This is a genomic window from Tepidamorphus gemmatus (assembly GCF_004346195.1).
In the GTDB taxonomy this organism is placed as follows: Bacteria; Pseudomonadota; Alphaproteobacteria; order Rhizobiales; family Tepidamorphaceae; genus Tepidamorphus; species Tepidamorphus gemmatus.
The window spans coordinates 113,778-226,331 of the sequence record NZ_SMAK01000003.1; the positions used below are offsets into that span (position 1 = coordinate 113,778).

A 112,554-nucleotide genomic window follows, 5' to 3' on the forward strand; every position below is an offset into this window, starting at 1 on the left:
TCGCTCGTGATAGCAGCCGCGGACCGCGTTCGGCACGTCCGGTTGCCGGCGTCCCGGATGCGATCAAGAATAATCATCTGGTGGAGACGACATGGCGGATGGACAGGTGGCCACGGATCGGCCGATCGCATTGAACCTGCCGGGCGAGGGTGAGCTGACCGAGCGGCAGCGCGCCTATTTCGACAAGTGCATCGAGAAGCTCGGCATGGTGCCGAACGTCTTGCGCGCCTATGCCTTCAATCCCGACAAGCTCGACGCCTTCATCCGGATGTACAACGACGTGATGCTCGCGGAGTCAGGGCTGTCCAAGCTCGAGCGCGAGATGATCGCGGTGGTCGTTTCGAGCGTCAATCGCTGCTACTATTGCCTGACTGCTCATGGCGCTGCGGTCCGGCAGTATTCGGGCAATCCGGAACTGGGCGAGCAACTGGTGATGAACTACCGCGCCGCCGATCTCGCGCCGCGCCAGCGCGCCATGCTCGACTTCGCCTGGAACCTCACCGAGCGGCCCTGGGAGATCGATGAGCCTGACCGCGCGGCGCTGCGGCAGGCCGGCTTCAGCGACCGCGACATCTGGGACATCGCCGCCGTGGTCGGCTTCTTCAACATGTCGAACCGGATCGCCACCGCGACCGACATGCGGCCGAACCGCGAATATCACGGCCAGCATCGCTGAGCGGCCGCGGCACGGGGTGGCACCCGCCGCCCCATCCGATCGCGTCTGCGCGCCCGATCATGAAACACGCCCAATCATGAAACTATTGCATCCCGTCATTACCAATCGTGAAACATGCGGGACATCAAATGCTCGTAGGAACCATTGCGTAGGCGACGATGTTAACCACATCCCTGGTAGGGGTTGACGACCGAAACGCAACGTTCGACATTTGTTCACATGAGCGCGCCGTTCCGCATCCTCGATTCGGACCCATTCGTACCCTCCGTCCTGGACGGGATGCCGTTCGCCGCGGAGTTCCGCTACTGGACCGGCGGCAGCGGCGAGCGCTACCTGACGCGCGCCTTTCCGCTGGAGCTGGCGGCGGAATTCCCCGGTGCGCCGGTAGTGCTGGCGGCCGTGGACGAGGAGGGCCGGCGCGAGGCGCTGTGGATCGGCATCGCCGCCGGTCGACAGTTCGACGCCGCGCTGGCGGCAGCGCGATCGGCGGGGGCCACCGAAGCCCATGTCCACCTGCTGGCACGCGGCGCGGTTGCCCGGGTTGAGGTGTTGCGCGATCTGCGCGCTGCCGCCCATCCGCGCGCATCAGCCCGGCGTCCCGATGGCGCGCGCGTTGTCGCGCGCGCCGCGTAGTGCCCGGGCGACGACCGCGAGCCTGCGGTCCACGACCCCGATCTCCTCGATATGCGCCAACGTGTTGAGCACGTACTCGACATTCGGACCGGATTGTCCGCATCCCTGCAGAACGAATTCGACCTGCCGCTCCACCGGCAGCAGGCCGGCGTACTGGGGGTGGTTGCGGTCGACGATGTAGCAGACCGCCTGCACCACGCGGCGCGTGCCGTCGCACAGCTCGACCGGCCGGACCACCTCGCGGTAGACCATGGTCACCTGTTCGCGGGCGCGCAGATAGGCGAGCGTCTCGGCACGCCTTTCCTCGGCGACGCGGAAGCACACTCCCCGGCACGAGCCGCCCCGGTCGAGACCGAGCACGAGTCCCGGCCGGTCCGGCGTGCCGCGATGGACATGGCTGTAGACGCACAGGGCCCGGTGCAGCCCGTGCAGGCGGCCCGGAACCCGCTCGACATGCTCGAAGCCGGGCCGCCACATCAGCGAGCCGTAGCCGAAGACCCAGAGATCGCTCATAATCCGGCGTGTCGTCCTGCCGCCGTGCGCGTCGGCGGCCCATCCTTCGTCCAGGCAGCCTGCCCTACCAGCGCCGTCATCGCTTGGCAATGATCGCCCCAGCCACGATCGGCCGTCCGCTTCCGGAGCCCCACCCCGTCCATGACCGAAGACCCGACCCCGACAGCGCCGGACGGCGCGCCCCGCAGCCGCGAACGCCTCGGCCGCCCGCCGCGCTTTCTCGTGATCATCGCCGGTCTCGTCCTGCTCGCCGTCGCCGGCTGGAGCGCGGTCTGGTATGTCGGAACGCGCAAGGCCGATGACCTCCTCGCGGCCTGGCTCGATTCGGAAGCCGCCAAGGGGCGCACCTACCGCTGTGGCGAACGCTCGGTCGGCGGCTATCCGTTCCGGGTCACGGCGACCTGCGCCTCGCCGCAGCTCGACATTGCCGATTCCGGTCCGCGCCTGCGTCTGGCTGCCGAGGGCTTCCGCGCGGTGGCGCAGGTCTGGAACCTCACCCATGTCATCTTCGAGATCGACGGCCCCGTGCGGATCGGCGTCGGCGGCGACGATACCGGCCCGGACGCGCTGCTCGATGCCGACTGGCAGGTGCTGCAGGGCTCGGTGCGGGCGCCGGGGGGCCAGATCCGCCGCATCGACGTGGTTGCCCGCGACATCGCCGCGACGCCCGAGGCGCCGGCCTATCCCGGCGGACCGGCGATGCGGCTGAGCGCGCGCGAGCTGCAGCTGCACGGGCGGCGTGCCGACGCGGCGGACGGCAGCAACGACATCGAGGCGGCGCTGACCCTCGACGGCCTGGTGGCTGCGAGAGCAGGCGCAGCCCCCTCCCAGCCCGTCGACATCGCCTTCGTCGGCCGGCTCGATGCGCTGCCCTATCCCGCGCCGCGCGAGCCCGCCGCCTTCCTCGCCGCCTGGCGCGACAATGGCGGCTCGATCGACGTCGCGCGGCTGAGCGCCCAGCAGGGTGGCGCCGAACTGCGGGCGGCCGGCCGGATCGCGCCGGATGCGGCGGGGCGGCCCGAGGGACGCGTGACGGTCAGTCTCGCCGGTGCCGGCTCCGTCGACAGCGGCACCTTCGGCGGTCTCGGCCCGATCGTCGGCATGGCGCTGCAGTTCGTCGGCAAGCCGACCGAGATCGACGGGCGGCCGGCGATCACCGGCGAGATCGACTTCCGCGACGGGCGCATGCTGATCGGCGGCGTGGCGATCGCCGAACTGCCGCCGCTGTTCTGAATGCCTGTTGCGGCAGCCGGTTCGAGACCCCTCCGGTACCGATCCGTCGGCCGGCCTCCTTAGACCTGCGGCGGGCGTCCTATCTGGCGGCGGGGTCCGGTTTGCCGGCACCCGGTGTCCGGCCGAAATCCGGCGCTTCCGTTTCCTGGCCCGCCTCGATGATGCCGCGACGGATGGCGCGGGTGCGGGTGAACAGGTCGAACAGCATGTCGCCGTCGCCCCAGCGGATCGCCCGCTGCAGCGCGGTGAGATCCTCCGAGAATCGCGCCAGCATTTCCAGCACCGCGTCGCGGTTGTGCAGGAACACGTCGCGCCACATGGTCGGATCGGAGGCTGCGATACGGGTGAAGTCGCGGAAGCCACCGGCCGAGAACTTCATCACCTCGGACTGCGTCACCTGTTCGAGATGCGCCGCCGTGCCGACGATGTTGTAGGCAATCAGGTGCGGCACGTGGCTGGTGATCGCCAGAACCATGTCGTGATGTTCCGGGCTCATCGTCTCGACATTGGCGCCGCAGCCGACCCAGAACCGCGTCACCGTTTCCACCGCCGCCTGATCGGTCTCCGGCAGCGGGGTGAGAAGCGTCCAGCGGTTGCGGAACAGCTCGGCAAAACCGGCATCGGGACCCGAATGCTCCGTCCCCGCCACCGGATGCGCCGGCACGAAATGCACGCCGTCAGGTATATGCGGCGCCATCTGGCGCACGACCGAGGTCTTCACCGAGCCGACATCGGAAACGATTGCGCCGGGCTTGAGGGCCGGCGCGATGGCCTCGGCCACCGTGCCGCTCGCCCCGACGGGAACCGAGACGATGACGAGGTCTGCTCCGCGCGCGGCGTCGGCCGGATCGCTCGCATAGCTGTCGCCGAGGCCGAGCTCGCGGGCGCGTGCCACGGTCTCCGGCCGCCGGCTCTGCACGGCGATATGCCGCGCCAGTCCCTGCTGGCGCACCACCCGCGCCAGCGACGACCCGATCAGCCCGATGCCGATCAGCGCCAGCCTGTCGACGATCGGATCAGCCATCGGTTCGACCGAGGAACTCGGCGAGAGTGTCGACCACGAGCCGGTTGGCCTCCTCGGTGCCGACCGTGATACGCAGGCAGGAGGCGAGACCATAGGCCTCCATGCGGCGGACATAGATGCCGCGCGAGATGAGGAAGGCGTCCGCGTCGGCCGCGCGTCTGCCGTCGGCGTCCGGGAACCCGACCAGGATGAAGTTGCCGACGCTCGGCGTCACCGTAAGGCCGAGGCCGGCGAGCCTGTCGCTCAGCCAGGGCAGCCACCGCTCGTTGTGCGCGACGGCCGCCTCGGTGAAGGCGGCATCCTGCAGCGCAGCGATGCCCGCGACCATCGCCGGATGGCTGACGTTGAAGGGCCCGCGCACCCGATTGAGCACGTCCGCCACCGCTTCCGGACAATACGCCCAGCCGAGCCGCAGCGCCGCCAGCCCGTGGATCTTCGAGAAGGTGCGCAGCATCACCACGTTGCGGGCATTTGCGACGAGGTCGATGCCGGCGCTGTAATCGTTGCGGCGGACATACTCCGCATAGGCGGCGTCGATGACGAGCAGGACCCGGCCGGGCAGCCCCGCATGCAGACGCTGCACCTCCTCATAGGGCAGGTAGGTGCCGGTCGGATTGTTGGGATTGGCGAGAAACACGATCCTGGTGCGCTCGCTCACCATCGCCAGGATCGCATCGACATCGGCCGTCAGTCCGCGCTCGGGGGCGACGACCGGCCGGCCGCCGGAGGCGAGCGTCGCGATCTTGTACATCAGGAAGCCGTGCTGGCTGTAGAGCGTTTCGTCGCCCGGCGACAGATAGGCATGGCAGAGCAGCCCGATCAGTTCGTCGGAACCCGCCCCACAGACGATCCGGGCCGGATTGAGCCCGTATTTCGCGCCGATCGCCTCGCGCAGCGCCGTGGCGGCTCCGTCCGGATAGTGCTGCAGATGATCGGCGGCGGCGCGGAACGCCTCGATCGCCTTCGGGCTGGCGCCGAGCGGCGTCTCGTTGGAGGAGAGCTTGAACAGCCGGCCGGCAACGGCCTTGCCGGATGATCCCGGCACATAGGCGCTGATGTCGAGGACGCCCGGCTTGGGCTCCGGCGTGGCGGCGGAATCCACCTGAAGGCTCATGCGAACTATCCGAAGGTCCAGTTGTAGGGGGCTGCGACGTTGCCGATCCAGGTGACGGTCCCGAACACGGCCGCGGCGGGGGCGAGCACAGAGTTGATCTCGGCCGGCGTCCTGTCGGAGGCGAGCAACGCCCCGGCCGGGCCGTAGCCGAGCAGAACGCCGAAGCTGTCCAGCACCGAGGCCGAGGTCTGCGCCGTCAGCGACACGGCGTAGACGCAGGCTTCGGTCGGGGCGTCGACGTCGGCCGGGCCGAGGATCAGGGCAGCGGGGAGGTCAAGACCGTCCATTGGCGGCAGGAAGGGCAGCGCGGCGATCACTTTCGCGCCGTGGCGGCCGGCCTCGGGCGCCGGCTCGCCGGTCAGGTCGATCTCCGCCCACCATCGCTCCTCGAGCGGCCCGTCGAGCACGACGACAGCCAGGTCAGTACCGGTGCGCGCCACCGTCGCCACGGCCTCGGCATCGGAGTCCGTGGCGACCAGCGGTGCGGAAAACCCGAAGGCATAGCGCAGCAGGTCGCGCACCCGCGGTTCCTCCGCTCGCGACGACAGCACGCGATACGGGGCCTGCAGCTGGGTGAAGGTGCCGATGATCTCGCGCCACAGATGCTCGACGATCGACAGCGGCAGCGGTCCGGCATGGCGATCCTGCAGCGCGCGCATCATCGCGGCCTCGCGTCCCGGCCGGAATGCCGCGCCGCGCTCGCCGAGCTTCTTGGCGGCGATGAGCTGTTCGATGACCTCGGCGCGGCGCATCAGCAGGCCGTGGATCTCGCTGTCGACGGCGTCGATCTGGCGACGCAGCGCGTCGAGGTCGGGAGTGGCGGGGGAAGAGGTGTTCATGCAGGTCCGCTGGCGAACAAGGACACGACGGAGCGGAATCCCACCCCGCGCCGCGGCCGGAGTCTTACGGGAGCGACTTGCCGAACGCAAAGAGAATCATCGACATGGCGCAGCGTTACGGCGTCCCCGCGCTCAGAATCGGACCGTCGCCGTGACGAACGACGTCGTGCCCTCGAATCGGTGGCGGGCATCCTGCTCCCAGTACATGCGCGCATTCGGCACGACCGCGCGGCCGGCCACCTCGGTCGCGAAGGCGAGTGCCGGACCGAGCGTCGCGCCGGGGCCGCTGTCGCCGGTGAGCTGGCGATAGGCATAGCCCGCAAGCCCGATCGACCAGCCATTGGCGAAGTGGTGGTCGGCAAGCCGTCAATTCGCTCGGCAACATCGCCGCCTTCGCCGGTCCGACGCTACCCGACGGCACCCGGATCGCCCGCGGCACGTCGTATCGCGTCGCGGGCGAGGAGTTCTCCTGCGGCGATCCGATGGTGCAGGCGATGATCGGCTGGATCCACGGTGCCTGGCACTGGAACCTGATCGCCCAGCTCTACCTGCCGTTCGGCGCCTATATCAACGGCAACCTGGTCGATATCGGCATCGATCACTGGTCGAGCGATCTCAGCGTTGCGGCGACCTACCTTGATCAGCACAACAGGCTTGAGATCTCGTTCTCGCCCGGCCTCACCTTCAACTGGGAGTCACCTTCAACTGGGAGAACGAGAGCACGCGGTACAGGACCGGGACCGAGTTCCACGGCGAGTTCGCCGTGCTCAAGCACTTCAATGAGACATGGGCGCTCGGGATCGCCGGCTACTACTATCACCAGATCACCGGTGACAGTGGCCCCGGCGCCAGGATCGGATTGTTCGAGGGCCGCGCCGTCGGGCTCGGACCGATCCTCACCCGCAACGTCACGGTTGACGGCAAGCAGGTGACGACCTCGACGCGCTGGCTGCACGGGTATTACGCGGTGAACCGAACCAGGGGCGACAGCGTGCTCCTCAGTATCGGGATCCCGATCCACGTCGGCGCCCCGCAGTTCCCGCGGACATGCGGGCACGCCGCGGGCGGCTCAGGAAGCCATTGACAGGACCAAAGCCGGACACCTACTAGGGGCGATCGGACCGGGAAGGATGAGCCCGGCGGGGCGAGACGTCCCCTGCCGGCCGGGGACGCCGGCGACCGGTGATCCAGCAGGGAGAGGCGCGTGACCAGCCGCACCGCGGCCTATCGGCAGGTCGATAAGCCGGACAGCGAGGTTGTGCGCTTCGGCGTGGACGATCCCTTGCGGCTCGACTGCGGGGTCGACCTGGCGCCCCTCACGGTCGCCTATCAGACCTATGGGACGCTCAATGCTGAGCGCAGCAACGCGATCCTCGCCTGCCACGCGTTGACCGGCGACCAGCATGTCGCCAACCGGCATCCGGTCACCGGCAAGCCCGGATGGTGGGATCTGATGGTCGGACCTGGCAAGCCGATCGACACCAACCGCTTTTTCGTCATCTGCGCCAACGTGCTCGGCTCCTGCATGGGCACCACCGGCCCGAGCAGCATCGACCCCGCCACCGGTCAGGCCTATGGCCTGAACTTTCCGGTGGTGACCATCCGTGACATGGTGCGCGCCCAGGCCAAGCTGATCGACCATCTCGGCATCGAAACGCTGTTCTGCGTCGCCGGCGGTTCGATGGGCGGCATGCAGGTGCTGCAGTGGGCGGCGAGCTATCCGGACCGGGTGTTCTCGGCGATCCCGATCGCCACCGCGGCGCGCCATTCCTCGCAGAACATCGCCTTTCACGAGGTAGGCCGCCAAGCGGTGATGGCCGATCCGGACTGGCGTGGCGGCCGCTATCTCATCGAGGGCACCAGACCGAGCAAGGGGCTTGCCGTCGCGCGCATGGCCGCCCACATCACCTATCTGTCCGAGGAGGCGCTGCACCGCAAGTTCGGGCGCAATCTGCAGGATCGCGAGACGGTCACCTTCGGCTTCGATGCCGATTTCCAGATCGAAAGCTACCTGCGCCACCAGGGCATGACCTTCGTCGATCGGTTCGACGCCAACTCCTACCTCTATCTGACGCGCGCCATGGACTACTTCGATCTGGCAGCCGATTACGGCGGTACGCTCGCCAATGCGTTCCGCGACAGCCGGACCCGGTTCTGCGTCGTCTCGTTCACCTCCGACTGGCTGTTTCCGACCGAGGGCAATCGTCAGGTCGTGCATGCGCTGAACGCGGCGGGCGCCCGCGTCTCCTTCGTCGAGATCGAGACCGACCGCGGCCATGACGCCTTCCTGCTCGACGAACCGGAGATGTTCGCCGCGATCCGCGGGTTCCTGGAGTCCGCGGCCCGCGCGCGCGGTCTGGCCGCGCCGGTCGCCGTGCCATGACCGAGCATACCGATCCGGGCCAGCAGCAGACCAAGCGTGTCGACCTGCTGCTCGTCGCCGAGATGATCGCGCCGGGATCGCGTGTCCTCGACGTCGGCTGCGGCGACGGCACGCTATTGCGCATCCTCGAGAACCGCTACGGAATCGACGGCCGCGGCATCGAGCTCAGCCAGCGCGGCGTCAACGAATGTGTCGCCAAGGGCCTTGCGGTCGTCCAGGGCGATGCCGATCACGACCTCGATGACTATCCCGACAACGGGTTCGACTACGTCATCCTGAGCCAGACCGTGCAGGCGACCCGCAACCCCCGTGTGGTGCTCGGGCATCTTCTGCGCATCGGGCGGCGGGCAATCGTCTCGTTCCCGAACTTCGGTCACTGGCGGATGCGCTGGCAGCTCCTGTTCGAGGGGCGGATGCCCGTCACCGAGCACCTGCCGATGTCGTGGTACGACACACCCAACATCCACTTCTGCACGATCCGTGATTTCGTCAGTCTCGTGCACGATCTCGAAGCACGGATCGAGCGCACGATCGCCCTCGACTCGCGCGGGCGACGGCTGCCCGACAACGCGTCGCTGTCGCGCCTGAATATCTTCGGCGAACAGGCGATCTTCCTGCTGCGGCGCGGCGGCGAAGCGGACTGAGCCATCGGCGGCGGCCGATGCGCTCTGCCGGCAGCAACCGCGAGAGAACGTCCCCGGGAAGTGGACACGGGTGCTGAGTCAGGAACTGCGACGCCAACAAGCCGTCAGGGCGGAGTAGCTATGCCGTGAAGCGATCAACCGCTCGAGCACTCGGTGACGCCGACCGACCTGGTCCCCAGACACGGAATCGCCCGGGCCGGGACCCGGACGATTCCGCTGCAAGCAGGTCAGAGCCGACTATTCCTGCGCGGGTTGGGACGACTGGCTGCCCGCCGGCGTGCTGATCTGCGCCGTCTGGACAGGCGTCGAGACGGACACCGTGTGCCCGCTCGAACAGTTCGCGAACGCAGCGGCAGACGACATGGCCAGCGCGAAGGCGCCGACTCCTGCGAGGAGTTTGCGAGTCATGGAGCTCCCCTTTCGGTGGACGACGTCAGGATGAAACGCCGTTGGAGGAAAGGCTAGCATCCCGGGACCTCCGGTCAATGCGGACGGGTCTCACGAAGTCGTGACGGCGGCTCGCGGATGGGCCGCGCGATAGGCCTCGAGCAGCCGCGACTCATCCACGGCGGTGTAGACCTGCGTGGTCGACAGGCTGGCGTGGCCGAGCAGCTCCTGGATGGTTCTCAGATCGCTGCCAGCGTTGAGCAGATGCGTCGCGAACGAATGGCGCAGCGCGTGCGGCGTGGCACCGTCCGGCAGGCCGAGCGCGCTCCTGAGCTGCGCCATCCTGCGCTGCACGATGCGCGGATTGAGGGGCCCCCCGCGCGCGCCGACGAACAGCGGTCCGTCCGGCGCCAGCACGAACGGGCAGGCGGCGAGGTAGACGGCGACGGCATCCGCCACTTCCGGCAGCACCGGGACGAGCCGTGTCTTGCCGCCCTTGCCGGTGATGCGCAGCGTGCGTGCTCCTCCGGCCGCCGGCGCCTCGCCGCGGGTCAGCCCGAGCGCCTCGGAGATGCGCAGGCCGCAACCGTAGAGCAGCGCGAAAACCGCCGCATCGCGCGCCGCGATCCACGGCTGGTCCGCCACCCGATCGAGTTCGTCGCGCTCCACGACCCGGCGGGCCGCTTCCGCGGACAGCGCCCGCGGCAGCCGGTGGCGTCGCTTCGGACCGCGCACCACGGTCAGGGCGGAGGTGGTGGATCCGGTGTGCTTCTCCACGTGCCGGGAGAACGAGCGGATGGCCGCAAGCGCCCGCGACAGCGACGGCCCGGACAGACCGTCGCGGCGCCGGGCGGCAAGATAGGCGCGGATGTCGGTGGGCGACAGCGCCCTGAAGTCACCCAGCGAGGGCGGCCCGCCGAGATGATCGCGCAGGAACATGGTGAACTGTCTGAGATCGCGGCCATAGGCCTCGAGGGTACGGCGGGCAAGCCGGCGCCGGTCGGCGAGGCCATCGAGCCAGACCCGCACCGCGCCCCGGTAGTCGGGCTGTGCCATCAGCGGGCCGATCGGCTCGGTCTCGGGAGTGTCGGATCGGCTCGGACGATGCGGCATCGTGCACTCGCGGCATGGCAACCGCAGCCAGTCTGCGGAATGGACGCCAGTCTGGCAAAGTCGCGTTAACCGGCCCTTGCGCGCCGCCTTGGACGGATCACAGACGGACTGCGGCCAGAATGGCGCCCGGCTCCTCGGGACTGCCTTCCTGCAGGATGACGGCGCATCGGCTGCCCTTGCCGCGCGGCATCGGGACGGAGACCGCAACGGTCTCGCCGCTCCAGCGCGCAACCGCTTCGATATGGCGGACGACGTTGTGGTAGGTGTTGGTGCGGCCGCGGTTCTCGCCGCGCTTGATCTCGACGGTGCGCTGCTCCTCGTAGGTCACGAACCAGATCGTCGCCGCGCCTGTCCGCGGCGGCTTGCCGGCGCCGGCGCGGATCACGATGTCGTCGCCCGACCGGTCGGCCTCCAGCACGACCCGCTGCGCATCGAGTTGGCGGCCGGTCGCGCGGATCATGTCCTCGATGGTCTTGCGGTCCGATCCGGCGGCATGCGCGAGGCCGTTGACGACGGCCTGCGGCGTGTAGACCGCACGATCGCCGCGGGCATGCGCATAGGCCTTCTGCCGGGCGGTGAAGTCGGGCTGCGCGAGGGTGTCCTTCCAGCCGAGATAATCCCAGTAGTCGATGCTGAAGCTCAGGGCGAGCACGGACGGCTGGCGTGCCAGTTCGCCGAGAATGCGGTCCGCCTCCGGACAGGACGAGCACCCCTGGCTGGTGAACAGCTCGACCACGTCGATGCGGGTGGGCTGCGCAGATGCCGAGCCGGGCAACGCGGCCAGCATCGCCGCCGCCAACGCCAGTCCCGTCAGCACCCCGAAACGCATGCCGATTGCCTTGCCGCCCTCGTTCCGACAGGGGTGGGCATAAGGCGGCGGACGATCAAAGGCCAGTCACATTGGGGTGACGGCAGATCCTGCCCCTCCCGACCCTGTCGGTCCCGTGCCGCTACGCTGCCAGATTGCGCAACACATAGTGCAGGATGCCGCCGTTCCGGAAATAGTCGAGCTCGTCGAGCGTATCGATGCGGCAGATCAGCGGGACCGACACGGTCCGGCCGTCGGCGAAGGTTACCTCGGCCGCGAGCCTCACCCGCGGCTTCAGTCCCTCGGCAAGCCCCCTGATCGTCACCGTCTCGTCTCCCTTGAGGCCGAGCGTCTGCCATGACTGGCCCTCCTCGAACTGCAGGGGCAGTACGCCCATGCCGATCAGGTTGGAGCGGTGGATGCGCTCGAACGACTGCGCAATAACGGCGCGCACACCGAGCAGGCGGGTTCCCTTCGCGGCCCAATCGCGCGACGAGCCGGTACCGTATTCGCGGCCGGCGAACACGACCAGCGGCACCCCCTCCTTCTGGTATTTCATCGCCGCGTCATAGATCGGCATCTGCGTGCCGTCGGGATAATGGATCGTGACGCCACCTTCGACTCCGGGAACCATCTGGTTCTTGATGCGGATGTTGGCGAAGGTGCCGCGCATCATCACCTCGTGATTGCCGCGCCTGGTGCCATACTGGTTGAAGTCGACCGGCTGCACATTGTGCGCGATCAGATACTGACCGGCCGGGCTCTGCGGCTTGATCGAACCGGCCGGCGAGATGTGGTCCGTGGTGATCGAATCGAGGAACAGGCCAAGGATGCGCGCGCCCTCGATATCCTTCACCGGCTCCGGCGCACGGCCCATGCCGATGAAGTAGGGCGGGTTCTGGACATAGGTCGAGTTGTTGTCCCACCGGTAGGTGAGGCCGCCCTCGACCTTGATCTTCTGCCAGTTCTCGTCGCCCTTGAAGACGTCCGCGTACTTTTCCTTGAACATCTGCGGGTTGATCGTCTTGCGCACGAACTCGGAGATTTCCGCCGAGGAGGGCCAGATGTCCTTCAGATAGACCGGATTGCCCGTCTTGTCGGTGCCGAGCGGTTCCGTGGCGAGATCGACCGTCAGCGATCCGGCGAGCGCGTAGGCGACCACCAGCGGCGGCGAGGCCAGGTAGTTGGCACGCACATCGGGATTGACCCGACCCTCGAAGTTGCGGTTGCCCGACAGAACCGAACAGGCGACGAGATCGGCCGAGTTGATCGTCTTCGAGATCGCCTCGGGCAGCGGCCCCGAATTGCCGATGCAGGTGGTGCAGCCGAAGCCGACCAGGTTGAACCCGAGCTTGTCGAGATCCTTCTGCAGGCCCGACTTGTCGAGATACTCGGCAACGACCTGGCTGCCGGGAGCGAGCGAGGTCTTGACCCACGGTTTCGGCTTCAGACCGCGCGCTGCGGCGTTGCGGGCGAGCAGGCCGGCACCGATCATCACGTAGGGGTTGGAGGTGTTGGTGCACGAGGTGATCGCGGCGATCACCACGTCGCCGTGGCCGAGATCGTACGCCTCGCCCTCGACCTTGACGCGCTTGCCGAGGTCTCCGCCCTTCTTGAACTCGCTGTCCATCGCCTCGATGAACTTCGCCTTCGCCTCGGCGAGCAGCACCCGGTCCTGCGGCCGTTTCGGACCGGCGATCGAGGGTTCGACCTCGGACAGGTCGAGTTCAAGCGTGTCGGTGAATTCCGGATCGGGCGTATCCGCCGTCCGGAACATCCCCTGCGCCTTGGCGTAGGCCGCGACGAGCTCGACGCGGGCGGTGGTGCGGCCGGTATCCTTCAGATAACGCAGCGTGTCCTCGTCGATGGGGAAGAAGCCGCAGGTCGCCCCGTATTCCGGCGCCATGTTGCCGATCGTCGCGCGATCCTCGAGCGGCAGATGGGCGAGGCCCGGCCCGTAGAATTCGACGAACTTGCCGACCACGCCCTTCTTGCGCAGCATCTGCGTGACGGTCAACACCAGGTCGGTGGCGGTGACGCCTTCCTTGAGCCGGCCGGTGAGCCTGAAGCCGATCACCTCGGGGATCAGCATCGAGATCGGTTGGCCGAGCATTGCCGCTTCCGCCTCGATGCCGCCGACGCCCCAGCCCAGCACCGACAGGCCGTTGACCATGGTGGTGTGGCTGTCGGTGCCGACCAGCGTGTCGGGATAGGCGAACTCGACGGTGGTCGACTTTCCCTCGGCGTCCTTCACCTTCTCTTTCCTGGTCCACACGGTCTGGGAGAGGTATTCCAGGTTAACCTGGTGGCAGATGCCGGTGCCGGGCGGGACGACGCGGAAATTGTCGAATGCCTCCTGGCCCCAGCGCAGGAAGCGGTAGCGCTCGCCGTTGCGTTCGTATTCGAGCTTGACGTTCTTGGCGAAGGCGCGGGCATTGCCGTACTCGTCGACGATCACCGAATGGTCGATGACCAGATCGACGGGGACGAGCGGGTTGATTCGCTTCGGATCGCCGCCGAGCATCGTCATCGCGTCGCGCATTGCCGCGAGATCGACGATCGCCGGGACGCCGGTGAAGTCCTGCATCAGCACGCGGGCCGGGCGAAAGGCGATCTCCCGGTCGGAAGACTTCGTCTTGAGCCAGGCCGCGACCGCAGCGATGTCGTCCTTGGTCACGGTGCGGCCGTCCTCGAAGCGCAACAGGTTCTCAAGGAGCACCTTCATCGAGAACGGCAGGCGGGATACCCCCTCGAGGCCGTTCTCCTCGGCGGCCTTAAGGCTGAAATACTCATAGGTCTTGGTACCGACCTTGAGGGTCTTGCGGGCCTTGAAGCTGTCGAGCGAAGTGGTGGTCACGGTATCGTCCCTGCGGTTCGGGGGTCGGTGGCGGGATCGTGGGGTCAAGGGCGAACGCCGGTCGCACGCAGGTGCATGCAGGCGGACCCAGGCCCCGCTTGCCGGGTATATACGGAATTTCTGGGAAGGGTGCCATATGACGAAAGCAATACCGACACCCGCTGCGGTCCTGCCGGGCGCAGCGCCGGAGGCCGTTCGTTGTTGAGGCTTGTCGGCGAGGACCTGGCCTGCGTAAGGGGCGGCCGCGAGGTTTTCGACGGCGTGTCCTTCGCCGTGCCGGCGGGCGGTCTGCTGCAGCTGCGTGGGCCGAACGGCGCCGGCAAGTCGTCGCTGCTCCGGCTCATCGCCGGTCTCGTCCGGATCGGTGGCGGCCGGCTCGATCTGCTCGGCGGCCAGCCTGATGTGCCGCTCGCCGAACAGACCCACTATGTCGGTCACCTCGACGCGCTGAAGCCGGCGCTGACGGTTGCCGAGAATCTCGAATTCTGGGCGAGGATGCTCGGCGGCGGCGACCGCCCGGTGGCGGCGGCGCTGGAGACCATGGGCATCGGTCCGCTGGCCGATTTTCCGGCCGCCGTGCTGTCGGCCGGGCAGCGCCGCCGGCTCGCGCTCGCAAGGCTCGTTGCCGCCAGCCGTCCGGTCTGGCTGCTCGACGAACCGACAACCGCGCTCGATGCCGACGGGCGCGATCGCCTGTTCGAGCTGATCGCAGGCCATCTTGCCGGCGGCGGGCTGGCGCTGGTGGCGACCCATGTCGACCTGCCGCTTGCTGCCGCGACGCTGACGCTGGGAGGCCGGCGATGATGGGCGCGCTTGCCGCCCTGTTCCGCCGCGAGGCGCGGCTGGCGCTGCGTGTCGGCGGCGGCGCGATGATGGGGGCGATGTTCTTCCTGATCGTCGTCTCGCTGATGCCGTTCGCGGTTGGCCCTGATCTCAATCTGCTGCAGCGGGTCGGTCCGGCCATCCTGTGGGTGGCGGCGTTGCTCGCCACGCTGCTCGGCCTCGACCGTCTGTTCCAGGCCGACTACGAGGACGGCTCGCTCGACCTGCTGGTCATGGCCGAGACACCGCTGGTGCTCGCGGTCGCGGTGAAGGCACTGGCGCACTGGATGACGACGGGCCTGCCGCTGGTGATCGTCGCACCGCTGCTCGGACTGATGCTCAACATCGCGCCGGGTGCGCTGCTGGCGGTGTCGCTGACGCTGCTGATCGGCACGCCGGCGCTCACCTTCGTCGGCACCATCGGCGCCGCGCTGACGGTGGCGCTTCGCCGCGGCGGTCTGCTCGTGCCGGTTCTGGTCTTGCCACTTGCCGTTCCGGTGCTCATCTTCGGTGTCGGCGCCACCTCTGCGGCGGTCACCGGGCCCATGGCGATGGCGACGCCGCTGATGGTGCTGGCCGGCATCAGTCTGGCGAGCCTGGTCCTGGCGCCGGTCGCGGCGGCGGCCGCGCTGCGCCTGGCGCTCGATTGATGTAACCTGCCGGTCCCGGCTTGTTCCGCATCAAGGCGGACGGCGCCGGCAACCGGTAGCGCGACTGAGACAAGAGGCGGATCGAGGACCCCCGATGATCGCGTTCGCCAACCCGACCCGGTTCATGGCGCTGACCGACCGGCTGATGCCGTGGCTGTGGAGTGCCGCCGGTCTGGTGCTCGCCATCGGGCTTGTCATGGCGTTCCGCGCGCCTGCCGACTACCAGCAGGGCCATACCGTGCTGATCATGTACATCCACGTGCCGGCCGCCTGGCTCGCGATGATGTGCTACACGGTGATCGCCGTCTCCGGCATCGGTACGCTCGTCTGGCGCCATCCGCTCGCCGACGTGTCGGCGAAGGTCGCCGCGCCGGTCGGCGCCGCCTTCACCTTCCTGGCGCTGATCACCGGCTCGCTGTGGGGCAAGCCGATGTGGGGCACCTGGTGGGTGTGGGATGCGCGGCTGACCTCGGTCCTCGTCCTGTTTCTCATGTATCTCGGGCTGATCGCGCTGTGGCGCGCCTTCGACGATCCGGTGCGCGCCGCCCGCCCCGCGGCGATCCTGGCGCTGGTCGGCTTCGTCAACATCCCGATCATCAAGTTCTCGGTCGACTGGTGGAACACCCTGCACCAGCCGGCGAGCGTGTTCCGGCTCGACGGGCCGACCATCGACGCCTCGATGCTGTGGCCGCTGCTCATCATGGCAGGCGGCTACACGCTGCTGTTCGTGGCGCTCCACACCGCGGCGATGCGCAACGAGATCCTGCGTCGACGGGTCCGGGCGATGCGGATCAAGGCTGCCGCCGTGCTGGCGCCAGCCCAGTAGGGGGACAGGACGATGGACATTGCCCATTTCGGCTTCATCCTGGCGTCCTATCTCGTCACCGCCGCGGTGCTCGGAGCGCTGGTCGCCTGGGTCGTTGTCGATGGCCGTCGGCAACGCGCCGCTCTCGACGACCTGGAGCGCCGCGGCGTCCGCCGCCGCCATGCGGAGGTCGCCGCCGCAATCGGCCGCGAGCCCGCCCGATGACCAGTGAACCGCTTCCCGCCCGCCCGGTCCGCCCGCTCTGGGTGCGGATCGCGGTTGCCGCGCCGCTGCTCGTCTTCGCGGTGCTGTGCGGCCTCCTGCTCTACCGCCTGTTCAGCGGCGATCCCTCGGCGGTGCCCTCGGCGCTGATCGGGCGGCCGGTGCCGGAGTTCACGCTGCCGGCGCTCGAGGGGCTTGAACGCGACGGGACGCAGGTGCCCGGCTTCGACGCCGCCGGACTTCGCGACGGCAACGTCTCCGTGGTCAATGTCTGGGCCTCCTGGTGCGCCCCCTGCCGTGACGAGCATCCGCTGCTCGCCGAGCTCGCCCGCGACGACCGGTTCCGCCTCTATGGCATCAACTACAAGGACGCCGGCGAGAACGCCCGCCGCTTCCTCGGACGCTACGGCAACCCGTTCGACGCGGTCGGCGTCGATGCCAACGGCCGCGTCGGCATCGACTGGGGCGTCTATGGCGTGCCGGAGACCTTTGTCGTCGGCGGCGACGGCACGATCCTCTACAAGCACATCGGACAGATCACGCCGCAATCGCTCCGCGAGCGCCTGATCCCCGAGATCGAGAAGGCACTCGCGGCATCCGCGCCGCCGGCCGGATCCTGATCGGCCGCTGTCCAGGGCGTCGTGCCGCCGCAGCTTCGACGATCCAGCGTCCGCGCATCATCATCCGCCCCTGCGCCAGGTGTCACCGCGGTCGCCTCCGGTTTCATCCCGGACGGCCGACAGGCCAATCCGGGATCGGGAGGGCAGCACGGCCGGTCGTGTCCGCAGTCCGGCTGGCGGGCCTCACGCGTGGCCACCAGCCGGGGTGATGCAGTGGGCGCAGGACGGCAGGCAAGGCGTGCAGACCCTCATGGGAAACTGAACTCCGCAACGATCGGCGCGTGCAGCGATGCGGGCGAGCGCTCGATCCGCCGATAGGCGATCAGCTCGTCGTCGAGCATCTCGTTGTGGATCGCGACATGTGTCAGATGGCCGAGCAGTCCCCGGCTCGCCAGGATGTGGTCGAGCATCAGCGGGCGCCCGTGATGCAGCACCGTGAAGCGTCGATCCACCGGCAGCGACCGCGCCACCGGGGTCAGAACCCGCGTCGCCAGGGCTCCCGTGCCGGTATCGTCCTCGCCGGCACAGGCGAGCCGCAGCGCCGTGTCGTGGTCGTCGGCATTGAAGTCGCCGCACACTGCGATCAGCGCATCGGGTCGGGCGTCGAACACGCGCTCGACCGCGAGGCGCAGCTCCAGCGCCTGACCGGCCCGCTTGATCGCCGCCTCGAAGAAACCCTCCGCCCAGCCCGAAACCGTCTTCCAGCGAAACGGTCCCGTCTTCTGGCCGGGGATCGGTGCGGCGAGCGGGGCGCGCAGATGCAGGTTGAACAGCGCGAGCGGCCGCCCGTCCGGAAGGTCGAGGGTGAGGTGCTGGATCGGCCTGTCCCATGACAGGTCCTGCGGGACCTCCAGCGGCGGATCGGCGGTGGCGGGGCACCAGCGCGGCGGCGCGACCAGATCATGGCGGATGTCCTCGACCGCGCGCACCGGCAACCGGGTCAGCACCGCCAGGTTGTGGATGTCGGCCGGGCGTCGGCGGGTCGGTCCCGTGCCAAGAACGAGCCGATGGCCGGCATACCAGGTTCCCTCGATCAGCCGTTCGAGGGCCAATGCCCGGCGTTCGCCGCCTGCCTTGACCGTATTGACCTCCTGCAGGCAGACGACGTCGGCGCGAAGCCGCTCGAGCTGCGGCCGCAGCACGGCGAGGCGGCTCTCGAGATCCGGCGCGCCGGTACGCGCGCCGCCGAAATCCTCCAGATTGAAGGTCGCGATGCGCATGATCCCGGATGCCGCCTCACCCGCACCGGGAGTAACCGCAATCGAGGCAGGCAAGACAGCCCTCGCGGTGAACGAGGCTCGGATGGCCGCAGCGCGGGCACCTCGCCCCGACTTCCTCTGGCAACGCCGCCAGCGCGACCCGGCGCGGATCCGCTTCGCCCGGCGCTGCCTGCGCCGGAACGAGGAATCCGATGTCGATCATGTGCCGCTCGATCACCTCGGCGATCGCTGCCAGCAGGCTCGGCACGTAGCGGCCGTTCATCCAGTGTCCACCGCGCGGATCGAACACCTCCTTCAGCTCCTCGACCACGAAGGAGACGTCGCCGCCGCGCCGGAAGACCGCACTGATCAGCAGCGTCAGCGCCGCTGTCCAGGCGTAATGCTCGACATTGCGCGAGTTGATGAAGATCTCGAACGGGCGACGCCGCCCGTCGCGCTCGATGTCGTTGATGGTGATGTAGAACGCGTGCTCGGTGTCTGGCCAGCGCAGCTTGTAGGTATAGCCGGGCAGGATCGCGTCGCGCTGCAGCGGCTCGGCGAGGCGCACGACGGACGGGCCGTCGCGCGCCGCCGCCTCGCGCGGCGCCGGCGGGGCCGGCAGCGGCAGGTTCGGCTGCGGCGCGGCGACGGCGCCCTGAACCGGCGGCGATGCGGATCCCGGTGCGCCCGCCGCCTCGGCGCTCAGCACCGATCCGGTCACCTCGTTGGGCCGATAGGTGGTGCAGCCCTTCAGACCCAGCGCATAGGCACGCGCATAAACGTCCTTGAAGGCCTCGAACGAGATGTCGCGCGGCAGATTGATGGTCTTCGAGATCGACGCGTCGACGAAGGGCTGGAGGGCCGCCTGCATCCGCAGATGCGCCTCGGGATCCAGCGTCTGGGCTGTGACGAAGACATCGGGTGGTGGCGCCGCCGCGCCGCAGCGCGCCTGCCACAGGCGGTAGGCGTAGTCGCTGACCTCCTCCTCGCGACGGCTTCCGTCCGGCATCAGCACCTTGCGGCGGTAGGCGAGCGAAAAGATCGGCTCGATGCCGGACGAGACGTTGTCGGCAAACAGCGAAATCGTCCCGGTCGGCGCGATCGAGGTGAGGTGGCTGTTGCGCATGCCGTTCGCCGCGATCAGCGCCCGGACCTCGGCATCGAGCCGGCCGACCACCGGGCTGTTCATGAACCGGTCGCGGTCGAACAGCGGGAAGGCGCCCTTCTCGGCGGCAAGTTCCGCGCTCGCGCGGTAGGCGGCGTTCTGGATCGTCCGCATCCAGTCCCGGGCCACTGCTGCGGCCGCGTCGGATCCGTAGACGAGGCCGAGCATCGCCAACGCGTCAGCTAGTCCGGTGACGCCGAGGCCGAGGCGCCGCTTGGCCCGCGCTTCCGCCGCCTGGGCTTCCAGCGGGAAGTTCGACACGTCGATGACATTGTCGAGAAAGCGGACGGCGAGCATGCTCGCCGCGGCCAGCCGCCCGGCATCGAGCCGCGCCGCCGGTCCGAACGGATCGGACACCAGTCGCGCCAGATTGATCGAGCCGAGCAGACAGGCGCCGTAAGGCGGCAGCGGCTGCTCGCCGCACGGGTTCGTCGCATGGATCGTCTCGCAGTAGGCGAGATTGTTCTCGGCGTTGATGCGGTCGATGAACACCACGCCCGGCTCGGCGTAGTCGTAGGTCGCGCGCATGATCCGGTCCCACAGCGCGCGGGCGCGGATGGTGCGGTAGACGCGGCCCTCGAACACGAGGTCCCAGTCGGAGTCGGTCTCCACCGCCTTGATGAAGGCGTCGGTGACGAGCACCGACAGGTTGAACATCCGCAGCCGCGCCGGATCGGCCTTGGCCGCGATGAAGGCCTCGATGTCGGGATGGTCGCATCTGAGCGTGCCCATCATCGCACCGCGCCGCGACCCCGCCGACATGATGGTGCGGCACATGGCGTCCCAGACATCCATGAAGCTCACCGGACCGGAGGCATCCGCCCCGATCGACCGGACCGGCGCGCCTTTCGGCCTCAGCGTTGAGAAATCGTGACCGATGCCGCCGCCCTGCTGCATGGTCAGCGCCGCCTCGCGCAACTGGGTGAAGATGCCGTCGAGATCGTCGGGAATCGTCCCCATGACGAAGCAGTTGAACAGCGTCACCCGCCGTCCGCTGCCGGCGCCGGCGAGGATGCGTCCGGCAGGCAGGAAGACGCCGGACTCGAGCAGTTCGAGGAACCGCCCGGCCCATGTCGCGCGGGCGGTCTCGTCGGGTTCGGCGGCGGCGACCGCCTTCGCGACGCGGCGGAACGTATCGCCGACGCCGGCCTCCATCGGCGTGCCGTCCGCATCGCGCAGCCGATACTTCATGTCCCAGATCTCGGCGGCGATCGCGGACGGCGGTAGTCCCGCGCCGCCGCCGGAGTCAGCCTCGTTCATGGCCGATGCTCGCTGCTCGGTGCCGCCTCAAGGGCAGCTTTCGGCACTATCGCGCGGCGCACGGCTCCGGTCAATCGAATGTTCCCGATTTGTACCTTGCCGGCCCCTGCCGACGGTCTGCGGCGCTCAGGTCCCTCCGCAACAGGCCTCGAGCCGGTAGCCATCGGGATCGATGACGAATGCCGCGTAGTAGTCCGGTGCGTAGGCGGTCCGCAGCCCCGGAGCGCCGTTGTCACTGCCCCCGGCTTCGAGTGCCGCCGCATGAAAGGCATCGACCGCCCGCCGGTCCGGCGCATCGAAGCAGATGTGCAGTCCCGATGCGGGATCGGCCGGCACCGGCCGCGCGGTCGCAGCAATCCACAGTCGGACACGGTCGCGACCGTAGCCGAGAGAGGTGGCGTCGCCGCTCAGGCAGGCATAGCCGAGCGGCGCCAGCGCGGCATCGTAGAATCGCTTCGTCGCGATCAGATCGCGGACGCCCAGCGAGACGTGGTCGATCATCGTCGGTCTCCTCCTGGTGTGACGATCGGTCAGAGAATGTGGGCGCGGTCGCGGATCGGGAAGCGATGGCCGCGCTCGGGATCGGTGCGGCGGATATGGCCCTCGATCTGGCCGCGGCTGAGCCCGATGTCCTTGAGAAGGACGTCGTCGAGCGCCTGCAGGCGGTGGATCGTGACCCGCCGGCGATGCCAGCGGCGCAGTCCGCCAGCCACGGCGGAGACCGTCTGCAGAATCAGCCGGCCGGACATGGTCGGCCGAGCGTCGACGGTGAACGGAACGGGGGTGAACAGGAAGTTGAGCATGACCTTGAGCCTTCTTCGTGCGGATGATCCGCAGCCGGACCGCGCCACTGGCCGAGCGCCGGCTGTCGGCGCACTATGCGGGCGGCCCCTGACAGCCTTCTGTCAGCAGCCTCGACAGGCTCCTGACAGCGTGCTGTCAGGAGGGATGGTCCATGGTCAGCGAGGTTTCCGGAGAGCCGATCGCATGCGCCGCGCTGACCGACTGTTCGAGATCATCCAGATCCTGCGCCGCCGCCACGGGGCGACGCGCGCCCGCGATCTCGCCGAGGCGCTGGAAGTGTCAGACCGCACCGTCTACCGCGACATCCGGGATCTGATGGCGAGCGGGGTGCCGATCGAGGGCGAGGCGGGGATCGGCTATGTGCTCCGGGCCGGTTTCGACCTGCCGCCGCTGATGTTCACCGAGCAGGAGATCGAGGCGCTGGTGCTCGGCGCCCGCATCGTCGAATCGCTGTCGGATGCCGAGCTCGCGCGCGCCGCCTCCGACGTCATCGCCAAGGTCGAGGCGGTGATTCCCGACCGTCTGCGCGGCTACATGTCGAACACCGCGCTGCTCGCGCCGCCCGGCCAGTTCATGGAGCCCCTGCGCTTCGACCTCGCCGAACTGCGACGGGCGGTGCGGCAGCAGCTCAAGGTGCATTTCCGCTATACCGACATCATCGGCCAGGCGTCGGAGCGGTCCGTGCGGCCATTGTCGCTCGCCTATTTCGGCCCGGTCTGGCTGCTCGCCGCCTGGTGCGAGCTCAGGGCCGATTTCCGAACCTTCCGCCTCGACCGGATCGAGGACTTCCACGTCGAGCCGGAGCGCTTCCGCCACGAGCCGGGCAAGACGCTGACCGATTTCCTGCGCCGCGAACGGCCCTGGACACGCAGCGCGCTCAACCGGCCTGACGACGAGGAGGCGGGGTAGTAGGCGTGGCCGCGGCCACCATGCCCTCGAGCCTGGCGCGCGCCTCGTCCGGTATCGGTGGCGGGTTGGGGGCAGCGGCGGCCTCGCCGAGGAGACGGTCGCTGGCGGTCTCGATCGCCGTCTCGAGCCGCTCGCGGAACGCCTCGCGATCGAGGCCCGGCGGAATCGGCTCGAGGAACTCGACAAGAATCGTTCCGGGATAGCGCTGCCATTTGCGCCGCGGCCAGAAGAGGCCGGAATTGAGCGCCACCGGCAGGCAGGGAACCTGCATCGTCGCATAGAGCAGGCTCACTCCCTGCTTGTATTGCGGCGGGGCGCCGGGCGGCCGGCGCGTGCCTTCCGGGAAGATGACGATCTGGCGGCCGCGCGCGGCCTCCGCATGCGCCCGCCGCGCCATGTCCTTGAGCGCCGTCGCACCCCTGCCGCGGTCCACCGGGATCATCCGCATCTTGCGGCACCACCATCCGAACAGCGGGATCCAGGTGAGCTCCCGCTTCAGGATGAAGGCTGGATCGGAGAAGTAGGGTAGCAGCGCGAAGGTCTCGAACACCGACTGATGCTTGGCGGCAACCAGCAGCGGCATGCCTCGCCGGGGCAGCCCGCCCCGCACCTCGACCCGCACGCCGCCGATCACCTCGAGGAGCCAGGTCGAACAGCGCGCCCAGCCATGCACGCACCCGATCGTCCAGCGCCGCGGCAGCAGCAGCATCGGCGTGCAACCGATCATCCAGACGATGATGTTCAGGTAGAAGGCGATGTTGAAGAGTATCGACCTGACTGCCAATGCCGTCGCCCCTGCTCGCTGCCGCGGGTCTGCCACGCCGTGCCGGCAGGCCGGCTGCGGTCAGTCGCCGGCGTGGGCAGCGCTGCGCGTCATCCCGGAGATCGCGGTCGGCTCGCTGAACCGCAACCGTGCGATCGACATCAGATACTTCGTGAACTCCGCGAGGAGAAGCCGGGCGGTGTCCGGATCGTGCCACCAGTCCTCGGCGCGCATCCTTTCCGTTACCACGGCGTGGGGGATCAGGCGCGCTTCCGGCAACTCCCGCGCAATCTCGTTGAGACTGCGCGGCAGGTGGTAGCTCGAGGTGACGACGATCACCGAGCGGAAGCCGTTGCTGCGCACCCAGTCGCGCGTCTCCTTGGCGTTGCCGACGGTATTGAGTGCCGAGCGGCCGAGATCGACACAGCAGGAGAACAGGAACTCCGGAGCCAGCGTCAGGCTCGCCAGCGCCTCGCGGCTGGTGCTCGGATTGACGCCCGAAATCAGCAGCCGTCGCGCCCGGCCTTCGTTGAGCAGCGCCATGGCGTCGTTGATCCGGTCGGCGCCGCCGGTCAGCGCCACGATGGCATCGGCGTATTCCGTCGTCTCGGGCTTCTGGAACCGGCTGACCGTATCGACGAAATGCAGGAATCCGATGGCGAAGGCGATGCCGCCCGCGATGGCTGTCCCCGCCAGGCCGACGACGAGCATGCGCCATCGCGCACGGCGCTTCGGTGCCGGTCGCCGCACTGGCGTCTCGGTGTCCACGATTGCCCCCGGTGGCGCCTGGTCGCGTTCGATGTTCATCATGTCGGATCAACAGGATACTAGGGAATGAGGCGCGCTCGCGGCAAGCGCCGCGCGCCGCCGCCACGATTCTTCCGTCAGTCGAACACCCTGAGGAACCGGAACACGGTGATGCGCGAGGTCAGCGCCGTCAGCACCGCCACCAGCAGGACGGTCAGCACGACGCCGGCGAAGGTTGTCCAGCCGACGGAGACGGCGCCAAACAGCGCATCGAACTGGTCGCCGGCCGGCGTTGCCGCGAACTGGGCAGTGATCCAGCGCACCGCGCCGAACGCCGCCACCGCCATTGCCCCGCCGGCCAGCCCTCCCTTCAGTCCGAGCCGCAGGAAATGCCGCTCGAACTCGCGGGCGATGAAGGATTCCTTCGCACCGACCAGATGCAGGACCTCGACGATGTCCCTGTTGCTCGCCATCGCCCCGCGCGTCGCGAAGATCACCGAGAGCACCGTGGCGCACAGCACCAGGGCGAGGATGCCGATGCCGGATACGATCAGCGTGTTCGCCATTACCGCCAGTCGCCCCTGCCAGAGCTCGTGATCGTCGAGGCTGGAGGTCGGTACTGCGCTCATCAGTCGCGCCCTGAGAGCGGCGATGTCGGGTGGAGCATGGCGGTCGATCTCGACGACGATCAGCCGCGGCACCGGCAGCTCGTCGAGATCGACGCCCGAGCCCAGCCACGGCTCCAGCAGGCCGCGCAACTCCGCCTCCGAAAGCGCCCGCACCGCGCGCACACCGGGCGTCGCACTGATCAGCGTGGTCGCCTCGTGAATCGCCGCCGCCATGTCGAGACCCTCAACCGGCCGGACCTGCACCGTGACCTCGCCGGCGATGTCGGTGCGCCAGTCGCTCGCCGCCGTGGCGACGACGGCGACTGCGCCGACGGTGATGCAGGCGAGGAACGACATGATCGCCAGCACGAAGAACAGGGCACGGCTCGCCACACCCGCTGCCGGCACGATGGCGGAGGACGGTTCGAACCCGAGCTCGTCCAGCTCGCGCCGCCGCTCGTCGTCGTCCATCGGTCCGGAGTTTGCAGGATGGGCCATCGCTCGGGTCAGTCGTAGATGTGCATCCGGCCCTCGTTGAGGACGAAGCGGCGCGCATCGTACTGGTCCATGAGGCCGATGTCGTGGGTGGCGATGACAACCGTGGTGCCTAGCCGGTGCAGCTCCATGAACAGCCGCAGCAGGCGCCGGGCGAGCGTCGGGTCGACATTGCCGGTCGGCTCGTCGGCAAGCAGCAGCTCCGGCTGGGTGATCACCGCCCGCGCGATCGAGGCGCGCTGCTTCTCGCCGCCGGACAGGACCGGAGGATGCACATGCATGCGGTCGCCGAGGCCAACCCAGTGCAGCAGTTCGACCACGTCGGTGCGGTAGTCCGATTCCGCCTTGCCGATCACTCGCAGCGGCAGGGCGACGTTCTCATAGGTGGTCAGGTGGTCGAGCAGCCGGAAATCCTGGAAGATCACCCCGATCCGCCGCCGCACCGTCGGCAGGTCCGACCGCGACAGCCTCGAGACGTCGTGGCCGAACATGGTGATCAGCCCGCGGGTCGGCTTCAGCGCCAGAAACAGCAGGCGCATCAGCGAGGTCTTGCCCGCGCCGGAGGGACCGGTGAGGAACTGGAACGACCCCGCATCGATTCGGAACGAGATGTCGCGCAGCACCTCCGGCCCCATGCCGTAGCGCAGACCGACATTTTCGAAACGGATCACGTCCTGCTCCCTGGACTGCCGGCGGCCACCATCGGCCGGTCCGCTTAAGGCTTCATTAATCATAATCCGGGCAGTTGAAACCACGCGCCGCCCCGCGCGCCGTCGGGCCAGTCGCGGCTGGCGAACGTTTTGGGACGACGATGACGATCACGTGTCCGAACTGCGGCACGAGCTACGAAATCGATGCGGCAACCTTCCCGGCCGCCGGCCGCAAGGTCCGCTGCGCGCGCTGTCGCGAGATATGGCACGCCGAACGCAACCTGTCGCCGACGTCAGCGCAGGAAATCCTCCCGCCCGAGGCTGCCCCTGCCGACGCCTTCGCCCACGCGCCCGACCCCGCTGCCGAGCCCGCCCCGCGCGGCGCACGGATCGTCGAGGACGGACCGGGTGAGGACGGACAGGTTGGAGACGGACGGGGCGAAGACGCTGCCGACAAGGTCGCACCGGCAACCGGTCGCGATGTCGAACAGGCCGCCCGCGCCCGCGAGGCCGCCCGGCGCGCGGCCCGACTCCGGCGTCGCGCCGGCCGCGCCGGCCGGTCGGGTCTGGGGCCTTTCGAGGCGGCGCTGGTCGGAGCGGTCCTGGCGGGTGCTGCCGCGGCGGTGTACTACCGCGAGGACGTGGTGCGCGCGTTGCCCTCGGCGGCCGCGCTCTACGAGCTTGTCGGCCTGCCGGTCAACCTGCGCGGCCTCGAATTCGCGAATCTGAGCTATCGTCGCGATTTCGAGGACGGCATCCCGGTTCTGATCCTGGAGGGAGAGATCGTTAACATCCGCAACGAGCCGCTGCCGGTTCCCGCGATCCGCTTCGGCCTGCGCGGACGCTCGGGCGAGGAAATCTACGCCTGGAGCGTCGAGCCGCGTCAGAAGGTCATCGAACCGGCCGCCGTGATGCCGTTCCGGACCCGTCTCGCCTCGCCGCCGCGTGCCGCCGACACCGTGCAGATGCGCTTCATGGAGCGCGGCCGCCGCATCGTCGAGGCGCAGCCGTGACGACGATCGAGCGCCGCGGCTTGAGGATCCGGGTGCTGTTCTCGCCCGAAGAGATCGCCGCCCGCAACCAGGCCCTCGCCGTCGAGATCGCTGCACGCAGCGGACCGGAATTCCTGGTGGTGGCGATCCTCAAGGGCAGCTTCGTCTTCGCCGCCGACCTGCTGCGCGCGCTCTACGCCGCCGGCCAGTCGCCGGAGGTCGAGTTCATGAGCCTGTCGAGCTATGGCGCCGGCACCGAATCCTCCGGCCGTGTCACCGTGCTGCGCGACATCGAGAGCGACGTGCGCGACCGCACCGTCATCCTCGTCGACGACATCCTCGAATCCGGTCGCACGCTGGCCTACGCCAAGGATCTGCTGGTTGCGCGCGGCGCCGCCCGGGTCTTCACCTGCGTGCTGCTCGACAAGCCGGGCCACCGCAACGCATCGATCGAGGCCGATTTCGTCGGTTTCGATTGCCCGGATCTGTTCGTGGTCGGCTACGGCATGGACGTCGCGCATGCGTTCCGCGAGCTTCCCTTCGTCGGCGTCGTCGAGGGGCGCGTTTCCGAACTGGGGTCCGATGACGATGGCGAGCATCCTGCTGGTTGAAGACGACGAGGGCGTGCGCGCCTTCGTAGCCCGCGCCCTCTCGAGCGAGGGTCACGAGGTGTACGAGGCCGGCGACGGCGCCGAAGCGCTGAATCTGCTGCGCGGACCGGCCAGCGGCTGCGACCTGGTACTGTCGGATATCGTGATGCCGGTGATGGACGGCATCGGCCTCGCCCTCAATGTCGCGCGCGAGCGTCCGGACGTGCCGATCCTGCTGATGACCGGCTACGCCAACCAGCGCGAGCGGGCGGGCGATCTCGACGAGATCGTCCGCGACGTCGTGCTGAAGCCGTTCACCCTGGCCGAGATCCGCGCCAAGGTACGCGAGGTGCTCACAGCGCCGGCGGTCGCCGGCGAGGCCCACTGCAGCGCCTGATGGCCAGCCGCGACGGTCGCATCCCGCTTCAGAACCGTTCGAGCAGCCGCTCGATGTAGTCTCGTTCGAGTCGCGGCCGCGCCGGATCCGACAGGCGCCGGCGCAGTTCCTGCAGGATCTCGCGCGCACGCTGCACGTCGATCTCCTCCGGAACACGCACGGTGACGCCATAGTCCGGCCCCTCCGTGCGCAGCGGCCTGCCGAACGGGTCGGTGCGCTGGCGTGCCTGGCCGGGCTGGCCCGGAGCATTGCCCATCCCCTGGCCCTGCGCCATCTGCTCGGCCATGGACTGGGCGCCGCGCCTCAGATTGTCGAGCGCGCGGCCCTGCTGGCCGAGTGCCTCGCCCGTCTCGCCGGCGCCGAGCGACTGCTCCGCCTCGCCCATGGCCTCGCCGGCCTGGCCGAGTTCGTTGCCGGGGTCGACGCCCATCCCGCGCAGCTGGTCGAGCAGCTCCTGCAGCTGCTGGCGAAGATCGCCCTGGCCCTGACCGAGCTGGCCGAGTTCCTGGCTGCGCTGGCCGTCCTCGGGCTGCCCCTGTCCCTGCTGCTGGTCGAAGCGGTGGGTCTCGTCCATAAGCTGCTGCTGACGCCGGATCATCTCGCCGAGCCGGTCGAGCGCCTCGCCCATCGGCCCGGCCTGCATCGGCCCGGCCTGCATCTGGCCGTTCTGCAGGTTCTCGAGCAGGTTCTGCAACTCGCTCAGCATCTGCCGGGCAGCATCGCGCGAACCGCTGCGGGCCATGTTCTCGATGGCGTCGAGCAGGCGCTGCAGGTCGTTGCGCGAGAACATCCGGGCGTTCGGGTCGATCGGCATCGGCTGCTGGGCCTGCTGGTTCTCCATTGCCCGTCGTGCCATCTCCGCAAGGAACTGGTCCAGCGCCTCCCTGAGTTCGGCCATCAGCCGCTCGATCTCGGCGTCGGAGGCGCCTTCCTCGAGCGCCCGCATCAGCCGCTCCTGCGCCGCGCGCAGATCGCGGGCCGCCAGCGACAGGTCGCCGTCCTCGAGCTGCAGCGCGATCTCCCAGAGCTGATCGACGACGCTGACCAGCGTCTCGTCATCGCCCCTGGCATTGCGCAAGCGCCAGTATGCAGAGCGCAGGCCGAGATAGATGCCGTAGTCGGCGATATGCCGCTCCGGCTCCATGGTCAGTGCGTCGAGCGCCATCGCCACGTCGCCGACCGCGCCGCGGTCGAGCGCCAGCTCACGCCGCTGCTCGACCACCGCCCGCGCCAGCGGGTCGAAGAACCGCCGCTGCGGCAGGGTGAGTTCCACCGGTTCGCTCATCCCTTCCTGGCCCAGGTCGTCGCGCGCGACGAGCGTCAGGCGCACCTGGGAACCCGCCCAGGGATGCGCGGCGAGATCACGGATGGTCTGCGCGGTGCCCGACTGGGCGCGCATCTGCGGCAGCGTCAGCGGGAAGTCGGGCGCCGGGATCAAAGGATCGGCGGCGGCGAGTCCAGCCTCCAGAGGCCGGAACCGTGCCTCCGCCGAAACGATCCCGTAATCGTCCTCGACCGAATAGATCAGCCGCAACGCCTGACTCGCGGTCACGTCGGGCGGGCGCTGCAACGAGATCGACGGTGGGATGTCAGCGATCACCTCGAAGGTCCAGGCGTGCATCTTGCGTCCGCCGACGCCGATCGCGACGCTGCCCGCCGTCTCCAGCTCGATCTCGTATTCCGCCGGACCCGTCGCGGTGCGGACGGCATCGCCCGCGGGCGCGGTCGGCAGGATGGTCACCGGATCGGCCGAGCCGAACACCGCCGAGACCTCGACATCGGCATCACGCGGGGCGCGGATGACGAGCCGAGAGCCTTGCGGCACCTCGATCCGCGACTCCGCGACGGGACGGGCCGACGGGCCGCTCAACAGCATCGGCGGCCGGCCCGTGTAGCGCGGCGGTGAAACCCAGGCGTCGATGCGCGCGGCGACCGCCTCGCGCACTTCGCCGCGGCCGGTCGCCGAGACGAGGCGTCCGTACCAGTCCGGGCCGGCCCAGGTCAGCGCGATCACGAACACGAGCAGCACGATCGCCCTGAGCGCATAGGGATCGCGGGCCGCCACGCGCGGTTGCGGTGCGCCGGCCGACAGCCGCCCGATGCTGGCGGCGGCGCGGGCGCGGTGCGCCGCCCACAGGGCGTCCGTTGCCGGGTCGCTCGCCTGGCCGGACATCCGGTCCTCGAGCGCCGTCAGCGGCCGGTGCGCAAGACCGGAGCGCGACTCGACGCGGTGCCGCGCCGCGTCCCGCTGTGGCAGGCGCGCCCGCGTCAGCGGCCACAGCGCCGCAAGGAAGGTGGCGGCGAACAGCGCGAGGCCCGCGATCCGCAGTGCGGGCCCGACGCTGAGCCACAACCCGAACCATGAGACGATGCAGTAGACCGCGACGACGATCAGCGCGGGGATCAGGGCGGGCCAGATGCTCTCGACCGCGAGCGCGGCGGCCGCGCGGCGGGTCGCTGCCTGAACGGATCGGGCGAACCGACCCGCCGGCTCGGTCGCGTCGGTCGGTCGTCCGCGTGGTCTGGTCATGCCGGGTCGGGCCACGTTTGCCTCCGTCGTCGGCCGGGACGATGCCGCGCCATCGCCGCACCGCCGCCGGAGATTCGCGCAAGAGCAGGGTCGTGCAGCGCCCTGACGCCGTGATCCCGCTCGGCATGCGGCTGTCACGACACGTCGCTCCAGTATGGTGCAACGCAAAGGCGGCGCCAATCAGGCTGACGGATATCGTGTCAAATTGACGTGAAGGGCGCGGCTCACAGCCAGCCGGGCAACCGGTCGAGCCCGATCAGATCGTCGAAATCCGGCCGCGGCCGCACCACCGCGAAGTCGCTGCCGCGCACCAGCACCTCAGGGACCAGCAGCCGCGAATTGTAGGTCGAGGACTGCACGGCACCATAGGCTCCCGCCGACATGATGGCGAGCAGGTCGCCGGCGACGACGGGCGGCATCGGCCGGCCGTGGGCGAAGAAGTCGCCGGTCTCGCAGACCGGGCCGACCACATCCACTGGCGCCTCGGGCGCGCCGGGCGCTGGCTCGGCGACCGGGATGATGTCGTGGTGGGCGTCATAGAGCGTCGGCCGCACCAGATCGTTCATCGCCGCATCGACGATCAGGAACGTCTTGTCGTGGCCGCGCTTCACGTAGATCGTCTCGGTGACGAGGATGCCGGCATTGCCGGCGATCAGCCGTCCCGGCTCCAGCACGACCGTGCAGCCGAGCCCCTGCATGTGCCGCTTGACGACCCCTGCATAGTCCCTCGGTCCCGGCGGCGTCTGTCCCGCTGCGTAGGGGATGCCGAGCCCGCCGCCGAGATCGACATGGGCGATCTCGTGACCGTCAGCGCGCAACAGCACGGCCAGGTCGACCAGCCGGGCAAAGGCCGCATCGAACGGCTCGAGGTCGGTGATCTGGCTGCCGATGTGCATGGCGATGCCGGTCACCTTCAGACCCGGCAGTGTGGCGGCCCTGCGGTAGATGTCGCGGGCGGCGGTCCAGGGAATGCCGAACTTGTTCTCGGCCTTGCCGGTGGCGATCTTCCGGTGTGTCCGCGCATCGACGTCGGGATTGATGCGCAATGCGATCCTGGCGGTGCGGCCGCGCGCCGCGGCAATCGCGGAGATGCGCTCGAGCTCGGGCTCGGATTCGACATTGAAGCCGAAGATGTCCTGATCGAGCGCGCAAGCGATCTCGCGGGCGGTCTTGCCGACCCCCGAGAAGACGATCCGCTCGCCCGGAACCCCGGCCGCACGGGCACGGCGCAGTTCGCCCTCGGAGACGACGTCCATGCCCGCCCCCAGCCGCGCCAGCGTCGCAAGCACCGCCTGGTTGGAGTTGGCCTTCATCGCATAGCAGACGAGCGCCGGCAGGCCCTCCAGCGCCTCGGTGAAGACCCGGTAGTGACGCTCCAGCGTCGCCGTCGAATAGCAGTAGAACGGCGTCCCGACTGCGGACGCGATCGCCGGCACCGGCACGTCCTCAGCGTAGAGGACGCCTTCCCGATAGGCGAAATGGTGCACGCCCGCCCCCGCTACATCAGGAGGCCGTCGAGGATGAACGGCTTGTCCGGCTTCTCGCCGTCCCTGGGCGGTGCCTTCGGCGCCATCGGATCACGCACCTCGGCCGGGTCGGCGCCGGCCGGCGGCGCGAGGGTGGAGGGCCGCACACCGCAGGCCGCGACCATCAGCGCGATCGCGACGGCCGCCCCGAGGCGGATGACGGTACCAGGACACAGCTTGCGCACTCGAAAGCTCCGCGACAGATCCGGACGGGTCCCCGATCGGCGACGGGTATCAGAATTCGGATGCGAATCAAACCGCCGCGGGCCGTCTTCGGCCGATCAGCAGGCTTCCGCCTCGATCGCCGCCATGTCCTCGTCCGACAGGCCGAAATGATGGCCGATCTCATGCACCAGCACATGCCGGACCAGGGCGCACAGGGTTTCCTCGTGCTCGGCCCAGTAGTCGAGCAGCGGGCGCCGGTAGAGCCAGATCATGTTCGGCGGCTGACCGGTCCGCACCTCGCCGCGATGGGCGAGACCGATGCCCTGGAACAGGCCGAGCAGGTCGAATGGCGATTCGATCCCCATCTCGTCGAGGACGTCGTCATCCGGGAACTCGGCGACCCGGATCAGGATGTCGCCGCACAGGGCCCGGATCTCCGGCGGCAGCTCGGCATAGGCCTTGGCGGCAATCGCCTCGAGGTCGTCGAGCCCGGGGGCAAGGCGGTCGTGCCAGAATCCATCCGACATCGGTGCTGTCCGCCGGTCTCACAGGTAGGTGGTGGCAAGATACCAGACGAGACCGACCAGCGCGATCATCGACAGGCTCCGCCCGACGCGCCGACCCCACACCTCGATGCGGTCGGCCGGATCGGCATCCGCGCCGGAAAAATGCGCACTCGCGCGCCGGGCCTGGCGCACGAAGGCGCTGGTGCCGAACACCTCCGATCCCGCCGCGGCGTGCTCGATCTCCTCAAGGGCTCTGGCGCGGCGGTCTTCCGCGTCGCTGCGGGGGGGCGTGCTGCGGGGGGTCGTGCTCATCCGCGACAGCCTAGCATGGCCCCATCGCGTTCGGCCACCGCGTTCGGCTCATCCCGTTTCCGGCGGCCGATGTTGCCGGGCCCGCAGCACGTCCGGATCCTCATCACTCGACAGGCGCGGCAGTCCGTCGTCGAGCTTCAGCCAGGACAGCATCGATTCCGCTCCCCAGTGGCGGTCGGGCGGAACGGCGTCGGGCTTGTCGAGACTGCCGGTGACGATGCCGATGGCGTCGGGCTCGAAGTCATAGGCCATCGTCAATGGCGTGCCGCAGCCCGAGCAGAAGCCGCGCAACCCGACTGGCGAGGAACGGTAGCCGGCAATGGTGCCATGCAGCAGGCGGAACCGCGCGCGCGGCACGGTGATGAACGCCATGAAGGCGCCACCGGACTGGCGCCGGCACATGCTGCAATGGCAGGTCGATGCCCGCTCCCCGGCGACGTCGATCTCATACCGGACTGCGCCGCACAGGCAGCCACCCGACAGCGTGCCGGGCACCGGGCGGCCGGAGTTGGATGCTGCATTGCCCTGCACGGGCGGATCTCCCGTCGCGCCGGCCGTCGATCGCCCCGATCGGCCTGCCGGTTACCAGCCGATCTCAGGCACCAGCCCTGTGATATAGCGGATCATCCGTCGCGGCGCACTCTCCGGGGCCGTCGGCTCGCCGAGGATCAGGGGATCGCCGGACGCCTGCCCGTCGGCGGCCGGAATGTCACGCTCGGGAACCGCCGCGGCATCGTTGGCCGCGATGGCCACTGGCGGTTCCGGCGCAGCCGGTGTCGGTGCGGATGGCCTCACGACGGCGCGTGCACCTGATGGCGCGGCAGCCGCCGCCGGGCTGCCGGCGGGCCGCGCCGTCCGCGCGGCGCGCTCCAGGGCTTCCACGCGCCGCGTCAGCGCGGCGATGCGCGCCTCGAGCGCCAGTCGCTCGTCCCGGGCAACGGTACAGGCCCAGTCGCCATCCTCGAGACGGCAGAGGTCGAAGCCGCCGGTTTCAGTATCGAGGCGGATGACGCGGTCGTTGATCTCCATCAGCTGATAGCGTCCGTCCTCCGTGAGCCGCTCGAGCGGCTCGGCGGTGGCCGGTCCCGCTGCGGCAATCAGCAGCGGCAGGGTGATGGCGGCGATGCGCATGAATGACCTTTCCCGATACGTCGCAACGCGGCGCTCCTTGGCGCCGCCTGCCGCCAGGAAGCGCAGGAAGGAGACGAAAATCCGGCGGGTGGCCGTCAGAAGTGTCGCAATCCGTCGCCTGTCACGGCTGCGATACAAATGGTTGCGATCGCGACCGGCGGTCAGATGTCGAGGCGGGCGATCACCGGGACGTGGTCGGACGGACGGTCCCAGCCACGCGCCTCGCGGAGTACCGCGACCCGGTCGCATGCCGCCGACAGACCCGGCGAAATCCATACATGGTCGAGGCGGCGTCCCCGGTCGCCGGCGGCCCAGTCCTTCGCCCGATAGCTCCACCAGGTGTAGAGCTTCTCCGGCGGCGGAATGTGGCGGCGCACCACGTCGACCCAGCCGAGCGCGGCGCGGACCCGCTCCAGCCCCTCGGTCTCCACCGGCGTGTGGCTGACGACCCTGAGCAGCTGGGTATGCGACCAGACGTCGTCGGCGAGCGGGGCGATGTTGAGATCGCCGACGAGCACCGCCCGGTCCGACGGCGCGACGGCATCGCGCTCGGCGGCAAACCAGGCCGTCATCTCGTCGAGGAAGGCGAGCTTGTGGGCGAATTTCGGGTTCACCGCAGGATCCGGCTCGTCGCCGCCGGCGGGAACATAGAAGTTGTGGAGCCGAACCTTGCCACCGCGCCCGTCGTCGACATCGACGCAGATGTGCCGGCAATCGCCGATGCCGCAGAACGGCCGCGCGATCACGGGCTCGATCTGGCGTCGCGACAGGACGGCAACGCCGTGATAGCCCTTCTGGCCGTGCAGCTCGATGTGCCGGTAGCCGAGCTGCTCGAATATCCGGCGCGGAAAGTGCGCGTCCGGGCACTTGGTCTCCTGCAGGCAGATCACGTCGGGCGCATGCTCGGCGGCGAGCCGCACGACGAGATCCTGGCGCAGGCGCACCGAATTGATGTTCCAGGTGGCGATGCTGAGCGGCACGGTCGGGGTCCGGTGGGGCGGCGACGTCCGGCGATCACTATCCTGCCACGCCGAAGCGGGCAATCACCTGGCTTTGGGGCAGGGGGCACGCGCCAAGCGCGACGGAGATAGGCCGGCGCGGACCTGCTGTCGCCGAGACGCGAAGCGCCCGGTCCCCGGGGGAAGGAACCGGGCGCCGTCCGCGTGGTCTGCGGAGCGCCGGGAGGGACGCCGGCGCAAGCGGCTGGATGCTCTGGCGAGACGGGGGCATTACCGAGAGCCAACCGCTCATGGTGATGAAATGGTTGTGTGCGCGCGCGGGTTCAAGTCCCGGCGGGCCGTACACCGAATTGTGATTGAGGCGCCGAGGCGGTTCAGCGGGTATTGGAGCCGCCGATGTCGAGGATGCGGTTCTCGATGATCCGGAACATCTTCGGATCGATCGCGACGCCGTACACGACGTTCTCGAGTGCCACGGTGGTGTCGAGCCCCTGGACGTCGGTGATGGTCCAGCGTCTGAGCTCCTGCGCGGCCGGATCGAACATCAGGGTGAGCGTCCCTGCGGCGTCGCCGGACGTCTGCTCGATCGAGATCGTCACCAGTTCGCTCTCGGGATAGACGGCGAGGATCCGCGTGTCGCGCATCAGGTCGATATCGTTCGACAGGATCACGTTGAGCGGCGTCGTCATCAGCGGATACTTCTCGGTCGTCTTGAGCTTGCGGTCCTGGACCGCCACCCAGCGCCCGTCCGAGATCACCTGCATCTGCGCCGGAGGCGCGTACTCGAAGCGCAACCGACCGGGCCGCTCGATGTAGAAGCGGCCCTGGGAGATGTGGCCGTCCGGAGCGACCTGCACGAAGTCGCCTTCAAGCGTCGAGAGCGAGTTCAGATAGGCGTTGATCTGGCGGATCGCCGCGATCTGGGCATCATTGAAGGCGGACGGATCGGTCCGTGCCTGCCCGGACGCGGGTACGATCGCCGCCGCAAGCGCCACCGCCAGTATCAGCCCGACTGCCCGTTTCATCTGTCCGATACTCCTTGCCGTGCCGCCCGGGATCGCGGCCGCCGCGACCGGGTCGCCGCCGTCGGGCGTCGGAGGGCTACCAATCAGCGCGATGTGGCAAAACCGCGACGCCCTGCCGCCAGCTCAATCCTCGTCTCTTGTCAGGATCTCCCTCTGTCCCTTCGAGTTGGGCCGCGAGATGATCCCTTCGTGCTCCATCCTCTCGATCAGCGAGGCAGCGCGATTGTAGCCGATCTGCAGCCGGCGCTGCACATACGAGGTCGACACCTTGCCGTCGCGCAGTACCACCTCGACCGCGCGCCGGTAGAGATCGTCGCCCTCGCCGCTGGAAACAACCCCGGCGAAGTCCGCGCCGCCGCCGTCGCCATCCTCCTCGGTGATCTCCTCCAGATAGTCGGGCTGTCCCTGCGCCTTGAGGAAGGCGATGACGTCTTCGACCTCGCCGTCGGAGCAGAACGGGCCGTGCACGCGGGTGATGCGGCCGCCGCCCATCATGTAGAGCATGTCGCCCTGGCCGAGCAGCTGTTCGGCGCCCTGCTCGCCGAGAATGGTGCGCGAATCGATCTTCGACGTGACCTGGAAGGAGATGCGGGTCGGGAAGTTGGCCTTGATGGTGCCCGTGATGACGTCGACCGAAGGCCGCTGCGTCGCGGTGATGAGATGTATGCCCGCGGCACGCGCCATCTGCGCCAGGCGCTGCACCGCACCCTCGATGTCCTTGCCGGCGACCATCATCAGATCGGCCATCTCGTCGATGATCACGACGATGTAGGGCATCGGCTCGAGGTCCATCTCCTCCTGTTCGTAGATCGGCTCGCCGGTCTCGCGGTCGAAGCCGGTCTGCACCGTGCGCACCACGGTCTCGCCGCGCCGGTCGGCCTCTGCCACGCGCGCGTTGTAGCCGTCGATATTGCGCACACCGAGCTTCGACATCTTGCGGTAACGGTCCTCCATCTCGCGGACCGTCCATTTGAGCGCCACCACCGCCTTCTTCGGGTCGGTGACCACAGGCGACAGCAGATGCGGAATGCCGTCATAGACCGACAGTTCCAGCATCTTCGGATCGACCATGATCAGCTTGCACTCATCCGGTCTCAGCCGGTACAGCAGCGACAGGATCATGGTGTTGACGGCGACCGACTTGCCCGAGCCGGTGGTGCCGGCGATCAGGAGGTGCGGCATCCGGGCAAGATCGGCGATCACCGGTTCGCCGCCGATCGTCTTGCCGAGGCACAGCGCGAGCTTGGCCTTGGATTTCTCGAAGCTCTCCGAGGCCAACAGCTCGCGCAGATAGACCGTCTCGCGGTGGCTGTTGGGCAGTTCGATGCCTATGACATTGCGGCCCGGCACCACGGCGACGCGCGCGGAGATCGCGCTCATCGAGCGGGCGATGTCGTCGGCCAATCCGATCACCCGGGAGGACTTGGTGCCGGGGGCCGGCTCCAGTTCATAGAGCGTCACCACCGGACCCGGCCGGACGTTGATGATCTCGCCCTTCACGCCGAAATCGTCGAGCACCGTCTCGAGCAGCCGCGCGTTCTGCTCGAGCGCGGCCAGGTCGGCTCCGGTCGAGGCGCGCGACGCCTTCGGCTCGGCGAGCAACCTGAGCGGCGGCAGTTCGTACCCAGCCCCCGGCAGCAGCGAGGGCTGCGCCTCGCTGACCGCGCGCCGGCCTTGCTTCAGCCGCTGCTTGGCCGGGGTGACGCGGCTGGCCGGCCGCGGCGCCTGCGCCTCGCCGAACTGCGCTGCCGCGTCACTGGCGGCGTACTCGTCCTCGTCGTCGTAGCTCTCGGGCGGCGGCGCCCACGGATTGGCGTCCTCGAACCGCGGCTCGCGCCGGCCCTCGAGCGGCACGGCGACCGGCTCGTCGTCGGCGAACAGGCTGCACAGCAGACCCGCTCGCGGGCGCTCTGCCGTACCGCGCCGGGCGGTCCACCGGCGCAGCCGCGCCCGCAGGCTCAGCCAGCTGTGCGTGATCGCGCCGAGCGGATGAAAGCCGCCGCCGACGGGCTCGTCCTCACCGGGCTCGCAGAAGGCGTCGGCCGCCGGCGCACCCTGAACCGGCCGCCGGCGCACGGCGGCCGGGGCAAGCGCCGGCGGCGGGCGGCGATCCGTCGCCCCGGCCTGACGCTGCCTGCCGAGGGCGGGCAGACCCATCGCATAGCCGAGCAGCAGCGCCGCTCCGACGCCCGCCGCCACGCCGACGGGAACGGCGGCGGACTTCGCCAGCAGCGGCGCCAGCAGCAGCCCGGTCACGTAAAGCTGGGCATCGCCGACGAGACCGCCGAGCCCGGAAGGCAATGGCCAGGTGGACGGAGCCGGTAACGCGGCAAAGAAGGCGCAGGCGAATGCGGTGCCGATCAGCCAGGCCGCCAGCCGCCGTGCGAAGCCGGTCAGCGGCCGATCGCGGACGAGCCCGATCGCCCAGGCCGCGACCGGCAGCAGCACCGCCGCCGAGGCAAGGCCCAGCATCTGCATCAGCAGGTCGGCGATGGCAGCGCCCGGAAAGCCAAGCAGGTTGCGCGGCTCGGCCTTGGTCGCATTGGAGAAGGAAGGGTCGTCAACCACCCATGTCGCCAGACTGACGACGATCGCCAGGACGACGGCGAGCAGGGCGAGGCCGATCGCCTGGGTCGACAGCCGCTCGGCCGCCTCGCGCAGGCGCTCGCCAAGGCTGTCGTCGTCACGGAATTCGGATCCCGAGGCGCTCATGGGCTCTAGATTCGCTCGCGCCCGGCGTCGCGGCGCAGATCGTCCCCGAACGCTATCCGTCGCCGGTTAAGAGGGCTTTAACCTTGCCGCCAGCGCCCTGCGGTCGGACACGCGAAAGGACCCGGGCGCAGGACGCCCGGGTCGCGAGTCCGACGAACGGCGCGCCGCCCGTCGGGAGGATCTCACATCCGCTGACTGCCGACCCCGAACTCGGGATAGGCCTCGACACCGACCTCGACCGCGTCGAGACCGAGCGATTCGGTCTCCGCACTCACCCTCAGGCCGGTGGTCGCCTTGAGGACCAGCCAGACGATCAGCGTCGCGATGAAGGTGAAGGCGCCATAGGCGACAATGCCGACGAGCTGGATGGCGAAGCTTGTCTCGGCATTGGTGAGCGGCACGGCGATCGTCCCCCAGATGCCGGCGACCAGGTGGACGGGGATGGCGCCGACGACGTCGTCGATCTTAAGCCTGTCGAGCAGCGGTACCGCGAAGACCACGATCGCACCGCCGATGCCGCCGATGATCGCCGCCATCAGCAAGCTCGGGGCGAGCGGCTCGGCGGTGATCGACACGAGGCCTGCGAGTGCGCCGTTGAGCGCGAAGGTCAGGTCGACCTTGCCGTACATGATCTGCGACAGGATCATCGCCACGATCACGCCCGCGGCGGCCGCCGTGTTGGTGTTGGCGAAGATGCGCGCGACGTCGGAGGCATCACCCAGGCTGCCGAGGGCGAGCTGCGATCCGCCGTTGAAGCCGAACCAGCCAAGCCACAGGATGAAGGTGCCGAGGGTGGCCAGTGGCATCGAGGAACCGGGGATCGGATTGACCCGGCCTTCCGGACCGTACTTGCCGGCGCGCGCCCCGACGAGGATGCAGCCGGCCAGCGCCGCCCATCCGCCGACCGAATGGACGAGGGTCGAGCCGGCGAAGTCGGAGAAGCCCATCTCGCTGAGCCAGCCGCCGCCCCACTGCCAGGAGCCGGTAACCGGGTAGATGACGCCGGTCAGGACCGCCACGAAGATCAGGAACGGCCACAGCTTGACGCGTTCGGCCACCGCGCCGGAAACGATCGAGGCCGTCGTCGCGCAGAACACCATCTGGAAGAACCAGTCGGAGGTCGCCGCCGCGTAGGTGATGTCCTCGGCCGCGTGCTCGCTGTGGGTGAACCAGGTGAACGAGCCGATGTAGCCGCCGTCGACGCCGTCATACATGAGGTTGTAGCCGACGATCCAGAACATCAGCCCGGCGATCGAGTACAGCGCGATGTTCTTCAGGCACTGCATCGAGGTGTTCTTGGCGCGGACCATGCCCGCCTCGAGCATGGCGAAGCCGGCCGCCATGAACATCACCAGGAAGCCGCCGATGAGGAACAGCATGGTGTTGAAGATGAACTGGACCTCCTGCGGCACGCCGCCGGCCTCGACGGCCCCCGCCACCGCCTCGGCGGCTTCGGCGGTGGTCTCGGTGGCGGTCTGGGCGAGCGCCGGCTCGTAGGCCGCCAGGGTCAGTGCCGCGACGGCGGCGACGGCACGGAAGAGAGTCTTGCGAGAAATCATGTCCTGTAGCCCCTTGGTGAGCTTGCTTCGGGCGATCCCGGTTGCCTCAGAGAGCATCGGCGTCGGTCTCGCCAGTGCGGATGCGCACGGCACGGTCGATGCCGTGGACGAAGATCTTGCCGTCGCCGATCTGGCCGGTTCGGGCGGCTCCGGAGATGGCTTCGACCACCTTGTCCGTCTGGTCCGAGGGGACCACCACCTCGATCTTCAGCTTCGGCAGGAAGCTGACGGCATACTCGGCGCCACGATAGATCTCGGTGTGCCCCTTCTGGCGTCCGTATCCCTTCACCTCGGTGACGGTCAGGCCCTGCACCCCGATGGCGGTCAGTGCCTCGCGCACGTCATCCAGCTTGAAAGGCTTGATGATGGCCATAACGATCTTCATGTCGGCTCCCTGTCCTGTTCCGACGTCCTGGTCCGGCTGCGATCGGGAGCGGGTGCGTCCCGAAGGCTCGCGACAGCCTCCACCGCCAATGCTTGCGGCGGCTGCAGGCCGCTCGCTGCAGTGCAGAACAAATGCCGTGCCAGACTCCCGGCTTGCCGATAAATGCTTGAAAGGAAAGGAATTTCGCAGGAGTATCGGCGGGCGGCCCAAGAAATCGGCACGCCAATTGCACACATTATGTGCACAATTGTCTCGATGCCTGCGTTTCAGGCAGGGCCTGTGGCGGCCGCGTGGCGCGCCGACGCGCTACGGGGCGGCGGCGCCCCCTAGCGCCGCTCGGCGACCACCCGGATCAGGCCTTCCTGTGCCGTGGAGGCGACGAGAGCGCCGTCGCGGCTGAAGATCAGCCCGCGGTTGAAGCCGCGCGCCCCCTGGGTGGAGGGGCTGTCCTCGGCGTAGAGCAGCCAGTCGTCGCAACGGAACGGGCGATGGAACCAGACGGCGTGATCGAGGCTCGCCACCATCATGTCGGGCTGGAAGACGCTGCGGCCGTGGGCAACCAGCGACGTGTCGAGCAGGGTCATGTCGGAGGCATAGGCGAGGGCGCAGCGCTGGATCTCGGGTGAATCGGGCAGCGGCGCATTCGCCCGGAACCAGACATACTGATAGGGCACCTTCTTCGGATTGCCGGCGAAGCGCGAGAGGTCCACGGGGCGGAACTCGATCGGGCGCTCCCGCTCCCAGTAGCGGCGAATCGCCTCGGGGATGGTGTCGGGGAACATCGCCGTCAGCTCCGCCTCGCCCGGCAGATCCTCCGGCCCGGGCACGTCGGGCATCTCGAACTGATGCTCGAGGCCAGGCTCCTCGATATGGAAGGAGCACGACATCGAGAAGATCGCCTTGCCGTGCTGGATCGCCACGACCCGCCGCGTGGTGAAGCTGCCGCCGTCGCGGATGCGGTCGACCTCATAGATGATCGGCACCTTCGGATCGCCGCCCAGCATGAAGTAGCCGTGCAGCGAATGGACAATTCGCTCCGGCGGGACGGTCCGCGAGGCGGCGACCAGCGCCTGGCCGATGACCTGGCCGCCATAGACGCGCTGCCAGCCGTCCTGCGGGCTGCGGCCTCGGAACAGGTTGTCCTCGAGCCGTTCAAGGTCGAGAATGGAGATCAGATCCTTCACCGCCTGGGACATCGGCCACAACCTCGTTGTCGGGTGGGCCGAACGTGACGGTGCTGGCGCGGACAAGTCAAGGTACAGATCGGAATGGCTGCCACCGACATCGTCATCGCCGGCGCAGGTCTGGTCGGCCGCCTGCTCGCACTCGCACTGCGCCAGGCGAGCGGCGGCGGACTGTCGCTGCGCCTTCTCGAGGCGGCGCCGGCCGGCCGCGCCCCGCAGGACATCCGCGTCTACGCGATCGCTGCCAGCACGCGGCGCATGCTGGAGGAGCTCGGCGTGTGGCCTTCACTCGCGCCGCATGCCGAGGCGGCGCGCGCGCTGCGGATCGGCGACGGCCGTCTCGCCGACGCGGTTCGGCCCATCCTGTTGACCCTGGCCGGTGAGGTGACACCCGGCGAGCCCTTCGCCCATTTCGTCGACGGTCGCGAGCTGGGCCGGGCCGTCGCCGCGGCCTGCGACGCGGCCGGCATCGCCGTCGAGCATGAACGCCGGATCGACGCGCTCGAGGTCGGGCAGCGCGGGGTATCGATCCGGGGGCCGGCGGACCGGCGGCAGGAGGACAGCGCCCGTCTCGTCGTCGGTGCCGACGGGGCAGGCTCGGCGGTGCGCCGCGCGGCCGGCATCGCGACGATCGGCTGGCCCTACCGGCAGGGGGCGATCATCACCATCGTCTGGCACGAGGTGCCGCACGATGGGGTTGCCATCCAGCATTTCCTGCCCGGCGGGCCGTTCGCGCTCTTGCCGCTGCCCGGCCACCGGTCCGGCATCGTGTGGACCGAGCGGTTCGAGGATGCCGAGCGGCTGATCGCCCTGCCCCACGACCTGCTGGCAGAGGAATTGCGCCGGCGCGCCGGCCCGGAGGTCGGCGACTTGCGGATCGAGGAGCCGCCAAGGCTCTATCCGCTTGGACTCGGTCTTGCCCGAACCTTCGTCAAGCCGCGTATCGCCCTGGTCGGCGACGCCGCCCACCGCCTGCATCCGCTCGCCGGCCTGGGGCTCAATCTCGGCCTGCGCGACGTCGCCGCACTCGTCGAGGTTCTTGTCGAGGCCGCGCGGCGCGGCGAGGACATCGGCTCGATCGCTGTCCTCGAACGTTACCAGCGCTGGCGTCGGTTCGACACGGTCGAGGTGGCCGTCGCCACCGAGGCGCTGAACCGCCTGTTCTCCAACGATCTCGGGCCGCTTCGGCTCGTTCGCGATCTCGGTCTCGGCCTCGTCGACCGGATCGCGCCGCTCAAGCGGCATTTCGTGCGCGAGGCCGCCGGCACCGAGGGACGTCTGCCCCGGCTGATGCGCGGCGAGCCGGTCTGAGCGCGGCAGCGGATCACCGTCTCACGGACTCGATGAACGCCTCTGGCAATGCGCCTGGTCGCGGGGCGAGACGGAGGACGGGTTCCATGCCTGTCCGAAGGCGCCGCGGTCCTGTACCGTCCTCGGCTGCGCGATCAGCCGCCCGGCGCCGCGCGATCCGTCATGTCCGGACGAATCATCCTCGAGCCCTCAGCGGCGCGAGCGGGCCGGAACAGCGGCGCGGCACGGTGCTCCACCGTTCATGCGCCGCGGTCCCTGGCCCGGGCGCGGATTGGCTCGGCGTATCCGGAATTGCAACCGGCGGCGATCGGCCAGCCGGTCCACTGGCCGATCGCGGGCGGGGTACCTCGATGAGGTCGCCCTCCCGTGTTTGCCGGATTCGTGCAGGACGACCCTCCTGCGTCTGCCGGACCGCACATCACCGTCCCGGCGGGCAGCTTCGAGCTTGACCGCAGTCCATCTGCCGCCACAACCCGGCGCACCGCCGATCCGGCGGTCTTGCCGTTGCGCCCAGTTGCGCCTGCATCCACGCAGGCCTGCCTGACCGGAACCTGACCCCTGGACGTCAGGGCGCCGGCCGCGCCACCTTCAGCTCCTCCTCGCTGATCGGTCGGGCCTCCTCCGGCAGCATGATCGGTATGCCGTCGCGGATCGGGTAGGCGAGCCGCGCCGCCCGGCTGACCAGTTCCTGGCGCTCGGCATCGTATTCCAGCACCGTCTTGGTGAGTGGGCAGACCAGGATCTCCAGGAGCCTGCGATCGACAGCCGGGGCCGTGGACGGAGCAGACATGGCGCACCTCCGCGTTACTGCAGGGTCGAACCGGGGTCGCCGCCCTCGCGGGCGAGCGCCATCTCGGTCACGGCAATCAGCACCTCGGACCGCGTGGCGAGATCACCGGCCTCGAGCAGGGCCTGCTTCTCCCTCGGTCCGTAGGGGCTGAGCATCGCCAGCGCGTTGACGAGTGTCTCGTTGGAGGCGCGGTTGATGGCGTCCCAGTCTGTTTCCATGCCGTTGGCGTCCAGGAACGCCCGGAAGGTCGCGATGAGACGCTGCCGGTCGACCGCGTCCTCGCCGCGATTCGGCACCAAGTCGGCGGCGAACTCGCGGGCGTCGATCCGGCAGCGCCGGTAGGGCGTTCCGCCGTCCTCTTCCGCGACGACGCGGAACCGGCCGATGCCGGTGAGCGTGATCAGGTAACGGCCATCGCCGGTCTCCTGCAGGCCGGTCAGGCGGCCGGCGCAGCCGATCTCGGCGAGCTCGGGCCTTTCCGACTCGTCCGGCCCATCCGGTCCGAGCCGCGGCTGGATCATGCCGATCACCCGGTCCCCGGCGAGAACGTCATCGACCATCTGCAGGTAGCGCGGCTCGAAGATGTTGAGCGGCAGATTGCCGCGCGGCAGCAGCAATACGCCGGCGAGCGGGAAGACCGGAATCACCGCGGGAAGGTCGGATGGTCGTCGGTATGGCCGGTTGATCGCCATCTGCGCAGCGCACCTCCCGGTTCAGGCGAACAGGATCGACGAGAGCCTGCGGCGAGCCTCGATGGTGAGCGGGTCCTTCGGTCCCCACGCCTCGAAGAACTGCACGAGCTGCTTGCGCGCTGCCTCATCGTTCCAGGCCCGGTTGCGTCGGATGATGTGGAGGAGATGCTCGACCGCATCCTCCCGGTCACCCTTGGCGTTCAGCACCAGCGCCAGGTCGAAGCGGGCCTGATGATCGTCCGGATTGGCCGCGACGCGCGCGGCGAGGTCACGCGGGTCGCCGAGGCCGGCCGTCTGTTCGGCAAGCTCGAGCGCCGCCCGTGCCCCGGCGATGGCCGGATCGGCGTCCTTGCCGGGCGGCACCAGCGCCAGGGTGGCCTTCGCCCTGTCCAGCTCTCCCGACGCCACCAGACAGCGCACGAGGCCGCCGATCGCCGCAAGATTCTCCCGATCCTCCTGCAGCACCGCGGCGTAGATCTCCGCCGCGCCGGCAACATCGCCCTCCGCGAAGGCGGCCGCCGCCGAGCTCAGCACCTCCTCGAGACCGTTCCTGGCCGGACCGACAAGTCGGTCGATGAAGGCCTTTACCTGGCTCTCCGGCAAGGCGCCCATGAAGCCGTCGGCGGGCCGGCCGTCGACGAAGGCGAATACCGCCGGGATCGACTGCACGCCCATCTGCTGGGCAACGGCGGGATGCTCGTCGATGTTCATCTTGACGAGCTTCACCGCGCCCCGGGCGGCGCGCACCAGTTTCTCGAGCACGGGGGTAAGCTGCCTGCACGGGCCGCACCACGGTGCCCAGAAATCGACGATCACCGGCTGCTGGCGCGACGCCTCGACGACGTCCTTCATGAAGTCGCGGGTCGTCGTGTCCTTGATCAGTCCGTCGGCGGCGCCCGCCTGGGCGCCCCCGGATGCCAGCGAGGAAAGGTCCATGTGCGGTTCCCTGATCCGGTGTGGGCGCGCGGGGCCGACCGTCCGTCCCGCGCTGCGTTGTCGATCCTAAGATGGGGCGCCTGTCGATCCAGTGCAAATCCGCGCCCGATCCGCGGCCGGGCCACGCACATCCACCACCAGCGGATCGTGGCCGCAGGCCCTCAGGAACGCGATCAGATCGTCACGGCGGATGGTGGTGGTCGCCTCGTTGGTCAGCGGGTGGAAGTTCAGCAGGTCATGGCGCAGGAGATCGGCATCGAGCACCACGGTGACCCGCCCCTCGGTGTCGTTGACGACGCCGAACGGGGTCACCGATCCCGGCTGGACGCCGAGCGTCTCCACGAGCAGCTCCGGCCGAGCGAAGCTGAGCCGCGCCGAGCCGATCCTTTCGTGCAGCCGCTTCAGGTCGATGTCCGCATCTTCCTCGGCAACGACCAGCCAGATCCTGTCCTTCTTGTCCTTCATGAACAGGTTCTTGGTGTGCCCGCCCGGAATCTCGCCGCGCAGCTTCTGCGACTCGGCGACCGTGAACAGTGGCGGATGGCGGACGGTCGTGGTCTCGAAACCGAGCGCCTCGAGGCGGGCGAGGAGATCGTCGGGAGAAAGCGGCATCGCGATGTCCGATTGCGGATCCGGGCAACCCCGCTTCTAGACACGACGTGTGCCGGGCTCAAGCCCGCCGGGGCGGCAGCCGCCACCCGGGGCGGTCGATCGCCGCAGGCGGGCATATCCTGAGCCGGACAGGGCATTGCCAAGCCGCAATGTCTCGTGCATATAAGCACCGGCCACCTGACGGGTGGTGCGCGAGCGGGTGTAGCTCAGGGGTAGAGCACAACCTTGCCAAGGTTGGGGTCGTGGGTTCGAATCCCATCGCCCGCTCCAGTCTCTATCGGTACGACCCGGAGACATGGGTAACAGTTTGTACCTGCGACATCGGTGACACCCTCGTGCCGAACGGGTTGTCGACGGTCTGCAAGGGTCCCTGCCCGAGGTCGAAATATCCCGGATCTGGTGCATGACGGTGACGCGCGAAATGCCGTCATCGACCTCCTTGAGTCCCAGCTTCCGACCGGCCAGCACGGTCGAGACGTTGATCGTCCTGCACGGCATTCAGATGCGCCCGCAAGCGGTGACCGGGGCGTCGGCGTCCTGGTACGGATGGTTGAGCTCCGGCAGACCGTCACAGGCTGTTGAAGACGGCGCGTAGGCTTCGGCCGGCGTCTTCATGGCGAGCCCCTCGTGGGGACGTTCGTCGTTGAACGCGCTGACGAAGTCGTCGAAGCGGCCCTGCTGCTGCAGCGCGTTCATGCCGGGCGGGCGCGCCGTCTCGGCCTTCAGCGTACGGTGCATGCGCTCATGCCTGCCGTTGTGCTGCGGATTGCCGGGCCTGATGGGCTCGACGCCGATCCCCGGTCGAAGCCAGAACACCGAAAGCCTGGAGAAGTCTTGGAGGCCGTTGGGCGAGGCGAAGGGAACGCCCTGGGGAGGCGCCGCGGCTAACCTTCGAGCGGATAGGCCTCCTCGACGACATAGGGTCCGCCGCCGCTTCCCGAACGCGAGGAGAACAGCACGAACCGCTCGACCCGCACCGGCCCGCAGCGGAAACCGCCGCGTGCCTCGATATAGGTCGCCACCGCCGAGGCCGGCACGCCCTTCAGCCGCGCGACGGTGACATGCGGGGCGAACTTGCGCGGATCGGGTGGCAGGCCGAGCATCTGCATCATGCGCTCCTGCTCGGCCTGCAGGGCGCTCAGTTGCGGGGCGGGTGCGACCTGGGCGAACACGCAATGCGGCTTGCGGCCGCCGAAGACGCCGATACCGGACAGCGTCAGGTCGAACGGCGGGCGCCGGATGCGGTCGAGCGCCTCGGCCACCGAATGCGCCGTGCGACCGTCGATGTCGCCGATGAAACGCAGGGTGATGTGGTAATTCTCCGGATCGATCCAGCGCGCACCCGGAAGTCCGCCGCGCAGTCCGGTCAGCATCGCGACCGCGTCCGGCGGGATCTCGATCCCGGTGAACAGACGGGGCATCTGCGCCTCCTCGAACGCGCCTGACCTAGGGGCACGGATTCTGGTGGATCAGGTGGATCGCGTCGATCCGTGCCTCGATCTCGTCCGACCAGGAAAGGTCGAAGGCGGAGATGTCGGTCTCGAGCTGCTCAAGACTGGTTGCACCGAGCAGCACCGACGTCACGAACGGGCGAGCGACGGCGAAGCGGATCGCCAGCCGCGCCGGATCGACGCCGAGATCGGCGGCAAGTGCCACATAGGCGGCGATCGCCGTGTCGGCTCCCGGCGTCTCGTAGCGCTGCGACCGGTTGAACAGCGTCTTGCGGGCACCGGGCGGCAGCGCCCCGCCAAGATACTTGCCGGTCAGAAACCCTTGCGCGAGCGCGGAATAGGCGATCAGTCCGACATCCTCGCGCATCGCGATCTCGGCGAGCCCGGTCTCCAACACCCGGTTGATGAGGCTGTAGGCGTTCTGGATCGACTGGATGCGCGGCAGGCCGCGGGTCTCCGAGAGATGCAGATAGCGCATCGTGCCCCAGGGCGATTCGTTGGACACACCGACATGGCGGATCTTGCCGGCTGTCACCGCCTCGCCGAGCGCCTCCAGCGTTTCCTCGATGGCAACCTCGTCGCGCGGCTCCGGCACCCGGTAGATCGTCGGCACCGAACCGAAGCCGGTCACCGCGCGGTCCGGCCAGTGCACCTGGAACAGGTCGATGTAGTCGGTACCCAGACGCTTGAGCCCCTTGTCGATCGCCTCGTGCACCTGCGCCCGGGTCAGGCGGGTCGGCGCGCCAGCGTCGCGGAACCAGCCGTTCTCGCTGTAGCCGACAACCTTGGAGGCCAGCACGATCCGGTCGCGGCGCCCGCGGCTCCTGAGCCAGGAACCGATGATTCGGTCGGTGCGGCCCTGGGTCTCGGCCTTCGGCGGGATCGGGTAGAGTTCGGCGGTGTCGAACAGGTTGATGCCACGGTCGACGGCAAGATCCATCTGGGCATGACCTTCGGCTTCCGTGTTCTGCTCGCCGAAGGTCATGGTGCCGAGCCCCAGCGCGCTGACGCGCAGGTCGGTCCGTCCGAGACGGCGGTATTCCATGCGATGCCCCCTGTTGAGATGTCCAGGCGACGGATCAGCCGCCCGAATCCCTGGCGCGGCGCGCCGCGATCCGTGCGATCAGATCCTCCACGTATGGCAGGATTCTGCTGACGATGACCTCTACCCCGTCCGCGTTGGGATGGATACCGTCGGCGAGGTTGAGGGCGGGATCTGTCGCGACCCCCTCGAGAAAGAACGGATAGAGCAGCGCTCCGTGCCGCCCGGCGATCTCGGCGAACATTCCGTCGAACGCCGCGCGGTAGGCTTCGCCGAGATTGCGCGGCGCCAGCATCCCGGCGATCAGCACCTCGATGCCGCGCTCGGTCAGCCGCGCGACGATCGCGTCGAGATCGGCATGCGTCCGCGCCGGATCGATGCCGCGCAGCGCGTCATTGGCACCGAGCTCGACGATCACCCCCTCGGTGCCGTCGGGCACGGACCAGTCGAGCCGTTCGAGCCCCGCCCGCGCCGTATCGCCGGAAACGCCGGCATTGGCGATCACAACGTCGTGACCACGCGCCCGCAGCGCAGCTTCCAGTCTTGCCGGAAAGGCCGCTGACGGCGGCAAGTCATAGCCCGCCGTCAGGCTGTCGCCGAGGGCGACGAGCCGGATAGGTTCGGATGCCGCCGGTGCCGCGAGGAACGCGGCAGCCACCAATCCGCCCAGCATGGCTTGGATGAGGCGGCCGATTGCCCCATATCTGCGAAGGCTGTCCTGCCCGTCGTCCCGCCCATCACGCCACCGGGGGAGCATCATCGCGTGCCGCATGTCGCCATCCGTCTCGAGAACGTGCATCTGAGCCTCGGCAGCGGCGCCGCCAGGGTCCACGTGCTCAAGGGTATAAGCCTCGACATAGGCGCCGGCGAGGCGGTTGGCATCATCGGGCCTTCGGGATCCGGCAAATCGACACTCCTCATGGTGTCGGCCGGACTGGAGCCGGCCGATTCCGGACTGGTGCAGGTCGCCGGCCAGGATCTCTCGCGCCTTGACGAGGACGGGCTGGCCCGCTTCCGCGGTCGCAATGTGGGGATCGTCTTCCAGTCCTTCCACCTCATCCAGAACATGACGGCGCTCGAGAACGTCGCGGTGCCGCTCGAGCTGGCCGGTCGCGCCGACGCCTTCGAGCGGGCCGCGGAGGAGCTCGCCCGGGTCGGTCTGGCCGGGCGCACCGGCCATTATCCAGCCGAACTGTCCGGCGGCGAGCAGCAACGCGTTGCGCTCGCCCGTGCCCTGATCGTCGAGCCGGCGATCCTGTTCGCCGACGAGCCGACCGGCAATCTTGACGCCCGCACCGGCAGCCAGATCGTCGAGCTGCTGTTCGCCATGCATCGTGAGCGCGGCACGACGCTGGTGCTGATCACCCATGACGCGACGCTGGCGGCGCGCTGCGATCGCACCATCGCCATGCGCGACGGCCGTCTCGACGCGACGCCCGAGCTGCAGGTCGCTGCCCAATGAGTGCACCCGGGGCGACTGCCGCGAGCCCCGCTGGCGCCCGTGCCGCGCGCGTCACCTTGCGGCTGCCGCTCGCCCTGCGGCTCGCCGTGAGGGAGTTGCGCGGTGGTCTCCGGGGCTTCTACATCTTCATCCTCTGCATCGCACTCGGCGTCGCCACCATCGCTGCGGTCGGCTCGGTGTCACGCTCGCTGGTGACCGGCATTTCGGAGCAGGGCCAGGCCATTCTCGGCGGCGATCTGTCCTTTTCGCTGATCCACCGTCAGGCCGACCCGCAGGAACGGGCCTATCTTCAGGGGCTGGGCCGGGTTTCGGAGATCGCCTCGCTGCGCGCCATGGCCCGCGCCGGGGGCGACCGTCAGACCCTGGTCGAGCTCAAGGCCGTCGATGGTGCCTATCCGCTCTATGGTGCCATCGAGATCGAGGGCGGCGGTGAGATCCACACGCTGCTCGCCGCACGCGGCGGCGCACACGGGCTCGTTGCCGAACCGGGCCTTGCCGAACGGCTGGGGATCGGTGTCGGCGGACGGCTGGAGATCGGTACCGCAACCTTTGTCCTGACCGGCCTGATCGCGCGCGAGCCGGACCGGCTCGGCAGCGGCGGCGTCGGCTGGGGCCCGCGCGTGATCGTCTCGACGCGCGCGCTGGCGGACACCGGCCTCCTCCAGCCGGGCAGTCTGGTGCGCTGGACCTACCGGGTGGCACTGCCGGCCTCGACCGGTCCCGCCGAGATCGCGGCGATCGGCCAGGCCGCCGAGCGCGCCTTTCCCGATGCCGGCTGGCGGGCGCGCGACCGCGCCGACGCCGCACCCGGCATCCGCGAGCAGATCGACCGCTTCACCATGTTCCTGACACTGGTCGGCCTCACCGCGCTGATGGTCGGCGGCGTCGGCGTCGCCAATGCGGTCACCGCCTATCTGGACGGCCGCCGCGCGACGATCGCGACGTTGAAGAGTCTCGGGGCGCCGGGAAGCCTGGTGTTCCGGACCTATCTGACCGCAATCATGATCCTCGCCTCGGCGGCGATGGCGATCGGCCTGGCGCTGGGCGCGCTGACGCCTTGGCTGGCCGGCTCTGCGCTGGCCAGCATCCTGCCGGTCGCCGATGCCGTGCCGGGACTCTATCCGAAGGAACTCCTGCAGGCTCTCGCCTATGGCACGCTGACCGCACTCGCCTTCGCGCTGTGGCCGCTCGGCCGGGCGCGCGAGGTTCCGGCCACCGCCCTTTACCGCGAGCACGTTGCCGGCCCGTCCGGGTGGCCGCGTCCCGTCTATGTCTGGACCCTGGCCGGGGTCGTCGCGGCGCTGCTTGTGCTGGCGATCGGCCTTGCCTTCGACCGCAAGCTGGCGGCGATCTTCGTCGGCGGTGCGGCGGGGGCCTTCGTCGTCCTGCGGCTGGTCGGCGCCGGCATCATGGCACTTGCCCGGCGGCTGCCGCGCAGCCGCGGACTGACACTGAGGCTCGCGATCGCCTCGATCCACCGGCCGGGCGCGGTGACGCCGAATGTCGTCCTGTCGCTCGGCCTCGGGCTCACCCTGCTCGTCACGGTGGCGTTGATCGACGGCAACCTGACCCGCCAGCTCACCATGTCGCTGCCCGACCGGGCGCCGAGCTTCTTCTTCCTCGACATCCCTCGCGCGGACGCCGAGCGGTTCGCGGCGACGGTCAGGGCCGAGACCCCGGACGGGGTGCTCGAGGAGGTGCCGATGCTGCGCGGCCGCATCACCGCCCTCGCCGGCATCCCGGTGTCCGAGTTCACCGCTCCGCCGGAGGCCGAATGGGTGCTGCGCGGCGACCGCGGCATCACCTATGCCGCCGAGCCGCCCGCCGATTCCACCATCGTCGCCGGCGAATGGTGGCCGGCCGACTATGACGGGCCGCCGCTCGTCTCGTTCGCCGAGGAGCTGGCCGGCGAGCTGGGACTGAAGGTCGGCGACGACCTCGAGGTCAACGTGCTCGGGCGGACCATCCGGGCGAGGATTGCCAATCTGCGGACCGTCGACTGGTCGTCGCTGTCGATCAACTTCGTCATGGTGTTCTCGCCCAACACCTTCGTCGGCGCGCCGCACATGGTGCTGGCGACGGTCACGCTGCCCGACGGCGCCGACATCGGGCGGGAACTGGCGCTGATGCGCACCATCACCCGCGAGTTCCCGACCGTCACCAGCGTCCGCGTCAAGGAGGCCCTCGATTCGGTCAACGATCTGGTCCGGCGGCTGGCCTGGGCGATAAGGGCGGCGAGCGGCCTCACCCTGCTCACCGGCGTGCTGGTGCTGGCCGGCGCGCTGGCGGCGAGTCATCGGCACCGCATCCATGACGCGGTGGTGCTGAAGACGCTTGGCGCGACGCGGCGGCAGCTGGTGGCGGCCTATGTCGCCGAGTTCGCCATCATCGGCGCGGTCACCGCCCTGTTTGCGCTGGCGGCCGGCACCATCGCGGCGATGCTGGTGGTGACGCTGGTGATGGAGCTCGACTTTTCCTTCCTGCCGCTGGTCGCCGGCGCCGCGGTCGCATCCGCGCTCGCGATCACCATCGGACTGGGACTTGCCGGGACCTGGCGCGTGCTTGGACGCCCGCCCTCACCCTACCTGCGCGCGCAGTGAACGGTGGCGTCTTCTTCCGTGGCGGCACATGAACGATCCGTAAGCAATCCCGTGGCTTTCTCGGACCGATCAGACTTGTCTTCACGACCTCCAGCGACCATATTCGCTCGCGAGGTTTCAGAGCAATCCGAGGGGAGTCCCATGGCGGAATTCGACAGACAGGCAGCCCGCCCCTATGGCGTGGGTGCCTCGCGCGCCGATATCGGTGTCTATGACGAGGGCCTGCGCGCCTACATGCTGCAGGTCTACAACTACATGGCGATCGGCCTTGCGGTTACCGGGCTGGTGGCGTTCGGCGCCTTCTCGATGGCGATCGACGCAACGGGCCAGCTGACCGCTTTCGGCGAGGCGATCTATGTCAGCGCGCTGAAGTGGGTCATCATCTTCGCGCCGCTGGCGATGGTCTTCCTGCTGTCGGCCCGGATCGGCTCGATGAGCCAGTCCGGCGCGCAGATGGCCTTCTGGGTCTTCGCCGCGCTGATGGGCCTGTCGCTTTCGTCGATCTTCCTGGTGTTCACCGGCACCAGCATCGCCCGGGTGTTCTTCATCACCGCTGCCTCGTTCGGCGCGCTGAGCCTCTATGGCTACACGACGAAGAAGGACCTGAGCGGCTGGGGCTCGTTCCTGTTCATGGGACTGATCGGCATCATCATCGCCTCGATCGTCAACCTGTTCATCGGCTCCTCGGCGCTGCAGTTCGCCGTCTCGGTGATCGGCGTGCTGGTGTTCGCCGGCCTCACCGCCTACGACACCCAGCAGATCAAGGAGATGTATGACGCCAATGACGACGGCACCGTCTCCGGCCGCAAGGCGATCATGGGCGCGCTGCGCCTGTATCTGGACTTCATCAACCTGTTCGTGATGCTGCTGCAGCTGTTCGGCAACCGCGAGTAGCAGCCTGGCATCGCTGACCGTTGCGAGGCCCCGGCCACCGGCCGGGGCCTTGTCGTGTCGGCTGCCCCCCGGCAACACACCGACATGTCCTCGAGACCCTTCTCGATCAGGCCTGCCACCCGGGCCGACGTGCCCGTCATCGCTGCGATCTATGGCGATGCGGTGCTGCACGGCACCGCGAGCTTTGAACTTGATCCACCCGGCGAGGCGGAGATGGCGCGGCGCATGGCGGCGCTGCACGACGGCGGTTTCCCCTACCTCGTCGCCGACGCCGACGGCCTCGTCCTCGGTTATGCCTATGCTGGTCCCTACCGGCCGCGGCCAGCCTACCGCTTCACCGTCGAGGATTCGGTCTACATCGCGGCCGAGGCCCGCGGGCAGGGCATCGGCCGGGCGCTGCTCTCGCAGCTGATCGGCGAATCGGAGAGGCGCGGCTTCCGGCAGATGGTCGCCGTGATCGGCGACGAGGCCAGCGCCGGCTCGATCTCGTTGCACCGCGCCCTCGGCTTCGAGCACGCCGGGACGCTGCAGGCGGTCGGCTACAAGCATGGCGCCTGGCGGGCCACGGTCCTGATGCAGCGCGCGCTCGGCTCGGGCAATTCGCTGCCGCCCCCAGAGGGGCGGTAGGCCCCGACGGGGCCTGCGACCTTTCCCTCATCGTGGGCGCAGCGTCAGCGGCGGTCCGGGGTCGTTGCGGCGGGCCGGTCGCCGAGAATCGCTCCGATGCCGGCCGGCACCGGGACGGGATGACAGGGGCGGGCCGCGGTCTATGCCTCCACCAGCCGCACTCTGCGGTCGAGAACCCTGAGCACGCGGGCGAGATCGTGGCCGCGCTTGAGGATCAGCCCGGTAGCCGAGACCACCGAATAGGCCCCCTGGCGACGCGACAGCCGCGGCGTCTTCTCGATCCTGTAGAGTGGCATTTCGCTGGAGCGTCGGAACACCGAGAACACGGCCCGATCCTTCAGCGCGTCGATCGCATAGTCGCGCCATTCCCCCGCGGCCACCATGCGTCCATAGACATTGAGGATGGCGCCCAGTTCTTGACGGTCGAACGACACCTGCGGGGCCGTCCTCGCCTCCTGCGCGGCCGCGTGCGGGGTGAAGCCGCGGCCGCCGGGGAAGGCTATGGGTTCCGTTTCGCTCAACGGCGCCTCCCATGTGCGATGCTGTCCGTCACATGATCGTCAAGGAGCGACGACCGCGTCAAGCAGGGGTCCGCCGGCCTCACCGGCACGGCGCGAAGTCCGGTCGGGGAGCTCACGGAGAAATCACATTTCCGCCAGATTCGCGCCCTTGGCACGCCAGATTGACCATCCACCTTATCATCGTTGCCTCGAGGCCCGGTTCGAGGAGGCTCCGGAACACCCAGCCCCCCAGCCCCCCGGGGACTTCTCCGAACCGGGCCCATCCTTTTGCAGTACTGGTGGTTCAATCCCCCAACAGCAACTGTCCGGGCCGGTTCTCCGGCCCTTTTTGCTGTTGGGACGACAGGTCAGCGGGGGTCTTGAACTCGCCGCCCCCGGCATCCTATCTCGCCTGCCGGCGTCATCGGCAGACCGGTAACCGCGAACGGGGCGAATAAGAATGACCAGCGACACGGCGACCAGCGACACGGCGACAGCGACCGCGACGGCCGGCACCCATGCCTTTCAGGCCGAGGTCGGCCGCATCCTCGATCTGATGGTGCATGCGGTCTATTCGGATCGCGAGGTGTTCCTGCGCGAACTGATCTCGAACGGTGCCGATGCCTGCGAGAAGTTGCGCTATGCGGCGCGGCAGGACGATTCGCTGCTGGCCGGCGACACCCAGCTGGCGGTCACGCTGGCGCCCGATGCCGCGGCAGGCACCCTCACCGTCTCCGACAACGGCATCGGCATGAGCCGCGAAGAACTCGCCGGCAATCTCGGCACGATCGCCCGCTCCGGCACCCGCGCCTTCGCCGAGGCGCTGGGCAACGCCGGCGACACGCAACCCGGTACGGCCGAATCGCTGATCGGCCGGTTCGGCATCGGCTTCTACTCGGCCTTCATGGTGGCCGACCGCGTCGAGGTCTCTAGCCGCAGGGCCGGGTCGCCGGAGGGCTGGAAATGGAGCTCCGACGGGCGCGGCACCTACACCATCGAGCCGGATGAGCAGGCGCCGGCGCGCGGCACGCGAATCACCCTCCATCTGAAGGAGGACGCTCGGGAATTCCTCGAACCGCAGTGGCTGGAATCGATCGTCGCCGCCCATTCCGCCCATGTTCCGGTAGCGATCCGTCTGAAGGAGGGCGAGGTCAGCCGCGAGATCGCCGACGGCAGCGCGCTCTGGCTGAAGCCGAAGGCGGAGCTGACGGCCGACGACTACCGTGACTTCTACCGGCATGTCGCCGGAGCCTGGGACGAGCCGGCGCTGACCATCCACTACGCGGCGGAGGGTCGCCAGGCCTACCGTGTGCTGCTGTTCGTACCCTCCGAGAAGCCGTTCGACCTGTTCGACCCGGACCGCAAGGGGCGCATCCGGCTGTATGTGCGCCGCGTGTTCATCACCGACGACGCCGAGCTGATGCCAGCCTATCTGCGCTTCGTGCGCGGCCTCGTCGATTCCGATGACCTGCCGCTCAACCTCAGCCGCGAGATGCTGCAGCACAGCCCGATGCTGGCGCAGATCCGCAAGGCCGTCACCAACCGCGTGCTGAGCGAGCTCGCCAGGCTCGCCGAGAAGGATCCGGAGGCCTATCTCAAGGTGTGGAGCGCCTTCGGTCCGGTGCTGAAGGAGGGCCTCTACGAGGATCTGGAGCGCCGCGACAGTCTGCTCGACCTCGCCCGCTTCCGCTCGACCGTTGCCCCCGACGGCTGGCGCTCGCTGAAGGACTACGTGGCGGGACTGCGGCCCAACCAGACCGCGATCTACTACCTGACCGGCGACAGCCCTGCGCAGGCCGCCGCGAGCCCGCATCTGGAAGGCTTCCGCGCCCGCGGCATCGAGGTGCTGCTGCTCACCGATCCTGTCGACCATTTCTGGGTCCGCGTTGCCGCGGGCTTCGACGGCAAGCCGTTCCGGTCGGTCTCCCAGGGCGATACCGACATCGCCGCGATTCCGCTGGTTGCGCCGGCCGACGACGCCGACGACACAGCCGCGCCGGCCGCGGTCGCGACGCTGGCCGCCTTCGTCCGGCAGACGCTGGGCGAGACGGTCAAGGACGTCCGGGCTTCCGACCGGCTCGCCGAGAGCCCGGTCTGCCTAGTGGCCGGCGCCGGCACGCTCGACCGGCGGCTCGAGAGGCTGCTGTCGCGCCAGGACGGCGCGGCCGTGACCCGCTCGGCGCCGATCCTCGAGCTCAATCCGCGCCATCCGCTGATCCGCCACTTGGCGGCCCAGGCGACCGCGCCGGGCGACAAGGCCCTGCTCGCCGATGCCGCCTGGCTGCTCTACGACGAGGCCTGCATCCTCGACGGCGAGACGCCGTCCGACCCCGCAGCCTTCGCCGCCCGCCTGACCCGCCTGCTGCTTGCCCGCGGCGCGGCGTGACGCGCTATCCCACGACCAGCCGGGTGCCGGGGCCGAGGCGCGGCAGCAGCTTCGCCATGTCGGCGCGCCGCAGCGCGATGCAGCCCTCCGTGGGCAGCAGGCCGGGTCGGGCGAGATGCAGGAAGATGGCACTGCCGAACGGCCTCAGCGGCGGCTGCGTGTTGTGACCGATCACCACCACCCAGTCGTAGAGCCCGTCCTCGCGCCACATCCGCTCGTGACTGCCGGCAAACGGCAGGCGCACCGGGCGATTGTAGGCGCAGCGCGCCGGATCATCGCACCAGCCGAGTTGCGGATCGATCGCCACCACGTCGAGCCCGGTGCGCGGCGGCGGTCCGCGATCCGGCCGGTAGTAGACCGGGCCGAGCGCGAAGCTGCCGCGCGGCGTCGCGCCGTCGCCCTCGCGCTTCAGCCGCGTCAGGCCCGAACGCCCGAGCGCGCAGGGCCACACGCACCCGCCGGCCTGCATCAGGCCGCGCGCGACCCCGGTGGCATGAACCCTGACCACGTCTGCCGGTGCCGTCATCGTGACCTCTCGCGCCCGCTGCGATCGCCCCGTTCGCCTTGCGAACCGTGCGGAACGTGTTCTACATCCTTCGGGGACCCGCACGACCGTGCCGGCGGCACGGACCGCGACAACGAGACTCGGAGGCGTCCCGGATGAGCACGTCGAAACGCATTCTGATCGTCGACGACGACGCTGATCTGCGCGAGGCGCTGATCGAGCAGCTCGCCCTGCACGAGGAATTCTCGGCAACCGGCGTCGAGACTGCAAGGGCCGGCATCCGGGCCGCCGAGACGGACGGCGCCGATCTCGTCATCCTCGACGTCGGGTTGCCCGACATGGATGGCCGCGAGGCCTGCAAGGTGCTGCGCAAGCACGGCTTCAAGGCGCCGATCATCATGCTGACCGCACAGGACTCCGAATCCGACATCGTTCTGGGCCTTGAATCGGGCGCCAACGACTACGTCACCAAGCCGTTCCGCTTCGCCGTTCTGCTCGCCCGCATCCGCGCACAGCTGCGCCAGCACGAGCAGAGCGAGGACGCGGTCTTCGCCATCGGCCCCTACACCTTCAAGCCGGCGCTGAAGATGCTGTTCACCGAGAAGGGCTCGAAGATCCGGCTGACGGAGAAGGAGACCTCGATCCTCAAGTATCTCTATCGCGCCGGCGAGAAGGTGGTGACACGCGACGTGCTGCTGCACGAGGTGTGGGGCTACAATGCCGGCGTGACCACGCACACGCTCGAAACCCATATCTACCGCCTGCGCCAGAAGATCGAGCGCGATCCCTCCAATGCCGAGCTGCTGGTCACCGAGAGCGGCGGCTACAAGCTGGTGCCGCGCATCGCCGCCGGGAGCCAGACGGTGTGACGCTCGATCACGACGTCCTGCTGCTGAAGAGCATTCCGCTGCTGGCCGACTTCTCGGTCGAGCAGCTCCGGCTGATCGCCTTTTCCGCCGAACCGCACACCCTGCCGCCCGGCACGATCCTGTTCCGCGAGGGCGCCGAGGCCGAGGGGGGCTATCTGGTGCTGTCCGGAGCCGTGCGCCTCGTCAGGGAGCGCGGCGGCGTCGCGGAGGAGGTGGCGGTTGCCGGTCCGGGCGCGCTGATCGGCGAACTGGCGCTGCTGTGCCCGACGACCCGGCCGGTGACGGCGGAGATCATCGAACCGACCGAGCTCTATGCGATCACACGCCGGCTGCTGCGCCGGGTGCTGCAGGAATATCCCGAGATGGCGGAGCGCATGCGCGCGTCCCTGTCGCTGCGGCTGCGCGCGTTGATGGACGAACTCGGCCACACCCGCGCGCGGCTGCTGGCGGTCGATGGGGCGGACCCCGCCGCCCGTCGATGAGCGGACGGGAGCAGCGATCCGGCAGGATCGGCGTCATCCTCGCCACGCTCGGATCGGCCGTTGCTCTCGGCCGGTGGCCGCGCTGATCCCGCTGCGCTGGGGCGTGCCCGACAATCAGACGCTGCCGGGGTTGACGACGAGCACCGGGCAGCCCGCCCTGCGCAGGAGCGCGGCAAGATCGGCCGCCTGCGCTGCCGGACCGGTGCCCGCCTCCACTACCACCAGACCCGCCTGATATCGCACCGCCAGCATAGCCGCCACGCCGCCGCCGAGGCGCTCGGACGGCAGCGTCTCGACCGCACCGGCTTCGAGCCTGGCGAGGAACGGCTCGATCGCCGTTGTGCCGGGGTCGGTGAAGGCGATCACGCGGCCGCTGCGGGCAGGTCCGCCGGCGACCGCCACCGCCACCGCCCTCCGAGCCGCGGCAAGTAGCGCAGCAGCAAGGCGCGGCTCGGCGAACCGACGCGGCGGCGCCAGACAGATCAGGATCTCGTCCGGTGCCGCGCTGAGGATCGGTTCGGCCGGATCGACGGTCAGCGGACCGGTGGGCTGCGGCGCGCCCAGTTCCTGCGCCAGCCGCACCAGCGCCCGCCGGGCGTGGCCGAGGCTGCGCCTGAGCTCGGCCAGCATCGTGCCGGGATCGGCCGGGCGCGCGTGCCGGGTGACATGGCCGATCTCTGCCCCGACCGGCAGGGCCGCGAGATCGACCAGCGCCGCCTCCTCGATCAGGCTCGCCGCGAAGCCGCCGCCGAACCCCGTCGTCAGCCGTCGGGCAAGTGCCAGACCCGGCTCCACCTCGGCGCCGGCATAGGCGGCGACGCGCACCAGCCGGACCGGCCTCATCCGTGTCGCCCTCGACCTGCGCCGCCGTCCACCATTCCATCGTTGCGTGCGCCACCGTCCCGGCCGGTCTCGGCACCGGCACTCTCGGCGCCCAGCGCGATGCGCCGGCGCGCCAGCCAGATCAGGCGGTCCTCGATCGCCCGGTTGACGCTGCCTTCGGGAAACGCGCCGTCTTCCCCGCGCTCGCCGGCCGGCCTGCCGGTGAGCAGTTCCAGCGCCTCGTCGACCCGTGCGATGGCATAGACGGTGAAGCGCCCCGCGGCGCAGGCAGCGAGCGTCTCGTCGTTCAGCATCAGGTGCTGGACGTTGGAGGCCGGCACGATCACACCCTGCCGACCGGTCAGCCCGCGCCCGGCACAGACCTCGAAGAAGCCCTCGACCTTCTCGTTGACGCCGCCGATCGGCTGCACGTCACCGTACTGGTTGAGCGAGCCGGTAACGGCGAGATCCTGGCGCAGCGGGATCCCGGCGATCGCCGAGGCGAGCGCACAGAACTCCGCCACCGAGGCGCTGTCGCCCTCGACTCCGCCATAGGACTGCTCGAACACGAGGCTCGCGGTCAGCGACACCGGCCAGTCCGGGGCGTAGCGGGCGGTGAGCAGGCCGGCGAGAATCATCACGCCCTTCGAATGGATCGGGCCGCCGAGTTCGGTCTCGCGTTCGATGTCGACGAGCTTGCCGGCGCCGAGCCGCACCCGCGCGGTGATGCGGTTTGGTGATCCGAACGCATAGGTGCCGAGCTGCAGCACGCTGAGGCCATTGACCTGTCCGACCGCGCTGCCGTCGGTCGCCACCAGCATCACGCCGCGCCGCACCGCCTCGCGGCTCAGTTCGCGCGGCCGATCGAGCCGCCGCAGTCGTGCTGCCTCCGCCGCGGCGACATGGCCCGCGCCGACCGCCGCCGCCGCCTCGGCGCGGGCGCGGTGATCGGCCTCGCGCATCAGGTCGGCGATCCGCCCGAGCCGGACCGACAGGCGCTGGGTATCGGCCGCGATCCGGCCGGCATGTTCGACGACGCGGGCGACGCCGGTCCGGTCGAATGGCAACATCTCCTCGCGACGGGCAATGGCCGCCATCAGCCGGGCGAAATCGGCGACGGTCGCGTCGGTCCAGGGCGCCGTCTCGTCGAAGTCGACCGCGACCTTGAACACCTCCGGGAAGTCGCTGTCGAGTTGGCACAGCAGGTGGTAGACGAAGCGTTCGCCAAACAGCACCACCTTCGCCGAGAACGGGATCGGCTCCGGCTCGAGCGATACCGTCGACATCAGCGACAGGCGCTCGGCCAGCGATTCGATCTCGATGCGACCGTTGCGCAGCGCCCGCTTCAGCGCATCCCAGGCCATCGGCTCCGTCAGGATCTTGCGCGCGTCGATCAGCAGATAGCCGCCGTTCGCCCGATGCAACGCGCCGGCGCGGATCAGCATGAAGTCGGTGACCAGCGTCCCCATCTGCGGCAGGTGCTCGATCCGTCCGACCAGGTTGGGCAAGGTCGGGTTGTCCTCGCGCACCACGGGAGAGGCGCCGCCCGCCTCGCCGCCGGACACCAGCACGTTGACCATGTAGCGGCGGAACGGCGTGGTGTCGGGATTGCGCGGGCGCTGGGCGGAGCCGTCCTCGGTGACGAGACCCGCCAGCATCGCCGGCGCGGTCTCGATCATGTCGTCGCGCGCCCAGCCGATCCAGTCGGCCACCTGGCGGTCACTCTCGAAGGCCTGTCGCACCTCGGCCAGCGCCTGGTCGACCGCGACGGCGGCGAATTCCTGGTCGAGCTCGCGCACCTCACGGCGCCGCGTACGGTCGAGCCGGGTCGTCTCCTCGAGCACGGTGCGCAGGTCCTCCTGCAGTTCGGCGATCGCCGTCTGGCTCGCCCGTCGCTCCTCGGCGGGCCAGGCGTTGAACACCTCCGGCTTGACGACCTTGCCGTCGCGCATCGGCGCAAGCGCGAAGCCGACCGGCGTCCGCAGCACGGCGATGCCGCGTGCTTCGGCGCGGGCGCCGAGATCGGCGAACAGCTTCTCCTGCCGTTCCTCGAAGGCCTCGTCGATGGCGCGCCGCCGACGCCGGTACTCGTCACTGTCGAACACAGCCGGCAGCGCATCGGCAAGATCGCGCACCGCCTCGGCCATGCCTTCGCGCAGGCGCGGGCCGAGGCCGGTCGGCAGGCCGAGCGCCAGCGGCCGTTGCGGCTCGTCGAAATTGTTGACGTAGACCCAGTCGCGCGGCGGCGGCTTGCGCGCCGCCATCTGGCCGAGAAAGCTGGTCACCGCCGTATGCCGACCGGACCCCGGCACCCCCAGCACGAACAGGTTGAAGCCCGGCCGCTCGATCTCGGCGCCGAAGCTCAACGCCTCCAGTGCCCGCGCCTGACCGAGGAAGCCGTCGAGCGGCTCGAGGTCGGCGGTGGTCTGAAAGCCGAGCCCGTCCGGGTCGCAGCGTCGCCGCAGCCGATCGGCCGGGACCACAGCCCTGGCCCCGGTCATCCCATCCTGCATTCGCCGCTCCCGGGTTGCGCCGACGGACCCATCGCCCGCGGCGGCATCATTACCGCTCCTGCGCCCGCGCGCAGGCGACACACAGCTGCGCGGAGGGATCGACCTCGAGCCGGCCGTCGGGGATCTCCTCGCCGCAGGAGTCGCACCAGCCGAATTCGCCGTCCTCGATCCGCTGCAACACGCGGTGCAGCCGATCGAGCCGGGCCGCCCGCCGGCGTTCCGCGGCAAGTGCCATCGCCTGCACCTGCATCGCATCCATCCGGGCGAGCCGTCCGACGCTCTGCTGGTCGAGCGCGACCGGCGCGCGGTCCTCGGCGCTCTGCCGGCGCAACGCCTCGAGTTCGGCGATCTCGGCCTCGACGAGGCTGCGGTACCGCGCGCTCCGGGTCTGCTCCATCGTTTCGGCCTCTCCGGCTCATTCCCGCGCCCCAACCGCCGACGTCGCCGCCGGCCCATGCCCGATCAGGACGACAGGGCCGGGTCCAGCAGCCCGTCACCGGACACCGCCAGCGAGATTGCACCGATCGGGAGGCTCCATCAAGCATCAGGCCGGGCCCGGCCGGGCTGGCTGGCTGCGACCCGCCGACGGACGGCGGGCGCCGGCCGTTGCGGCGCTGATGCGTGGTTCGATCACAGGCCATCGCGATGGGCGAGGCGTCTGGCCGGCACCGGATCGCCGGAGAGTGCCGGCACCAGCCGACGGCGCGCCCGCACCGGCTGTGCCGGGATCGGGGCGTGCACCTGCTTGAGGGCCTCCACCAGCAGAACGCCGGGCGGCATCGCGGGAATCAAAGTTCCCGCCCGTTCCCACGCCGCCGCCGAGCGGATCAGGAAGCGGCCGCGGAATGGCGGGACCCACAGCGCCTCCTCCCAGGCTGCCGGCAGGAACGCGGCGCCGCGCAGCAGCCGGCTGAGCTGCGAGCGGCTGTAGGGGCGACCATGACCGAACGGCGTATGCTCGAAGCGCGCCCACAGCCCGCGCCGGTTCGGCACCACGACGACGAGCCGCCCGCCCGGCGCCACCACCCGCCAGGCCTCGTGCAGCACGCCGCGCGGGTCCTCGGCGAATTCGAGACTGTGGGTCAGCAGCAGCCGGTCGATCGTGCCGTCGCCCATCGGCAGCTCGGCCTCGTCGACCAGGCACGAGGCGACCGGGCCCTCGGCCGGCCAGTGCATGACCCCCTGTCCCGCCGGCATGAAGGCGATCATGCGCGCGCATTCGTCGCGGAACACGCCGAGATACGGCCCGGCGAAGCCGAGACCGACGACGGTCATGCCGCCGACATCCGGCCACAGGCGGCGCAGCCGGTGCACGATGAGCCGTCGCGCCACCTGGCCGAGGCCGCTGGCATAGAAATCCCTCAGATCGGCGACATCGGTGTGCATGCCACCAAACCTGCCGGGGTTGGCCGGGCTTCACAAGGGATGTTAGGTAGCGCCATGGCTCCGGCCGACGGCGGCCGACCAGTCGAATGACCAGCGGAGACGGTCCATGCACGGTTTCGACATCCGCATGTTTCCCTGCCTGAGCGACAACTACGGCGTGCTGATCCACGATGACGCTTCGGGCGTCACCGCATCGATCGATGCGCCCGAGGCTGCGCCGATCGAGGCGGCACTGACCGAGAACGGCTGGACGCTGACCCATATCCTGGTGACGCATCACCATGCCGACCATACCCAGGCGATCGCCACGCTCAAGGCCAAGCACGGCTGCCGGGTGGTGGGACCGCGCGGCGAGGCGGCAAAGGTGCCGGAGATCGACGAGACGGTTGGCGGCGGCGACACCTTCCGGTTCGGGCGCTACGAGGCACGAATCCTCGATACGCCCGGCCACACCAGGGGCCACATCGCCTGGTGGTTCCCCGGTCCGGCGGTGCTGTTTGCCGGGGACACCCTGTTCGCGCTCGGCTGCGGCCGCGTGTTCGAGGGCACCATGGCCGAGATGTGGACCTCGCTCGAGACGCTGCGCGATCTGCCCCCGGAGACCCATGTCTATTGCGGACACGAATACACCCTGTCGAACGGCCGCTTCGCTCTGACCATCGAGCCGGACAACGCGGCCCTGAAGGCGCGCATGGCGGAGATCGAGCGCAAGCGCGCGAAGGGCGAACCGACCCTGCCGACCACGATCGGCGTGGAGCGCGACACGAACCCGTTCCTGCGCGCCGATGTCGATGCAGTGAAGTCCGCCGTCGGCCTGCCGGATGCGGATCCGGCCGAGGTCTTTGCCGAGATCCGCGCCCGCAAGGACCGATTCTGATGCAGCAGACGGCAGAGGACATCATCCGCCGGCTCCAGCTCATCCCGCATCCGGAGGGTGGGCACTACCGCGAGACGTGGCGCGACGGGCCCGGTCCGTCCGGCCGGGCGCATGCGACGGCGATCTACTATCTGCTCGCCGCCGGCGAGGTGTCTCACTGGCACCGGGTCGATTCCGGCGAGATCTGGCACTACCATGCCGGGGCGCTCCTCGAACTGTCGGTATCCGTCGACGGCGAGCGCGTCGAGCGGTACCTGCTCGGCCTCGATTTCGCCGTCGGCGCGCGGCCGCAGGCGGTCGTGCCGGCGCATGCCTGGCAGTCGGCGCGCAGCCTCGGCGACTGGACGCTGGTCGGCTGCACCGTGGCGCCCGGCTTTGAGTTTGCGGGGTTCGAGATGGCGCCCGTCGGCTGGAGGCCCGGCGGCGGCTGAGCGGGGCTGCAGGGGCGACCGCCCGGGCCATCCGCAGCAGGTGGCGGGCAGCTCTCGCTGCAGCGGATCGGGTTGTCAGCCGCGCGGCCGGCGAATCATGTCCTTCGCCGCCAGCGCTGCCCCGCCGGTGATCAGCAGACAGGCGACGAGGATCAGCCAACTCGGCTCGGCGAAGCCCGCCGCGATCAGGATGCCCGTCGACAGCAGCGGCGCAGCATAGGAGCTTGCGCCCAGCACCTGGATGTCGCCGTGCTTGACACCGTAGTCCCACACATAGAAGGCCGCGCCGACCGGCAGCAAGCCGAGTGCTGCAACCGCCAGCCATTCGCGCACATCCGCCGGCCAGACGGTGGTCTCGAGGGCCAGGTGGCAGACGGCCGACAGGGCGGCGGTGGCAAGACAGAAGCCTGTCACGACATCGGTCGGCACGGCAGCGAAGCGCCGTGAGGCAACCGAGTAGGCCGACCAGGTCAGCGCGCAGACGAGGGCGGCGGCATAGCCGAGGGCGTAGCGCGCCTCCAGCTCGAAGCCGCGCCCCTTGGTGACGATCAGCGCCGCACCGGCAAGTCCGAGCAGTCCGCCCGCGACGTGATGCGGCCGCAGCCGTTCGCCGGGCAGCAGCGCGGAGAACAGGACGATCAGCAGCGGCCACAGATAGGCGATCAGCCCGGCTTCGACCGCCGGCGCGTTCCTCAGCGCGGTGAAGTAGAAGAAGTGATAGCCGAACAGCCCGCCGATCCCGAGCGCCCAGACAGCGGCAGGCTGCCTGAGGCTCGCCCGCGCGGCCGGCACCGCGATCCAGCGCACCAGCCCGATCGACCCGCCGATCAGGAAGCACATCGCGGCGAGCTGGAAGGGCGGGACGGCGCCGCTGGCGGCCGTGAACAGCGCCAGAAGCGACCACATCAGCACGGCAGTGAAGCCGATCAGCGTCGCCCTCAGCCGGCGGCCGGCATCGGCGGGGGTTCTGGCTGTTGCGGTGGTCGGGGCGGCATCCATGGCGCCGCCGAGTGCCACAGACGGCAGTCCCGCGCAAGCGGGGCGCCGCGCCGGACCGGGTCATCCGGTCACGGCATCGATGATCCGCGGCAGCTTGCCGTCTCGTCGCCCGCCCCGACGCAGACGCGCAAACCGCTTTCTCCGGAGAATGCGCTAGACCATCACCAGCGCGACATAGGCGCAGTAGCCGACGAACAGCGTCGCGCCTTCCGAGCGCGTGACGCGGCTGCCGGTGGCCGCGAAGATCGTCATCATCAGGATCACGCCGATCATCAGCGGCAGGTCGAAGCGGACGATCTCGTCGGGCACAGACAGCGGATGCGCGAAGGCGGTGACGCCGGCGATGCCGAGCACATTGAAGATGTTCGAGCCGACGATGTTGCCGTACGCGATCTCCGGCTGGCGGCGGATCGCCGCGACGAGCGACGTGGCGAGTTCCGGCAGCGACGTGCCGACCGCGACCACCGTCAGACCGATGACGGTATCCGAGACGCCGAGGATCGCCGCCAGATCGACCGCGCCGGACACCAACAGGCGGGCGCCGAGCACGAGCCCCAGCAATCCGAACAGGACAATTGCGACGTCGATCAGCGCGCCGGCCAGGCCGGGCTTCGGACGGGTCTTGCCGGTCACGTCCTCGGCGGGCGGATGGCGGCGCTCCTGAAACCAGACGAAGCCGAGATAGCCCGCGAGCCCCAGCACGAGCAGGACGCCATCGATCCGGCCGAGCACGCCTTCGGCGGTGAGCGCCAGCAGCACCAGCGCCGCGGCCAGCATCAGCCCGCCGTCACGAACCACCGTGCGCACTGGGCACAGGATCGGACAGACCAGCGCTGCGATGCCGAGGATCAGCAGCACATTGGCAATGTTGGAGCCGACGATGTTGCCGAGCGCGATGCCCGGCACGCCGGCAATCGCCGCCTGCAGGCTGGTCACGAGCTCCGGCATCGAGGTGCCGAAGCCGACCACCGTCAGTCCGATCATGAGCGGCGAGACGCCGAGCCGGATGGCGAGCGCGACCGATCCCCTGACCAGCAGCTCGCCGGCGACGAACAACAGGATCAGGCCGCCCAGCAGGGTTGCCGCGATGGTCACGGTATCTCGCCTCCGTTGCGCCGCATCCCCGGCGACCACCCAGATATATGCGGCGGCAACGGATCCGCTACCCCCGACACCGCATTTTCTGGCCGTCCGTCCCCCGATGGTCGCGCGTCGCACCGGCCATGCCGCGCGTCATCGCGGCCGCTGCCAGGCGGCGAGCCGGGAGGCGGATGATGTGGGCCTCACGCCATGTACTGGCCGCCATTGGCTGAGAGCGTCGAGCCGGTGATGAACCCGGCCTCCTCCGAGGCGAGAAACACCACGCAGCGGGCGATCTCCTCGGGTTCGCCGAGACGGCCGACCGGAATCTGCGGCAGGATCGCCTTCTCGAGCACGTCCTGGGGAACCGCCTTGACCATGTCGGTGGCGATGTAGCCGGGACAGATGGCATTGACGGTGATGCCCTTGCGGGCGTTCTCGAGGGCCAGCGCCTTGGTGAAGCCGATCTCGCCGGCCTTCGCCGCGGAATAGTTCACCTGGCCCATCTGGCCCTTCTGGCCGTTGATCGAGGAGATGTTGATGATGCGGCCGAAATTGCGCTCGCGCATGCCCTCGATCACCGGCCGGCACATGTTGAACAGCGAGCCGAGATTGGTGTCGATCACCGCCTTCCACTGATCGAGGGTCATCTTGTGGAACATGGTGTCGCGGGTGATGCCGGCATTGTTGACCAGCACCGAGACCGGACCGAGATCGGCCTCGACTCTGGCGACGCCGGCGGCACAGGCCTCGTGGTCGGACACGTCCCACTTGTAGACGGCAATGCCCGTCGCCTCCTTGAACCGTGCGGCCGCCTCGTCGTTGCCGCCGTAGTTCGCCGCGACCGTATAGCCTGCCGACTTCAGCGCCCTAGAGATCGCCTCGCCGATCCCGCGGGTGCCGCCGGTAACCACTGCAACCTTGCTCATCGTCGCCTCCCTCTGAAATGGCCTGCCGTCGAAATGCCGACGGTCCCCGGGCCTTCGAACCGCGCCGGGGGCCGGGTGCTGATGCGCCGCTAGCGCTCGACGCACATGGCGACGCCCATGCCGCCGCCGACGCACAGCGTGGCGAGGCCCTTCCTGGCGTCGCGCCGACGCATCTCGTGCAGCAGCGTGGTCAGGATGCGCGCGCCCGAGGCACCGATCGGATGGCCGATGGCGATGGCACCGCCATTGACGTTGACGATGTCCGGGTTCCAGCCGAGATCCTTGTTGACCGCACAGGCCTGCGCAGCGAACGCCTCGTTGGCCTCGACGAGGTCGAGATCGTCGATCTTCCAGCCAGCCTTCTCGAGCGCCTTGCGGCTCGCCGGAATCGGTCCCGACCCCATGATCTTGGGGTCGACTCCGGCCGATGCGAACGAGGCGATGCGGGCGAGCGGCTTGAGGCCGCGCGACGCCGCCTCGCGGGCCGTCATCAGCACCAGCGCCGCCGCACCGTCATTGATGCCGGAGGCATTGCCGGCCGTCACCGTGCCGTCCTTGTCGAAGACCGGCTTCAGCTTCGCCACCTGGTCGATGGTTGCCCCCTCGCGGATGTATTCGTCCTCCTCGACGACGACGTCGCCCTTGCGGCCGGCGACCGTCACCGGGGCGATCTCGTCCTTGAACCGACCGGCCTTCTTTGCCGCCTCGGCCTTGTTCTGCGAGGCCACTGCGAAGGCGTCCTGCTCCTCGCGGGTGATCTGCCACTGGCGGGCGACATTCTCGGCGGTATTGCCCATGTGGTAGCCGTTGAAGGCATCCCACAGGCCGTCCTTGATCATCGTGTCGATCAGCTTGAAGTCGCCCATCTTGACGCCACTGCGCAGATGCGCGGCATGGGGCGACTGGCTCATCGATTCCTGTCCGCCGGCAACCACGATCGCAGCAGAGCCGTCGGCGATCTGCTGCGCGGCGAGCGCGACCGCGCGCAGGCCGGAGCCGCACACCTGATTTATGCCCCACGCCGGCGACTCGATCGGAATTCCGGCCGCGATTGACGCCTGACGTGCCGGATTCTGCCCGGCTGCCGCGGTCAGTACCTGGCCGAGGATCACCTCGTCGACATCGGCTGGGGCGACGCCGGCGCGCTCCAGCGCGGCCTTGATCGCCACGGTGCCGAGATAGGAGGCGGGCACGCTCGACAGCGACCCATTGAACGAACCGACCGGCGTACGGGCGGCGCTGACGATGACGATGTCCTCGAACGTGCTCATGGGATTGACCTCCTGTGCCGGCTGGCCGCGCCGGTCCCGAATGTTGTTCCGGTGCACGCACCGGCTGGGCCGTCACTACAGCGATCGCGCGCCGGCGACGATCCCGGGGCGCTTCGCAGACTGTTTGCTGCATCGCATTGCGGTGAGTCAATCGCCGCCGCCCGCAGCCTGGACAAAACGGTGGCCGTGCAAGCGAAAAATCCGTATCGTGTCGCAGCAAAAGGCTCGTGAATTGACCTGTCGCAGTCGCAACACCGTGTCGGGATCGTGCAGGCTGAACCGGATCGCCGTGCTGTCGGCCACCGACTCCGCCTGTCGCACCTGCACGAGGCATGTCCGGTCGTCCTCCCCGTGCGTCGTCCTGTCGCCCGTCCCGCCGGCGCGCCCGGGGAGCTTCCGTGGCCTTGGCGAATGCCCCGGTGCGCCACCGCGATGAGGGTCGCCCGAGCCACGACAGGGAAACGCGCAAGCGGTGCGGACGGCGCCGGATGGTGACCAGGGCAGATGAGCAGGAACAAGCAGGCGACCGTCATCAAGAAATACGCCAACCGGCGTCTCTACAACACCGGCACCAGCACCTATGTGACGCTTGACGATCTCGGCGAGATGGTGAAATCCGAGGAGGATTTCATCGTCATCGACGCAAAAACCGGCGAGGACATCACCCGCTCGGTGCTGACCCAGATCATCTTCGAGCAGGAGAACAAGGGCGGCGCACTGTTGCCGATCAACTTCCTGCGCCAGCTGATCCGCTTCTACGGTGACTCGATGCAGTCGCTCGTTCCCAGCTATCTGGATTTCTCGATGTCCTCGCTTGCCCGCGAGCAGGAGAAGTTCCGTGACCAGATGACCCGTGCCCTGAGCGCCACGGCGATCGGAGCGTTGGAGGATCAGGTCAACCGCAACATGCAGATGTTCGAGCGCGCGTTCCGGATGTTCTCACCCTTTGCCGGCGACAGCGGTTCCACCAGCCACGGCGCCGCGCATGGCGCGGAGCAAGACGCTCCGCCATCGCGCAAGGCGGCGAAGGCGGACAGCGAGATCGAATCGCTGAAGAAGCAGCTCGCCGACGTTCAGACGCGTCTCGACAAGCTCGCCCGGGACCGCTGACCCGGCGCGCCCGGCGATCTGCCAGCGGCCAGCAGCAGGCCCAGCGGCCAGCAGCAGGCAAAGTCGCGCGGTTCGCGCAGGGGCCGGCCGGGAAGAGCGGGAAGAGACTGCCACCGGCACGACCGCTCACGGATGCCGCCCGTCGCTCAGCCGGCGGCGATGCGGATCTCTCCCGACGGATCGCCGGCCCGTTCGATGCCGAACATCCGGCCCTGCAGGTAATCGACCCCGATCGCGGCGAGAACCGCGGCATCCGCCTCGCACGACACCCGCTCGGCCACCACCTCGAGCCCGACATGGCGGGCGAGCGAGACCAGCGTCGCGACGAAGAAGCGATCGGCCTCGTTGTCGGCAATGCCCTCGATGAAGCAGCCGTCGATCTTGACGATGTCCACGCGCAGGGCGCGCAGGTTGCGGAACGAGGTGTGCCCGGCACCGAAATCGTCGATCGCGACCCGGCAGCCAATGTCGCGGACCGACTGGACGAACTGCACCGCGCGCTGCAGATCGGTGATCGCCATCGTTTCGGTGATCTCGACGATCAGCCGCCTGGCAAGGCTGCGGTCGCGTCGGATCTGGCCGACGAGCCTTGCGAACCAGGTGCCGTCGAGCGCGCTCGACGTCGAAACGTTGATCGACAGCACGAGATCGGGATCGGCGCGCAGCTCGGCGATTGCCAGATCCACGGCGCGATGGTCGATCAGCCGGACGATTCCCAGTCGCTCGGCCGTCTCGATGAACTCACCAGCCGCGATCACCGTGCCGTCCGGCAGGTGTAGACGGCACAGCGCCTCGTGGAACGCCGGCACCCGCGTGGCCGTCCGCACCACCGGTTGCAGGGCCAGACCCAGTCGCCCCTCGTTCAGGGCCGCAACGACCTGACCTGCGACCTCGGCGTTGCGCCGCCGCGCCGCGTCGCGGACCGGCGACGGCTCGTAGACCGCAACCGACGCAGAGCCCCTGAGGCGGGCCTCGTCGAGCGCCTCTTGGGCATGACCGAGCGCCTCGTGCGCGGTGCGCCCGTGGCGCGGCACGACCACGCCGCCCACCGAAACCGTCACCGCCACCTGGCCGGTCCCGGTGGCGATGGGGCCGCTGGCAACCGCCCGTGCCAACCGGTCGACCGCGATGCGGAAATCCGCTTCGCTGCAATCGTTGAGCACGAGCCCGAGCTTGTTGCCGGCCAGCCTGCCGATCGAATCGCCACCCCGCATCTCGCGGCGCACCCGCCGGGCGACGCCGGCGATCACCTCGTCGGCGACGTCGAAGCCGTAGGCGTCGTTGAGCACCGACAGGTTGTCGACCGCGACGATCGCCACCGCCGCGCTGCGGCGGAACCGCTCCGCCGCCACGATCGCCGCGCCGATCTCCTCGACGAGACGCGCTCGGTTGAGAGCGCCGGTCAGATTGTCGTGGTCGCTGCGGTAGATCAGCCGCTCGTCGCGGGCCCGTCGCTCGTTGATGGCGCGGATGATGCCATGGGCGCGCACCGGCTTGCCGTCGGGTCCGGCGAACCAGCGACCGTTGTCCTCGATCCACAGCGCCTCGCCACCGCCGAGCGGCAGGAAGCGGTACTCGATGTGATAGGCGATGCCGGCACCCTCGTCCTCGACACCGCTCTCGACGACGGCCGCATGGCGGCCGGGTGGCCCTTCAGGATCGATCCGGCGGGCATAGAGGCGTCCGCTGGCAAGCGACGCGCCGGGCGTGCGCAGCAGACCCTCCACGTCGCCGCCCCATGCGATCCGGTCGCTTTCGAGGTCCCATTCGTACGCGGCCGCGCCGATCGAGGCGAGGATCGCGCCTGCGTCGGGCTCCGTTCGGCCATCCGTATCGTCCTCGCCCATGCCAGCAAGCTCCTGTGGCGGCCGCCGCACCACGACTCATCGACCAGATTACACCCGCCGGCGCACCCCGGCAGCAGTTTCCTGTGGACAATCCGACACAGTCGGCGCGCGAAAGGTTAACAATCGGTTTCCGAACGGCCGGGCGCTTGCTGCGCAACCGGCATGGGGACGTCCGTCGTCCCGAAGCGGCACAGGAGATGATCGATGCGCATCAGCGAACCGGCCGACGGGTTCAGGGCGGGACGTCCGCAGGCCCGGATCGAACCGGGATCGGACGCCGAGACGCGACAGCCACCGCAGCGCGGCACCGCGGCGCGCCTGCCGGTGCCGGTTCGCCGCGCCGCGGCCGACGACCGTGCCCAACCGGCGGCACGGCTGGCGATCGCCAGCGCGCCGCTGATCGCCCAGCTGATCGCAACCGAGATGGGTCTGCCGCAGACCCGTCTCAGGCGACTGGCGCCGGTTGCCGAGGCGCTCGCCGCCTATCGCGGCTGCCGATCGCTCCCTGTCCCGGGCCGGTCACAGGCGCGGTCCGCCTGAGCCGGCCACGGGTCACAGCCCGATCGCGCAACCGTCCTTGCGTGGGTCCGATCCGGCGATCAGCACCCCGCGCCGTCGGTCGATCAGGATCGCCTGACCGCCGCCGAGCGGCGAATCCGCCCGCCTCACCTGATGCCCGAGCGCAACGAGCTCGGCCGCCGTCGCCTCCGCAACGCCCGTTTCCAGGACGGTCGCATCGCCCTCGAAGAAGGCGCGCGGCAGGTCGATTGCCGCCTGCGGATCCATGCCGTAATCGATGAGGTTCGAGACGAGATGGGCGTGGCCGCAGGCCTGGTACTGGCCGCCCATCACGCCGAACACGCCGCGGGTGAGACCGTTCTCGACGAGAAGGCCGGGAATCAGCGTGTGCAGCGGACGCTTGCGCGGGCCGACCTCGTTGGGATGCCCGGGCGTCAGGACGAAGCCCGAACCCCGGTTCTGCAGCACGACGCCGCTGTCCGGCGCAACGATCGCAGAACCGAAGTAATCGAACACGGAGTTGATGAAGGACACCGCCATGCCGTCGGCATCGACGATACAGAGATACACGGTATCGGTCTTCTCGCGCGGGTCGATCGGGCCGGTCTCAACCATCCGCCGCCGCGGGTCGATGCGGGCGGCGAGCCGGTCGAGGAACGCCGGCTCGATCAGCGCAGCGGCCGGCAGGTCGGCGGTCGCCGGATCGCTGACGAAGCGGTCGCGGCAGGCATAGGCGAGGCGCGCGGCCTCGATCTCCAGATGCAGGCGCTGCGCGCCGAGCGGGTCGAGACCGGCAAGCCCGAGACGCTCGAGAATGCCGATGAGGATCAGCGCCGTGATGCCCTGGCCGTTCGGCGGCAGCTCGCCGACCGACAGCCCTCGGTAGGGCGACAGCATCGGATCGACCCATGTCGCCTCGGTCGCGGCGAGATCGTCGGGCGTCAGACAGCCGCCGCGGCGGGCCACCGCCGCGCATATGTCCTCGGCCACTGCGCCGGTGTAGAAACCGTCGCGGCCGGCCTCGGCGATCCGCCGGTAGGTGCGGGCGAGGGCCGGAAAGCGGACGACATCTCCGACCGCGGGCGCGTCGCCCGCCGCGGTCAGGTAGTGGCGCCGCCCGCCCGGGTCGCGCACGAGCCGCCCGACCTCGCCCGCCCAGTCGCGGGCGACGCGCGGCGCGACCGGCACGCCGGATTCGGCGAGGTCGATCGCCGGCGCCAGCGCCCGGTCGAGGCCGATGCTGCCGAAGCGCTCGAGGAGCTGCGACCAGGCCGCCACCGCACCGGGCGCGGTGACGGACGTGCCGTGGTCCTCGTCGATCTCGGACAGTCCCTGGGCCCGCACATAGTCCGGAGTCAGGGCCGCCGCCGAGCGGCCGGAGCCGTTGAGGCCGTAACGGCTGCCGTCCGGCAGGGCGACGATCGCGAAGCAGTCGCCGCCGGCCGAGGTCATGTGCGGCTCGGCCAGGGTCAGCACCGCCGATGCGGTGATCGCCGCATCGACGGCGTTGCCGCCGCCCTGCAGCACGGCCAGTGCAGCGGCCGCCGCCAGCGGATGCGAGCAGGCGACCATGCCGCGGGTGGCATAGACCGCGGAGCGGCCCGGCGCCTGGAAATCGCGCGCCATGGGTCAGCCCTCCCCGTGCGGGCCGATGGCGAAATCGCGCCGGGCAGCGCGGATGGTGATCGAGAAGCCGGCCACGACGTCGACGAAGGCGATCGCGGTGAGCAGGAAGAAGGTCGAGGTCGCCGCCCGTGCCACGAGCAGGAACTCGACCAGGCATCCGACGAAAACCAGTGTCGACAGCAAGTGATCGACGATCGACATCGAGGTCGTCCGCGTCGCCTTCAGCACCTCGACGAACAGCAACAGCAGGGCGACCAGCAGGAACACGTCGCTCGCAGTCATCGTCCACACCGCGCCCGACATCATGTCGACATCGAACAATGCAGCCTTCCAGTCGACGCCGCCGAACAGGAATTCGAGCGCGTTGTAGCCGATCAGCGGGAGGATCATCAGCGGCAGGCCGTACATCGGCAGACTCCGGTGTTCGGGGACGGGTCGCGGTCGGTTGCGCGAGCCGGCATCATGCGTTCGCGGCGGGGCGGACGGAAGCCCTCCCGACGGGTCGGGCGAGCTCAAACGAAAAGGCCGGCGTGATCGCCGGCCTTGACGGTCCCCGGTGCGGCCGATGCCTCAGTCGGCGTCGACCGGCTTCAGCACCTGCCGGCCGCGATACTTGCCGGACTTCAGGTCGATGTGGTGCGGACGGCGCAGCTCGCCCGACTCCTTGTCCTCGACATAGGTCGGCGCCTTCAGCGCGTCGGCGGAGCGGCGGTGACCGCGCTTCATCGGCGAGGTCTTCCTTTTCGGTACGGCCATGGTCTCGTCTCCTCGGAACCGGGTGCCGACGGCGAGGCGGGGGCGCGTCTGGGCTGCCCGGCACCGCGGCAAAATGACGGAAGTCGGCGGGCTTATAGAGGAAAGCGCGTCGGAACGGAAGGGGCGAGTCGCCGCCGGGTCCGGCCGCGCCGTCGCGGTGACCGCCGCGTCGCAGGACGCGCGAGCCCGCCGTCTACTCCAGGCAAGTCACATAGGCCCCGGCCTGACGGGCCCGTCGCTCGATGATTCCGGCGAGGTAGGTGGTGGTGCGGCCCGGCTTGGCGGGATTGCGGGCGATCGGGTTCGGGAGGGCGGCTGCCATCAGCGCCGCCTGTCGGCGCGACAGCCGTGCGGCCGGCACGCCGAACCAGTGCTGGGCCGCGGCCTCTGCGCCGAATACGCCGGGGCCCCATTCGACGATATTCAGATAGATCTCGATCATCCGACGCTTCGACCAGACGAGATCCGCCCAATAGGCAAGCGGCACTTCGAGCCCCTTGCGGACGTAGCTGCGCGATGACCACAGGAACAGGTTCTTGACCGTCTGCATCGGGATCGTGCTCGCGCCGCGCGTGTCGCCGCGGTCGAGAACCTCGCGCACGGCTTTCCAGTCGACGCCCCGGTGCGCGCAGAATTGGCCATCCTCCGACATGATGACCGAATGGACAAGCACCGGCGCGATGTCGTCGAGCGGGACCCAGCGCTTCTTGATCGGCACCCCGTTGAGACGCTGCCACACTTCCAGCGTCGAGGCCGGTGGCGGCACCACCGCGTAGAGCGGTACCAGCACGATCGGCAGCGCCGCGAGCAAGAGGCCTGCGATGGCAATGCCGCGCACCAGCCGCCGCGACCACGCGCGCCACCCGGTCCGCCTGCCGCCCCTGCTGGTCCTTTCCGCCATGCCCCGAGATAGCTTCCGCCCCGCCGACCCGCAACCGAATTGCGCCGCTGCCGGCCCGTTGCATGTCGCGACGCGCTCGGCCACTCTCCGCGGCATTGGCTGGAGGGCGTACAGGTGGCTGATATCGGCGGGTTCGAGGCGGATCTTTCAGCGACGGCAGCGCGTGTCGAGGCGGTCCTCCGCACGCGGCTCGCGCCGATCGGCGGCCGTCTCGGCGCGGCGATGCGCCATGCCGCGCTCGGCGGTGGAAAGCGCCTGCGGCCCTTTGTCGTGCTGCGCGCCGCAGCACTTTTCGGGATCGCCGAAGCCGTGGCGATGCCGGCGGCCTGCGCGCTCGAACTGCTGCACTGCTACAGCCTCGTCCACGACGACCTGCCCGCGATGGATGACGACGATCTGCGCCGCGGCCTGCCGACCGTCCATCGCGCCTTTGACGAGGCGACCGCGATCCTGGCCGGCGACGGCCTGCTGACACTTGCCTTCGAGACGCTGGCCGACCCCACAGCCCATCCCGATGCGGCCGTGCGTGCGGAGCTGGTGGTCGAACTCGCGCGCGCCGGCGGGACGAACGGCATGATCGGCGGTCAGATGCGCGACCTCGCCGCCGAAGGCCGGTTTGCGGCGGGCCTGCCGCTCACGCTGTCCGAGGCCGAGATCGCGACGCTGCAGGCAATGAAGACCGGTGCGCTGTTCCGTTTTGCCGCACTTGCCGGCGCGATCCTCGGCGGGGCGGGCGAGGCTGATCGGCAGCGCCTCGCCGCCTACGGGGCCGCACTCGGCCGCGCCTTCCAGATCGCCGACGACCTGCTCGACGAGGAAGCAAGCGCCGATCAGGTCGGCAAGGCGACCGCCAAGGACCGGACCAGGGGCAAGGCGACGCTACCCGCGCTGATCGGCCCGGGTGCGGCGCGCGACAGGCTGGGCGAAGCGGTTGCCGAGGCCAGCGCCGCGCTCGCCGGCTATGGCGACCGGGCAGCACCGCTGGTCGCAGCAGCCCAGTATGCCGCGGCGCGGCAAAGATGACCGGCCGGACATCATGACCGCCGCCGGCGCCGGTCCGCCTCCCAAGGCACAAGGCTGGCCTTGTCGCCCGTCAATCGCGACGAGGATGCGCAGACCGGCTCCGCACAGGCTGACCGGACGGGCTATTCCGCCGCGTCGCTGCCCTGACGACCGGCGGCGTCGGTCCCGAACCGGCGCTCGATATACTCCATCACGATCGCCTTGAAGTCGGCCGCGATCATCGGGCCGCGAAGTGTCGTGACCTTCTGTCCGTCAATGAAGACCGGCGCGGCCGGGGATTCGCCGGTACCGGGCAGCGAGATGCCGATGTCGGCATGCTTGGATTCGCCCGGCCCGTTGACGATGCACCCCATCACCGCAAGGTTGAGGGTCTCGACGCCCGGATACCTTTCCCGCCATACCGGCATCTCGGTGCGGATGAAGTCCTGGATGTCGCGGGCGAGTTCCTGGAACACCGTCGAGGTCGTGCGTCCGCAACCCGGGCAGGCCGTCACCACGGGAACGAAGGTCCTGAGGCCCATGGTCTGCAGGATCTCCTGCGCGACCCGCACCTCGAGTGTGCGGTCGCCGCCCGGCTCGGGCGTCAGCGACACGCGGATCGTGTCGCCGATCCCCTCCTGAAGCAGGACTCCGATGCCGGCCGTCGATGCGACGATGCCCTTCGATCCCATGCCCGCCTCGGTGAGGCCGAGATGCAGCGCGTAGTCGCCACGCCGGCTCAGCATCCGGTAGACTGCGATGAGATCCTGCACCTGGCTGACCTTGGCCGACAGGATGATCCGATCGCGCCCCAGACCGATCTCCTCGGCACGCGCCGCCGACAGCAGCGCCGACTGGACGATCGCCTCGTGCATCACCGCACGGGCCGACTTCGGGGCCGGCGAGGCGGCGTTCTCGTCCATCAGCCGGGTCAGGAGCTCCTGATCGAGCGAGCCCCAGTTGACGCCGATCCTGACCGGCTTGTCATGGGTCAGCGCGATCTCGACCATCGCGCCGAACTGCCGGTCGCGTTTCTCGCGAAAGCCGACATTGCCCGGGTTGATCCGGTACTTCGCCAGCGCTTCGGCGCAGGCCGGATGCTCGGCGAGCAGCTTGTGGCCGATATAGTGGAAGTCCCCGACCAGCGGCACGTCGATTCCGGCACGCATCAGCCGGTCGCGGATGTGCGGCACGGCCGCCGCCGCCTCGTCGCGGTCCACCGTGATGCGGACGATCTCCGAGCCCGCCCGCGCCAGCGCGGCGACCTGGGCGACGGTTGCGGCGATGTCGGCGGTGTCGGTGTTGGTCATCGACTGGACCACGACCGGTGCCATGCCGCCCACCTGCACCGCTGCGGCGCCCCGACCGATGCGGACGCCGACCGTCCGCCTGCGCGCCGCGGGTCCGTATTCCTCGATCATGTGCGCTCCGCCGTCCCTGTAGCCGCCCGCTCGCCCGACCCGCGCTCTCCCGACATCTGCGCTCCCGCCGCCGTCTGCGCGCAGTGCCGGCACAGCCCGTCGATCTCGATCACGGTCAGGTCCGGCGCGAAACCGTTCGCCGCCGCCACCGAGTCGAGCGCCTCGCCGACGCCTTCGGCCAGCGCCTCGCCGACATTGCCGCAGGCCCGGCAGATCAGGAACACCGTCGCCGAATGGCGGGCGTCGCCGGCGGTGCAGGCGATGAAGGCGTTGCGGCTCTCGATCCGGTGCACCAGCCCCTGCTGCACCAGGAAGTCGAGAGCCCGGTATACGGTTATCGGGGCCGGCCTGCGGCCGTCGCCAGCCATCGCATCCATCAGTTCATAGGCGCCCATCGGACGGTGGCCCTGCGCCAAGAGCTCGAGCACCTTCTCGCGCTGGCTGGTCAACCTGGCGCCCCTGCGGCGGCACACGGCCCTCGCCGTGCGGACGATACGGTCGGCACAATGGCTGTGATCGTGATTCGGTGCCGGAAAATCGGCCATGTGTCCTCGGTGTCTGCGCCGGTGTTCCGCAGGCCGGGCACGACCGGCCCGGCGGGTTACTATAGCCTCACGACGGTGACATCGGAACGATACCCCGTCTTAACCGCGATGCTGCATTGCACTATCTAGCCCATGTAGGGCGGCGGGCTAATCCTCGAAAGGAGCGAGCATGTCTCTCAACGGCAAGACGGCGGTGGTCACGGGATCGACCTCCGGCATCGGACTGGGGATCGCCGACGCCTTGGCCCGCGCCGGTGCGAATATCGTCCTGAACGGTCTCGGCAAGGCCGAGGAGATCGAGACGATCCGGGCGAACATGGCGAGGACGCATGGCGTCGAGGTGCGCTTCTCCGGCGCCGACATGACGAGGCCCGACGAGATTGCCGGCATGATCCGCGAGGCAGAGACGGAATTCGGCTCGGTCGACATCCTGGTGAACAATGCCGGCATCCAGTACGTCGCCGCGATCGAGGAGTTTCCGGTCGAGAAGTGGGATCAGATCATCGCGATCAATCTGTCGGCCGCCTTTCACGGCATGCGCGCCGCCGTTCCGGGCATGAAACGTCGGGGCTGGGGCCGCATCGTCAACACCGCCTCGGCGCACGCCCTCGTCGCCTCGCCGTTCAAGGCTGCCTACGTGGCGGCCAAGCATGGCATCGCAGGTCTGACCAAGGTCGTGGCGCTCGAGACCGCCCGGCACGGCATCACCGTCAACGCGATCTGTCCGGGCTATGTCTGGACACCTCTGGTCGAGAAGCAGATTCCCGACACGGCCAGGGCGCGCGGCCTGACCGAGGAGCAGGTCAAGACGGATGTACTGCTGGCCGCCCAGCCGACAAAGGAATTCGTTACCGTCGATGAGGTGGCCGGGCTGGCGCTATTCCTGACCACCGATGCCGCCCGCTCGATCACCGGCGCGATCCTGCCGATCGACGGCGGCTGGACGGCGGAGTAGCGAGGTGGCGCGCGCGGCCGACAGCACCCGGGGTACCGCCACCGGCCGAACGAAGGCGGCCGCCGGCAAGCCGAGGACTGGGGCGGCGGCCGGCGACAGCGGCGAGGCCGTCGCGGTGCGCATCGACGATACCCCTGCACCGCGGCCGGGCAGCTCGAACCTGCGCACCGTCAACCTGGCGCTGCAGGGCGGCGGCGCCCACGGCGCCTTCACCTGGGGCGTGCTCGACTGGATGCTCGAGAACGCGCCGGTCGCAATCGAGGGCATCAGCGGCACCAGCGCCGGTGCGATGAATGCCGTGGCGCTGGTCTCCGGCTGGCACAATGGCGGACCTGAGGGAGCACGCGAGACGCTGGAAGCCTACTGGAAGGCGGTCAGCCGCGCCTCTCGCCTCTCGCCGGTGCAGCGCACCCTGCTCGACCGGTTGTTCGGTCATTGGTCGCTCGACTGGTCGCCGGGCTTCATGATGGTCGATCTCGTCAGCCGCTTCGTCTCGCCCTACGAGTTCAATCCGCTCAATCTGAACCCGCTGAAGGACCTGATCGAGGAGATCATCGACTTCGAGGCGATCCGCGACTGCACCTCGATCAAGCTGTTCCTGTCGGCCACGAACGTGCGCACCGGCAAGGTCAAGGTGTTCCGCAATCACGAGATCACCGCCGACCATGTCATGGCGTCGGCCTGCCTTCCGCTGATGTTCCAGGCCGTCGAAATCGACGGCGTGCCCTACTGGGACGGGGGATTCTCGGGCAACCCGGCACTCTGGCCGTTCTTCTATGCCACCGAAACCGAGGATCTGCTGCTCATCCAGATCAATCCGATCGAGCGGCCGGAAACGCCGAGGACGGCTCGCGAGATCCTCAACCGCATGAACGAGATCACCTTCAATGCCGCGCTGCTGAAGGAGCTCAGGGCGATCGAGTTCGTCGACCGGCTGGTCAGCGAGGGCAAGCTCGACAGCGAGCATTATCGGCGGATCCGCGTTCACGTCATCGACGGCGGCGAGTTCCTCAACGATCTGACCGCCTCGAGCAAGTTCAATGCGGAATGGGCGTTCCTGACCTATCTGCGCGACTGCGGCCGCCAGGCAGCGGCGAAGTTCGTCGACAGGCATCGCGCCCATATCGGCTCGATGACAACCGTCGACATGCGCAAGATGATCGACTGACAGGCCGGCGCCCCGACTCGACCAGCCTTGCTGTCGATGCATGGCGAAGCGGCCGTGAGCCCGCTTCCATCGCCGCGCAGCGCGGCTAGGATGACCGCATCGAGACTGGCTTTCCGGGGAAACGGCACCTCATGGCAGCAGACACCTCCAGCGCGGCGGGACCTCTCGCCGGCATCCGCGTCCTCGACCTGACCCGCGTGCTGGCCGGACCGAGCTGCACGCAGCTGCTCGGCGATCTGGGCGCCGACGTCATCAAGGTCGAGAAGCCCGGAGAGGGCGACGACACGCGGCGCTGGGGCCCGCCCAACCTGAAGGATGCATCCGGCGCCGATACCGCCGAGAGCGCCTACTACCTGTCGACAAACCGCAACAAGCGCTCCGTGGCGATCGACGTCGCCAGGCCCCAGGGCGCGGCGCTGGTGCGCCGTCTCGCCGCGCACAGCGACGTCCTGGTCGAGAACTTCAAGGTTGGCGGACTCGCCAAGTACGGGCTCGCCTATCCCGACCTCCGCGACGATCTGCCGCGCCTGGTCTATTGTTCGATCACCGGCTTCGGCCAGACCGGTCCCAACGCCCACCGGCCGGGCTACGACTTCCTCGCCCAGGGCATGGGTGGCATCATGAGCATCACCGGCGAGCCGGACGGCGAGCCGGTCAAGGTCGGCGTGGCGATCGCCGACATCATGTGCGGCATGTATGCGACGACCGCGATCCTGGCAGCGCTGCGCCACCGCGATGCGACCGGCATGGGCCAGCACATCGACATCGGGCTCGCCGACACCCAGGTCGCCTGGCTCTATAACGAGGGAATGAACTACCTGCTCGGCGGCAAGGTGCCGACCCGGCGAGGCAACGCGCACGCCAACATCGTGCCCTATCAGGTGTTCGAGACCGCCGATGGCCATGTCATCGTCGCCGTCGGCAATGACAGCCAGTTTCGCCGGCTGTGCGACTATCTCGGCCGCCCCGAACTCGCTGCGGATCCGCGCTTTGCGACGAATCCGGCACGCACCGCCAACCGCGGCGAGCTGGTGCCGCTGATCGCTGCGATCCTGAAGACGCGGCAGCGCGCCGACATCCTTGCCGGGTTGGAGAGTCGCGGCGTGCCCGTCGGCCCGGTCAACGACATCGCCCAGGCCTTGGCCGAGCCGCAGGTGGCCGCGCGCGACATGCTGGTCCGCATGGCCCATCCGCTCGCCGCCTCCGGCGAGGTCACGCTGATCGGCAATCCGCTGAAATTCTCCGAGAGCCCCATCACCTATCGCCGGCCACCGCCCACCCTCGGCGAGCACACCGACGAGGTGCTGGCCGAGATTCTCGGGCTCGACGAAGCCGATCGGCGGAAGCTCCGCGACGACGGCGCGATCTGAGCGATCACCGGCGGCGGGCCGACGCGGCCGCACCGCACAAAACTGCCGATTGATGCACGCCCGGCATGTTGAAAGGGGTGGGGGAGTATGCTAGCGAAGCGCCGGCTTCGGGGGCACGAGGTCTCCCGAGGCCTCCGGCCGGCTGTCCGGGTCCGACTCCGCTTCCATCGGGTCATACGATCCGCGCCGCTCACCAGGTCGCATCAGAGAGCTCGCCGCGTGACCGCAGAAGACACGACCGTATCTGGCGTTTCCGGCCGCTATGCCACGGCCCTGTTCGAACTGGCCGTCGAGGAGAAGTCGATCGACACGATCGCTGCCGATCTCGACGCGATCGACCGCATGATCGAAGAGAGTACCGATCTCAAGCGGCTGGTCATGAGCCCGGTGTTCTCCGCCGAGGAGCAGACCCGCGCGCTCGCGGCCATTCTCGACAAGGCCGGTATCACCGGAACCACCGCGAACTTCATTCGTGTGGTCGCCGCCAATCGCCGGCTGTTCGTGCTTCAGGGCATGATCGCTGCCTTCCGCAAGCTGGTGGCCGCGCATCGTGGCGAGGTCTCCGCCGAGGTCACCTCGGCCGAGGAGCTCACAGAGGCGCAGGTGGAATCGCTCGCCGCAGCGCTGAAGGCGTCGATCGGCAAGGATGTCCGGCTGTCCCGCAAGGTCGATCCGGGCCTGCTCGGCGGGCTGATCGTGAAGGTCGGCAGCCGGATGATCGACACGTCGCTGCGCACCAAGCTCAACAATCTCAAAATCGCTATGAAAGAGGTCGGCTGATGGACATTCGGGCCGCTGAAATCTCCTCGATCCTGAAGGAGCAGATCAAGAACTTCGGCAAGGAGGCCGAAGTTACCGAGGTCGGCCAGGTGCTGTCGGTCGGCGACGGCATCGCGCGCGTCTACGGCCTCGACAAGGTCCAGGCCGGCGAGATGGTCGAGTTTCCCGGCGGCATCCGCGGCATGGCGCTCAATCTCGAGACCGACAATGTCGGCGTCGTGATCTTCGGCTCGGACCGCGACATCCGCGAGGGCGACACGGTGAAGCGCACCGGCGCCATTGTCGAGGTGCCGGTCGGCAAGGAGTTGCTCGGCCGTGTCGTCGATGCGCTCGGCAATCCGATCGACGGCAAGGGCCCGATCAAGGCCAAGGAGCGTCGCCGTGTCGACGTCAAGGCGCCCGGCATCATTCCCCGCCAGTCGGTTCACGAGCCGATGGCGACCGGCCTCAAGGCGATCGACGCGCTGATTCCGATCGGTCGCGGCCAGCGCGAGCTGATCATCGGTGACCGCCAGACCGGCAAGACCGCGATCATTCTCGACACCTTCCTGAACCAGAAGCCTATCAATGAGGGCGACGACGAGAGCCGCAAGCTCTACTGCGTCTACGTCGCCGTTGGCCAGAAGCGCTCCACCGTTGCGCAGTTCGTCAAGGTGCTGGAGGAGCGCGGCGCACTCGACTACTCGATCGTGATTGCCGCGACCGCCTCGGATCCGGCTCCGATGCAGTACCTGGCGCCGTTCTCCGGATGCGCGATGGGCGAGTACTTCCGCGACAATGGCATGCATGCGGTGATCGCCTACGACGATCTGTCCAAGCAGGCCGTCGCCTATCGCCAGATGTCGCTGCTGCTGCGTCGTCCGCCGGGACGCGAGGCCTATCCGGGCGACGTGTTCTACCTGCATTCGCGCCTGCTCGAGCGGGCGGCGAAGATGAACAAGGAGAACGGATCCGGTTCGCTGACGGCGCTGCCGGTGATCGAAACCCAAGCCAACGACGTGTCGGCCTATATCCCGACCAACGTGATCTCGATCACCGACGGCCAGATCTTCCTCGAGACCGATCTGTTCTACCAGGGCATCCGCCCGGCGCTGAACGTCGGCCTGTCGGTGAGCCGTGTCGGCTCCGCTGCCCAGATCAAGGCGATGAAGCAGGTCGCCGGCAAGATCAAGGGCGAGCTCGCGCAGTACCGCGAGATGGCCGCCTTCGCCCAGTTCGGCTCCGATCTCGACGCCACCACCCAGCGCCTGCTCAACCGTGGCGCTCGTCTGACCGAACTCCTCAAGCAGCCGCAATTCTCGCCGCTCAAGGTCGAGGAGCAGGTGGTCGTGATCTATGCCGGCGTCAACGGCTTCCTCGATCCGCTGCCGGTTTCCGCCGTGCGCCGCTTCGAGGAGGAGCTGCTGCGCAACATGCGCGACAAGCACGCCGACATTCTCGATGCGATTCGCAACGAGCGCGAGATCTCAGAGAAGACCGGCGAGAAGCTGCACAAGGCGGTCAGCGCGTTCGCCAAGGCCTTCGCGGCCTGAGGCCCCGGATGGGCGGGCGCAGCGCAGCGAACGGACAGGGCCGGACATGGCGAGCCTCAAGGACCTCAGGAACCGCATCGCCTCGGTGAAGGCGACGCAGAAGATCACCAAGGCGATGCAGATGGTCGCCGCCGCGAAGCTGCGCCGTGCGCAGAGTGCGGCGGAGACGGCCAGACCCTATGCTGCGCGCATGGAGCAGGTATTGGCCGGACTGGCGGCCGCGATCCCGCCGGGCACCGGCGGTTCGCGGCTGATGGTCGGAACCGGTCGCGACGACGTCCACCTGCTGGTGGTGTGTACCGCCGAACGCGGCCTGTGCGGCGCCTTCAACTCCTCCATCGCGCGTCTGGCGCGCGAGCACGCCAACCGGCTGATCGGCGCCGGAAAGACCGTCAAGATCCTCTGCGTCGGCCGCAAGGGGTTCGATCTCCTGCGTCGCACCCATGGTGGGCTGATCGTCGACACGATCACGCTGCGCGACGTGAAGCAGGTCGGCTTCGTCAACGCCAAGGCCGTGGCCGACCGGGTGCTGGAAATGTTCGCGGGCGGCCAGTTCGACGTCGCAACGCTGTTCTATGCGCACTTCAAGTCGGTCATCAGCCAAGTGCCGACGGCCCAGCAGATCATCCCGGCGGTGTTGCCCGAGGTCGATCCGGCCGCCGGCACGCAGGCGCTTGCGGTCTACGAGTTCGAGCCCGAGGAGAGTGAGATCCTCGAGGATCTGCTGCCGCGCAACATCGCCGTGCAGATCTTCCGGGCGCTGCTCGAGAACGCCGCGTCCGAACAGGGTGCGCGGATGACCGCGATGGACAATGCCACCCGCAATGCCGGCGACATGATCCACAAGCTGACGCTCAACTACAACCGTACGCGTCAGGCGCAGATCACCAAGGAACTGATCGAAATCATCTCGGGCGCCGAGGCGCTCTGACCGACAGGCCGAAAGGGGATAGTTTCAGATGGCACGCAAGCCCGCCACCTCCAAGAACAAGTCGGTAGGCCGCATCACCCAGGTGATGGGCGCCGTCGTCGACGTCCATTTCGACGAGAACCTGCCGGAGATCCTCAACGCGCTCGAAACCAACAATCACGGCAATCGCCTGGTGCTCGAGGTCGCCCAGCATCTCGGCGAGAACACCGTGCGCACCATCGCCATGGATGCGACCGAGGGCCTGACGCGCGGCCAGGAAGTGATCGACACCGGCGAGCCGATCGAGGTTCCCGTCGGCGAGGAGACTCTCGGCCGCATCATGAACGTCATCGGCGAACCGATCGACGAGGCCGGCCCGGTGAAAACCAAGCATCGCCGCCCGATCCATGCGCCGGCGCCCGACTTCGTCGACCAGTCGACCGAGGCGGAGATCCTCGTCACCGGCATCAAGGTCGTCGACCTGTTGGCCCCCTATGCCAGGGGTGGCAAGATCGGTCTGTTCGGCGGCGCCGGCGTCGGCAAGACGGTGCTGATCCAGGAGCTGATCAACAATGTCGCCAAGGCGCATGGCGGCTATTCCGTGTTCGCCGGCGTCGGCGAGCGCACGCGCGAGGGCAACGATCTCTATCACGAGATGATCGAGTCCGGCGTCAACAAGGATCCGCACAAGAACAACGGCTCGACCGAAGGCTCCAAATGCGCCCTGGTGTTCGGCCAGATGAACGAGCCGCCCGGAGCCCGTGCCCGCGTCGGCCTGACCGGCCTCACCGTCGCCGAATATTTCCGCGACCAGGGCCAGGATGTGCTGTTCTTCGTCGACAACATCTTCCGCTTCACGCAGGCCGGCTCCGAGGTGTCCGCCCTGCTCGGCCGCATCCCCTCGGCTGTGGGCTACCAGCCGACGCTCGCCACCGACATGGGTGCGCTGCAGGAACGCATCACCACCACCAACAAGGGCTCGATCACCTCGGTGCAGGCCATTTACGTGCCGGCCGACGACCTGACCGACCCCGCTCCGGCCACCTCGTTCGCCCATCTCGATGCGACGACGGTGCTCAACCGCGCCATTTCGGAGAAGGGCATCTATCCGGCGGTCGATCCGCTCGACTCCACGTCGCGCATGCTCGATCCGAACATCATCGGCGAGGAGCATTACGAGACCGCCCGCCGCGTCCAGGAAATCCTGCAGCGCTACAAGTCGCTGCAAGACATCATCGCGATCCTGGGCATGGACGAGCTGTCGGAAGAGGACAAGCTGACGGTCGCGCGCGCCCGCAAGATCGAGCGCTTCCTGTCGCAGCCCTTCCACGTTGCCGAGGTCTTCACCGGCTCGCCGGGTGTCTTCGTCGATCTCGCCGACACCATCAAGGGCTTCAAGGGGCTGTGCAACGGCGAATATGACCATCTCCCGGAAGCTGCCTTCTACATGGTCGGCACCATCGAGCAGGCGGTCGAGAAGGCCCAGCGTCTCGCTGCCGAGGCCGCCTGAGCCGAACGCGAGGACACCGGACATGGCCGAAACTTTCGTCTTCGAGCTGGTCTCGCCCGAACGGCTGCTGATGTCGGAACAGGTCGAGCAGGTCGACGTTCCGGGCAGCGAGGGCGATTTCGGCGTCCTCGCCCATCATGCCCCCTTCATCTCGACCCTGCGGCCGGGACTGATGCGGATCCGGACCGGATCGCAGACCAGGGAGATCTTCGTGCGCGGCGGTCTCGCCGAGGTGCGCGCCAACTCGCTCACGGTCCTCGCCGAGCAGGCGATCCCGGTCGAGGAGATCGACGAAGGCAAGCTTGCCGAGGAAATCCGCAATGCCGAGGAGGACGTGGCCGACGCGCGCGACGAGGCAGCCCGCCACCGGGCTGAAGTCCATCTTGCCCAGCTTCGCGAGGTCGTCTCCGCGCTGAAGGCAGCCGGTCACGCCTGACGGACCCGGTCAAGGCGGTTGGGGACGACGCGGACATGATCGACGAGCCCTTCAGCCGCGCGGCTTGGCGCCGCAACGAGACGCTCTACGAGCGTATCCGGACGATGCCGTTCAACATGGCACTGGCCGCCGGAACGCTCGAGGCGGACCGCTTCCGCCACTACATCATTCAGGATGCGCATTACCTGACCGCGTTCGCCCGCGCGCTCGCCATCGCGGCAGCGAAGGCCGACGATGCCAACGGTATCGTCCAGTTCGCCGAGGCCGCGCGGGTCGCGATTGTCGTCGAGCGAAGCCTGCACGCCGACTACTTCGTCCGGTTCGGCGTCTCGCAGGAGGCGTTCGCCGCGGCAGGGCTGTCGCCCGCCTGTCATCACTATGTGTCGTTCCTGCTCGCCACGGCCCATGCCGAGCCCTACCCGGTCGTTCTCGCCGCGGTGCTGCCCTGTTTCTGGGTGTACGCCGAGGTCGGCCAGGACATCCATCGCCGCACCGTCGCCGCCAACCCCTATCAGGCATGGATCGACACCTACGCCGGCGAGGACTTCGCGGCGGCGGTCGCCGCGGTGATCGAAACGACCGATCGAGCCGCCGGAAGAGCCGCCCATGACACGCTCGAAGCGATGCATGCCGCCTTCACCCGCGCCATGCAGCTCGAATGGATGTTCTGGGATTCGGCCTGGCGTCTCGAACGATGGCCGGACTGACGCGGCAGCGCTCCCGTCGGGCCGGCACGGCACGTGCCGATTGCCGCATCTGCGGGCAGCCGCACGCGCGCCCTGTTCCGGCCATCGGCCGACATGCTAACTGGAATTTCGCCGTCGGGGCAGACGAACCCGGCTGAGGCGTGGAATTGGCTTTTCGCGAGGGTTCGACGACATGCGCATCCTGATCTACGGCGCGGGCAAGACCGGCACCACTGCGGTCTACTACGCCTTCAAGAACCTGCTGCCGAATCACATCGCGTTCTTCGAGCCGCCTTCGCTTCTGCAGCTGCCCTACGACCAGCATTCCGACATGCTGGTGAAGTCGCTGTCCGTCCTGCGGCATGACAAGATGGCGTCGTCCTTCGAACGCTATCAGCAGAAGATCCTCATCGTCCGACACCCCTTCGACCGACTGGTCAGCTACATCCTGTTCGCGCCGAACAATGGTCCGGGCTTCCTCGACGACCGCAACATGGAGCGCTACCTGGACCTCCTGCGCCGCAAGCTCGAGTCCCCGCGCAGCGTCTCGATGCGCGAGATCACCGCGATGGTCGAGGAGTACTACCCCTCGCGTGCGGCGATGCACGATTCGGTGACGGTCCTCGAGACCATTGCCCACACCTATCCCGACTTCTTCCTGCTGCGTTACGAGGACTTCGTCGACGGCAGGCTCGACGCGCTCAGCGCCTATTGCGGCCTGCCGCTGTCGAACGAGCCGGAGATCACCGGATTCGCCACGAAGGTCGCTCGTTCGAAATCCCATGGCGACTGGCACAAGTGGTTCCTGCCGGAAGATGTCACCCATTTCCGCGAGATATACGGCTCCTATCTCGAGCGCTTCGGCTACGAAACGCAGATCGAGGAGGCCGAACCTCTCGATCTCGACACGACCATCAACTACAGCATCAAGGTCGGCAATCAGGGACGCCAGAACCGATGGCTGCCCATCTACGTGCCCGGCGAGGTCCACATGACCTGGGAAGGTCCCGCCTATCATGCGGCGCGTAACGCCTTCCAGCGCGGCTCCAAGGACGAGGCGCTGCGCATGGTCGACGAGGTCATTGCAGGCGGTACCGCGATCGCCGGCTTCTTCGAACTCAAGTCACAGATCCTCGCCCAGGCGGAGGATTTCGCCGGGGCGGCAGAGGCGCTGCGCCAGGCAATGGCGCTCGCACCCGGAGAGGAATCTTTTGAGAAGCGGTTGAAAGGACTGCTGTCGAAGGAGAAATCTTCGGCCAGGCGAGTCCCGCCGCCTGCCTCAGCGCGGGGAACCGGGACGGCCGCCGGGTCCGGAGCGGCGCCGGCCGTGGCGCCAGCGGGACAGCCTGCCGCACGTCCGGCCGGCACGGCGGTCCACCGAACGCTGATGCTGGGCCAGAGTCACATGCAGGGCATCAAGAAGGGCGCGACCATGCTCCGCACGGCCGGTCGCTTTCCCGCCAATCTGGCGCTCGAGTTCATCCAACTTCGGGCAGCCCGGTTCAACCCCTATTTCCCGGATGGCGGCGATACACTCAACGAGGCGTTGCTCCGTGAGATAGACGCGCATCTCGCCGCGACCGACCTCGTCGTCTCGGTGATCGGCGGCAATGCCTACAATGTGCTGGGGCTGGTCAATCACGAGCGCCCGTTCGATTTCGAGCTCTCTACCGATCCCGATCTGCCGCTGGCGGAGGATCGCGAGATCCTGCCCGAGGAGGTGGTTCGCGCCAGCCTGGACCGCCAGAATGCGAACGCGTTGCGGCTGCTCGGTGCGTTGAAGGCGCGGATCGGCAGGCCGTTTGTTCATGTGCAATCTCCCCCGCCCATTCCCAGCGAGGCGCACATCCGGGCCCATCCGGGCAAGTTCGCCGACAAGATCGCCCAGTTCGGCGTGACGCCGGCGATCATCCGCTACAAGCTGTGGAAGCTGCAGTCGGAGATCTTCCGCGCGTTCTGCGCCGCGAACGGCATCGCGTTCCTCGACGTTCCGGCGAATGTCGTCGATGAACGGGGCATGCTGGTCGAGGCGGCCTGGAGCAACGATCCCACCCACGGCAACGCCTGGTACGGCGAGCAGGTGATAGGGCAACTCTCCGGGTGGCTCGCATCTCAGAACGGCAGGTACGCGGGCGCGCACTGATGGCCACACCCTATTCCGATCAGCCGCCACACGCCTTCTGGCGCTCCGCGATGGCCGGCGTCCCGGCCGATGACGTTGATCCGGTCGTCCGCGCTGCCTTCCGCATCCCGGCCGACGCGCCGGTGATGACCGCCGGCAGCTGTTTCGCCCAGCACATCGGCCGAAACCTCGAGGCTCGCGGACTCAACCATCTCGTCACCGAGACGGCCCATCCGCTGATGCCCCCGGACATGGCTCGCGCCGCCGGCTACGGCGTCTTTTCGGCGCGCTACGCAAACATCTACACCGCGCGGCAGTTCCTCCAGCTGCTGCAGCGTGCCTACGGGAGGTTCGAACCGGTCGAGGACGTGTGGAGCACCGAGACCGGGCGCTTTGTCGATCCGTTCCGGCCACGCATCGAGCCGCAAGGCTTCCGCAGCGCCGCAGCCTGCCGCGCTGATACGGTGCGCCATCTTGGCTGCGTGCGCGCAGCCGTGGAACAGATGTCGGTGCTGGTCTTCACCCTGGGGCTCACCGAGGCCTGGCGTTCGCGCGCCGATGGCGCGACCTATCCGCTCTGTCCGGGCGTCGCCGGTGGCAGCTTCGATCCCGCGCGGTACGAATTCGTCAATTTCGGGGTCGACGAGGTCGCCGACGACCTGACAACCGCGATCGGTCTGATCCGGGACGTGAACCCATCGGCGAAGGTGATCCTCACGGTCTCGCCGGTGCCGCTGGCCGCCACGGCGGTCGACAGGCATGTGCTGGTCTCGACCACCCTGTCAAAGGCCGTCCTGCGCGTCGCTGCCGAACAGGTGGCCTCCCGGCTGTCGGATGTCGCCTATTTCCCCTCCTACGAGATCATCACCGGCCCGCATGCGCGCGGGAGCTACTTCGGCGCCGACCTGCGTTCGGTGACCGAGGCCGGCGTGGAGCATGTGATGCGGCTGTTCTTCCGCCACTACATGGGGCTCGAGCCCCGGACCGAGGTTGCCCGTTCGCCCGTTCCCGCGGATGCCCGCAGCGATGCCCACACCGAGGAGATGGCCGAACTGGTCGAGGTCGATTGCGACGAGGTTGTGCTCGAGGCGCTGGCGCCGGAGAATGGCGATTCGGAGCCCGCGCGATGAGCGCCGCCGACCGTCTTGCCGACATCCGCAGCGCGATCGACCGGGCCACCGCCGCCGCCGGACGCCCGGACGGCGCCGTGACGCTTGTTGCCGTCTCGAAGACGTTCGGCGCCGCCGACATCGCACCGGTGATCGCTGCCGGCCAGCGCGTCTTCGGCGAGAACCGCGTCCAGGAGGCCCAGGCCAAGTGGCCGGCTCTGAAAGCAGCCCATCCCGACATCGAGCTGCACCTGATCGGCCCGCTGCAGACCAACAAGGTACGCGACGCCGTGGCGTTGTTCGACGTCATCGAAACCGTCGACCGCGACCGTCTGGCTGAGGCCTTGGCGAGGGAAATCGCCCGCCAGGGTCGCACGCCGCGGCTGTTCGTACAGGTCAACACCGGCGCGGAGCCGCAGAAGGCCGGCGTGTTGCCTGAAGAGACCGCTGCCTTCGTCACGCGCTGCCGCGACACCTACGGCCTCGACATAGAAGGACTGATGGCGATTCCACCGCTCGACGAGGCGCCGGCCCCGCATTTCGCCCTTCTGGCCAGGCTCGCCCGCGAACTCGGACTGCCCGGACTGTCGATGGGCATGAGCGCCGACTTTGAGATCGGGATCGCCCATGGCGCCACCCATGTGCGTGTCGGCAGCGCCATCTTCGGCAGCCGGGGATAGGGCGGGCTCAGGTCTTGACGGACGTCTGCCCCGGTCTTGGAGGGGGTCGGAGTGGACCCTGCCGCCAGAGGGGACTGCCGCGGACGGGTCGACCCTGAACACGGCCCGCGCCTGTCGTGAGCCGCAGTCGGCGCCGGACCGATCCGACGCGCCTGCGCTGAGGGCCGTTGACCCCGCGCCCCTTTCCGGTCCATCTACGCTCGACCCTGTACACATCCGCTACTGAACGAATCCGGAATGGCGAGCGAACGCTACAATTCCCGCGAGGCCGAGGCGCGCTGGCAGAGGGCCTGGGAAGAGGCCCGAGTCTTCGAGACCTCGAACGATGATCCCCGGCCGAAGTACTACGTGCTGGAGATGTTTCCCTATCCCTCGGGCAAGATCCACATCGGCCACGGTCGCAACTACGTGATGGGCGACGTCGTGGCCCGTTACAAGCGGGCGCGCGGCTTCAACGTCCTGCATCCGATGGGCTGGGACGCCTTCGGCCTGCCGGCCGAGAACGCCGCCATCGAGCGCAAGGTGCATCCGCGCACCTGGACCTACGAGAACATCGCGACGATGAAGGCACAGCTCAAGCTGCTCGGGCTGTCCATCGACTGGACCCGCGAGATCGCCACCTGCGATCCCGAATATTATGCACGCCAGCAGAAGCTGTTCATCGAATTCCTGGAAGCCGGCCTCGTCGAGCGCAAGACCTCGATGGTCAACTGGGATCCGGTCGACCAGACCGTGCTCGCCAACGAGCAGGTGATCGACGGGCGCGGCTGGCGGTCGGGAGCGCCGGTCGAGAAGCGCGAGCTGGCGCAGTGGTTCTTCAAGATCACCGACTACGCCCAGGACCTGCTGGATGCGATCGAGACGCTGGACAACTGGCCGGAAAAGGTCCGGCTGATGCAGCGCAACTGGATCGGTCGTTCGGAGGGGATGCGGTTTTCCTTCGCGATCGAGCGCGCGGACGGGACACCGCCCGATGGAACCGTTCCGGCCTCGCTCACCGTCTATACGACGCGCCACGACACCATCTTCGGTGCGAGCTTCTGCGCCGTTTCCCCGGACCATCCGCTGGCCAGGGCGCTCGCGGAGACCGACCCGGCGCTCGCCGCCTTCCGCCGCGACTGCGCCGCCCTCGGCACCAGCGAGGAGGCGATCGAGCGGGCGGAGAAGCGCGGCCACTTCACCGGTCTCTATGCGCGCCACCCGTTCCGCGCCGGCGTGCGCCTGCCGATCTATGTCGCCAATTTCGTGCTGATGGGCTATGGCGAGGGTGCCATTTTCGGCTGTCCGGCGCACGATCAGCGCGATCTCGACTTCGCCCGCAAGTACGGCCTGCCGGTAATCCCGGTCGTGGCACCGGCCGACGCCGATCCGGCGACCTTCAAGATCGGCAGCGAAGCCTATCTGGAGAAGGACGGCGAGGCCGTCCGCATGATCAATTCCGATTTCCTCGACGGCATGAGCGTCGCCGAGGCCAAGGAGGAGATCGCCCGACGCATGGAGGCGGCCGGCATCGGCGAGCGCAAGGTCAATTTCCGGCTGCGCGACTGGGGCATCTCGCGGCAGCGCTACTGGGGCTGCCCGATACCCGTGGTCCACTGCGAGGCCTGCGGCATCGTCCCGGTGCCGATCGACCAGCTTCCCGTGCGCCTGCCGGACGACGCGACCTTCGACAAGCCCGGCAATCCGCTCGACCGCCATCCGACCTGGAAGCATGTCGATTGTCCGCGGTGCGGTGCCCCGGCGCGGCGCGAGACCGACACGATGGACACCTTCGTCGACTCCTCGTGGTATTTCGCCCGGTTCTGTTCGCCAAAGGCCGACGACGTGGTCGAGCGCGGCGCCGTCGACGCCTGGCTGCCGGTCGATCAGTATATCGGCGGCGTGGAGCACGCGGTGCTGCATTTGCTGTACTCCCGTTTCTTCATGCGCGGCATGAAGAAGACGGGGCATACCTCCGTGGAGGAACCGTTCCGCGGGCTGTTCACCCAGGGCATGATCACCCACGAGACCTATCGTGATCCGGGTGGCGGCTGGCTGTTCCCCGAGGAGGTCGAGCGGCTCGCCGACGGGTCCGTGGTGCGGCGCGACAGCGGGACCGCCGTCGAGGTCGGCCCGCCGGAGAAGATGTCGAAGTCGAAGAAGAACGTTGTCTCGCCGGAAGCAATCGTCGAGACGTACGGCGTCGACGCGGCGCGCTGGTTCATGCTGTCCGATACCCCGCCGGAGCGCGACAGCGAATGGACCGAGGCCGGGGTCGAGGGTGCCTGGCGCTTCGTGCAGCGGCTGTGGCGGATGGTCGGCCAGACGATCGAGCTTGCCCCTGCAGCGGGCACGGCGATGCCCGCCACCTTTGGCGAGGCGGCCATGGCACTGCGCCGGGCGACACATCGGACCCTCGCTGCGGTGTCGGAGGATATCGAACGGCTGCGCTTCAATCGCGCGATCGCCCATATCTACGAACTCGCCAATACCCTGAATGCGACGCTGTCTGCAGCTGGAACCGCGCCCGCACCCGATCTGGCCTGGGCGTTGCGGGAATGCGCCGAGATGATCGTCCGCATTTCCGCCCCGATGGTGCCGCATCTGGCCGAGGAATGCTGGCGCAGGCTCGGGCACACGTCTATGCTGGCCGCCACCGAGTGGCCTGTTCTCGATGCCTCGCTCCTGGAGCGGGCCACCGTCACCTTGCCCGTCCAGGTCAACGGAAAGCGACGCGACGAGGTCACGGTGGCACGCGACGCCGAGCGCGACGAGATCGAACGGATGGTGCTCGGTCTGGCGGGAGTCCGACGGGCGATCGGGGAAAGGCCGGTGCAGAAGATCATCATCGTCCCCCAGAGGATCGTGAATGTTCTGGTCTGACAGATGCCGCCGGGGCCGGATGGCCGTTGCCGCGGCGGGGCTGCTGCTCGCGCTGTCGGCAGCCGGCTGCAACGTCCGCCCGCTCTACGGCACGGCCGCGACCTCCGAAGCCGATACGGTGCGTGCGGCGCTCGCATCCATCGAGATCGATCCGGTCGAGGGGCGGATCGGCCAGCAGATCTACAACGAGCTGAACGCGCTGCTCGGAACGGGCAGCTCCGACGAAGCGGCCTACGCGCTCAGCTTCACCGTACGGTCCCAATACGCCAACATCATCACGCGGAACGTCTCCGGACTGCCCGGCGGCCGCAATGTCCGGCTGACCGTTCGCTATCAGCTGCGCAAGAAGGATCAGATGGACGTGCCGGTGCTGTCGGGCGGCGTGGTCCGCATCGCGCCCTACGAATACTACACTCAGCGCTTCGCCAATGACCGCGCCCAGATCGACGCGGAGAACCGCGCCTCGCGCGAGATCGCCGAGGATATCCGCACGCGTCTGGCGGCCTATTTCGCCACCGGCCAGGTGCCGACCGTTGTCACCGCACCGACCGACGGCATCGTGCCAGACGAGTTCAAGGACACGCTGTTCGACACCGATACCAGCAACTACGGCGTGAGTTACTGATGACCGTCCTTCAGGGGGCATCGATCGATCGCTTCCTGTCGCGGCCGGATCGGTCGCTGGTGCTGATCTACGGACCGGATAGGGGACTCGTTCAGGAACGATCGGCGGCGATCATCGCGACATTCCTGGGACCGGACGCCGATGCCATGTCGCGGACCGTCCTCGAGGGCGACAGACTCGCCGACGCACCGCAGCGGCTCGTCGAGGAGGCGTACAGCGTTCCGATGTTTGGCGGCCGCACGGCAATCCGTGTCACTCCGACATCGGAATCGCTGCTGCGGGCCATCGAACCGCTGCTCCGGCAACCGCCGCGCGATTGCCTGATCGTGATCGAGGCCGGCGATCTGAAGCGATCCGCCCCGCTGCGCCGACTGGTCGAACAGGCTGAGACCGCGGTCGCCCTTCCCTGCTATCCAGACGACGACAACGCGCTCGACCGACTGATCGCCGAGGAGCTGACGGCGCACGGCATTGACGTCTCCCGGGACGCCCGCGAGGCTCTGCATCACCTTTTGGGCGGCGACCGGCTGGCCTCCCGCGGCGAATTGCGCAAGCTTGCCAGCTACGCGCTCGGCCAGCCGGAAGTATCTCTGGAGGATGTCGAGGCGGTCATTGGCGATGCCTCGGCGCTGGCAGTCGATTCGCTCCTCGACAGCGCCTGCACCGGCGACGCGGCGGCAGCACAGACGGCGTTCTCGCGACTCGTCGCCTCGGGGACCGGCGCCGGCTCGATCCTGGGCGCTCTGTCGCGGCACCTGCTGCAGATCGCCGAAGCGCGGACCCGTGTCGAGGCAGGCGCCACCGCTGACGCGGCCATGAGGGCGATGCGTCCGCCGCCCTTCTTCAAGCGCAAGGAGGCCATGCGGCGGCAGCTTGCGCTCTGGCGTCGCGACATGCTCGAACAGATGCTGGAAACGCTGCTCACCGCGGAAGGCGAGACACGCCGCCATGGCGATCTTGCCGAGGCGATCGCGGGTCGCGCACTCCTCCTCGTGACCCATACCGCGCGACGGGAAATCGGCCGGTAGGCGACTGTTGGCCCGATGACGTTACGGATATGAAACGAACTGCGCGGCGTGATGGCCTCGCTAGCGATCAATCCGGCCGTGTCGTCAATCGGGCCACGACGTAGTCGAGCTGCTCCAGCGACGCGTAGCGCAGCCGGATCTCCCCCTTCCCGTCGGGCCGATGGCGGATCTCGACATCAAGGCCGAGCACCTCGGTGAGGCGTGCCTCCAACGCCCGCGTGTCGGCGTCCTTTGCCGGCGCTGGGGAGCGCGTCGACTGGCGCTCCTGGCGCTCGACGACCGGTCGCCGCGTCAACGCCTCTGCCTCGCGGACGTTCATCCCCGCCTCGATGATCGCCTTGGCCGCCGTCTCCGGATCCTCATGCGTGACGAGGGTCCGTGCGTGCCCGGCGCTCAGCCGGCCGTCCTGGATGTGCGCGCGAACACTTTCGGGCAGCTTGAGCAGCCGCAGCGTGTTGGCGACGTGACTGCGGCTCTTGCCGATCACGTCGGCCAGTGCCTGCTGCGTGTAACCGAACTCGGCGATCAGGTGCGCATAGCCCTCCGCCTCCTCGAGCGGATTGAGATCGGCGCGCTGGACATTCTCGATGATGGCAATTTCGAGCGCCTCGCGGTCGTCCACCCTGTGAACGATCACCGGCACCTCGTGCAGCCCGGCCTGCTGCGCGGCCCGCCAGCGCCGCTCGCCGGCGATGATCTCGAAACGTTCGCCGCCCTCGCCGAGCGGCCGCGCCAGGATCGGCTGGACGATCCCCTTCTCGCGGATCGAGCGGGCGAGATCCGCGAGCTCCTCCTCCGCAAAGGTCTTGCGCGGGTTGCGCGGATTGGGACTGAGCATCTCGATCGGCACCCGCCGCTGCCCGCGGGCGCGCTCGATGGCCTGCTTCTCGGTATCGACGTCACCGATCAAAGCCGCCAGACCGCGGCCGAGCCGAGATGGACCGCCTTCACGAGCGGAAATCGTTTCGGGAGTAACCTTAGCGGCGCTGGTCATCGTTCCGCCCTCGATACATTAATGGTTGCTAGGCCGCCCGCAGCCGCCGTTCGCGTTGAATGATTTCGGAGGCGAGCCGGATATAGGCCTGGCTTCCGGCGCAATGCATGTCATAGAGCAGCGCCGGTTTGCCGAAGGACGGCGCCTCAGATACGCGGACATTGCGGGGGATGACGGTCTCGTAGACGCGATCGCCCATGTGCCGTCGCACATCGTCGACAACCTGGCCCGACAGATTGTTGCGTCTGTCAAACATGGTCAGGACGATGCCATGGATCGTCAGCTCGGGATTGAGTGCGGTCTTCACGTGCTCGACGGTCTGCAGCAGCTGGCTCAGCCCCTCGAGCGCGAAGAATTCACACTGCAAAGGCACCAGCACCGCATCGGCGGCTGCCAGCGCATTGATGGTCAACAGATTGAGCGAGGGTGGGCAATCGACCAGCACGTAACTGTAGTCCGCTCCGGACCCCAGTGCCTGCACCGCCTTGCGCAGCCGATAGGACCGGTCGCGCGCCCCGAGGATCTCCTGCTCGAATCCGAGAAGATCGAGCGTCGATGGCACCAGTGACAGCCGCGGCACGGCCGTTTCCATGATTGCATCCCGGATATGGCGCTCGCCGATCAGCACGTCATAGACAGACCGGTCGCGGGCACGGCGGTCGATGCCGAGCCCGGTCGAGGCATTGCCTTGCGGATCAAGATCGATGATCAGCACCCGTTCGCCGATTGCCGCCAGCGCCGTCCCCAGATTGATCGTCGTTGTGGTCTTGCCGACCCCGCCCTTCTGGTTGGCAATGGTGATCACGCGCAGCGTCATATCCCGGCCTCCGGACAATGGCTCCCGTCCCCGCTCTGACGATCCCTGGCGACACAGTTGCGCACAATGACGATGGCGGCACCGGGCTGCGTCCGGCTGGGAATGAGCTCATGGGTGAATTTCCAACATATTGAGGCTCGGGTCAATTCGCGCTCTACATCTTGACCCTTGTGGAAAACGCCGACAGCACCACGGGCGAGCAGCGGAAAGGCCAGCGTGAGCAGTCGGTCGAGCGGCGCCAGGGCGCGGGCACTGACCGCCTCGATGTCCGCAGGCGCCGTCACCACATAGTCCTCGATCCGCCGGCACTGGATCTGGGCAGCGGCGCCGGTTGCGCGTTGCGCGGCACGCAGGAAGGCGCATTTGCGGCCGTTCGACTCGACCAGATCGACGCATGCGCCGGGCCGGTCGGCAAGAAGGATGGCAATGATCAGGCCGGGTAGGCCGGCGCCGGAGCCGAGGTCGGCCCAGCGCCGCGCCGCGGGCAGGCATGCCTGCGCCTGGGCGCTGTCGGCGATATGGCGTGTCCACAGCCGCGACAGCGTATCGGGACCAACCAGGTTCTTTGCCGACGACCAGCGCCGTAGCAAGTCTGCATAGCGATCAAGACGGTCGCGTGTTTCACGTGAAACATCCGTGATCGACTCGAGCAGGGCGAGGCCTCCGGCCCGGTCGGCCATCATCCGCGGTCGCGCCCCCCGGACAGGCGCCGCACATGCGCGCCGATCAGCAGCAATGCCGCCGGTGTCATCCCCTCGAGTCGCGCGGCCTGACCGAGCGAGGCCGGCCGCACCCTCGCCAACCGTTCTCGGATCTCCGTTGTCAGACCCTCGATCCCGGCAAGGTCGAAGTCTCTCGGGATCATCAGCATCTCGTCCCGACGTACAGCCTCCGCATCCTGCTGTTGGCGCCGCGCATACACCGCGTAGCGCGCCTCGATCTCGAGCTGCCGGACAATTTGTTGCGGAAGCGAATCGAGTTCCGGCCAGATCCTGCGCAGCCGCGCGATCGTGATGTCGGGGTACGCCAGAAGATCGAGTGCCGAGCGCCGCTGGCCGTCCTGGTTGACCGACAGGCCCTGTCGGGCCGCTTCGTTCGGCGTCAGGGTCAATGCGCCAGCAAGCGCCATCGCACGTTCCAGATCGGCGAGCTTCTGCCGGAACCGCGACGCCCGCTCCCCGCCCACACAGCCGATCGCGATGCCCCGCCCCGTCAACCGCTGATCCGCATTGTCGGCCCGCAGTGTCAATCGGAATTCCGCCCGCGACGTGAACATCCGGTAGGGCTCGCTCACACCGCGCGTCACCAGGTCGTCGATCAGCACGCCGATATAGGCTTCGGCCCGTGACAGCGTGATCCCGTCCGCGCCACCGGCACGCCGCGCCGCATTGACTCCCGCCACGAGGCCCTGCGCCGCCGCCTCCTCGTAGCCGGTCGTGCCATTGATCTGGCCGGCAAGAAACAGCCCCCGCACCCGTCGGGTCTCCAGTGTCGGATCGAGCTCGCGCGGATCGACGTAATCATATTCGATGGCATAGCCTGGCCGCAGTATCCGCGCGCGGCCAAGGCCCGGCATGGAGCGGATCATCGCCACCTGCACATCCTCCGGCAGCGACGTCGACACCCCGTTGGGATAGATCGTGTGATCGTCGAGACCTTCCGGCTCGAGAAACACCTGGTGGCTGTCTCGATCCGAAAAGCGAACGATCTTGTCCTCGATCGAGGGACAATAGCGCGGGCCGCGGCTTGCAATCCGCCCCGAATACAGCGCCGAGCGGCCGAGATTGCCAGCGATGATCGCATGTGTATCGGTCGTCGTGCGGGTAATATGACAGTCGATCTGGGGGGTCGCGATCCGTTCCGTGAGAAAGGAAAATGGAACGGGATCCTCGTCCCCCGGCTGGCGTTCGAGCCGCGCCCAGTCGATCGTCCGCCCGTCGAGCCGCGGCGGGGTGCCGGTCTTCAACCGCCCCAATGCCAACCCGAGCGCCTCGATCCGCTCGGCAAGCCGCACGGCGGGTGCATCTCCGATCCGTCCGGCCGGCCAGCACTGCTCACCCATGTGGATCAGACCGCGCAGGAAGGTTCCCGTCGTGATGACCACCGAACCTGCCGGGATCCTTCGGTTGTCGGCGGTCATTACGGCAACGACCCGATCGTCATGCACCTCGAGGTCAGCCGCCTCCCCCTCCAGGATGGCAAGCCCGTCCGTTGCTTCCAGTTCGGCGCGCATCGCCTCGCGATAGAGTCTGCGATCGGCCTGCGCCCGTGGTCCCTGGACGGCTGGCCCCTTGCGGCGGTTGAGAACCCGGAACTGGATCCCGGCGCGGTCGGCCACCCGGCCCATCAGTCCGTCGAGCGCATCGACCTCGCGGACAAGATGGCCCTTCCCGATGCCACCGATCGCCGGATTGCACGACATCACGCCGATCGTTGCTGCAGAGTGGGTCAGAAGCGCCGTGCGCGCTCCCATGCGCGCGGCAGCGGCCGCTGCCTCACACCCCGCGTGACCGCCGCCGATCACCACCACGTCATAGCCGGACATCGAACACGTCTCCATCTGGTGCGCGTGTCGATACCCCGAATCATCCTGACGGCTCAAGCAATCCTCAGCGCCCGCGACGCCCGCGATGATTCACGTGAAACACTTCCCGTCGCAGATCGCGGCACGTCGTCACTTGCCGATGCAGAACCCGGCAAAGATCGCGTCGAGCACGTCCTCTACATCCACCCGCCCGACGATCCGCCCGATCGCCGTCGCCGCGGCCCGCAGATCCTCGGCCACCAGCTCCGGATCCCGCGCGTAGTCCGCTGCAGCCGCCCGCTCGACCGCCTCGAGTGCCCGTTGCAGCTCCGTTCGATGCCGAAGGCGCGTGATCAGCGTATCCGATCCGCTCCCGACCCGTTCTGCAACCCATGCCTCGAGCCGGGCCAGCAGCACCTCGAGCCCCTCGCCGGTCACCACCGAGATCGCCAGCTCACCCGGCGGCGGCGGCGCCACAGCCAGATCGGCCTTCGTCCGCACCCGCCAGTATCCGGATCTCTCGGTCACCGTCCGCCCTCTCGCCGTCTCGCCATCGCCGATGCCCGTCTCCTCGAGCCACAGAACGAGATCCGCCCGCTCGGCGCGGGCGCGGGCGCGCCGCACCCCCTCCGCCTCGACCGCATCGCGCGTCTCCCGCACGCCGGCGGTATCGACCACCGTCACCGGGACGCCGGCCAGCTCCAGCCGAACCTCGAGAGCGTCGCGCGTGGTGCCGGGAATCTCGGAGACGATCGCCACCTCGCGCCGGGCCAGCCAGTTCATCAGGCTCGACTTGCCGGCATTGGGCGGGCCGGCGATGACGATCTCGACACCCGCGCGCAGCATCTCGCCGCGACGATCATCGGCCAGCGTTCCCCGCAGCCGCGCCCCAAGATCGGCAAGACTGCCTGCCAGCTCAAACCCGATCGACGCCGGTACGTCGTCCTCGTCGGCGAAGTCGATCCCCGCCTCCGCCAGCGCCAGCGCCTCGATCACCCGGCCGCGCAGCGCCTCGAATGCCGCCCCGGTCTCTCCTTCCAGCTGGCGCAGCGCTTGCCGCCGCTGCGCCTCCGTCTCCGCATCGATCAGATCGGCGAGACCCTCGACTGCGGTCAGATCGAGCCGCCCATTGCCGAACGCCCGCCGCGCGAATTCGCCCGCCTCTGCCGGCCTCAGACCCGGCACGGCGCTGAGCGCCGCCAGCACCCCCGCCACCACCGCACGGCCACCATGCACGTGCAGCTCGGCAATATCCTCGCCGGTGAAGCTCGCCGGACCTGGCATCCAGACCACCAGTGCCTGATCGAGCAGAGCTCCCGAGGCGTCGCGCAATCGGCGCAACACCGCGCGGCGCGGCTCGGGCACAGCGCCGCTCAGTGCCGCCAGCGCCCGACCCGCCCGAGGACCCGAGATCCGGATCACCGCGACGCCGGCGCGACCCACCGCGCTCGACAACGCGAAGATCGTTTCCGATTCGCAGTCCCACTGCGCCCTGTCCATCCGCCCCGCCCGTCCTAGATTCAGCCGTCGCGACCACTCAGCAGGAAGCGCCATCCGCCATGTCTTCGAACCGGCTTGCCGCGGCCACCAGCCCCTATCTCCTCCAACACGCCAACAATCCGGTGCACTGGCGCGAATGGGGCGCGGAGGCCTTTGCCGAGGCGCGCGCGTTGAACAAGCCGGTGCTGCTGTCGGTGGGTTACGCCGCCTGTCACTGGTGCCACGTCATGGCGCATGAGAGCTTCGAGGATCCCGACGTCGCCGCCGTCATGAACGAGCTGTTCGTCCCGATCAAGGTGGACCGCGAGGAGCGGCCCGACGTCGATCAGCTCTACATGGCCGCGCTGCATCATCTCGGCGAACAGGGCGGCTGGCCGCTGACCATGTTCCTCACTCCCGACGGTGCCCCGTTCTGGGGCGGGACCTATTTTCCCAAGGAACCACGCTGGGGCCGACCCGGCTTCGTGCAGGTGCTGAACGAGGTCGCGCGCATCTATCGCGACGAACCCGGCAATGTCGAGGCCAACCGGCAGGCTCTCACCAGGCGTCTCACCGCCCCGCCCAAGCCGTCCGACTCCAGCCTGTCCCCAGCCATCGTTCCTGCCGTCTGCGAGCGCCTCCTCCGCCTCCTCGATCCCGTCAACGGCGGGCTCAAGGGGGCGCCGAAGTTCCCCCAGACACCCATGCTCGACCTGATCTGGCGCGCCGGGCTGATGACCGGCGACAGCCGCTACCTCGACGCCGTGGAGCATACGCTCGAGCGTCTGTGCCGGGGAGGGATCTACGACCATATCGGCGGCGGCTTCGCCCGCTATTCGGTCGACGAACGCTGGCTCGTGCCGCATTTCGAGAAGATGCTCTACGACAACGCGCAGCTGCTCGATCTCCTGACGACGGCCTGGCTACGTTCCGGCAACGATCTGTTCCGTCAGCGAATCGAGGAAACCGTGGATTGGCTCCTCCGCGACATGCAGACCGAGACCGGCGCCTTCGCGGCGAGCCTCGATGCGGATTCCGAAGGCGAGGAGGGACGCTACTATCTCTGGTCACTCCCCGAGCTCCGCGACGTTCTCGGCCCTGACGCCGATGCCTTCGCGGCCGCCTACGACATCACCGAGGCCGGCAATTTCGAGCATCGCAACATTCCCAACCGGCTCGCCGATCCCTTTCCGCTCGCTGCCGATCGCGAAGCCCGCTTTACCCGCAACCGCGCCGCGCTCCTCGCCCGTCGGTCTGCGCGCGTGCCACCAGCCCGCGACGACAAGATCCTCGCGGACTGGAACGGACTGGCGATCGCAGCCCTTGCCCGGGCCGGACTCGTCTTCGCCCGCCGAAACTGGATCGATGCCGCCCGGACCGCCTATCGTTTCATCAGCGAATCGATGGCTCCCGATCGCCGGCTCGGCCACAGCTATCGCGCCGGCCGCCTCGTCCTGCCCGGCTTCGCCTCCGACCTTGCGGCCATGGCGCACGCCGCCCTGGCGCTGGCGGAGGCCGAATCCACTGGCGACTCCGACGGCCGCTATCTCGCCGATGCACGACGCTGGCTCGACGATCTCGAGACCTGGCACCTCGGCCCGGACGGCAGCTACAGGCTTGCCGCCGCCGACGCGCCCGACATGATCATCAGGATGCGCTCCGGACTGGATGAGGCGACCCCCAATCCGAACGGCCTCGCCGCGACCGCCCTTATCCGGCTCCACAATCTGACCGGAGAACGCCGCTTCGCCGATCGCGCCGACCGTCTCATCGATGCCTTTGCCGCCGACGCTGCCACCAACCCGCTTGGCCATGCAAGTCTGCTGAACGCGCTCGCATTGCGCACGGACGGTCTGCAGATCGTCATCGTCGGCGACCGCAACACGCCACGGTTCAACGAGCTCGTAACCGTCGCACGCAGCGTTGCGGACCCGAATCGTTCGCTGCTGCTGCTCGATCCGACCACCCCGCTTCCCGCCTCGCATCCTGCCCGCGGCAAGGGGACAGCCGATGCCGGGGCGACGGCCTATGTCTGCCGCGGCATGGTCTGTTCGCTGCCCGTTACGGATCCGATTCGACTGGCCGAACTGCTCCATCGCCACCCTGAGAACGACAGACCATCGACCCTCAAGACCTCCTGACGCGCCCATCGCCGCCAGCCGCGCGCTGCAGCGGCCTCCGACAACCATCGACGCCGACGGCGCGACCCGATCAGGTGTTCATCGAATCGAAGAACTCCTGATTCGTCTTCGTCTGCTTCAGCTTGTCGATCAGGAACTCGATGGCATCGACAGTCCCCATCGGACTGAGGATCCGGCGCAGCACATACATCTTCTTGAGTTGATCGGGCGGAACCAGCAGCTCCTCCTTGCGGGTGCCCGACCGGGTGATGTCGATCGCCGGGAAGACACGCTTGTCGGCGACCTTGCGGTCGAGGATGAGCTCGGAGTTCCCGGTGCCCTTGAACTCCTCGAAGATCACCTCATCCATGCGGCTGCCGGTGTCGATCAGTGCGGTCGCGATGATCGTCAGCGAGCCACCCTCCTCGATGTTGCGTGCCGCACCGAAGAAGCGCTTCGGCCGCTGCAATGCATTGGCATCGACGCCGCCCGTCAGCACCTTGCCCGAGGACGGCACCACCGTGTTGTAGGCGCGGCCGAGACGGGTAATCGAATCGAGCAGGATGACCACATCGCGCCCGTGTTCGACGAGGCGTTTCGCCTTCTCGATCACCATTTCGGCGACCTGGACATGCCGCGATGCCGGTTCGTCGAACGTCGAGGAGATCACCTCCCCGCGCACCGACCGCTGCATGTCGGTCACTTCTTCCGGCCGCTCGTCGATCAACAGGACGATCAGGTAGCACTCGGGATGATTCGAGGTGATCGAGTGGGCGATATTCTGCAGGAGCACCGTCTTGCCGGTCCGCGGCGGCGCCACGATCAGCGCCCGCTGGCCCTTGCCGAGCGGCGCGACCAGGTCGATCACCCGCGCCGACATGTCCTTGCCGCTCGGCACGTCCATCTCCATGCGGAACCGCTCGTCCGGATAAAGCGGCGTCAGATTGTCGAAATGGATCTTGTGACGGGTCTTCTCCGGATCCTCGAAGTTGATCGTGTTGACCTTGAGCAGCGCGAAATAGCGCTCGCCATCCTTCGGGCTGCGGATCATGCCCTCGACGGTGTCGCCGGTGCGCAGCGAGAAGCGGCGGATCTGGCTGGGGCTCACATAGATGTCGTCCGGCCCTGGCAGATAGTTCGCGTCCGGAGAGCGCAGGAAGCCGAAGCCGTCCTGCAGCACCTCGACCACGCCCTCGCCGATGATCTCGACGTCGCGACCGGCCAGCTGCTTCAGGATGGCGAACATCAGCTCCTGCTTGCGCAATGCGCTCGCGTTCTCGACCTCGAGCTCCTCTGCGAAGGCGAGCAGTTCCGACGGCGTCTTCGCCTTGAGTTCCTGAAGCTTCATTTCCCGCATCGGGGAATACTCCTCGGGCATGGTTCGCCCATTCTGTCTTGGGGATCAGAGACCGCCGCAGCGTCGCGACCGGGAACACACGGGGATTGCGTGTCGTGAGCCGGAGCCCGTTGCAAAACGGGCCGACATCCGTCGCTCTGGGAGGTGAGTCGAGAACGTATATATACGCCCCGCGCCGCACTCACAACCCATCAGCCATGCCTCTCGGGGCTGACCGCGACAATCAGAACGGTTTCACCACCACGAGAATGACGATGCCGATCATCAGCAGTGTCGGCACCTCGTTGAGGACGCGATAGAACGTCTGCGAGCGACGGTTGCGGTCCTCGGCGAACGCACGCACATGGGCGGACAACACGCCGTGCACAGCCGACAGGGCCAGCACCAGGACGAACTTGGCATGGAACCAGCCGGAGGCGAACCAGCCTCCCTCCCAGGCGAGCCACAGCCCCACCGCCCACGTCACAACCATCGCCGGATTGATGATCGCCCGCAGCAACCGGCGCTCCATCACCTTGAAGGTCTCCGACTGCGCCGAGCCAGGCGGTGCCGCACAATGATAGACGAACAGCCGCGGCAGATAGAGCATCCCCGCCATCCACGCGATGACGGCGATGACATGCAGCGCCTTGAACCATGGATAGAGCCCGGAAGGCTGCCACAGCACCAGAACGGCCAGGAGTCCCGCCGCGGCCGCCACACCGATCACCGCCCGCATCGCGATCCGAGAGCGGGGTGCGGTCATCTGCCGACAGCCCTCAGCCTCGCCAACATCCGCTCGACATGCTCCACAGGCGTTTCGGGCAGGATGCCGTGACCGAGATTGAAGATCAGCCGGCCGCCCCCGAGCGCCGCGAGTATCCCGTCAACGGCCGCATCCACCGCGGCGCCCCCGGCCAACAGTGCCAACGGATCGAGATTCCCCTGAACCGCGACACGCGGTTGCAATCGATCCCGCGCAAAACCGAGCGGCATCGACCAGTCGAGGCCGATTGCATCGACCCCGGTCCCCTCGACATAGGCCACGGCCCGGGCTCCCGCGCCTCTCGGAAAGCCGATGATGCGCGCCGCCGGAAATTCGGCGCGCACCAGATCGACGATCCGCCGCGTCGGCGCGATCGACCACCGCGCAAAGCCCTCTTCGGTGAGGATCCCCGCCCAGGTATCGAAGATCTGCACCGCATCCGCGCCCGCGCGCAGCTGGGCGACGAGATAGCGGGCCGACGCCTCGACAAGGATGTCGATCAGCCGCTGGAAGGTCTGCGGATCCCGATACGCCATCAGCCGTGCCGGTCGCTGATCATCCGTGCCCTGCCCGGCGACCATGTAGGTTGCAACCGTCCACGGTGCCCCGCAGAAGCCGAGCAATGTCGTTTCCGAGGGCAGACGGGCGCGAACGCGCTCGACCGTCTCTATCACCGGCGCGAGATGCGCTTCGACGCGGGAAGGATCGAGACGGTTAAGCTGTGCGGATGTCGCGATCGGCTCGAGCCGCGGCCCTTCGCCAGCGACGAACCGGACCGACTGTCCGAGTGCATCGGGCACGACAAGGATGTCGGAGAACAGGATCGCTGCGTCGAAGCCGAACCGCCGGATCGGCTGCAGCGTCACCTCACACGCCCATTCCGGGCTGTAGCACAGCTCGAGGAACGAGGAGAACCGCTCGCGAACCTCGCGATACTCCGCCAGATAGCGCCCTGCCTGGCGCATCAACCAGACCGGCGGGCTCGCCAGCACCTCACCGGCGAGTACCCGCATCACCGGCCTGACCGTCTGTTCATTCAACAGAGTCAATAGACAGGAGTCCTGTGATTCCGATTCCTTGTGCGCCGATTGGGGGGATCGGCGCCTGTCCACATCCTCCTATAGCAGCCTCGAGGACAAGTCGCGATGGAAACCGCCTCGGCGGGACCGCCGATGGCAGCGGCGAAGTTTACTGTTCATCAACCATTCCGGTCGCCCGACCGGTCGAGGCTGGCGGCGCGTTAACGCTTTGTTAACGCAATCAACTGTCGGTCTGACGACTCGTCCTCGGCGGAAGAAGCTGTTGATGCCGTCGTGGGATCGGCGCTAAGTCAGCGGACGGCGCGGGCGATGAGGCGCCGCAATGCTGGCGTTCTCCACAGGCGTCCACATCTCATGCCGCACCGTGTGCAAAGCTATGTCCACCTGCATCTGGTGTCGGATGCAACCGGCGAGACGCTGATCGCTGTGGCGCGCGCGGCCGCCGCGCAATATGCCTCCGTCCGCGCCATCGAACATGTCTATCCGCTGGTGCGGGCGCCCAAGCAGCTCGACCGTGTCATTGCCGAGATCGAGGCGGCGCCCGGCATCGTGCTCTACACCCTGATCAATCCCGAGCTCAGTGAGCGGCTGGAAGCCAAGTGCCAGGAATTCGGCGCTCCCTGCGTGTCGGTGCTCGCGCCGGTGCTCGGGGTGTTCCGATCCTATCTCGGTACCGAATCGACGCCCCGCATCGGCGGCCAGCATGTCCTGAACGCGGAATATTTCCGCCGTATCGACGCGCTCAACTACACGCTGCTGCACGATGATGGCCAGATGACCGAGGATCTGGAGGACGCCGACGTCGTGCTCATCGGCGTCAGCCGCACCTCGAAGACGCCGACCAGCATCTATCTCGCCAATCGCGGCATCAAGACCGCCAACATTCCCCTCGTTCCGGGTATTCCGTTGCCAGGCAATCTCGAAACGCTGAACAGGCCGCTGGTCGTCGGCCTCGTCGCAAGTCCGGAACGGATCGTGCAGATCCGTCAGAACCGGCTCCTGTCGCTGAACGCCAGCGACGATTCGGCCTATGTCGACCGCGCCGCCGTCGCCGAGGAGATCGCCCAGACCCGACGCCTGTGCGCCCGCCATGGCTGGCCGACGATTGACGTCACCCGCCGATCAATCGAGGAAACCGCCGCTGCCATACTGGCCCTGATACAGGAACGCCGCCATGTCTGATGCCACGCCGTCCCCGTTCTGCCGCGAGCCGATCGTGCTCGCGTCCGCCAGCGCGGCGCGGATCGCCATGCTGCGCGCCGCGGGCCTCGCCATCACGGCCATTCCCTCCGGACTCGATGAACGCGCGATGATTGCGGCGATGGCCGGTGATCAGGGCGCCCTGCCACCCGCCGATGTCGCGGCAGTGCTCGCCGAGGCCAAGGCGCAGACCGTCTCGGCCTCGCATCGCGGACGGATCGTCATCGGCGCAGACCAGACGCTCGACCTTGATGGCGAACTGTTCGTCAAGGCCGAAAGTCGCGACGAGCTGATCCGCAACCTGCAGCGGTTGCGTGGCCGGATGCACGCCCTGCATTCGGCGGTCGCGGTGGCCCGGGACGGCGAGACCCTGTGGTCGCTTACCGAGACCGCCTGGATGACCATGCGGATGTTTTCGCCGGAGTTTCTCGGCCGCTATGTCACCGCCGCCGGCCCGGCTGCCCTCGCCAGCGTCGGCGGTTACCAGATCGAGGGGCCGGGCGTGCAGCTGTTCGACCGCATCGACGGCGACTGGTTCGTGATCCTTGGCCTGCCGCTGCGCCCGCTCCTGACCGAGCTGCGCCGTCTCGGCGTGCTGGAGACGTGAACATGATGCCGCTCAAACGTGCCTGTGTCGTCGGCTGGCCGGCCAAGCATTCCCGCTCGCCGCTGATCCATCGTCATTGGCTTGCCGAGCACGGAATTGCCGGCGACTACCAGATCGAGGAGATCGGCCCGGACGACTTTCCCACTTTCATACGGTCGCTGGCGGACCACGGCTATGTCGGCTGCAACGTCACCGTTCCGCACAAGCTGGCGGCTGCCGCCGCCATGTCGCGGCTTGATGCCGCCGCAGCTGCCCTCGATGCCGTCAACACCGTCTGGTACGACGGCAACGAGCTGTGCGGCGACAATACCGACGTGCACGGCTTTCTCGCCAATCTCGACGACGCGGCGCCTGGCTGGGATGCGAGGCTCGAGAAGGCCGTCGTCCTTGGAGCCGGCGGCGCGGCGCGCGCCGTGGTCCTCGCGCTGATCCGGCGTGGCGCGCGCCGCATCGAAATCGTCAACCGCTCGCCTGCCCGCGCCGACGATCTCGCTGCGGCATGGTCCGACCGCGCACATGCCCTGCCTTGGTCCGACCTGCCCGAGGCACTGGACGGCGCCGCGCTCCTCGTCAATACCACCTCGCTCGGCATGGCGGGCATGCCGCCGCTCGCCATCGACCTGTCGCCACTGCCCGGCGATGCGGTCGTCAACGATATCGTCTACGTTCCGCTCGAGACGGGTCTTCTTGCCGCGGCACGCCGGCGCGGCCTGCACGTGGTCGATGGTCTCGGCATGCTGCTGCATCAGGCCGTGCCCGGCTTCGAACGCTGGTTCGGTATCCGGCCGGCGGTGACGCCGGCCCTGCGCATGCTCGTTGAGCAGAGCATCGGAGGCCAGTGATGTTCCTGATCGGTCTCACCGGATCGATCGGCATGGGCAAGTCCGCCACCGGCCGGATGTTCGCATCCCGCGGCATTCCGGTGCACGACGCCGACGCGCAGGTGCACGAGCTCTATCAGGCCGAAGCCGTGGCGCCGATCCGCGAGGCCTTTCCCGCCGCTGTGGTGGAAACGGGCGTCGATCGCGAGCGTCTGTCGCAGATTGTCGTCGGCGATCGTGCCGCGCTGCGGCGGCTCGAGGCGATCGTTCATCCGCTGGTGCGGGCGCGTGAGCGCCGGTTTCTCGACCGCTGCTTTGCAGCGGGGCACCGCCATGTTGTGCTCGAGGTGCCGCTGCTGTTCGAGACCGGCGGCGACCGGCGTGTCGATGCCGTCGTCGTCACCTCGGCCCCCGCGGACGTGCAGCGCCGCCGTGTCCTGGCGCGCGGCGGGATGACCGAGGCGAAGCTCGAGGCGATTCTCGCCCGGCAACTGCCCGACCGCGACAAGCGCCGCCGCGCGCATTTCATTGTCGATACCGGCCGCAGCTTCGCCTTCGCGGAGAAACAGGTGGACGACATCCTGCGCGCCATTGCAGCCTGCCCCGGCAATGCCTATCGAAGGGGGGCGCCGATCAGCGACGGGTGACCAGGACGGCCCCCGGGCGCTGCCGGAGGACGGAACCCCGCCGATGCGCGAGATCGTGCTGGATACCGAAACGACGGGGCTCGATCCCCGCAATGGCGACCGCATCGTCGAGATCGGTGGCGTCGAGCTGCTCAACCACATCCCCACCGGTCGCACCATCCATCTCTACATCAACCCCGAGCGCGACATGCCCGCCGAAGCCTTCGCCGTGCACGGGCTCTCGACGGAATTCCTGGCCGACAAGCCGCGCTTCGCCGATGTCGCGGCGACGCTTCTCGATTTCATTGCCGACGCCAGGCTGGTCATCCACAATGCCAGCTTCGACCTGGCTTTCCTGAACGCCGAGCTGAGCCGCTGCGGCCTGCCGCCGATCCCGTTCGAGCGGGCGGTCGATACGCTGATGCTCGCCAGGCGTCGCAATCCGGGCGCACCGAACAGCCTCGACGCGCTCTGTCAGCGCTACGGGATCGACAATTCGCGGCGCGAGAAGCACGGCGCGCTGCTCGATTCCGAACTGCTCGCGGAGGTCTATATCGAGCTGCTCGGCGGCCGCCAGGCGCGGCTCGAACTGGTCGAGACGGAACAGGCCGGAGCAATGGCCGCCGCGATGGTCAGGCCGCGGCCTCAACCGCTGCCGCCGCGCATCACGGCGGCGGAGATCGAGGCGCACGCGGCGTTCGTGTCGAGCCTCGGCGGCGAGGCGATCTGGCTGCGCTACCGGACGGCAGACCTGAAACCCGAAGGCGGCGGCGATCTCTGAGCCGGCGACGGCGCCGCGACCCGCATTGGCGCGAACGGAAGGTTCCCTACCCTGTCGCTGTCACCCCGGCCGGACACGGCGCGGCCCGCGATCGGGATGCCGCCGCGGTGCCGGCCTCAGGCGTTGGCGGCCTGCTGGGCGGCGCGCTGGCGGTAGAGGTGGGCGAAGTCGATCATGCCGAGCATGACCGGCGGGAAACCGCCCGAGGAGATCGTCTCGGCGACGATCTGCCGCGCGAACGGGAAGAGAAGGCGCGGGCATTCGATCAGGATGAACGGATGCAGCTGTTCCTGTGGCACGTTGCGGATACGGAACACGCCGGCATAGACGAGTTCCAGGTTGAAGATTACCGCATCTGCCTCGACCGCGCGCGCCTCGAGCTTCAGCTCGACCTCGACGCCGAGATCGCCGACCGGCTGGGCATTGACCTGGACGTTGAAGTTGATGCTGGGCTGCTTCGGCCGCTGGTCGGTCATCGACCCGGGCGCCTTCGGGTTCTCGAAGGACAGGTCCTTGATGTACTGTGCGAGGACATCGAGGCTCGGACCGGCCTGCGCAGC

110 protein-coding genes, 1 tRNA gene and 3 pseudogenes (1 of these 114 cut by a window edge) are annotated in these 112,554 nt (G+C 68.5%); 51 read left to right on the plus strand and 63 right to left on the minus strand.

The genetic code is table 11. From position 1 onward, the window contains the following. Window positions 1–106: 106 nt before the first annotated feature. Window positions 107–676, plus strand: coding sequence for a peroxidase-related enzyme (locus EDC22_RS05890; RefSeq protein ID WP_425385513.1), 570 nt, complete (start codon window positions 107–109; stop codon window positions 674–676). A gap of 219 nt (window positions 677–895) precedes the next feature. After that, window positions 896–1,309: a hypothetical protein gene (locus EDC22_RS05895; protein ID WP_132805709.1), complete on the plus strand. Its 414-nt coding sequence runs from the start codon at window positions 896–898 to the stop codon at window positions 1,307–1,309. Here the strand turns inward: EDC22_RS05895 and EDC22_RS05900 are convergent. Beyond that, window positions 1,262–1,822 (minus strand): gamma-glutamylcyclotransferase, encoded by a 561-nt coding sequence (locus tag EDC22_RS05900; RefSeq protein ID WP_132805710.1) that lies wholly within the window; start codon window positions 1,820–1,822, stop codon window positions 1,262–1,264. The genes EDC22_RS05895 and EDC22_RS05900 overlap by 48 nt on opposite strands. Before the next feature lie 141 nt (window positions 1,823–1,963). Here EDC22_RS05900 and EDC22_RS05905 point away from each other — a divergent pair, with 141 nt between their 5' ends. Next, window positions 1,964–3,055: a DUF2125 domain-containing protein gene (locus EDC22_RS05905; protein WP_132805711.1), complete on the plus strand. Its 1,092-nt coding sequence runs from the start codon at window positions 1,964–1,966 to the stop codon at window positions 3,053–3,055. Window positions 3,056–3,134: 79 nt separating this feature from the next. Here the strand turns inward: EDC22_RS05905 and EDC22_RS05910 are convergent, their stop codons facing one another. From EDC22_RS05910 to EDC22_RS18290, 4 genes and pseudogenes are all read right to left on the minus strand, one after another. After that, window positions 3,135–4,079, minus strand: a complete 945-nt coding sequence (locus tag EDC22_RS05910; RefSeq protein WP_132805712.1) for a prephenate/arogenate dehydrogenase family protein — start codon at window positions 4,077–4,079, stop codon at window positions 3,135–3,137. Beyond that, complete coding sequence (hisC, locus tag EDC22_RS05915) at window positions 4,072–5,181, minus strand: histidinol-phosphate transaminase (RefSeq protein WP_132805985.1); 1,110 nt, start codon at window positions 5,179–5,181, stop codon at window positions 4,072–4,074. Before hisC ends, EDC22_RS05910 begins: the two co-directional genes overlap by 8 nt. 17 nt (window positions 5,182–5,198) lie before the next feature. Further along, a complete protein-coding gene (locus tag EDC22_RS05920) occupies window positions 5,199–6,032 on the minus strand; it encodes a chorismate mutase (protein WP_132805713.1) in 834 nt (277 codons plus the stop codon). Between the two features lie 132 nt (window positions 6,033–6,164). Beyond that, window positions 6,165–6,380, minus strand: a pseudogene (locus EDC22_RS18290) (transporter); the annotation flags it as partial. Between the two features lie 146 nt (window positions 6,381–6,526). On the opposite strand from EDC22_RS18290, the pseudogene EDC22_RS18295 reads away from it, so the two are divergent. The 4 genes and pseudogenes from EDC22_RS18295 to metW form a co-directional block, all read left to right on the plus strand. Then, a pseudogene (locus tag EDC22_RS18295) lies at window positions 6,527–6,637 on the plus strand (transporter); the annotation flags it as partial. Window positions 6,638–6,720: 83 nt separating this feature from the next. After that, entirely contained in the window at window positions 6,721–7,116 is a 396-nt protein-coding gene (locus EDC22_RS05930) for a transporter (protein ID WP_281048279.1), read from the plus strand. A 120-nt stretch (window positions 7,117–7,236) separates the two neighbouring features. Beyond that, window positions 7,237–8,415, plus strand: a complete 1,179-nt coding sequence (metX, locus tag EDC22_RS05935) for a homoserine O-acetyltransferase MetX (RefSeq protein WP_132805715.1) — start codon at window positions 7,237–7,239, stop codon at window positions 8,413–8,415. Beyond that, window positions 8,412–9,059, plus strand: a complete 648-nt coding sequence (metW, locus tag EDC22_RS05940; RefSeq protein WP_132805716.1) for a methionine biosynthesis protein MetW — start codon at window positions 8,412–8,414, stop codon at window positions 9,057–9,059. The genes metX and metW overlap by 4 nt, the downstream gene beginning before the upstream one ends. A gap of 498 nt (window positions 9,060–9,557) precedes the next feature. On the opposite strand, the gene EDC22_RS05945 is transcribed toward metW, so the two are convergent. The 3 genes from EDC22_RS05945 to acnA form a co-directional block, all read right to left on the minus strand. Next, complete coding sequence (locus tag EDC22_RS05945; RefSeq protein WP_281048277.1) at window positions 9,558–10,559, minus strand: tyrosine recombinase XerC; 1,002 nt, start codon at window positions 10,557–10,559, stop codon at window positions 9,558–9,560. 97 nt (window positions 10,560–10,656) lie between these two features. Beyond that, window positions 10,657–11,388, minus strand: a complete 732-nt coding sequence (locus EDC22_RS05950) for a DUF1223 domain-containing protein (RefSeq protein ID WP_132805717.1) — start codon at window positions 11,386–11,388, stop codon at window positions 10,657–10,659. Between the two features lie 121 nt (window positions 11,389–11,509). After that, on the minus strand, window positions 11,510–14,224 hold the full coding sequence (gene acnA, locus EDC22_RS05955) for an aconitate hydratase AcnA (protein WP_132805718.1): 2,715 nt from the start codon (window positions 14,222–14,224) through the stop codon (window positions 11,510–11,512). A gap of 201 nt (window positions 14,225–14,425) precedes the next feature. Here acnA and ccmA point away from each other — a divergent pair, with 201 nt between their 5' ends. From ccmA to EDC22_RS05980, 5 genes are all read left to right on the plus strand, one after another. Then, window positions 14,426–15,028, plus strand: a complete 603-nt coding sequence (gene ccmA / locus EDC22_RS05960; protein ID WP_132805988.1) for a heme ABC exporter ATP-binding protein CcmA — start codon at window positions 14,426–14,428, stop codon at window positions 15,026–15,028. Further along, complete coding sequence (ccmB, locus tag EDC22_RS05965) at window positions 15,028–15,696, plus strand: heme exporter protein CcmB (RefSeq protein ID WP_132805989.1); 669 nt, start codon at window positions 15,028–15,030, stop codon at window positions 15,694–15,696. Before ccmA ends, ccmB begins: the two co-directional genes overlap by 1 nt. Before the next feature lie 94 nt (window positions 15,697–15,790). After that, on the plus strand, window positions 15,791–16,522 hold the full coding sequence (locus EDC22_RS05970) for a heme ABC transporter permease (protein ID WP_132805719.1): 732 nt from the start codon (window positions 15,791–15,793) through the stop codon (window positions 16,520–16,522). Between the two features lie 12 nt (window positions 16,523–16,534). Beyond that, window positions 16,535–16,726, plus strand: coding sequence for a heme exporter protein CcmD (gene ccmD, locus EDC22_RS05975; RefSeq protein WP_132805720.1), 192 nt, complete (start codon window positions 16,535–16,537; stop codon window positions 16,724–16,726). Continuing rightward, window positions 16,723–17,343 (plus strand): DsbE family thiol:disulfide interchange protein, encoded by a 621-nt coding sequence (locus EDC22_RS05980; RefSeq protein WP_132805721.1) that lies wholly within the window; start codon window positions 16,723–16,725, stop codon window positions 17,341–17,343. The genes ccmD and EDC22_RS05980 overlap by 4 nt, the downstream gene beginning before the upstream one ends. Window positions 17,344–17,591: 248 nt before the next feature. On the opposite strand, the gene EDC22_RS05985 is transcribed toward EDC22_RS05980, so the two are convergent. The 4 genes from EDC22_RS05985 to EDC22_RS06000 form a co-directional block, all read right to left on the minus strand. Beyond that, window positions 17,592–18,563, minus strand: coding sequence for an endonuclease/exonuclease/phosphatase family protein (locus EDC22_RS05985; protein WP_132805722.1), 972 nt, complete (start codon window positions 18,561–18,563; stop codon window positions 17,592–17,594). Window positions 18,564–18,579: 16 nt separating this feature from the next. After that, window positions 18,580–20,967, minus strand: coding sequence for an adenosylcobalamin-dependent ribonucleoside-diphosphate reductase (locus EDC22_RS05990; RefSeq protein ID WP_132805723.1), 2,388 nt, complete (start codon window positions 20,965–20,967; stop codon window positions 18,580–18,582). A gap of 126 nt (window positions 20,968–21,093) precedes the next feature. Continuing rightward, the gene (locus EDC22_RS05995; RefSeq protein ID WP_132805724.1) at window positions 21,094–21,468 is read right to left on the minus strand and encodes a VOC family protein; all 375 of its coding nucleotides are present in this window, start codon (window positions 21,466–21,468) and stop codon (window positions 21,094–21,096) included. A 29-nt stretch (window positions 21,469–21,497) separates the two neighbouring features. Further along, window positions 21,498–21,770 (minus strand): DUF1127 domain-containing protein, encoded by a 273-nt coding sequence (locus tag EDC22_RS06000; RefSeq protein WP_132805725.1) that lies wholly within the window; start codon window positions 21,768–21,770, stop codon window positions 21,498–21,500. Window positions 21,771–21,954: 184 nt separating this feature from the next. Between EDC22_RS06000 and EDC22_RS06005 the strand changes: the two genes are divergently transcribed. Then, window positions 21,955–22,680 (plus strand): helix-turn-helix transcriptional regulator, encoded by a 726-nt coding sequence (locus EDC22_RS06005; RefSeq protein WP_132805726.1) that lies wholly within the window; start codon window positions 21,955–21,957, stop codon window positions 22,678–22,680. On the opposite strand, the gene EDC22_RS06010 is transcribed toward EDC22_RS06005, so the two are convergent. The 4 genes from EDC22_RS06010 to ftsE all read right to left on the minus strand — a co-directional run bounded on the left by EDC22_RS06010 (window position 22,649) and on the right by ftsE (window position 25,964). Continuing rightward, window positions 22,649–23,464: a lysophospholipid acyltransferase family protein gene (locus EDC22_RS06010; RefSeq protein WP_245499653.1), complete on the minus strand. Its 816-nt coding sequence runs from the start codon at window positions 23,462–23,464 to the stop codon at window positions 22,649–22,651. The genes EDC22_RS06005 and EDC22_RS06010 overlap by 32 nt on opposite strands. A gap of 60 nt (window positions 23,465–23,524) precedes the next feature. After that, the gene (locus EDC22_RS06015) at window positions 23,525–24,250 is read right to left on the minus strand and encodes a YdcF family protein (protein WP_165926812.1); all 726 of its coding nucleotides are present in this window, start codon (window positions 24,248–24,250) and stop codon (window positions 23,525–23,527) included. A 77-nt stretch (window positions 24,251–24,327) separates the two neighbouring features. Beyond that, the gene (locus EDC22_RS06020) at window positions 24,328–25,296 is read right to left on the minus strand and encodes a cell division protein FtsX (RefSeq protein WP_245499654.1); all 969 of its coding nucleotides are present in this window, start codon (window positions 25,294–25,296) and stop codon (window positions 24,328–24,330) included. Window positions 25,297–25,304: 8 nt separating this feature from the next. Beyond that, window positions 25,305–25,964, minus strand: a complete 660-nt coding sequence (gene ftsE, locus EDC22_RS06025; protein WP_132805728.1) for a cell division ATP-binding protein FtsE — start codon at window positions 25,962–25,964, stop codon at window positions 25,305–25,307. Window positions 25,965–26,104: 140 nt separating this feature from the next. Between ftsE and EDC22_RS06030 the strand changes: the two genes are divergently transcribed. Genes EDC22_RS06030 through EDC22_RS06040 form a run of 3 tightly spaced genes read left to right on the plus strand, consistent with a single transcriptional unit; the run spans window position 26,105 to window position 27,922 of the window. Beyond that, a complete protein-coding gene (locus EDC22_RS06030; protein ID WP_132805729.1) occupies window positions 26,105–26,956 on the plus strand; it encodes a zinc-ribbon domain-containing protein in 852 nt (283 codons plus the stop codon). Beyond that, a complete protein-coding gene (gene hpt, locus EDC22_RS06035) occupies window positions 26,953–27,546 on the plus strand; it encodes a hypoxanthine phosphoribosyltransferase (protein ID WP_132805730.1) in 594 nt (197 codons plus the stop codon). The genes EDC22_RS06030 and hpt overlap by 4 nt, the downstream gene beginning before the upstream one ends. Continuing rightward, complete coding sequence (locus EDC22_RS06040) at window positions 27,524–27,922, plus strand: response regulator (protein ID WP_132805992.1); 399 nt, start codon at window positions 27,524–27,526, stop codon at window positions 27,920–27,922. Before hpt ends, EDC22_RS06040 begins: the two co-directional genes overlap by 23 nt. Before the next feature lie 28 nt (window positions 27,923–27,950). Here EDC22_RS06040 and EDC22_RS06045 read toward each other — a convergent pair whose 3' ends face one another. The 13 genes from EDC22_RS06045 to tesB form a co-directional block, all read right to left on the minus strand. After that, window positions 27,951–30,452, minus strand: a complete 2,502-nt coding sequence (locus EDC22_RS06045; RefSeq protein ID WP_132805731.1) for a TIGR02302 family protein — start codon at window positions 30,450–30,452, stop codon at window positions 27,951–27,953. Between the two features lie 224 nt (window positions 30,453–30,676). Continuing rightward, window positions 30,677–31,939: a diaminopimelate decarboxylase gene (lysA, locus tag EDC22_RS06050; RefSeq protein ID WP_132805732.1), complete on the minus strand. Its 1,263-nt coding sequence runs from the start codon at window positions 31,937–31,939 to the stop codon at window positions 30,677–30,679. Window positions 31,940–31,950: 11 nt separating this feature from the next. Beyond that, window positions 31,951–32,163, minus strand: a complete 213-nt coding sequence (locus EDC22_RS06055) for a hypothetical protein (protein WP_132805733.1) — start codon at window positions 32,161–32,163, stop codon at window positions 31,951–31,953. A gap of 96 nt (window positions 32,164–32,259) precedes the next feature. After that, window positions 32,260–32,670: a metallopeptidase family protein gene (locus EDC22_RS06060; protein ID WP_132805734.1), complete on the minus strand. Its 411-nt coding sequence runs from the start codon at window positions 32,668–32,670 to the stop codon at window positions 32,260–32,262. Window positions 32,671–32,688: 18 nt separating this feature from the next. Beyond that, the gene (locus EDC22_RS06065) at window positions 32,689–32,961 is read right to left on the minus strand and encodes a hypothetical protein (protein WP_132805735.1); all 273 of its coding nucleotides are present in this window, start codon (window positions 32,959–32,961) and stop codon (window positions 32,689–32,691) included. Between the two features lie 48 nt (window positions 32,962–33,009). After that, on the minus strand, window positions 33,010–33,492 hold the full coding sequence (locus EDC22_RS06070; RefSeq protein WP_207903714.1) for a GFA family protein: 483 nt from the start codon (window positions 33,490–33,492) through the stop codon (window positions 33,010–33,012). 51 nt (window positions 33,493–33,543) lie between these two features. Next, the gene (locus EDC22_RS06075; protein ID WP_132805736.1) at window positions 33,544–34,092 is read right to left on the minus strand and encodes a hypothetical protein; all 549 of its coding nucleotides are present in this window, start codon (window positions 34,090–34,092) and stop codon (window positions 33,544–33,546) included. Between the two features lie 161 nt (window positions 34,093–34,253). Next, complete coding sequence (locus EDC22_RS06080) at window positions 34,254–35,072, minus strand: exodeoxyribonuclease III (RefSeq protein WP_132805737.1); 819 nt, start codon at window positions 35,070–35,072, stop codon at window positions 34,254–34,256. A 353-nt stretch (window positions 35,073–35,425) separates the two neighbouring features. After that, window positions 35,426–36,076: a LolA family protein gene (locus EDC22_RS06085; RefSeq protein WP_132805738.1), complete on the minus strand. Its 651-nt coding sequence runs from the start codon at window positions 36,074–36,076 to the stop codon at window positions 35,426–35,428. Between the two features lie 123 nt (window positions 36,077–36,199). After that, window positions 36,200–38,788: an FtsK/SpoIIIE family DNA translocase gene (locus EDC22_RS06090; RefSeq protein ID WP_132805739.1), complete on the minus strand. Its 2,589-nt coding sequence runs from the start codon at window positions 38,786–38,788 to the stop codon at window positions 36,200–36,202. Window positions 38,789–38,970: 182 nt separating this feature from the next. Beyond that, window positions 38,971–40,347, minus strand: a complete 1,377-nt coding sequence (amt, locus tag EDC22_RS06095; RefSeq protein ID WP_132805994.1) for an ammonium transporter — start codon at window positions 40,345–40,347, stop codon at window positions 38,971–38,973. Between the two features lie 46 nt (window positions 40,348–40,393). Then, entirely contained in the window at window positions 40,394–40,732 is a 339-nt protein-coding gene (locus EDC22_RS06100; RefSeq protein WP_132805740.1) for a P-II family nitrogen regulator, read from the minus strand. Between the two features lie 326 nt (window positions 40,733–41,058). Continuing rightward, window positions 41,059–41,928 carry an acyl-CoA thioesterase II gene (tesB, locus tag EDC22_RS06105; RefSeq protein WP_132805741.1) on the minus strand — a complete coding sequence of 290 codons (870 nt, stop codon included), beginning with the start codon at window positions 41,926–41,928 and terminating at the stop codon, window positions 41,059–41,061. Between the two features lie 72 nt (window positions 41,929–42,000). Between tesB and EDC22_RS06110 the strand changes: the two genes are divergently transcribed. Next, window positions 42,001–43,227 (plus strand): FAD-dependent monooxygenase, encoded by a 1,227-nt coding sequence (locus EDC22_RS06110; RefSeq protein ID WP_132805742.1) that lies wholly within the window; start codon window positions 42,001–42,003, stop codon window positions 43,225–43,227. A gap of 565 nt (window positions 43,228–43,792) precedes the next feature. Here the strand turns inward: EDC22_RS06110 and EDC22_RS06115 are convergent. The 4 genes from EDC22_RS06115 to EDC22_RS06130 form a co-directional block, all read right to left on the minus strand. After that, window positions 43,793–44,017 (minus strand): Trm112 family protein, encoded by a 225-nt coding sequence (locus EDC22_RS06115; RefSeq protein WP_132805743.1) that lies wholly within the window; start codon window positions 44,015–44,017, stop codon window positions 43,793–43,795. A 14-nt stretch (window positions 44,018–44,031) separates the two neighbouring features. Beyond that, a complete protein-coding gene (locus EDC22_RS06120; protein WP_132805744.1) occupies window positions 44,032–44,709 on the minus strand; it encodes an LON peptidase substrate-binding domain-containing protein in 678 nt (225 codons plus the stop codon). Between the two features lie 21 nt (window positions 44,710–44,730). Then, complete coding sequence (gene trxA, locus EDC22_RS06125) at window positions 44,731–45,645, minus strand: thioredoxin (protein ID WP_132805745.1); 915 nt, start codon at window positions 45,643–45,645, stop codon at window positions 44,731–44,733. A 66-nt stretch (window positions 45,646–45,711) separates the two neighbouring features. Beyond that, the gene (locus EDC22_RS06130; protein WP_132805746.1) at window positions 45,712–46,257 is read right to left on the minus strand and encodes a prolyl-tRNA synthetase associated domain-containing protein; all 546 of its coding nucleotides are present in this window, start codon (window positions 46,255–46,257) and stop codon (window positions 45,712–45,714) included. Window positions 46,258–46,452: 195 nt separating this feature from the next. Between EDC22_RS06130 and EDC22_RS06135 the strand changes: the two genes are divergently transcribed. Then, window positions 46,453–46,527 (plus strand) — tRNA-Gly (locus EDC22_RS06135). Window positions 46,528–46,531: 4 nt separating this feature from the next. Here the strand turns inward: EDC22_RS06135 and EDC22_RS18300 are convergent. The 4 genes and pseudogenes from EDC22_RS18300 to EDC22_RS06160 all read right to left on the minus strand — a co-directional run. Beyond that, a pseudogene (locus EDC22_RS18300) lies at window positions 46,532–47,145 on the minus strand (integrase core domain-containing protein); the annotation flags it as partial. Next, complete coding sequence (thpR, locus tag EDC22_RS06150) at window positions 47,142–47,678, minus strand: RNA 2',3'-cyclic phosphodiesterase (RefSeq protein WP_132805747.1); 537 nt, start codon at window positions 47,676–47,678, stop codon at window positions 47,142–47,144. The pseudogene EDC22_RS18300 and the gene thpR, both read right to left, overlap by 4 nt. A gap of 25 nt (window positions 47,679–47,703) precedes the next feature. Further along, a complete protein-coding gene (locus EDC22_RS06155; RefSeq protein ID WP_132805748.1) occupies window positions 47,704–48,753 on the minus strand; it encodes an NADP(H)-dependent aldo-keto reductase in 1,050 nt (349 codons plus the stop codon). 34 nt (window positions 48,754–48,787) lie between these two features. Further along, window positions 48,788–49,423 (minus strand): arylesterase, encoded by a 636-nt coding sequence (locus tag EDC22_RS06160; protein WP_207903715.1) that lies wholly within the window; start codon window positions 49,421–49,423, stop codon window positions 48,788–48,790. Between the two features lie 90 nt (window positions 49,424–49,513). Here EDC22_RS06160 and EDC22_RS06165 point away from each other — a divergent pair, with 90 nt between their 5' ends. The 4 genes from EDC22_RS06165 (at window position 49,514) to EDC22_RS06180 (ending at window position 54,333) form a co-directional block, all read left to right on the plus strand. Next, the gene (locus EDC22_RS06165) at window positions 49,514–50,212 is read left to right on the plus strand and encodes an ABC transporter ATP-binding protein (RefSeq protein ID WP_132805749.1); all 699 of its coding nucleotides are present in this window, start codon (window positions 49,514–49,516) and stop codon (window positions 50,210–50,212) included. Continuing rightward, window positions 50,209–52,812 carry an ABC transporter permease gene (locus EDC22_RS06170; protein ID WP_132805750.1) on the plus strand — a complete coding sequence of 868 codons (2,604 nt, stop codon included), beginning with the start codon at window positions 50,209–50,211 and terminating at the stop codon, window positions 52,810–52,812. Before EDC22_RS06165 ends, EDC22_RS06170 begins: the two co-directional genes overlap by 4 nt. Before the next feature lie 141 nt (window positions 52,813–52,953). Continuing rightward, a complete protein-coding gene (locus EDC22_RS06175) occupies window positions 52,954–53,706 on the plus strand; it encodes a Bax inhibitor-1/YccA family protein (RefSeq protein ID WP_132805751.1) in 753 nt (250 codons plus the stop codon). Window positions 53,707–53,790: 84 nt separating this feature from the next. After that, a complete protein-coding gene (locus tag EDC22_RS06180) occupies window positions 53,791–54,333 on the plus strand; it encodes a GNAT family N-acetyltransferase (protein ID WP_132805752.1) in 543 nt (180 codons plus the stop codon). Between the two features lie 140 nt (window positions 54,334–54,473). On the opposite strand, the gene EDC22_RS06185 is transcribed toward EDC22_RS06180, so the two are convergent. Next, window positions 54,474–54,854 (minus strand): DUF2794 domain-containing protein, encoded by a 381-nt coding sequence (locus EDC22_RS06185; RefSeq protein ID WP_245499656.1) that lies wholly within the window; start codon window positions 54,852–54,854, stop codon window positions 54,474–54,476. 439 nt (window positions 54,855–55,293) lie between these two features. Here EDC22_RS06185 and htpG point away from each other — a divergent pair, with 439 nt between their 5' ends. Further along, the gene (gene htpG, locus EDC22_RS06190) at window positions 55,294–57,219 is read left to right on the plus strand and encodes a molecular chaperone HtpG (RefSeq protein WP_132805753.1); all 1,926 of its coding nucleotides are present in this window, start codon (window positions 55,294–55,296) and stop codon (window positions 57,217–57,219) included. A 4-nt stretch (window positions 57,220–57,223) separates the two neighbouring features. On the opposite strand, the gene EDC22_RS06195 is transcribed toward htpG, so the two are convergent. Beyond that, complete coding sequence (locus tag EDC22_RS06195; protein WP_132805754.1) at window positions 57,224–57,745, minus strand: L,D-transpeptidase family protein; 522 nt, start codon at window positions 57,743–57,745, stop codon at window positions 57,224–57,226. A 134-nt stretch (window positions 57,746–57,879) separates the two neighbouring features. On the opposite strand from EDC22_RS06195, the gene EDC22_RS06200 reads away from it, so the two are divergent. Together EDC22_RS06200 and EDC22_RS06205 are read left to right on the plus strand one after the other, a co-directional pair. After that, window positions 57,880–58,593: a response regulator transcription factor gene (locus tag EDC22_RS06200; RefSeq protein WP_132805755.1), complete on the plus strand. Its 714-nt coding sequence runs from the start codon at window positions 57,880–57,882 to the stop codon at window positions 58,591–58,593. Further along, window positions 58,590–59,075 carry a cyclic nucleotide-binding domain-containing protein gene (locus EDC22_RS06205; protein WP_132805756.1) on the plus strand — a complete coding sequence of 162 codons (486 nt, stop codon included), beginning with the start codon at window positions 58,590–58,592 and terminating at the stop codon, window positions 59,073–59,075. Before EDC22_RS06200 ends, EDC22_RS06205 begins: the two co-directional genes overlap by 4 nt. A gap of 114 nt (window positions 59,076–59,189) precedes the next feature. On the opposite strand, the gene EDC22_RS06210 is transcribed toward EDC22_RS06205, so the two are convergent. The 4 genes from EDC22_RS06210 to EDC22_RS06225 all read right to left on the minus strand — a co-directional run bounded on the left by EDC22_RS06210 (window position 59,190) and on the right by EDC22_RS06225 (window position 63,796). Further along, the gene (locus EDC22_RS06210) at window positions 59,190–59,918 is read right to left on the minus strand and encodes a hypothetical protein (protein ID WP_132805757.1); all 729 of its coding nucleotides are present in this window, start codon (window positions 59,916–59,918) and stop codon (window positions 59,190–59,192) included. Continuing rightward, window positions 59,915–62,410, minus strand: a complete 2,496-nt coding sequence (locus tag EDC22_RS06215) for a Lon protease family protein (protein ID WP_207903716.1) — start codon at window positions 62,408–62,410, stop codon at window positions 59,915–59,917. Before EDC22_RS06215 ends, EDC22_RS06210 begins: the two co-directional genes overlap by 4 nt. Window positions 62,411–62,459: 49 nt before the next feature. Further along, window positions 62,460–62,807 (minus strand): TraR/DksA family transcriptional regulator, encoded by a 348-nt coding sequence (locus tag EDC22_RS06220; RefSeq protein ID WP_132805758.1) that lies wholly within the window; start codon window positions 62,805–62,807, stop codon window positions 62,460–62,462. Window positions 62,808–63,040: 233 nt separating this feature from the next. Further along, window positions 63,041–63,796, minus strand: a complete 756-nt coding sequence (locus EDC22_RS06225; RefSeq protein ID WP_132805759.1) for a class I SAM-dependent methyltransferase — start codon at window positions 63,794–63,796, stop codon at window positions 63,041–63,043. A gap of 106 nt (window positions 63,797–63,902) precedes the next feature. Between EDC22_RS06225 and gloB the strand changes: the two genes are divergently transcribed. Then, window positions 63,903–64,673, plus strand: a complete 771-nt coding sequence (gene gloB / locus EDC22_RS06230) for a hydroxyacylglutathione hydrolase (protein ID WP_132805760.1) — start codon at window positions 63,903–63,905, stop codon at window positions 64,671–64,673. Further along, on the plus strand, window positions 64,673–65,104 hold the full coding sequence (locus tag EDC22_RS06235; protein WP_425385514.1) for a cupin domain-containing protein: 432 nt from the start codon (window positions 64,673–64,675) through the stop codon (window positions 65,102–65,104). Before gloB ends, EDC22_RS06235 begins: the two co-directional genes overlap by 1 nt. 75 nt (window positions 65,105–65,179) lie before the next feature. Here the strand turns inward: EDC22_RS06235 and yddG are convergent, their stop codons facing one another. From yddG to EDC22_RS06255, 4 genes are all read right to left on the minus strand, one after another. After that, a complete protein-coding gene (gene yddG / locus EDC22_RS06240; RefSeq protein ID WP_132806000.1) occupies window positions 65,180–66,103 on the minus strand; it encodes an aromatic amino acid exporter YddG in 924 nt (307 codons plus the stop codon). A 153-nt stretch (window positions 66,104–66,256) separates the two neighbouring features. Continuing rightward, entirely contained in the window at window positions 66,257–67,198 is a 942-nt protein-coding gene (locus tag EDC22_RS06245) for a calcium/sodium antiporter (protein WP_132805761.1), read from the minus strand. A gap of 188 nt (window positions 67,199–67,386) precedes the next feature. Next, window positions 67,387–68,112, minus strand: coding sequence for a beta-ketoacyl-ACP reductase (gene phbB, locus EDC22_RS06250; protein WP_132805762.1), 726 nt, complete (start codon window positions 68,110–68,112; stop codon window positions 67,387–67,389). 89 nt (window positions 68,113–68,201) lie between these two features. After that, window positions 68,202–69,383: an acetyl-CoA C-acetyltransferase gene (locus EDC22_RS06255; RefSeq protein WP_132805763.1), complete on the minus strand. Its 1,182-nt coding sequence runs from the start codon at window positions 69,381–69,383 to the stop codon at window positions 68,202–68,204. Window positions 69,384–69,887: 504 nt separating this feature from the next. Here EDC22_RS06255 and phaR point away from each other — a divergent pair. Beyond that, window positions 69,888–70,493 (plus strand): polyhydroxyalkanoate synthesis repressor PhaR, encoded by a 606-nt coding sequence (gene phaR, locus EDC22_RS06260; protein ID WP_132805764.1) that lies wholly within the window; start codon window positions 69,888–69,890, stop codon window positions 70,491–70,493. A 146-nt stretch (window positions 70,494–70,639) separates the two neighbouring features. On the opposite strand, the gene EDC22_RS06265 is transcribed toward phaR, so the two are convergent. Further along, a complete protein-coding gene (locus EDC22_RS06265; RefSeq protein WP_132805765.1) occupies window positions 70,640–72,340 on the minus strand; it encodes an EAL domain-containing protein in 1,701 nt (566 codons plus the stop codon). Between the two features lie 204 nt (window positions 72,341–72,544). Between EDC22_RS06265 and EDC22_RS06270 the strand changes: the two genes are divergently transcribed. Next, window positions 72,545–72,880: a hypothetical protein gene (locus EDC22_RS06270; RefSeq protein ID WP_132805766.1), complete on the plus strand. Its 336-nt coding sequence runs from the start codon at window positions 72,545–72,547 to the stop codon at window positions 72,878–72,880. 12 nt (window positions 72,881–72,892) lie between these two features. Here the strand turns inward: EDC22_RS06270 and EDC22_RS06275 are convergent, their stop codons facing one another. From EDC22_RS06275 to mtgA, 4 genes are all read right to left on the minus strand, one after another. Further along, window positions 72,893–74,485, minus strand: coding sequence for a gamma-glutamyltransferase family protein (locus tag EDC22_RS06275; protein ID WP_132805767.1), 1,593 nt, complete (start codon window positions 74,483–74,485; stop codon window positions 72,893–72,895). 3 nt (window positions 74,486–74,488) lie between these two features. After that, on the minus strand, window positions 74,489–74,893 hold the full coding sequence (locus EDC22_RS06280; RefSeq protein ID WP_132805768.1) for a hypothetical protein: 405 nt from the start codon (window positions 74,891–74,893) through the stop codon (window positions 74,489–74,491). 162 nt (window positions 74,894–75,055) lie between these two features. Next, on the minus strand, window positions 75,056–75,241 hold the full coding sequence (gene rpmF / locus EDC22_RS06285) for a 50S ribosomal protein L32 (RefSeq protein WP_132805769.1): 186 nt from the start codon (window positions 75,239–75,241) through the stop codon (window positions 75,056–75,058). 193 nt (window positions 75,242–75,434) lie between these two features. Continuing rightward, entirely contained in the window at window positions 75,435–76,142 is a 708-nt protein-coding gene (gene mtgA, locus EDC22_RS06290) for a monofunctional biosynthetic peptidoglycan transglycosylase (protein WP_132805770.1), read from the minus strand. 114 nt (window positions 76,143–76,256) lie between these two features. Between mtgA and EDC22_RS06295 the strand changes: the two genes are divergently transcribed. After that, the gene (locus EDC22_RS06295; RefSeq protein WP_245499657.1) at window positions 76,257–77,165 is read left to right on the plus strand and encodes a polyprenyl synthetase family protein; all 909 of its coding nucleotides are present in this window, start codon (window positions 76,257–76,259) and stop codon (window positions 77,163–77,165) included. A gap of 122 nt (window positions 77,166–77,287) precedes the next feature. Here EDC22_RS06295 and ispG read toward each other — a convergent pair whose 3' ends face one another. Then, window positions 77,288–78,565 carry a flavodoxin-dependent (E)-4-hydroxy-3-methylbut-2-enyl-diphosphate synthase gene (gene ispG / locus EDC22_RS06300; RefSeq protein ID WP_132805771.1) on the minus strand — a complete coding sequence of 426 codons (1,278 nt, stop codon included), beginning with the start codon at window positions 78,563–78,565 and terminating at the stop codon, window positions 77,288–77,290. Next, on the minus strand, window positions 78,562–79,110 hold the full coding sequence (locus tag EDC22_RS06305) for a Fur family transcriptional regulator (RefSeq protein WP_132805772.1): 549 nt from the start codon (window positions 79,108–79,110) through the stop codon (window positions 78,562–78,564). Before EDC22_RS06305 ends, ispG begins: the two co-directional genes overlap by 4 nt. Window positions 79,111–79,279: 169 nt before the next feature. Between EDC22_RS06305 and EDC22_RS06310 the strand changes: the two genes are divergently transcribed. The 15 genes from EDC22_RS06310 (at window position 79,280) to holA (ending at window position 96,883) form a co-directional block, all read left to right on the plus strand. Further along, window positions 79,280–80,065, plus strand: a complete 786-nt coding sequence (locus tag EDC22_RS06310) for a 3-hydroxybutyrate dehydrogenase (protein ID WP_132805773.1) — start codon at window positions 79,280–79,282, stop codon at window positions 80,063–80,065. Between the two features lie 4 nt (window positions 80,066–80,069). Further along, window positions 80,070–81,233, plus strand: a complete 1,164-nt coding sequence (locus tag EDC22_RS06315; RefSeq protein ID WP_245499658.1) for a patatin-like phospholipase family protein — start codon at window positions 80,070–80,072, stop codon at window positions 81,231–81,233. 131 nt (window positions 81,234–81,364) lie between these two features. Next, on the plus strand, window positions 81,365–82,603 hold the full coding sequence (locus EDC22_RS06320; RefSeq protein ID WP_132805774.1) for a CaiB/BaiF CoA transferase family protein: 1,239 nt from the start codon (window positions 81,365–81,367) through the stop codon (window positions 82,601–82,603). Window positions 82,604–82,822: 219 nt separating this feature from the next. Further along, entirely contained in the window at window positions 82,823–83,383 is a 561-nt protein-coding gene (locus tag EDC22_RS06325; RefSeq protein ID WP_132805775.1) for a F0F1 ATP synthase subunit delta, read from the plus strand. After that, on the plus strand, window positions 83,383–84,915 hold the full coding sequence (gene atpA / locus EDC22_RS06330) for a F0F1 ATP synthase subunit alpha (RefSeq protein WP_132805776.1): 1,533 nt from the start codon (window positions 83,383–83,385) through the stop codon (window positions 84,913–84,915). Before EDC22_RS06325 ends, atpA begins: the two co-directional genes overlap by 1 nt. Window positions 84,916–84,961: 46 nt before the next feature. Beyond that, window positions 84,962–85,846 carry a F0F1 ATP synthase subunit gamma gene (locus EDC22_RS06335; RefSeq protein ID WP_132805777.1) on the plus strand — a complete coding sequence of 295 codons (885 nt, stop codon included), beginning with the start codon at window positions 84,962–84,964 and terminating at the stop codon, window positions 85,844–85,846. A 28-nt stretch (window positions 85,847–85,874) separates the two neighbouring features. Then, entirely contained in the window at window positions 85,875–87,335 is a 1,461-nt protein-coding gene (gene atpD, locus EDC22_RS06340) for a F0F1 ATP synthase subunit beta (RefSeq protein WP_132805778.1), read from the plus strand. A 22-nt stretch (window positions 87,336–87,357) separates the two neighbouring features. Beyond that, window positions 87,358–87,771: a F0F1 ATP synthase subunit epsilon gene (locus EDC22_RS06345; RefSeq protein WP_132805779.1), complete on the plus strand. Its 414-nt coding sequence runs from the start codon at window positions 87,358–87,360 to the stop codon at window positions 87,769–87,771. 35 nt (window positions 87,772–87,806) lie between these two features. After that, window positions 87,807–88,478: a thiaminase II gene (gene tenA / locus EDC22_RS06350; RefSeq protein ID WP_132805780.1), complete on the plus strand. Its 672-nt coding sequence runs from the start codon at window positions 87,807–87,809 to the stop codon at window positions 88,476–88,478. Between the two features lie 172 nt (window positions 88,479–88,650). Beyond that, window positions 88,651–90,600, plus strand: a complete 1,950-nt coding sequence (locus EDC22_RS06355; protein WP_132805781.1) for a hypothetical protein — start codon at window positions 88,651–88,653, stop codon at window positions 90,598–90,600. Continuing rightward, window positions 90,600–91,709, plus strand: a complete 1,110-nt coding sequence (locus EDC22_RS06360) for a GSCFA domain-containing protein (RefSeq protein WP_132805782.1) — start codon at window positions 90,600–90,602, stop codon at window positions 91,707–91,709. Before EDC22_RS06355 ends, EDC22_RS06360 begins: the two co-directional genes overlap by 1 nt. Then, window positions 91,706–92,368 (plus strand): YggS family pyridoxal phosphate-dependent enzyme, encoded by a 663-nt coding sequence (locus EDC22_RS06365; protein ID WP_132805783.1) that lies wholly within the window; start codon window positions 91,706–91,708, stop codon window positions 92,366–92,368. Before EDC22_RS06360 ends, EDC22_RS06365 begins: the two co-directional genes overlap by 4 nt. Before the next feature lie 237 nt (window positions 92,369–92,605). Further along, on the plus strand, window positions 92,606–95,230 hold the full coding sequence (leuS, locus tag EDC22_RS06370; RefSeq protein ID WP_132805784.1) for a leucine--tRNA ligase: 2,625 nt from the start codon (window positions 92,606–92,608) through the stop codon (window positions 95,228–95,230). Further along, window positions 95,217–95,855 carry an LPS assembly lipoprotein LptE gene (gene lptE / locus EDC22_RS06375; protein ID WP_132805785.1) on the plus strand — a complete coding sequence of 213 codons (639 nt, stop codon included), beginning with the start codon at window positions 95,217–95,219 and terminating at the stop codon, window positions 95,853–95,855. The genes leuS and lptE overlap by 14 nt, the downstream gene beginning before the upstream one ends. Continuing rightward, complete coding sequence (holA, locus tag EDC22_RS06380) at window positions 95,855–96,883, plus strand: DNA polymerase III subunit delta (RefSeq protein WP_132805786.1); 1,029 nt, start codon at window positions 95,855–95,857, stop codon at window positions 96,881–96,883. The genes lptE and holA overlap by 1 nt, the downstream gene beginning before the upstream one ends. Before the next feature lie 67 nt (window positions 96,884–96,950). On the opposite strand, the gene EDC22_RS06385 is transcribed toward holA, so the two are convergent. The 5 genes from EDC22_RS06385 to mnmE form a co-directional block, all read right to left on the minus strand. After that, window positions 96,951–97,877 carry a ParB/RepB/Spo0J family partition protein gene (locus EDC22_RS06385; RefSeq protein WP_132805787.1) on the minus strand — a complete coding sequence of 309 codons (927 nt, stop codon included), beginning with the start codon at window positions 97,875–97,877 and terminating at the stop codon, window positions 96,951–96,953. 28 nt (window positions 97,878–97,905) lie between these two features. Then, complete coding sequence (locus tag EDC22_RS06390) at window positions 97,906–98,694, minus strand: ParA family protein (RefSeq protein ID WP_132805788.1); 789 nt, start codon at window positions 98,692–98,694, stop codon at window positions 97,906–97,908. Next, complete coding sequence (gene rsmG, locus EDC22_RS06395) at window positions 98,691–99,374, minus strand: 16S rRNA (guanine(527)-N(7))-methyltransferase RsmG (protein WP_245499659.1); 684 nt, start codon at window positions 99,372–99,374, stop codon at window positions 98,691–98,693. The genes EDC22_RS06390 and rsmG overlap by 4 nt, the downstream gene beginning before the upstream one ends. Further along, window positions 99,374–101,239, minus strand: a complete 1,866-nt coding sequence (mnmG, locus tag EDC22_RS06400; protein WP_132805790.1) for a tRNA uridine-5-carboxymethylaminomethyl(34) synthesis enzyme MnmG — start codon at window positions 101,237–101,239, stop codon at window positions 99,374–99,376. The genes rsmG and mnmG overlap by 1 nt, the downstream gene beginning before the upstream one ends. Window positions 101,240–101,368: 129 nt before the next feature. Further along, window positions 101,369–102,718: a tRNA uridine-5-carboxymethylaminomethyl(34) synthesis GTPase MnmE gene (gene mnmE / locus EDC22_RS06405; protein WP_132805791.1), complete on the minus strand. Its 1,350-nt coding sequence runs from the start codon at window positions 102,716–102,718 to the stop codon at window positions 101,369–101,371. A 59-nt stretch (window positions 102,719–102,777) separates the two neighbouring features. Between mnmE and EDC22_RS06410 the strand changes: the two genes are divergently transcribed. Next, entirely contained in the window at window positions 102,778–104,838 is a 2,061-nt protein-coding gene (locus tag EDC22_RS06410) for a thioredoxin domain-containing protein (protein ID WP_132805792.1), read from the plus strand. A 70-nt stretch (window positions 104,839–104,908) separates the two neighbouring features. Here the strand turns inward: EDC22_RS06410 and rho are convergent, their stop codons facing one another. From rho to hemE, 3 genes are all read right to left on the minus strand, one after another. Beyond that, complete coding sequence (rho, locus tag EDC22_RS06415) at window positions 104,909–106,174, minus strand: transcription termination factor Rho (protein ID WP_132805793.1); 1,266 nt, start codon at window positions 106,172–106,174, stop codon at window positions 104,909–104,911. A gap of 223 nt (window positions 106,175–106,397) precedes the next feature. Next, window positions 106,398–106,772, minus strand: a complete 375-nt coding sequence (locus EDC22_RS06420) for a CopD family protein (protein ID WP_342635141.1) — start codon at window positions 106,770–106,772, stop codon at window positions 106,398–106,400. Window positions 106,773–106,915: 143 nt separating this feature from the next. After that, window positions 106,916–107,932, minus strand: a complete 1,017-nt coding sequence (gene hemE / locus EDC22_RS06425; protein WP_132806004.1) for a uroporphyrinogen decarboxylase — start codon at window positions 107,930–107,932, stop codon at window positions 106,916–106,918. 381 nt (window positions 107,933–108,313) lie between these two features. Here hemE and EDC22_RS06430 point away from each other — a divergent pair, with 381 nt between their 5' ends. From EDC22_RS06430 to dnaQ, 5 genes are read left to right on the plus strand one after another with little or no spacing between them, the layout of a single operon-like run. Then, window positions 108,314–109,141 (plus strand): pyruvate, water dikinase regulatory protein, encoded by an 828-nt coding sequence (locus EDC22_RS06430; RefSeq protein ID WP_132805794.1) that lies wholly within the window; start codon window positions 108,314–108,316, stop codon window positions 109,139–109,141. Continuing rightward, window positions 109,134–109,766: a Maf family protein gene (locus EDC22_RS06435; RefSeq protein WP_132805795.1), complete on the plus strand. Its 633-nt coding sequence runs from the start codon at window positions 109,134–109,136 to the stop codon at window positions 109,764–109,766. The genes EDC22_RS06430 and EDC22_RS06435 overlap by 8 nt, the downstream gene beginning before the upstream one ends. Window positions 109,767–109,768: 2 nt before the next feature. Continuing rightward, window positions 109,769–110,608, plus strand: a complete 840-nt coding sequence (locus EDC22_RS06440; RefSeq protein WP_132805796.1) for a shikimate dehydrogenase — start codon at window positions 109,769–109,771, stop codon at window positions 110,606–110,608. Beyond that, window positions 110,608–111,234 carry a dephospho-CoA kinase gene (coaE, locus tag EDC22_RS06445; protein WP_132805797.1) on the plus strand — a complete coding sequence of 209 codons (627 nt, stop codon included), beginning with the start codon at window positions 110,608–110,610 and terminating at the stop codon, window positions 111,232–111,234. Before EDC22_RS06440 ends, coaE begins: the two co-directional genes overlap by 1 nt. A gap of 43 nt (window positions 111,235–111,277) precedes the next feature. Continuing rightward, entirely contained in the window at window positions 111,278–111,994 is a 717-nt protein-coding gene (gene dnaQ, locus EDC22_RS06450; protein ID WP_132805798.1) for a DNA polymerase III subunit epsilon, read from the plus strand. Between the two features lie 116 nt (window positions 111,995–112,110). On the opposite strand, the gene secB is transcribed toward dnaQ, so the two are convergent. Beyond that, window positions 112,111–112,554 carry the 3' portion of a protein-export chaperone SecB gene (gene secB, locus EDC22_RS06455; RefSeq protein ID WP_132805799.1) on the minus strand. It continues 48 nt past the right edge of the window, so only the last 444 of its 492 coding nucleotides appear in the window; its start codon lies off the right edge, out of view — the gene reads right to left on this strand; it ends in the stop codon at window positions 112,111–112,113.

Coding starts and splice junctions, on each gene's coding strand:
- EDC22_RS05895 (WP_132805709.1), top strand. CDS start 896: ATGAGCGCGCCGTTCCGCATCCTCGATTCGGACCCATTCGTACCCTCC.
- EDC22_RS05900 (WP_132805710.1), bottom strand. CDS start 1,822: ATGAGCGATCTCTGGGTCTTCGGCTACGGCTCGCTGATGTGGCGGCCC.
- EDC22_RS05905 (WP_132805711.1), top strand. CDS start 1,964: ATGACCGAAGACCCGACCCCGACAGCGCCGGACGGCGCGCCCCGCAGC.
- EDC22_RS05910 (WP_132805712.1), bottom strand. CDS start 4,079: ATGGCTGATCCGATCGTCGACAGGCTGGCGCTGATCGGCATCGGGCTG.
- EDC22_RS05920 (WP_132805713.1), bottom strand. CDS start 6,032: ATGAACACCTCTTCCCCCGCCACTCCCGACCTCGACGCGCTGCGTCGC.
- metW (WP_132805716.1), top strand. CDS start 8,412: ATGACCGAGCATACCGATCCGGGCCAGCAGCAGACCAAGCGTGTCGAC.
- EDC22_RS05945 (WP_281048277.1), bottom strand. CDS start 10,559: ATGCCGCATCGTCCGAGCCGATCCGACACTCCCGAGACCGAGCCGATC.
- EDC22_RS05950 (WP_132805717.1), bottom strand. CDS start 11,388: ATGCGTTTCGGGGTGCTGACGGGACTGGCGTTGGCGGCGGCGATGCTG.
- ccmB (WP_132805989.1), top strand. CDS start 15,028: ATGGGCGCGCTTGCCGCCCTGTTCCGCCGCGAGGCGCGGCTGGCGCTG.
- EDC22_RS05970 (WP_132805719.1), top strand. CDS start 15,791: ATGATCGCGTTCGCCAACCCGACCCGGTTCATGGCGCTGACCGACCGG.
- ccmD (WP_132805720.1), top strand. CDS start 16,535: ATGGACATTGCCCATTTCGGCTTCATCCTGGCGTCCTATCTCGTCACC.
- EDC22_RS05980 (WP_132805721.1), top strand. CDS start 16,723: ATGACCAGTGAACCGCTTCCCGCCCGCCCGGTCCGCCCGCTCTGGGTG.
- EDC22_RS05985 (WP_132805722.1), bottom strand. CDS start 18,563: ATGCGCATCGCGACCTTCAATCTGGAGGATTTCGGCGGCGCGCGTACC.
- EDC22_RS05990 (WP_132805723.1), bottom strand. CDS start 20,967: ATGAACGAGGCTGACTCCGGCGGCGGCGCGGGACTACCGCCGTCCGCG.
- EDC22_RS05995 (WP_132805724.1), bottom strand. CDS start 21,468: ATGATCGACCACGTCTCGCTGGGCGTCCGCGATCTGATCGCGACGAAG.
- EDC22_RS06000 (WP_132805725.1), bottom strand. CDS start 21,770: ATGCTCAACTTCCTGTTCACCCCCGTTCCGTTCACCGTCGACGCTCGG.
- EDC22_RS06005 (WP_132805726.1), top strand. CDS start 21,955: ATGCGCCGCGCTGACCGACTGTTCGAGATCATCCAGATCCTGCGCCGC.
- EDC22_RS06015 (WP_165926812.1), bottom strand. CDS start 24,250: ATGAACATCGAACGCGACCAGGCGCCACCGGGGGCAATCGTGGACACC.
- EDC22_RS06020 (WP_245499654.1), bottom strand. CDS start 25,296: ATGGCCCATCCTGCAAACTCCGGACCGATGGACGACGACGAGCGGCGG.
- EDC22_RS06030 (WP_132805729.1), top strand. CDS start 26,105: ATGACGATCACGTGTCCGAACTGCGGCACGAGCTACGAAATCGATGCG.
- EDC22_RS06040 (WP_132805992.1), top strand. CDS start 27,524: ATGGCGAGCATCCTGCTGGTTGAAGACGACGAGGGCGTGCGCGCCTTC.
- EDC22_RS06045 (WP_132805731.1), bottom strand. CDS start 30,452: ATGACCAGACCACGCGGACGACCGACCGACGCGACCGAGCCGGCGGGT.
- EDC22_RS06060 (WP_132805734.1), bottom strand. CDS start 32,670: ATGTCGGATGGATTCTGGCACGACCGCCTTGCCCCCGGGCTCGACGAC.
- EDC22_RS06065 (WP_132805735.1), bottom strand. CDS start 32,961: ATGAGCACGACCCCCCGCAGCACGCCCCCCCGCAGCGACGCGGAAGAC.
- EDC22_RS06075 (WP_132805736.1), bottom strand. CDS start 34,092: ATGCGCATCGCCGCCATCACCCTGCCGCTGCTGATTGCCGCAGCGGGA.
- EDC22_RS06085 (WP_132805738.1), bottom strand. CDS start 36,076: ATGAAACGGGCAGTCGGGCTGATACTGGCGGTGGCGCTTGCGGCGGCG.
- EDC22_RS06090 (WP_132805739.1), bottom strand. CDS start 38,788: ATGAGCGCCTCGGGATCCGAATTCCGTGACGACGACAGCCTTGGCGAG.
- amt (WP_132805994.1), bottom strand. CDS start 40,347: ATGATTTCTCGCAAGACTCTCTTCCGTGCCGTCGCCGCCGTCGCGGCA.
- EDC22_RS06100 (WP_132805740.1), bottom strand. CDS start 40,732: ATGAAGATCGTTATGGCCATCATCAAGCCTTTCAAGCTGGATGACGTG.
- tesB (WP_132805741.1), bottom strand. CDS start 41,928: ATGTCCCAGGCGGTGAAGGATCTGATCTCCATTCTCGACCTTGAACGG.
- EDC22_RS06110 (WP_132805742.1), top strand. CDS start 42,001: ATGGCTGCCACCGACATCGTCATCGCCGGCGCAGGTCTGGTCGGCCGC.
- EDC22_RS06115 (WP_132805743.1), bottom strand. CDS start 44,017: ATGTCTGCTCCGTCCACGGCCCCGGCTGTCGATCGCAGGCTCCTGGAG.
- EDC22_RS06120 (WP_132805744.1), bottom strand. CDS start 44,709: ATGGCGATCAACCGGCCATACCGACGACCATCCGACCTTCCCGCGGTG.
- trxA (WP_132805745.1), bottom strand. CDS start 45,645: ATGGACCTTTCCTCGCTGGCATCCGGGGGCGCCCAGGCGGGCGCCGCC.
- EDC22_RS06130 (WP_132805746.1), bottom strand. CDS start 46,257: ATGCCGCTTTCTCCCGACGATCTCCTCGCCCGCCTCGAGGCGCTCGGT.
- thpR (WP_132805747.1), bottom strand. CDS start 47,678: ATGCCCCGTCTGTTCACCGGGATCGAGATCCCGCCGGACGCGGTCGCG.
- EDC22_RS06155 (WP_132805748.1), bottom strand. CDS start 48,753: ATGGAATACCGCCGTCTCGGACGGACCGACCTGCGCGTCAGCGCGCTG.
- EDC22_RS06160 (WP_207903715.1), bottom strand. CDS start 49,423: ATGCTGGGCGGATTGGTGGCTGCCGCGTTCCTCGCGGCACCGGCGGCA.
- EDC22_RS06170 (WP_132805750.1), top strand. CDS start 50,209: ATGAGTGCACCCGGGGCGACTGCCGCGAGCCCCGCTGGCGCCCGTGCC.
- EDC22_RS06175 (WP_132805751.1), top strand. CDS start 52,954: ATGGCGGAATTCGACAGACAGGCAGCCCGCCCCTATGGCGTGGGTGCC.
- EDC22_RS06180 (WP_132805752.1), top strand. CDS start 53,791: ATGTCCTCGAGACCCTTCTCGATCAGGCCTGCCACCCGGGCCGACGTG.
- htpG (WP_132805753.1), top strand. CDS start 55,294: ATGACCAGCGACACGGCGACCAGCGACACGGCGACAGCGACCGCGACG.
- EDC22_RS06195 (WP_132805754.1), bottom strand. CDS start 57,745: ATGACGGCACCGGCAGACGTGGTCAGGGTTCATGCCACCGGGGTCGCG.
- EDC22_RS06200 (WP_132805755.1), top strand. CDS start 57,880: ATGAGCACGTCGAAACGCATTCTGATCGTCGACGACGACGCTGATCTG.
- EDC22_RS06210 (WP_132805757.1), bottom strand. CDS start 59,918: ATGAGGCCGGTCCGGCTGGTGCGCGTCGCCGCCTATGCCGGCGCCGAG.
- EDC22_RS06215 (WP_207903716.1), bottom strand. CDS start 62,410: ATGCAGGATGGGATGACCGGGGCCAGGGCTGTGGTCCCGGCCGATCGG.
- EDC22_RS06220 (WP_132805758.1), bottom strand. CDS start 62,807: ATGGAGCAGACCCGGAGCGCGCGGTACCGCAGCCTCGTCGAGGCCGAG.
- EDC22_RS06225 (WP_132805759.1), bottom strand. CDS start 63,796: ATGCACACCGATGTCGCCGATCTGAGGGATTTCTATGCCAGCGGCCTC.
- gloB (WP_132805760.1), top strand. CDS start 63,903: ATGCACGGTTTCGACATCCGCATGTTTCCCTGCCTGAGCGACAACTAC.
- EDC22_RS06235 (WP_425385514.1), top strand. CDS start 64,673: ATGCAGCAGACGGCAGAGGACATCATCCGCCGGCTCCAGCTCATCCCG.
- yddG (WP_132806000.1), bottom strand. CDS start 66,103: ATGGATGCCGCCCCGACCACCGCAACAGCCAGAACCCCCGCCGATGCC.
- phbB (WP_132805762.1), bottom strand. CDS start 68,112: ATGAGCAAGGTTGCAGTGGTTACCGGCGGCACCCGCGGGATCGGCGAG.
- EDC22_RS06255 (WP_132805763.1), bottom strand. CDS start 69,383: ATGAGCACGTTCGAGGACATCGTCATCGTCAGCGCCGCCCGTACGCCG.
- phaR (WP_132805764.1), top strand. CDS start 69,888: ATGAGCAGGAACAAGCAGGCGACCGTCATCAAGAAATACGCCAACCGG.
- EDC22_RS06265 (WP_132805765.1), bottom strand. CDS start 72,340: ATGGGCGAGGACGATACGGATGGCCGAACGGAGCCCGACGCAGGCGCG.
- EDC22_RS06270 (WP_132805766.1), top strand. CDS start 72,545: ATGCGCATCAGCGAACCGGCCGACGGGTTCAGGGCGGGACGTCCGCAG.
- EDC22_RS06275 (WP_132805767.1), bottom strand. CDS start 74,485: ATGGCGCGCGATTTCCAGGCGCCGGGCCGCTCCGCGGTCTATGCCACC.
- EDC22_RS06280 (WP_132805768.1), bottom strand. CDS start 74,893: ATGTACGGCCTGCCGCTGATGATCCTCCCGCTGATCGGCTACAACGCG.
- rpmF (WP_132805769.1), bottom strand. CDS start 75,241: ATGGCCGTACCGAAAAGGAAGACCTCGCCGATGAAGCGCGGTCACCGC.
- mtgA (WP_132805770.1), bottom strand. CDS start 76,142: ATGGCGGAAAGGACCAGCAGGGGCGGCAGGCGGACCGGGTGGCGCGCG.
- ispG (WP_132805771.1), bottom strand. CDS start 78,565: ATGATCGAGGAATACGGACCCGCGGCGCGCAGGCGGACGGTCGGCGTC.
- EDC22_RS06305 (WP_132805772.1), bottom strand. CDS start 79,110: ATGGCCGATTTTCCGGCACCGAATCACGATCACAGCCATTGTGCCGAC.
- EDC22_RS06310 (WP_132805773.1), top strand. CDS start 79,280: ATGTCTCTCAACGGCAAGACGGCGGTGGTCACGGGATCGACCTCCGGC.
- EDC22_RS06320 (WP_132805774.1), top strand. CDS start 81,365: ATGGCAGCAGACACCTCCAGCGCGGCGGGACCTCTCGCCGGCATCCGC.
- atpA (WP_132805776.1), top strand. CDS start 83,383: ATGGACATTCGGGCCGCTGAAATCTCCTCGATCCTGAAGGAGCAGATC.
- EDC22_RS06335 (WP_132805777.1), top strand. CDS start 84,962: ATGGCGAGCCTCAAGGACCTCAGGAACCGCATCGCCTCGGTGAAGGCG.
- atpD (WP_132805778.1), top strand. CDS start 85,875: ATGGCACGCAAGCCCGCCACCTCCAAGAACAAGTCGGTAGGCCGCATC.
- EDC22_RS06345 (WP_132805779.1), top strand. CDS start 87,358: ATGGCCGAAACTTTCGTCTTCGAGCTGGTCTCGCCCGAACGGCTGCTG.
- tenA (WP_132805780.1), top strand. CDS start 87,807: ATGATCGACGAGCCCTTCAGCCGCGCGGCTTGGCGCCGCAACGAGACG.
- EDC22_RS06355 (WP_132805781.1), top strand. CDS start 88,651: ATGCGCATCCTGATCTACGGCGCGGGCAAGACCGGCACCACTGCGGTC.
- EDC22_RS06360 (WP_132805782.1), top strand. CDS start 90,600: ATGGCCACACCCTATTCCGATCAGCCGCCACACGCCTTCTGGCGCTCC.
- EDC22_RS06365 (WP_132805783.1), top strand. CDS start 91,706: ATGAGCGCCGCCGACCGTCTTGCCGACATCCGCAGCGCGATCGACCGG.
- leuS (WP_132805784.1), top strand. CDS start 92,606: ATGGCGAGCGAACGCTACAATTCCCGCGAGGCCGAGGCGCGCTGGCAG.
- lptE (WP_132805785.1), top strand. CDS start 95,217: ATGTTCTGGTCTGACAGATGCCGCCGGGGCCGGATGGCCGTTGCCGCG.
- holA (WP_132805786.1), top strand. CDS start 95,855: ATGACCGTCCTTCAGGGGGCATCGATCGATCGCTTCCTGTCGCGGCCG.
- EDC22_RS06385 (WP_132805787.1), bottom strand. CDS start 97,877: ATGACCAGCGCCGCTAAGGTTACTCCCGAAACGATTTCCGCTCGTGAA.
- EDC22_RS06390 (WP_132805788.1), bottom strand. CDS start 98,694: ATGACGCTGCGCGTGATCACCATTGCCAACCAGAAGGGCGGGGTCGGC.
- rsmG (WP_245499659.1), bottom strand. CDS start 99,374: ATGGCCGACCGGGCCGGAGGCCTCGCCCTGCTCGAGTCGATCACGGAT.
- mnmG (WP_132805790.1), bottom strand. CDS start 101,239: ATGTCCGGCTATGACGTGGTGGTGATCGGCGGCGGTCACGCGGGGTGT.
- mnmE (WP_132805791.1), bottom strand. CDS start 102,718: ATGGACAGGGCGCAGTGGGACTGCGAATCGGAAACGATCTTCGCGTTG.
- EDC22_RS06410 (WP_132805792.1), top strand. CDS start 102,778: ATGTCTTCGAACCGGCTTGCCGCGGCCACCAGCCCCTATCTCCTCCAA.
- rho (WP_132805793.1), bottom strand. CDS start 106,174: ATGCGGGAAATGAAGCTTCAGGAACTCAAGGCGAAGACGCCGTCGGAA.
- EDC22_RS06420 (WP_342635141.1), bottom strand. CDS start 106,772: ATGGCGGGGATGCTCTATCTGCCGCGGCTGTTCGTCTATCATTGTGCG.
- hemE (WP_132806004.1), bottom strand. CDS start 107,932: ATGCGGGTACTCGCCGGTGAGGTGCTGGCGAGCCCGCCGGTCTGGTTG.
- EDC22_RS06430 (WP_132805794.1), top strand. CDS start 108,314: ATGCCGCACCGTGTGCAAAGCTATGTCCACCTGCATCTGGTGTCGGAT.
- EDC22_RS06435 (WP_132805795.1), top strand. CDS start 109,134: ATGTCTGATGCCACGCCGTCCCCGTTCTGCCGCGAGCCGATCGTGCTC.
- EDC22_RS06440 (WP_132805796.1), top strand. CDS start 109,769: ATGATGCCGCTCAAACGTGCCTGTGTCGTCGGCTGGCCGGCCAAGCAT.
- coaE (WP_132805797.1), top strand. CDS start 110,608: ATGTTCCTGATCGGTCTCACCGGATCGATCGGCATGGGCAAGTCCGCC.
- dnaQ (WP_132805798.1), top strand. CDS start 111,278: ATGCGCGAGATCGTGCTGGATACCGAAACGACGGGGCTCGATCCCCGC.